This window comes from Kitasatospora sp. NPDC089797 (assembly GCF_040684795.1).
In the GTDB taxonomy this organism is placed as follows: Bacteria; Actinomycetota; Actinomycetes; order Streptomycetales; family Streptomycetaceae; genus Kitasatospora.
Genome location: NZ_JBFBGS010000020.1, coordinates 1 through 111,741, shown reverse-complemented (window position 1 = coordinate 111,741; position 111,741 = coordinate 1). Strand labels below are relative to the sequence as shown.

Sequence of the window (111,741 nt, the reverse complement as noted above, 5' to 3'; positions counted from 1 at the left end):
GGGACGGTGGTCGCCGGGGCCCTGCTGCTCCCGCTGCTGACCCTGTTCGCGCGGCCCTTCGGGTACCGGCCGCCGGCCGCACCCCGGCCCGTCGACCGGCCGGCCCGGCCGCCCCGGTCGGTGCTGCTGACCCATGCCGTCGTCCGGCGCGGGCCACCGGCGTTCGCCCTCGCCTCCTGACGCGCCCGTCGCGCTCGCACCCCTCCGGCCGGATGTCCGGCCGCCACCGGGGTCCCGCGTCGGGCCGGTCGCCCTGCCGCGCCGCAGTGCCGCGTGCCGTCACCTCCCGTGCCGCCGCGTTCCGCACCGCCGCGCCGTCGGGGCCCGGGCCCGGATCCGCGCCCGCCGACACCCCCTCGGGTGGTACGGCGCGCCGCGCGACCGGCCCATGGACGCCTACGGCGCCGCCGCGTGCGGCGCCGCTCCCTGCCTTCCCCCCGGGACCTTCCCATGCCTCATCACGACGGCGCACCGCTGTGCGCCGGCGCCACCGTCCTACCGCTGCGCGGCCGTCGGCCCCTCCGGTGCCGGACCGGCCGAACCGACCTGGTCGGCCTGGTCGACCTGGTCGGCCTGGCCGACAGCGTCCGCCTCGCTGACCGCACCGACCGGGTTGACCTCGCCGGCCGGGCCGGCCTGCTCCAGGCGGGCCCACAGCCCGGCCGACCACTCCGTCGACGGCCCGTCGGCGTCGGTCGCCCGCGTCCGGGCGCGCAGGCCCCCGGCCCGGTCCCGCCAGTCCCGACAGCCGGCGCAGCGCGCCAGGTGCTTGTCCACCCGGGCAGTGGGCAGGCCGCCCGGTTCGCCGTCGAGCCGGGCGGACAGAGCGGTACGGAACTGCGCGCATCTCATAGCACCATCGTCCCGCACGGCCGACGGCGCGGGACCGGGCGGGTCGGAGGCCGCCGTGGATGACGACCAGCTCACCGCGCTCGCGCTGACCGCCCGCTCGGGCCGGGCGGCGGACGTCGAGGCCTTCGTCCGGGCGACCCAGCGGGACGTCTGGCGCTTCGTCGCCCACCTGACCGACGTGCAGTCCGCCGACGACCTCGCCCAGGAGACGTTCCTGCGCGCCCTGCGCGGCCTCCCCTCCTTCGCCGGACGCTCCTCGGCCCGCACCTGGCTGCTGTCGATCGCCCGCCGCACCGTGATCGACCGCTACCGGATGGCCGCCGCCCGGCCGCGCTGCGCGGCACTGCCGGACTGGCAGGAGGCGGCGGAGCGGCAGAGCGGGACGCCCGCGGCCGGGTTCGAGGACGGGATCGCGCTCGGGGACCTGCTGGAACGGGTCCCCGCACAACGGCGCGAGGCCTTCGTGCTGACCCAGGTGGTCGGGCTGAGCTACGCCGAGGCGGCCGAGGTCGCCGGGTGCCCGGTCGGCACCGTCCGCTCCCGGGTCGCCCGGGCGCGCGAGGAGCTGATCGCCCGGCTGCGGGCGGCCGAGTCGGCGGCCGGAGCCGGGGAGCTCGCGGCGGCCTGCTGACCGGCGGGCGGGTGGACCGGCGGACCGGCGGACCGAGGCCGGCCGGCGGAGAACAGCGGACAGATCACAGCGAACAGATGACAGATGACAGATGACAGATTTCAACATCTGTCATCTGTTCGTTGACATCTGTTCGCCGCCGGCCACCCCGGCCCGCCGCCCGGAAAAAATTCCCCCAAGTGTTCGGAACCGGAGCCCCCGCGCTCCCGACTGCTGTACCGGACGCCGCCGCCGAGGCGGTGCCGGTACGGCAACGGGGGAACGGAGGACCTTCATGCGAGCGCAGCACCCCACGGGCGGACACGACCTGACGGATCATCAGGTCGAACCGGTCGACCGCTGGAGTCTGGTGGTGGCCGCCGGATTGCTCTCGTTCGTCGCCATGCTCGACATGAACGTGGTCAACCTGGCGCTCACCGACATATCCTCCGGCCTCCAGGTCTCCCCCGGGGTCGCCCAGTGGGCCGTCCTCGGCTACCAACTCCCGCTTGTCGCCCTTCTGTTGCCCGCCGGCCGCTGGCTGGACCAGGTCGGCACCCGATCCGCACTGCTGCTCGCGGTCAGCTGCTTCGCGACGTGCAGCGTGCTGGCCGCCGTCGCCCCCTGGGCGAGTTGGCTGATCGCCGCACGCCTGCTGCAAGGCGCCTTCGGGGCCGTGCTGTTCGTCCTGATGCCGGTGCTGGCCGCGACCTCCGTCCGGCCCGAGCTGCGCGGGCGCGCGATGAGCGTGCCCGCGACCCTGGGACCGCTCGGCGCCGTCACCGGCCCGGTGGTGGGCGGCCTGCTGCTGGACCACCTCGGCTGGCGGGCGATCTTCCTGGTCAAGCTGCCGGTCTGCCTCGCCGCCGTGCTGATCGTGCGCCGGTACGCCCCGCGGCGCGGCGGGCTGCGCCCGCCCGACCGGGCCTCGCTCGGCGACGCCGCCCTGATCGGCGCCGCGGTGGGCGGCGTCCTGCTCGGGCTCACCCTGGCGCCGGAGGCACCGCAGTGGCTGCTGCTCGCGCTGCCCGCCGCGCCGTTGGCGCTGCTCTGGCTGCGCCGCCCGGGCGGACGACCGGTCGCCGACGTGCTGCGGGCCGCCGGCACCACCGGGGTGAACGCGTCGGTGCTCGCGCTCGCCGCCGGATTCGCCGCCTGCCAGTACCTGCTGGTCCAGTACCTGCGCGGGCCGCACGGCGAGAGCGCCACCACGACCGCGCTGACCATGCTGGCCTTCCCGCTCGGCATGGTGCTCGCCGGGCGGGTCGGCGGGCGGCTGGCCGACCGCTGGGGCGCCCGGCCCACCGCGCTGACCGGTGCCGTCCTCACCACCTGCGGGCTGGCGCTGCTCGTGCCGGTCGGCCCCGACTGGTCCGCCCTGGACATCGCCGCGCGGCTCGCCCTGGCCGGCGCCGGCATGGGCCTCAACGGCGGTCCCACCCAGGCCCTGGTGATGACCGCGTCCCCGCCCGGGAAGCTCGCCACCGCCGGCTCCGCCGTCCAGCTCTCCCGCAGCCTGGGCTTCGCCCTCGGCCCGGCCCTGGCCACCGCCGCCGCCCTGGTGGGCGACCGCGGCGCCACCGGGACGCGCGCCGGCATCGCCCTGGCCGCCCTGGTCGCGGCCACCGCCGTGGTCCTGCTGGCCCGGTACCGGCGCCGCCCGCAGGCGTAGCGCCCCCGGGCGCGTCCGTCCACCCGGGGCGCGGCCAGCCCCTCGCGGCCAGCCCCTCGCGGCCGGGCATCACCCCCCTCCCGCACGCACCGACCCCAGCCACGCACCGACCCCAGCCACTCATCGACGGCCCCGCCCGCCCCTCGGAGGAAGCCCACCCATGACCGACACCACGCACACCCCGGACACCCAGGGAGCCGCGCGCTGCCCGTACGGCCACGACCGGCTCCCCAGCCCGGTCCCGCTGCACGGCCCGGCCTACAAGACCGACCCGTACCCCCTCTACCGCCGGATGCGCGAAGCCGGACCGGTCCACCGGGTGGAGTTCCCGAGCGGCATCCACGCCTGGCTGGTCACCGGCTACCAGGCCGCCCACACGACCCTCAACGACCCCCGGCTCGGCAAGAACCACGCGCTGGGCAACGACAACTGGCGCCGGCTCGCCTCGATCATGCCGGAGCCGCAGCACTCCCAGCTCCAGGTCCACCTCCTGCACCAGGACCCGCCCAAGCACACCGTGATGCGCCGCCTCGTGCTGGACGCCTTCGCCCCGCGCCGGGTGGAGGCGCTGCGCCCGCGCCTCCAGGAGCTCGCCGACGCCCTGGTGGACGAGCTGCCCGCGGCCGGCGGCGCCGATCTGGTGGCGGGCTTCGCGGCCCACTACCCGTTCCGGGTGCTGGCCGAAGTCATCGGCCTGCCCCACGAGTTGGCCGCACGCTTCGACCGCGACTGGGGCAAGGTGGTCCAGCCGGTCGGCCCGCAGGACCCGGGCCGACCGGCGTACGAGGCCCGGCTGCGCGGCCTGCAGACGTACATCGCCGAGGTGGTCGCCCGCAAGCGGGCCGACCACCGCTCCCCCGGCTGGGAGGAGGGCGAGGACCTGCTCGGCCGACTGGTCGCCGCCCACGACACGGGCGAGTTGAGCCGCGAGGAGCTCGACTCGATCGTGTTCCAGCTGCTGGTCGCCGGGCAGGAACCGGTCACCAACCAGATCACCACCATGCTGATCACCCTGCTGCGCCACCCCGAGCAGCTCGCCGCGCTGCGCGCCGGCCTCCGGGAGCCCGGCCGACTGGCCCGGGCGGTGGAGGAACTGCTGCGCCACGACGCCGCGTTCGAGCTCACCACCTGGCGGTTCTTCGCCGAGGACAGCGACCTGTTCGGCACCACCGTCCCGGCCGGCGACTCGGTGATCGTCTCGCTCTGCGCCGCCAACCGCGACGACACCCGGTTCCCGGAGGCCGACCGCCTCGACCTGGACCGCACGCCGAACGCCCATCTCGCCTTCGGCCACGGCATCCACTACTGCCCGGGCGCCGCCCTGGCCCGGGCCGAGCTCCAGATCGCCGTCGGCACCCTGCTCGCCCGGCTGCCCGGGCTCCGGCCGGCCGGTACCGCCGGGGACGGCCTGGACGAACTCGCCTGGATCCCGGCCGTACTGGCCCGCGGCGTGAACCGACTGCCGGTCGCCTACGACCGGCGCGACTGAGCCCCCGCGCCCGTCAGCACACCGTCAGCGCTTCGCCGGAACACCGCCGGAAGGCCGCCGGAACACCCGCCGCGGAGCACCCGCCGCCGGTGTTCCACGGCTCCGCCTGCCCGGAGCCCGTACGCCCGCCCGTCCATCCGTGGAGGAGATCCATCATGCCGCCCGTCGGCACCGCCACCGCCCCCGTCGCCCCCGTCACCGAGCCCGGCAGCGCCGCCGGCACTACCGGCACCACCGGCAACACCGCCGACACCGGGCAGCCGGCACCGGCCCAGCTCGCCGCCCGCGTCCTCGCCCTGCTGCTTCCGCACCGCCGCGCCTCCGACCCGGAGGTCGACGCCCGGCCGGAGCACTTCCCGTTCCAACTGGCCCAGCTGGCCGACTTCATCGCCGCCGGCGAGCCGATCGTGTTCACCCTGCCGGGCTTCCCGTGCAAGTCACCGAACCCGGCGAAGGTGCTCGGCCACCTGCCCGACGAGGGCGAACGGCTGTCGCTGTCCTTCCTCGACGAGCTCTGCGCCCGGATCGGCCGGATCCACCCGCCCGGCGCCCGGATCCTGATCTGCTCGGACGGACACATCTTCGGCGACCTGATCAACGTTCCCGACCGGCACATCGACGAGTACTCGGACGAGTTGACCGCGATGATCGAGCGCGAGCGGCTGCACCACCTCGACACCTTCGACCTGCGCGCGGTGCTCGGCGACCTGCCGTACGACGAGAAGCGCGCCCGGGTGCACGAGCAGTACGCGCCCACCGTCGAGGAGTTGCGCGAACAGGTGCTGACCGAGCAGGAGACCCTGCGGCTCTACCGCGGCATCACCCGCTTCCTCACCGAGGACACCGTGGACTTCCCGGGCACCCGGTCGGCGTTGCAGCGGGAGTGCCGCCGCCGCGCCTACGGGGTGATCCAACGCAGCCGCGCCTGGGGTGAGTTGATCGGCGAGCAGCATCCCCGGGCGGTACGGCTGTCGATCCACCCGCAGCCGGCCGGGGCGCAGAAGTTCGGCATCCGGCTGCTGGCGGCCGCCGACGCCTGGATGACGCCCTGGCACTCGGCCGTCCTCCACCGGCCGGACGGCAGCTGGGAGCTGCTCCGGCACGAGGAGGCCGCGCGGCTGGGCCGGCCGGTGCTGCGCGAGGGCCGGCCGAGCCACTACGAGAGCCGCTGACGGCCGGTCTACCGCAGCGCCCCGGCGTCCGCCGGGGAACGGTGGTCGAAGGCGATCAACGGGTCACCGGTGAGCGGGTGTTCGACCACCGCGGCACGGACCCCGAAGACCTCGGCCAGCAGCTCGGCGGTCAGCACCTCACGCGGCGCCCCGGAGGCCACCAGGGCGCCGCGGTGCAGCACGTGCAGCCGGTCGCAGACCGAGGCGGCGGCGTTGAGGTCGTGCAGCGCGACCAGCGTGGTGCGGCGCTGTTCCCGCAGCAGGGCGAGCAGTTCGACCTGGTGCCGGACGTCCAGGTGGTTGGTCGGCTCGTCCAGCACCAGGACGTCCGGCTGCTGGGCGAGCGCCCGGGCCAGCAGCACCCGCTGCCGTTCCCCGCCGGACAGTTCGGCGAAGCGGCGGTCGGCGGCCCCGGCCATGCCGACCCGGGCCAGCGACTCGGCGGTGATCCGGTGGTCCTCGGCGTCGTCGGCCGCGAACGCCCGCTTGTACGGGGTGCGCCCCATCGCCACCACCTCGCGCACGCTCAACTCGAAGTCCCCGCCGCGCTCCTGGGGCAGCGCGCCGATGTGCCGGGCGGACTGGGCGGGCCGCAGCTCCGCCAGGTCCCGCCCGGCCAGCAGCACCCGTCCGGCGCTCGGCCGCAGGTGCCGGTAGACGGTGCGCAGCAGGCTGGACTTGCCGCTGCCGTTCGGCCCGACCAGTCCGGCGATCTCCCCCTCCTCCGCGACCAGATGGACCCCGGCCACCACCGTGCGGCCGGCCAGGGCGACGCTCAGGTCCTCGACGGCGATCCTCAACTGCGCTCCAGTCGTCGGTCCAGCAGGTAGAGCAGGGTGGGGGCGCCGAGCACGGCGGTGACCACCCCGATCGGCAGCTCCTGGCCCGCCAGGGCGGTGCGGGCGACGGTGTCGACCACGACCAGGAGGACCGCCCCGGTGAGGGCGGACAGCGGCAGCAGCCGTCGGTGGTCACCGCCGACCAGCAGGCGGCAGACGTGCGGCACCATCAGGCCGACGAAGCCGATCGCCCCGGAGACGGCCACCAGCACGCCGGTGAGCACGCTGGTGACCACGAAGACCTCGCGGCGCAGCCGGGCGACGTCCACCCCGAGCCCGGCGGCCGTCTCGTCCCCCATCAGCATGGCGTTGAGCCCCCGGGCGCGGGCCTGGAGCAGGGCCAGGCCGAGCGCCACGGCGATGACCGGGACGAGGAGTTGGGCCCACACAGCGCCGCCAAGGCTGCCCATCAGCCAGAACAGCACGCCCCGGGTCTGCTGCTCGTCGCTGGTCTGCAGGACGAGGTAGCTGGTGATGCCGCCGAGGAACTGGGCGATGCCGATGCCCGCCAGCACCAGGCGCAGCGGCGAGAAGCCGCCGCCGCGCCGGGCCATCAGCCAGACCAGGGAGAACGCGGCGAGCGCGCCGGCGAAGGCCGCCAGGGAGACGGTGAGGCCGAGCGCGCTGCCGAAGGAGAGTTCGAGGCCGAAGGCGGTGCCGAGGACGAGGGTGGCGACCGCCCCGAGGGAGGCGCCGGAGGAGATGCCGAGCAGGTACGGGTCGGCCAGCGGGTTGCGGACCAGCGCCTGCACGGCGGTGCCGACCAGGCCGAGCCCGGCGCCCACCAGAGCCGCCAACAGCGCGCGCGGGACACGCAGTTGCCAGACGATGAGGTCACGGGTGCCGGGTTCGGGGGCCCGGCCGGTGAGGTGGTGGGCGACCACCGACCAGACCTCGCCCGGCGGGACGTCCACCGAGCCGAGCGAGACGGCGGCGGTGAGGGCGAGCACCAGGGCGACGGCGAGCGCGCCGGCCAGCGGCCCGGCCCGCAGCGTGCGGGCCGGGCGCCGGGCGGCGGGGAGGGCGGCGGGACCGGAAGCGTCGGTGCCGGAGGCGTCGGCCTCGGCGTCGGGTGCGACCGACGTCACGTGCTACTGCCCGTTCTTGACGAGGTCGGGGTGGACGGTGGCGGCGATCTGCCGGACGGCGTCCGCGTTGCGCACCCCCGCGATGGTGGTGACCTCGGAGCCGAGCCGCACGAAGTGCCCCTCCTGGACCGCCTTCAGGCCCTGGGTCGCCGGGAAGCCCTTCAGGAACGCCTCGGCGTCGTCGAAGGCCTTGCGGGTGGCCTCCTCGCTGCCCCGGTTGCGCACGGCCAGCTGGATCCAGTCCGGGTTCTTGGCGACCACGTCCTCCCAGGAGCCGGGCTTGAAGTCGGCGTCGCAGTCGGCGAACACGTTGCGGGCCCCGGCCAGGGAGATCACCGCGTTGGCCACCTGCCGGCCGCAGACCGCGGTCGGCTGCTTGGTCCCGGCGTCGAAGTCGAAGACGAAGTAGCCCGGCCGCTTGTCCTCCGGGACACCGGCCAGCGCGGTGCGGACCTCGCCGATCTGCTTCTCCATCCCGGTGACGAGTTCCTCGGCGCGGGCGGCGGTGCCGGTGACGGCACCGAGGCGGCGGATGTCGTCCTCCACCGCGGCGAGGTCGGTGCGCGGCGCCTTGGCGGCCTTCGGGGTCCCGGCGCAGGCGGTGGACAGCAGGTAGACGTGCTGGATGCCGGCCGCCGCGAACTCCTCCGGGCTGGGCCCGGTGGCGCCGCCGCCCATCATCGGCATCGCGCCGAAGGTGTCGACGTACAGGTCGGCGCCGGAGCCGAGCAGCTTCTCCTTGGGGATGCTCTTGTCGCCGAGCACCGGGACCTTGGCGCCCTGTTCGGCCAGGTCCGCGGGGAGGCTGCCCTTGCCGGGCGGGAAACCGGTGCCGATCACCCGGTCGCCCGCGCCGAGGCGGAGCAGCATCTCCAGGCTCGCCGCGTTGCTGGTGACGATCTTCGTCGGCGCCTTGCTGATGGTGGTGTCCTTGCCCGCGCAGTCGGCGACCGTGACGGGGTAGCTGCCGCCGGTCGGGGCGGCCTGCGCGGTGACGGAGACGCTCTGTCCGCCCCCACCGCCGCTTCCACAGGCCGTGGCGAACAGGGCGACGGCGGCCGCGATACCGCAGACGACGCGAGGGCGCATGAGGACTCTCCTGGTGGGTGATCGTGCTGTGGGGCCCGTCTGCGGGCCCGGACCAGGTAGTCGGGCGCGGACGGCGGCGGGTTCCCGCCGATGACGGGTCCTTCCCGACGACTCCGCACGAGGGTCTTCCCGGCGACTCCGAGCACGGTCCTTCCGGCGACTCCGCGCGGGATCCCGTCGCACCGCGCGTAGGGTGGCCGGATGGCTGCCCCCGTCGATCCGCCCGTCCGGTGCGCACCGCACGACGACCTCGGCCTGCCCGTCCCGCTCGGACCGCGCCCGCCGCGCCGGGTGGTCTCCCTGGTGCCCTCGCTGACCGAGGCCGTCGCCGCCACCGCGCCCGGCCTGCTGGTCGGCGCCACGAACTGGTGCAGCCACCCCGCCGACCTGGCCGTCACCCGGGTCGGCGGCACCAAGAACCCGGACGTGCCGGCCGTCCTGGCGCTCGGCCCGGACCTCGTGATCGCCAACGACGAGGAGAACCGCCGCCCCGACCTGGACGCCCTGCGGGCGGCGGGGGTGCCGGTCTGGGTCACCGACATCCGCACCCTGGACGACGGCCTCCGCTCGCTCGACCGGCTGCTCACCGTCGCCTGCCGACTGCCGCGCCCGGCCTGGCTGGCGGAGGCCGAGGCGGCCTGGCGCGGTCTCCCGCCCGGACCGGCGGACGGCCCCCGGGTGATCGTGCCGATCTGGCGCCGCCCGTGGATGGTGCTCGGCCGGGACACCTTCGCCGGGGACCTGCTGCACCGGCTGGGCCTGCGGCTCGTCCACGCCGGGCACCCCGAGCGCTACCCCGCCGTACCGCTGCCCGAACTCCGTTCGGAGCGGCCCGACTTGGTGGTGCTCCCCGACGAACCGTACCGCTTCACCGCCGAGGACGGCCCGGAGGCGTTCCCGGGCGTCCCGGTCGCGCTGGTCAGCGGACGGCACCTGACCTGGTACGGGCCGTCCCTCGTGGACGCCCCGGCACTCCTCCGGCAGGCGATCGATCACCCGTTCGTTCTTGGCGGATAAGGCACACCATAGGATGACCGCCACTCACCGGGATCACCGGTGACAAGTGGGGGGGACCACAGATGAGTTCGAGCGCCACCCGACGGACCGCCGTCCTGGTGTCCGCCGTCGCCGTGACGACCGCCGTGCTGACGGGCTGCGGCAGCAAGAGCGCCGACCAGCACCCCGACGCGGCGTCCGGCACCACGCTCACCGCGGCCACCGCCGCACCGAGCGACACGGCGAGCGCCAGCCCGTCCGCCGCCGTCAGCCCGACGCCGACCGGCTCGGCGTCCGCGAGCCCCAGCGCCTCGCACAGCCCGAGCGCCAGTTCTGCCCGTACGGCGAAGTCCTCGCCCACCGCCCAGGCCGCCGGCGCCAAGGGCGGCGGCACCGCGGCCGGGGCCCCCGCCACCCAGCCCCCGGTCGAGAAGCCCGCGATCCCCGCACCCGTGCCGACCGCCAAGCCCGGCGCCGTCGCGCTCCCCGCGCCGCCCGCCCCGCCGGTCCCGCACGTACCCCCGCTGCAGAGCGGCTGCCAGCCCAGCAAGCCGCAGCCGGACGAGCCCAAGGCCGCGGTCGGCACGGCACTCGCGGCAGCCGCGGGCCAGTCCCGGGTGCTCACCCTCAGCTCCGGCGGCACCGACCGGCTCCCGCCGCTGCCGGTCGCCCTGGTGAAGGCGATCGCCTGGCAGGAGAGCGGCTGGCAGTCCGGCATCCTGGCCTGCGACGGCGGCATCGGCACCATGCAGGTCATGACCAACACCGTCAGCTGGATGAACGGCAAGTACGGCACCACCTCCGACCCCAAGACGCTCGCCGGGAACGTCCAGCTCGGCACCCAACTGCTCGACTGGCTGGTCGCCTACTACGGCGACTCCTCGTTCGACGGCAAGTACGACCTCTCCCCCGACCCGGCCACCGGCAAGACCCCGCTGCTCGACCTGGTCATCTCGGCCTACAACGCGGGCGCGGGCAACGTGCACTACACCGCCGTCACCGACCCCACCACGGGCCAGGTCGTCGGCAGCCTGGACATCCCGAACCCGAAGTACGTGGCCAACGTGAAGGCGCTGATGGCCTCCCAGCCGTGGAGCACGGCCGGCTGACGCCGCCCCCGCCCGACGGCGGTACGGCGCAGGGCCCGGGACGCTCGTGCGTCCCGGGCCCTGCGTGTCCACTGTCGGCCTGCCGGCCTGTCGAGCCGCCCGGACGTCAGCCGCGCGCGGCGGTGACGGCGGCGCCCAGCGCCTCCTTGATCCGGGGGCCGAGACGGGCGAAGCCCAGCTCCTTCATGGCGGCGCGGAGCAGTTCCTCGTCGCTCCGCTCGGTGCCGTCGCCGTCGATCCAGCGGACGACGGCGAGCAGCTCCTCCGCCGAGTAGGCGGTCACCGGGCGGCCGGGCGTGAAGTCCGGCTTCGCGGGACGGCGGGCGGACTCCTCGACGACGGCGACGGGAGCGGGCTCCGGCTGCGGCTCCGCCTCGGGGGCGGCCTCGACCTCGGGCGCAACCTCCGCGACGGGGGCTTCCTCGACGGCAGGCTCCTCGGCCGGGGCCTCCTCGACGACCTCGACCTCGGCAGCAGGCTCGGCAACCTCGACAGCCGCGACCTCAGCCTCGACGGCGGGCTCCTCGACGGCCACGGCCGGGGCGTCCTCAACGGCCTCGGCCTCGACCGCCGACTCGACAACCTCGACGACCGGAACCTCGACCTCAACCTCGGCAGCAGGCTCGACGGCCGCAACCTCGGCCTCAGCGGCCTCGACCTCGGCTACCGGCTCGACAACTTCGACGGCCGCAACCTCGACCGCCACGGCCGGGGCCTCCTCGACGGTCTCGGCCTCGACCGCCGACTCGACAACCTCGACGACCGGAACCTCGACCTCGGCAGCAGGCTCGACAACCTCGGCAGCCGGGCGCTCGGCCTCGACGGTGGGCTCCTCGGCCTCCGCCGTCTCGACCGCTACGGCCCCCGCCTGCTCCACCACGTCGTCGGCCGTAGCCGCCTCGGTGACGGCGGCGGTCGCTGCCGCCACCAGGTCGTCGGCGGCCGGGGAGGGCGCGGGGAGGGAGACCACGGCGACCGGGGCTTCCTCCGTCACCTCCTCCTCGGCAGCAGGCTCGGTCCCGACGGCGCCCTCGGCCTCAGCCTCGACCTCGACCTCGGTCTCGGCCTCCACTGCGGCCACCGCCTCGACGCCGACGGCCACCTCGGTGCCCGCCTCGACCTCGACGCCGCCCGCGACCTCGACGTCGGCCTCGACCTCGACGTCGGCCTCGACGGTCTCCGCCGCCGGAGCGGACGTCGGCTCCGCCAACCCGTCGCGCTGCCCGCCCGCGAGGGCCTGGCGTGCGGCGGCCTCGGCGTCGGGCGTCTCGACCTCGGACACCTCGATGTCGGCGCCCGTCTCCTCCACCCCGGTCCCGGTCCCGGCCTCGGCCTCGATCTCGGGCGAGGTCTCGGGCGAGGTCTCGGTCCCGACGGCCGAGTCCGCCAGCCCGTCGCGCTGCCCACCGGCGAGCGCCTGGCGTGCCGTGTACGCGGCCTCGGCGGCGCGGCGGTCGGCCTTGGCGGCGGTGAGTTCGGCGAGCAGGTCGGCGAGGCCTGCCTCCTCCAGCGTGGCGCGCAGGCTGCGGATGGTGGGGAGCCGGTAGAGCGTGCCCTCGTCGGCGGCGAGCCGCTCGACCAGGTCGACCAGTTCCGCGAAGGGCAGCCCGTCCAGGTCGTGGTCGGGCAGCAGGCGGGCGAGGTCGCGCAGGCCGGTGTTGATCGGGTCGAAGGCCTGGGCGGTGCGCTCGACCAGGGAGCCGTCGGCGGGGACGCTCGGCAGGGTGCCGGCGGGGGCGATGGCGGTCCAGGCGCGGCGCTCGATCTCGGCGGAGGTGAGCGCCTCGTGCAGGTCCTCGCGGCGGACCTTGCGGTCGTGGGCGAGGGCGGTGGCCTGCTTGCGCAGCGAGCGGCCGCGCAGCCAGGAGAGCTTGACGCCGTTCTCGCGGCGCCAGGCGCTGTCGGCGGTGGCGGCGGCGAGGGCGACCAGGTCGGCGTCGTAGGCGGCGGTGCTCAGGGTCGCGGAGGTGCGGCGCACCCGCTGGAGCATCTCGACCAGCAGCGCGGTCTTGGCGACGGTGTCGGGCTCGTCGAGCTTGACCTCGGCGGCCAGCGCGGTGACCGCCTCCCAGGTCTGCTGGAGGTCGCGGCCGCGCAGATCGGCGAGCGCGGTGGAGGCGGCCCGGGCGTCCTCGGGGGTGGCCACGGTGTCGACGGCCGCGTACCAGGCGTGGGTGTCGGCGCTGAGCGTGAAGGCCCCGAGTTCGGCGTAGCGGCCGAGGTCTTCGCGGAGGTCGGGCTCCGCGGCGGCGTCCTGGGGGTCCTTGACGTCTACGGCGTCGGCGACGTCCGCCGGGTCGGCTGCGTCGGCGTTGCGCGAGTGAAGCACTGTCATGTGAGGTCCGGTTCTGGGCGACGACGGCGGGGCTGACGGCGAGGGGGCGGCGGACCGGGTGCGCGGGTGCCCCTGGGGCGGGGCCGGGGGGTGCGCGGTCGGGCCGCCGGTTGTGGAGGCCAAGAATACGGGTGCCCGTTCGAGCCTTGCACGCACCCACCGCCGGTCGGACCGGTGTCGTGTGCCATAACGCCCGCCTGGCCGCTACTCGGGAGGGCCACCCGGGTGGCCCGGCGCTGGTCCGGACGGGTGGCCGGGGTGTTCCGTCCGGGGCGGGCGCGGTCGGCGCAGCCCGTCCAGCGGCACGGTGCGCCGGCCTCGGACGGGGCCGGTGGCGGCAGCGGCGGCGGGGCGGCCGAGCGGCGGGCGGTGGCCGGCCCGGCCGAGGGCGGGCAGGTCGACCGGCGCGAGGTACTCGTGGAGCGCCGTGCGGTGCCACCACGCGCCGGTTTCCCGCAGTTCGCGCCATCCGGTGAACCGGTAGAGGTAGAGGGTCGCCCGGACGTGGGTCGGTGGGGCGTCGGGGAAGGGGTTGTGGCGCAGCAGCCGCAGGGTCGCCCGGTCCCCGGCCAGCAGGCGGGCGACGAAGGGCAGGAACCAGGGACGGGCGTAGGCGGGCGAGATGCCGGCGAACCACATCAGCCAGTCCAGCCGCAGGTGGTAGGGGGCGTACTGGCGCGGGAGGCGGCGCACGTCGCCGGGTTTGCCCTTGAACCCGTACTCGCGCCAGACGGTGTGCGGGGTGAGGACGGCCTCGTCGGTGCCCTCGAGCACGACCTCCTGGCGCCGGCGGTTGACGCTGCCGAAGGCCCCGTAGGTGTTGACGAGGTGGAGCCGGTTGAAGGAGCGGTTCATCACCTGGCCCCGGGAGAGCAGGTTGCGCACCGGCCAGTAGCTGAGCACCAGGACGGCGGCGGTCACGGCCGCCACCAGCGCCTGGTACCAGACGGGGGCGCCGGGGTGGCCCGGGGCGTGGACGGGCAGGCCGAGGCGGGCCGGTTCGACGGCGGCGAGGGCGAGGACGACGGTCAGCCAGTTGAGCCAGGCGAAGTTGCCGGAGGCGATCAGCCACAGCTGGGTGGCGACCACGGCGCAGGCCGCGTAGCTCGCGACCGGCTGCGGGAGCAGCAGGCCGATCGGGACGAGGAGTTGGACGACGTGGTTGGCGGCGGCCTCGACCCGGTGCAGCGGGTCGGGCAGGTGGTGGAAGAACCAGCTGAGCGGTCCGGGCATGGGCTGGGTCTCGTGGTGGTACCGCAGGCAGGTCAGGTCGCGCCAGCAGCTGTCACCGCGCAGTTTGATCAGTCCGGCCCCGAACTCGACCCGGAAGACCAGCCAGCGCATCAGCCAGAGCACGGGGGTGGGCGGCGCGGTGTCGGCGTTGCCGAGGAACGCGGCGAGCGAGCCGGCTTCGAGCAGCAGCGACTCCCAGCCGAAGGAGTACCAGGTCTGCCCGACGTTGACGATGGAGAGGTAGAGGCCCCAGAGCACCGCCCACAGCAGGATCGACGCCCAGAGCGGGACGGCGTCGCCGAGTCCGGCCGCGACGGCGGCGGCCAGTGCGGCGCCGCTCCGGGCGACGGCGGCGAAGAAGCGGTCGCTGTAGTGGAGGTGGAAGAGCCCCGGCGCCTGTCGGAACGGGACGCGGGCGGTGAAGCGGGGCACCGGCAGCATGCCGTCGGTGCCGATGAGGGCGCGGAACTGCGCGGCGGCGGTGAGGAACCCGACCAGGTAGAGGCCGGCGAGCAGGCGCTGGACGAGCAGGCGGCTCAGCCAGTAGTCGGGGGCGGCGAACCAGTCCATCCAGTCCATGCGGCCCATGCCTACCACCGGCCGCGCGCCGCCGGGCCCGGCCGGGACGCGGGCGGCGGCCGGTTCACCCGCTCGGCCCGGGACGCCCGGGACGACCGGGACGACCGCGGCGCAGCGACCGACGGAGGACGGCAGAAGGCGATCGGCAGACGCCGAACGGAGCGGCGGCAGGCGGAGCGGCGAACTGCCGTGCTCCGTAAGGCCGGTCGCGTCCGTCCCGGAACGACAGCGTGGCGGGGAGCCTCTCCACGGGGGTGAGAGGCGCCCCGCCACGGTGGTGGGCGGTTCGGTCGGTGCTGCGGTCGGGTTCGGCCGCGGACCGTGCTGCCGCGCACGAGCGGCGGTCGGCCGCTCAGCTCGGCAGGACGAGTCCGGCCCCGCCGGCGATGCCCGGCCGACCGGCCGGGGTGGCGCCGTTCTGCTGGAGCCGGTCGACCAGCAGCGCGGCCAGGGTGCCGAGTTCCTCCTCGGTGCGGGACTGGGCGGTGACGTCCATGCCGACGGTGAGGACTCCGTTGACCTGGCCGGTGCGCGCGACCCGCAGCGGGGTGCAGGTGAAGCTGAAGATCTGCTGGGTGCGCTGCGCCTCGGGACGGCCCGACTGGATCCGGACGTCGTTGAGGACGGTGGCGCGACCGGTGTGGTAGGCCTCCGAGACGGCCTGCTGGAGGCCGGCCGCTCCGAGCTGCGGGTAGGCCGTGCCGATCGAGCCGTACGCCACCGGGGCGCCGAAGGTGTCGGCGTGCTGGGCGTTGGCGTAGCGGATCTCCTGGCCGGGGCCGTCGGTCAGCATGATGGGGAACGGCGAGCCGTCGAAGGCGGCGAACATCTCCTGCTGCTGGGCGAGCAGGTTGTCGCGCAGCCGGATCTCGGAGAGCAGCGCCTCGGCGAGGTGCTGGATGTCGCGGAGCCGCTCGCGCCCCCACTGCCGGGGTTCCCGGTCGAGGACGCAGACGGTGCCGATGACGGTGTTGGTGTCGTCGACGAGCGGGGCGCCGAGGTAGGCCCGGACACCGAGTTCGTCCACGACGGGATTCCCGGCGAACCGGGGGTAGGCGAGGATGTCGTCCAGTGCGAGGGGTGAGCGCTGGGCGACCACGTGCGGGCAGAAACCGTGACTCAGCGGCATCTGCCGGGTGGGGAGGTCGAAGGCGATGCCCCGGTCCGCCCAGGAAGCGCCTTCTTCGACCGCGACATCGGACGAGTTTGGCGGAATGTAGAGCCCCCGGAACATCTGGCGCTCGTCGTTGATGAAGTTGACCATGGCGATGGGAGCCCGCGTGATACTGGCTGCCAGGTGGGCGAAACGGTCGAAGGCCTCGTCCGCGGAGGGTTCGTTGAGACCGAGGCTGCGCAACCTGCGGGTCCGCTCGGATTCCCCGGCAGCACCCGGGAACTGGCCTTGAGTGCTCATCACATCAGTCATGGCGCACATGTAATCAGACAATCGGGTACAGCGGTGGAACCGGGACCGGCCACCAGCCTTGCCGATGCACAGTCAAAGCAGCATGTGAGCGACCCCGGGTCGGGGTCGGGGCGGGGGAACCTCACTCCCCCTCCGACATCACGGCAAAACCCACCGGTTGCCAAGCATGCGAAGGACGGGCCGAATCCCGCCAATCCAAGATCCACTAGGTGTGAAGTCCATGTGCACATATGACAATGAGCCCTGCCGAAGACACGGACGGTAGTTCCTGTGCCTCATGGGAGAACCGGCCCAAGGTCCGCATGCACCGATGGCTTCGAAGCGATCGGCACCGCCACACCTCCACACCCCCACCCGATCCCGAGGGGGAGCGGCCGGAGCGGCATCGACGGCGTGAACGGAGGCACGACGCCCACCGGAACGAGAGGACCAAGCATGGCGATGGACTACTTCACCGACGAGCGACACGAAAGCCTCCGGGCGGAGGTCCGTGAGTTCGCGGAGAAGGAGGTGCGTCCTCAGGTGGCCAGAATGGAGGCCGACCGGGAGATCGAGTTCGAACTCTCCCGGGAGATCGCCCGCCGCGGCTGGATCGGCGTCACGATCCCCCGCGAGTTCGGCGGCCTGGGCCTCGGCCACCTCGCCAAGACCGTCATCGTGGAGGAGCTGGCCCGGGTCAGCGGCGCGATGGGCGCGATGGCGCAGGCCTCGCAGCTCGGCGTCGCCAAGGTCATCCACTTCGGCTCGGACGCCCAACGGCGCGCATGGCTGCCCAAGTTCGCGTCGGGCGAGTCCCTCCCGACGATCGCGGTCACCGAGCCGGAGTCCGGCGGCCACGTGCTCGGCATGGCCGGCACCGCCCGCCGTGAGGGCGACGAGTACGTCCTCAACGGCCGCAAGGTGTTCGTCGGCAACTCGCACATCGGCGACGTCCACGGCGTGGTGTTCCGCACCGACACGGGCAGCCGGGGGCTGTCCGCCTTCCTGGTCGAGAGCGACCGGCCCGGTTTCCGCACCGGCACCGCCGGCACCCAGGGCGGCCTGCACGGCTTCAGCTTCGGCGAGCTCGTCTTCGAGGACTGCCGCATCCCGGTGGGCAACCGGCTCGCCGAGGAGGGGCAGGGCCTCGACGTCGCCTACTCCTCCTCCACGCTCTACGGCCGGCTGAACCTGGGCGCGGTCGCGCTCGGCATCCACGTCGCCGTGGTGGAGGACACCGTGCGCTACGCCGAGGAGCGGGTGCTCTACGGCAAGCCGATCAACCAGCTGAACAGCATCGCGCTGAAGCTCGGCGAGATGCAGTCCCGGCTGATGACGGCCAAGCTGGCCGCCTACCACGCCTCGCACCTGCTCGACCACGGCAAGGCCTGCGACGCCGAGCTGATGAACGCCAAGCTCGTCAACACCGAGTACGCGATGGACTCGGCGCGCCAGGCGATGGAGATCTTCGCCGCGCGCGGCACCCAGGAGGAGCACCACATCATCCGCTACCTGCGGGACGCCACCCACATCTTCGCCCCGGCCGGCACCTCGGACGTGCAGAAGCTGCGGCTCGGACAGGTGGCGGCGGGCACCTACGGCAAGCAGTGGTCGGCCGAGCTGTCCGACCTGGCGAGCTGGGCGTGGACCGAGCTCAACCAGTTGGAGGCCGAAGGGGTCCCGACGGAGGCGCGGTTCGGTCGCGGGCGGGGCGGGGCGGGCGTGCAGGGCGGGCAGGGGGCACAGGTGGTGCCGCTCTCCGCGGCGAGTTGACCCGGCCGGCGGCCCGGTGACCAGGCTCGGCAGCCCGGTTCGCCGGCCCGGCTCGGCCGCTTTCGTCGCCCCGACCGTTCGACCCGCGCCCGTTGACCTGATCCTGACGGCTCCCCGGAGGCCCACCCGGCCCCCGGGGAGCCGCTCCGGCTTCCCGGCCGCCCCCGCTGACCTGCGGCGTTCCGTCGGCCGACCCCCTGATCAGGGCTGTTCGCCACGGTCAGGAACCGTTCACATATCGTCAGTTGATGTTGCGATGAGGGCACCTGGGACTGATAGGTTTCCTGCCGTCGGCGGCCGCGCTGCACCCCGCCCGGACGATGACACCGCGTCACTCCGTCCGGCGACCCCGGCCTCGGCGCCCTGAAGCCCGGCCGGGCCGCTCGGGTCGACCCGCCGTTCGGCCCCCAGACCCGGTCGGCAACCCGGCCCTGGAACAAGGAATCAGATGCCAGGCATATCGGCCCCCCGCACGGGCCACCGCGCCGGCCGGTCCGGCTCCCTCCGCAGCTCGCTCCTCGCCCTCGTGCTGGTCCCCAGCCTGGGCCTCGCCGCCGCCTGGGGGTACGCCGCCTACCTGCTGCGCGACTCCGCCGACCGCACCGCGCTGGTGGCCGGCACCGCCGTCGTCGCCCTGGTGCTGCTGGTCAGCCTGGTCCGCGGCATCAGGGCCGCCCGGACCCTCTCCGCCCGGCTGGCCGGGCTGCGCACCGACACCCTCGCGCTCGCCCAGCAGGAGATCCCCGAGGTCGTCGGGCGGCTGCGGGCCGGCGAGGCGGTGCCCGCCCCGCCCACCTGGACGCCGTCCCGGCGGGTCGGCGACGAGGTCCAGCAGACCTCCGACGGCCTGGCCGCCGTCCGGCAGGCCGCCGTCGCCGCCATCGTCCACCAGGCCCAGGGCCGCGAGGGCACGAAGAAGGTCTTCCTCAACATCGCCCGCCGCACCCAGATCCTGATCCACCGGCAGATCAGCATGCTCGACGCGCTGGAGCGCGAGCATGAGGAACCCGAGCTGCTGCGCGAGCTGTTCGCGGTCGACCACCTGGCCACCCGGATGCGGCGCAACGCCGAGAACCTGGTCATCCTCGGCGGCGCGCTGCCCGCCCGGCGCTGGCGCAACGCCGTGCCGATGGTCAACGTGCTGCGCAGCGCCGTCTCCGAGACCGAGAACTACGCCCGGGTCGTCGTCCAGGGCGTGCCGCGTTCCTCGCTCAGCGGGCAGGCCGTCGCCGACGTGATCCACCTGGTCGCCGAACTGATCGAGAACGGCACCACCTTCTCCCCGCCGTACACCCAGGTGCAGGTCTCCGCGCAGGAGGTCCCCAAGGGCCTGGCGGTCGAGGTGGAGGACCGCGGCCTCGGCATGACCGAGGAGGAGTACGAGCGGCTCAACGAGTACCTCGCCAACCCGCCCGAGCTGGACGTCTCCGCGCTCGGCGACGACCTGCGGCTCGGCCTGTTCGTCGTCGCGCGGCTGGCCGCCCGGCACGACATCCAGGTCACCCTGCGGCCCTCGCCGTACGGCGGCACCCGGGCCGTGGTGCTGGTGCCCGCCGTCCTGCTGGAGCAGGCCGAGCAGCCGGCCGCGGTGCCCGGACTGCCCTCCGGCGCCCGCGTGACCCGCACTCCGGTGCCCGAACCGCGGCCCTCGGACGGCGACTTCGGTGACCTCGGCGAGGTCGACGGGGAGCTGTCGGGCGCGCTCGCGGGGGTGCTCAGCGGGCTCCTCGGGGGCGCGCCGGGCGGCGCCGGTACGGGTGGCGTCACGGGGAGCGGCACGGGGGCCGCGGTCGGCCTCGGCGGTCCGGAGGCGGCCTCGGCCGGTCCGGCCGGTGTTCCCGGTGCGACCGGCGGAGCCGGGGCGGCCGGTGGGTCGAACGGGGGGATCGTCATCGGCGAGCTGGTCGAGCGACAGGACGCCGTGGGCGGCCCGGCCGTCCCCGACAACGCCGGACTGCCGATCGGCGCCGAGATCCCCGGGCTGCCCGGTGCCGTGGTGGTCCCCCGGCCCGTGCTGCCGCGACCGTACGACCTGCCGACCGGCCCGTCGGCGGAGCTCGCCGCGGGCCTGCTCGGCCCGGGTGCCGCCTCGGGAGTCGTCCCGGGGGTCGCCGAGCGCGGCGTCGGTGGTGCCGGTGGTGCCGGTGACCTGGCCGCCGAACTCCCGGCGGACGTCGCTCCCAGCCACGAACGCCCCCAGGAGGAGCACGGGGAGCACGGCCCGGACGGCGAACTGCGCACGCCGCGGATCCTGCCGCAGCGGGTCCGCAACGCCAGCCTCGCCGAGCAGCTCCGCGAGGCCAACGCGCCCGGCGGAACGGTGCCGCCGACCGTGCCGTCCCCGGCGGCCCCGGTCACCCCGGCGGCCCCGACCGGGCCGCGCTTCGGCGAGGCCGACGACCCCTCGCCGGCCCGCTCCCGCGCCACCATGGCCGCCATCCAGCGCGGCACCCGGAGCGCCCGCGCGACCGGTCCCGGCGGACCGGACGCACCCGCCACCGACCACGACCCGGCCACGACCTCCGCCCCCGAGGGGGCCGCGGAAGCCTCCGCCGTTCAGGAAGCCAAGGAACAGCAGTGATGACGCAGCACACCGACACCCAGCGCGACCTCAACTGGCTGCTGGACCAGCTGGTGGCGCGGGTACCCGAGACCCGGCACGCCATCGTCCTCTCCGAGGACGGCCTGCTGGTCGGCATGTCCCAGGACCTCGACCGGGCCGACGCCGAGCACCTGTCCGCCGTCGCCTCCGGCCTGCAGAGCCTGGCCCGCGGCGCCGGGCACCGCTTCAACGGCGGACGGGTCCGGCAGACCGTGGTCGAGATGGACCAGCTGTACCTGTTCGTCACCACCGCCGGACAGGGCGCCCGGCTCGCCGTCCTCACCAGCGAGCAGGTGGACGCCGGGCTGATGGCCTACGAGATCAACATGCTGGTCAAGCAGGTCGGCCAGTACCTCACCGCGGCGCCGCGCAGCGACGCGGGCCAGGTCGGCGCGGGCGGCGGTGCGTGACCACCGCCGACGCCGACGAGGGCTGGTTCTACGACAAGGACGCCGGCCATCTGGTCCGCCCCTACGCGATCACCAACGGGCGCACCGGCCCGGTCCGTGACGGCTTCGCGCTGATCACCCTGGTGGTCACCGCCGACCCGCGCAACGACACCAGCCGGTTATCCCCCGAGCCGGCCGCGATCCTCGACATGTGCCGCGAACGCCCGCTCGCCGTGGCCGAGATCGCGGCCAGCATGGACCTGCCGGTGAGCGTGGTCAAGGTGCTGCTCGACGACCTGGCGGAGGCCCGGCTGATCCTCACCCGGGCGCCGGTCCAGCTCGCCGAGGCGCCGGACATCTCACTGATCCAGGCCGTGATCGAGGGCGTCCGCCGGCTCTGACCGGTGCGCCGCCGGCCGGCCACCCGCCCTCCTCGAAACTCCCAGTTCCCTTCCAGGAGACCCGAATTGACGACCCAGAGCCTGGTGCCGGGCGCGGTCAAGATCCTCGTCGCCGGCGGCTTCGGCGTCGGTAAGACCACCATGGTCGGCTCGGTCAGCGAGATCGAACCGCTGCAGACCGAGGAGCGGATGACCCGCGCCAGCATCGGGGTCGACAGCCTCGACGGCGTCCAGGAGAAGTCCACCACCACGGTGGCGATGGACTTCGGGCGGATCACCGTCCGCGAGGACCTGGTGCTCTACCTCTTCGGTACGCCCGGGCAGTTCCGGTTCTGGTTCATGTGGGACGACCTCGCCCTCGGCGCCCTCGGTGCGATCATCCTCGCCGACACCCGACGGCTCGAATCCAGCTTCGCCGCCGTGGACTTCTTCGAGCAGCGCGGCATCCCGTTCGCCATCGGCGTCAACTGCTTCCACGGCCGCCGTGAGGCCACGCCGGAGGACGTCCGGCACGCCCTCGACCTCGGGCCGGAGGTGCCCGTGGTGCTGTGCGACGTCCGGGAGCGGGCGTCCAGCAAGGAGCTGCTGCTCGCCCTGCTGGACCGGGTGCACCGGGACGCGCTGGCCGCCGGGCGGCGCTGAGACCGCGCCCTCGGGCGGGCTGCCGCGAGGCGCGGCCCTCCGCCCGAGGGCGCAGCCCGGCGGTACGCCTCGGGTGTTACGCCTTGGCCGGGGTGAGGTCGGCGAGCGCGTCGACCAGCGGGGCCAGCTCGGGCAGCTCGGCGGCCCGGGCCAGCGTCGCCTCCAGCGTCGCGTCGTGCACCGGGCGGGCCGCCTCCAGCAGGACGCGGCCCTCCGGGGTCAGCTCGGTGTAGATGCCGCGCCGGTCGTCCGCGCAGAGGTAGCGGCTGAGCAGGCCCCGCTCCTCCAGCCGGCTCACCAGCCGGGTGGTCGCGCTGCTGCTCAACGCCGCCGCACGGGCCAGCTGCTGCATCCGCATGTGCCAGCCGTCCTGGCGGGAGAGCGCCTCCAGCACCGTGTACTCGACCACCGAGAGCTTGTGCTCCGCCTGGAGCGCCTTCTCCAGCGCGGTGTCGATCAGTCCGTGCAGCGCCGCGAGCGTCCGCCAGCCACTGGCTCGGACCTCGGCCGCATCGTCGCGGATGCCCATGGCTCGCCTTCCCTTCGCGTCCTGTTCCGTCCCCTCTCCCCCAAGTATGCCAGTTGGCGCGGATTATCGGTCTCTGCAAATAGTTCGGCTCATGCCTCGTCCGGACGTGCCGTCTCCTCCTCCCCCCACGCGGCGGCACAGAGCGCGGTCGCCAGCGCCTCGATGTAGTCGGCCGCGGCCAGCCAGGCGGTGGCGAAGGCCTCGTGGTCGTCCGGGACGACCCGGCCGAACACGTCGCGCCGCTGGTCCACCCCGGCCGCCCGCAGGCCGTCCAGCAGCTCTGCGGCGGTGGCCAGCCCCGCGGCGCGCAGCAGGCCCCGGTCGGCCGCCGCCGTGGCTGCGCTCGGGGCGAGTGCGGATCGGCCGGTGGTGACCGTCTGCTCCACCCGGCGGCCCAGCACGTGCACCGGTGGGCCGACCGGCGGCGCGGCGGGGAGGCCCGGCGGGGGCGTGCGCGGGTCGGCGCTCCGGAACTCGTCGGGCTGGAGGTCGTCGGGCTGAAGCTCGGCGGTCAGGAGGTCGGTGGTCTGGAGGTCGGCGGTCTGGAGGCGCTCCAGGCCGAGGTTGACCCGGCCCGACCGGTCGGCGGGGAGGGCGAGGCGGTGCGGCTCGCGCCCGTCGGGGGCGGGCCCGCCCGTGTCCGGGGGCGTGCCGATCGCGAGGACGCGCAGCTCCGGATGGTCGGCGCGCTCCAGGCGGCCGATCAGCCGCAGCCGCAGGCCGGGGGCCGTCGCGAGCAGCGCGAGATTGGCCCGGAAGGCCAGGTCGGGATGCTCGTGCCCGGGGCGCAGCGCGATCACCGGTTCGACGGCCGGCAGGTCGGCGGCCACCGGCTCGGTGGCCGGTGGGCCGGCCACCGGCCCGCACGCGGCGGAGCGGGCGCGGGCCAGCAGTTGGAGCGACCCGTCGGGACCGGTCGGCGCCGCACCCAGCAGGGTGACGTCCAGGAACAGCAGGTCGCTCCCGGCCGGACGGCTCTCGTACGGCAGTTCCTGTGCCGCGAGGGCCCGCGCCACCTGGGCGGCGGGCGGCTCCGACCAGAGCCGGACCGACGGCTCCGCCGTCCAGGCCGCGCCGGCCGCCCGGACCGCCCGGACGGAGGCGCCCGCCCCCAGCCGTCCCGACACCGACCTGGTCGCGCCCTGGACGGCCAGCCCGCCGCGGCTGAACTCGCGGTGGCTGAGCGCCGCATCGCCCAGCCGCACCGTCCGGTTGCCCGCCCCGACGGCCAGCGGCGCGGCGGCCGTGGCGTCGCCGTGCGGCATCACCTCGGCGACGGTGCTCAGCCGACCGCCGGCGTCCACCGCCCAGCTGACCGCGCCCGCGTGGGTGGCGGTCAGCACCGGCTCGGCGAACAGCCCGTACAGCCGCAGCCCGCCCTCCTCGGCGTAGCTCTGGCGGGCGGTGCCGCGCAGGGCGGCGAGCGCGGCGGGGTCGACAGCCGGGGAGGTCGGGGAGGCCGGTGCGGGGGCGGCCAGGGCAGGAGCGGTCAGGGCGGTGGTGAGGGCGAGCAGGTCGCGCAGGCCGGCCACCAGGTCCGCCAGCCGGTGCTCGGGCGCACCGGAGCGCGCCGACCGGATCCTGGTCACCACGGCGACCGCCGCCGCGGCCGGTCGGTACAGCCCCGCCACCCGGGCCCGGTGGGCGGCGCGCAGCAGTTCGGCCTGGGCGACGGCACCCGCCCCGCTCACCCCGGCGGCCAGCAGCGCGCAGGCGGCCCGGTGGAGCGGGCGGGCGGCGGCGAGTTCGGCCGGGGTGAGGGCGGCGGGGGGTGCGGCGGTGGGAGCGGCGGGTGCGGGAGCCGTACCGCTCGCCCCGGCTCCGCCGCCCGCCTCGACGGCGCCGATCGCCGCGGAGGTACCCGCAACGTTCCCGGCACCTGCGGCATCCACCGCAGGGTCGGTGTCCGCGGCCTCCGGTGCCTCGGCCAACGGGCAGAGGGAGACCGCCGCGGCGCGGTGCACGCAGGCCGGCGCCAGCAGGCAGCCGCACCGGACGTCGTCCGGGCCGACCACCACCCCGTCGGGGGCGTGCAGGACGAGCAGGGCCTCCTCGTCCACCTGCACCCGCCATTCCCCGCCGACCCGGCTCACCGGCCGCTGCGCCAGCTTCGCCGCCGCACCGTCCAGCCGCTTCTGCAGGCGGGCACTCAGCCCGGACACCACCTCGGCGACCACCTCGGGCCGGACGCCCGGCCAGTCGCTCTCCGACGTCGTCACGCTCATCGCACCTTCTCCCCCACCCAGCGGGCCAGTTCCATCGGGCTCAGTGCCGCCACGGGCATGCCGGCCGCGACCAGCCGGCCCGCGACCGCCTTCGAGTACCGGGCCGTCCCGGTGTCGTCCAGCGCCGCGCAGCCGAGCAGGTGCACGCCGGAGTCCACCAGCGCCCGGGTCTCGGCGAGCAGCCCGTTCACCGGGCCGCCCTCCTCGAAGTCGCTGACCACCGCGATCAGTGTCCGGGACGGCACCGTCACCAGCTCCCGTGCGTAGCGCAGCCCCGTCGCGATGCTGGTGCCGCCGCCGACCCGCACCTCCAGCAGCAGGCTCAGCGGATCCGCCACCCGTTCCGTCAGGTCGAGCACCTCGGTGGAGAAGGCGACGAAGTGGGTGCTCAGCGAGGGCACCCCGGCCAGGATCGAGGCGGTCAGCGCCGCCCAGACCGTGGACGCCTCCATCGACCCGGACACGTCCACCACCAGGATCAGCCGCCAGTCGTTGGCCTGCCGCGCCCTGGTCCGGAACACCGGGCGCTCCGGCACGATCACGGTGCCCTCGCCGTCCGGTCCGGGCCGGGCGGTGGCCAGGTTGGCCCGGATGGTCCGGTGCAGGTCCAGCCCGGCCCCCGGGCGCCGGGACGGCCGCGGCACGCTGATCCCGGTCAGTGCCGGGCGCAGCCTGGTCGCCAGCTCCCGGCTCAGCTCGTCCACCAGCCGCCGCACCAGCGGGCGCAGCCCGGCCACCCGGGCCTCCGGCAGGCCGCCCGCGTGGTCCAGCACCATGCGCAGCAGCTCGACGGAGGGGCGGACGGCGGACGGGTCGATCGCCTCCAGGACGTCCGTCCGGCCGTGGGCGACCGCGGTCGCCAGGACCTCCTCGCGCAGCCCCGGGCCGAACAGCGCCTCCAACTCCTCGGCCCACTCGCGCACCCCGGGGAAGGGCGCCTCACGGCCCCCGCCCCGGCCGCCCCTGTCGTCCAGCCCGGGGCCGGATCCCTCGCCGTGCCCGGTGCCGTACAACTCGTCCAGGGCGGTGGCGAGTCGGGCGCCCCGACCGGTCAGGCCGCCCGCTCCCGGGCGGCCCAGCAGCAGCCGCCAGCGTTCGGCGGAGCCGAGGGCGTGCCCGGGAGCGGTGCCGGGGCCCGGCAGCCGGCCGGCGGGAGCCGGGACGGGCGGGCGGTCGGCCTGCGGGGCGGCGGGCGGCAGCAGGCCGCGACCGGCCAGCCCCCGGCGGGCCGCCAGGTCCGCGCGCACCCAACGGGCCACCAGCGCCGGGTCGGTCTGCTCCGGCAGCGCGGTGAGCCGGGCTCCCAGCCGCTCCTCGACCAGTGCGAGCAGCCGGTCGCGGGCGGCCGGACTGAGCGTGTCGAAGCCGCCGCGCAGGGCCGGCAGCCGGTCCAGGAAACCGGTGTCCGGCAGCGACCCGACCCGCTCCAGCAGCGGTTCCAGCGCCTCGGGAGCGCTGTCGAACAGCCCCTCGGCCGCCGTCAGCACCCCGACCAGCAAACGCCCGAGCACCTGTCGTGCCCGCACGTCCGTCGCCCCGTCCACCCAGGACGCGGCCCGCCCGCCGAACACCTCCGCCGGCTCCTGCCCGAGCAGGACCCGCACCGCGCCGGCCGCACCGCGCACCAACGGGCTCCCCCGCGCGGCGAGTTCGGCCAGGACGTACCCGAGCCGCACCCCGCCCAGCCGGTCCGCCCGCCGGGCCAACTCCACCAGCGCCCGCGCATCGGCCGGATCGTCCGACCCGCCCAGGCCCTCCACCTGTCGCACGGCGGCCGCCGTCAGCACCTCCACGGCACCCTCGAACGGAGCGGCGGAAGCGGCCGCAGCGGGGACGGCCGGGTCCTCCGGGCCGTTCCCGGGGGTCGGGAAGTGACCGGCGGTCAGCCGGTCGAGCAGGGTGAGGGCCTCCAACAGGTCGGGGAGGGTGGCGCCGGCGGGGAGGGTGGCGGTGAGCTGGGCGAGACGGGTGGTGGTGAGCGCGGGCAGGGCGCAGGAGGCGGCGGCGGTGAGGCCGTCGATCACCTCGCGCGGGGTCGGGTCCTCGGTGAGCCTGGCCCGGAGGAAGCCCTCGGCGGCTTGCGCGGGGGTGACACCGCGGGTGCCGGCGACGGTGAGCAGGGCGGCGACGGCGGGGGTCCAGTGCAGCTGCCAACGGGTGCCGAGGGTCTCGGTGCCGCCCGGACCGGTGGTGGCCACCGGGTCGGCGTAGGGGACGCCGCAGGCCGCGAGGCGGTGGAAGAGGATCTCCCGGCGGCGGTCGAGCGGGCTGCGCAGCGGGTCGAGGCGCAGTTCGCGCGGGCCCGGGTCGGCGGGGCCGGGGAGGCCGAGCTCGGCGAGCAGGGCCTCGACCGCGGGGGCGAGGCCGCTGCGCGGGGCGGCCGGGGTGGGACGGCCGGTGCGGGTACCGACCAGGACCTGTTCGAGGGCGCGGGCGACGGCCCGGCCGCGGCCGAGGGGTTCGCCCTGGGCGAGGACGGTCTGGACGGCTTCGACGAGTTCACCGCGGCCGGGGGCGGCGTGGCCGCGCAGGCGGGCGAGGTCCCCGGCGAGCCGGACGATCTCCCGGGCGTCGGCCGGGCCGGAGGGGTGGTCCTGGGCGCGCAGGGCGGCGCAGATCCGGACGGCGGTGGTGGTGAGCGCCTCGCCGAGGCGCCGCGGGTCGCCGCCGGCGGCGAGGACGGTGTGCTGCCACTCCGGATCGCGGATGCCCGCGGGATAGCCGGACCGGGCGTCCAGCAGCGGGTAGGTGTACGGGATCAGCGAGAGCACGTGCCCCGGGTCGTCCGGGCCGGGCGGCTGCCCGGGATCCGTCGGCCCGTCGAGCAGGGCGGGGGCGTGGAAGGACCCGACCACCACGGCGGTCCGGCGCCCGGTGGCGGAGGCGTCCCGGATCCGGGCGCGCATCCAGGCTTCGCGGCGCAGGTCGTACGGGTCGACGCCGGGGCCGGTCTGCGCGTCGTGGCGCAGCGCCCAGCCGACCAGCAGGGCGGCGCGCCGGACGGCCTCCGGGGTGGAGCCGGGGGCGGCGGTCTCGACCAGGCGGTCCCAGAGGTCCTCGTCGGAGGCCCGGCCGGTGAGGCGGTGGCGCAGCGCGTCGGCGACGCCGGGGGTTGCCGGGCCGTCGGAACCGGTGCGGTGGGCGGCGGTGCGGGGGGCGGCCGTGCGGTGGGCGAGCGGGAGGTCGCAGGCGATGGCCTCCACGCCGTTGCGCCGGGCCCAGCGCAGGGCGACGAGTTCCGGGGAGAAGTCGGCGAACGGGTAGAAGGCGAGCCCGCCGGAGTCCTCGGCGGCGCCCGCCGGGGCGGCGGCGAGCGCGACCGGGGCCTCGGTGGCCCCGTCGGCGAGCCGGTCGAGCCAGGGCTGGAACTCGGCGGGCAGTTCGACCAGGAGGGCCTCCGGCCGGGCGGTGTCGAGCAGCGCGGGCAGGACCGCGCTGAGGGAGGGCGCGTGGTGGCGCACCCCGATCAGGTAGGGCCCGGGCCGGTCGGTGCCGGAGCCGGCCAGCCGGTCCGTCTCGGCGCGCACGTCCGGGGCGGCGTCGCGACCGGAGGCGCTGACGGGGCCGGGGGCGGTACCGGGGCCGGGGGCGCCGACGGGTTCGGTGCCGGGGCCGGTGGCGACCCCCGGCTGCACCGCGCTGCTCGTCATCGTCAGGCCTCCAGCGCCGCGCGGAGGTCCCACAGGGTGCGCCAGGTGGCGGCGCCCTGTTCGGCACGGCGGCGGACCGGCCCGTCCCAGTAGCCGAGCAGCCGGGCGGCGTCCGCCGGGTCGTCCTTGCGGACGACGCCGAGGAGTTGGCCGGGGAGGCGGCCGAGGAGGTCGCCGCCGTCGGGCAGGTAGGCGGCGGTGACGCCGAGGGCGGTGGCGACCGAGACGGCTTCGGCGGTGCTCATCACCGTGGACGGGCGCTCGACCTCCCAGCCCTCGGTGGACCGGCCGGTGCGCAGGTCCCGGAAAGCGGTGACCAGGGCCTCCAGTACGGCGTCGTCGACGGCGTAGCCGGCCCCGGCCCGGGCGACGGCGGTGGTGGACTGCCGGCGGACCAGCTCGACCTCGGCGGCGAGGCTGCCGATCGGTCCGACCGTCTCGAAGTTGAACCGCCGCTTGAGGGCGGCGGACATCTCGCTGACGCCCTTGTCCCGCAGGTTGGCGGTGGCGATCAGGGTGAACCCGGCGGCCGCGTGCAGCTGACCGTCCGGGGTGCCGGCCAACTCGGGGACGGCGATGCGGCGTTCGGAGAGCAGCGAGACCAGGGCGTCCTGCACCTCGGGCAGGCAGCGGGTCACCTCCTCGACCCGGGCGACCGCCCCGGTGGTCATCGCGGTGAGCACCGGCGACGGGACGAGGGCTTCGCGGCTGGGGCCCTTGGCGAGCAGCAGGGCGTAGTTCCAGCCGTACTTGAGCTGGTCCTCGGTGGTGCCGGCGGTGCCCTGGACGGTGAGCGCGCTGGTGCCGCAGACGGCGGCGGCGAGCAGTTCGGAGAGCATCGACTTGGCGGTGCCGGGCTCGCCGACGAGCAGCAGGCCGCGCTCCCCGGCGAGGGTGACGACGCAGCGCTCGACCAGGGCGCGCTCACCGACGAACTTGGGCTCGATGGCGAGGGCGCGGCGCCCGGCCTTGAGCTTCTCGCCGCCGCTGCCCATGACGAAGGTGACGACGGCGCGCGGGGTGAGGTGCCAGCCGGGCGGGCGCGGGCCGCTGTCGTGGGCGGCCAGGAACTCCAGTTCGGCGGCGTACTTCTCCTCGGGCGGGACGATCTGCCGGTCCGGGGTCTCCGGGACGGTGGCGGTGGTGCTCATCGGCGGGCCTTCCTGCGCTTGCTGGTCTGGAGCTCTTCGTAGCCGGGGGCGTCGCCGTCGAGCGTGCGCTGCCAGGCGCGGGCGAACAGTTCGGGGACCGGCAGGCCCGGCAGCGCCGGCCGGTGGGTGGGCAGTTGGTACAGGGCGGCCTTCCAGGTCTCCACCGGGAGGGCGGGGGCCTTGGCCTCCTGCCAGCCGCCGGGCAGGAAGAGGCTGCGGCCGGCCCGGGCCCGCTTGGCCTCCAGCACCGTTCCGGCCGCGACGAGTTCGGCGCGGGCGCGCTTGAGCCGGGCGGGCTTCCAGCCCGTCCAGCGGGCGGTGTTGCGGTCGGTCGGGTCGGGCAGGGCGAGCAGTTGGAGGTAGAGCGCGGCGGCGTCCTCGCCCAGGCCGTGGGTGCGGGCCGCTTCGGCGACCAGCCCGGGGGCGCTGAGTTGCGGGTCCTGCAGCCAGGCCGGGCCGTCGCCGGTGACCGGCACGGCACCGGCGGAGGCGACCAGCCGCTCCGCCTCGCCGCTGAGCACGGACCGTACGGCGGTGAGCTCGGCGGCCGCCCAGTAGCCGTCGCCCAGGCCGAGGAGCAGCTCCACCAGCGGGTCGTCCGGGCCGGTGAGGGCGGCCGGGCGCAGCCAGACCTGTTCGAAGTCGGCGTGGTAGGGGGTGAGGACGAGCGCCGGGCCGCAGCGGACCAGGCCGTCCGGGTCGGCGCCGCCTTCGGCCGGCAGGCCGAACTGGCTGCGCAGCACGGCGGACACCCGGGCGCCCTTGGGGGTGCGGAAGGCGCCGGTGGCGATCAGCAGCTCCGGGTCGGCGAGCCGCTCGCGCAGTGCGGTGGCCGTCACCGGCAGCACCGGGCGCAGCGGGCTGTCGGCGGGCAGGTGGTAGGCGAGCCAGCGCAGCGCGTCGAGCGTGCCGCTGAAGGCGCTGTTGTCGGGAGCGGCGCTCGAGTCCTCGGGCTCCAGCTGGGGGTTGCCCCGGCCCCCGGCGACCATCCGGAAGCTGGTGGTGCGGCTCAGCCAGGGCGTCCGGTCGGGGTTGAGCACCTCCTCGATCCGGCTGACGGGCACGCCCTGGACGGTGTGCAGGAGGTCCTCGGGAAGGGTGACGAGCCGGCCGAAGTGCCTGGTCCAGGCGGCGGCTCCGGCGGCGACGTCGGGGCCCTCCGTCCAGAGCCGCTTGGGGTCGTCGGTGGGCAGCAGGGCGCCCCAGACGTCGGCGATCGCGTCGTGGTCGTGCCCGCGCAGCCAGTCCTGGGCGGCCTTCACCTCCGCGGTCTTGAGGCCGAGTTCGGCGGGCACCTTGGGGGTGCCCCAGGAGAGCAGCTCGGGCGGCGGGCAGAGCAGCAGGGTGGCGCGGGCGGTGCCGATGCCGGTGAGCGCGGAGAACGCCTCGGCGTGCGCGGGCTGCCAGGGGACGCTGCCGCGCAGGGCGGCGACCCGCCAGAACTTCTCCGTCCAGGCGGTGGTGACCCGCTCCTCGGTGCCCTGTTCCTCCAGGGTGGTGAAGTGGGCGACGGGGCCGAACGCGCCGCTCGGGTCGTGGTCGACGGCGTGCCAGTGCGCCGTGCCGTGCTCGTCCTGGTGGCGGCAGTCGAGGATCACCACGGTGCGGTCGCCGCACCGCAGGACCTCGCCGTCCCGGTAGCCCTCGGCCCGCGGGCCCTTGGCGCGGTCGTCCTGCTCGGCGAGGACGATCCGGCGCAGGGTGGCGCCGCGGTCGGCGAGCGGGCCCTTGGTGAGCTCGCCGAGCAGCAGCACCAGGGTGGAACGGTGCTCGGCCGGGGTGAGCGGGCGGGCGATGGCGTGGGCGATGACGTCCACCCGGCCGAGCAGGTGCCGCCACCCGTTGTGGGCGGCGCCGCCCCGCAGGGCGACGGTGCCCGAGCTGGTCCAGCCGTCGCCGGCCGCGGTTCCGGACACGGTGTCGGATGTGCCGGGTGCGGCGGATGCGGTGCCCGGTGCGGCGAGTGCGGCGCTGACGGCGCGCAGGTTGTTGAGCACCCAGTACTGCTCGCTGCTGCCCCAGCTGTTGCCCAGGCCCGGTGTCCCGGGCAGGACGGCGCTGACGGCGTCGCGCACCTGGTGGTCGCGGCCGTGGTCGGGCCGCCACTCGGCCGCCTCGGCCTTGGTGGGCCGCTCGGCCTCCGGCTGCGGGAGGAAGCGGGCGACCCGGTCGAGCAGGTCGGCGGCGGTGCGGGCGAACCCGGCGACGCCGGCCAGCAGCAGGGGGTGGGTGATCCCGGGCAGGGCGGCACCGACCGCCTCGACGGGCAGGCTGTCGCGGGCCGTACCGCGCTGGGCGAGCGGGCGGCGGACGCCCTGCACCGTCAGCCAGCGCTGTTCGTCCGCCGGGACGGGCTCGGCGTCGACCGGCCAGGCGAGGTCGATCAGCCGGGCGGCCTGGTCGACGGTCAGGGCGCGCAGCACCCGGGAGCCGGCCTCGTCGCGGGGCCGCAGCGCGTGCCAGTGGTCGTACGGCGGGATCAGCGCGGTGCCGGCGGCGGCGAGTTCGCCCGAGCGGCAGGAGCGCAGGTCGGCGGTGCGGTCCGCGCGGTCGGCGAGGTCGGGCAGGGCGAGGTCGAGGAACTCGTCGTTGCGGCTGACCACCGGGCCCGGGGTGCCGGGCAGGGCGAGCCGGCCGACCGGGAGGACGTGGGTGTCGTCGCGTTCGTTCAGCGGCAGCACGATGCGCTGTCCGTCGGCGGTGAAGGTGGTGAGGGCGCGGCCGGGGTCGCGGCGGACCCAGCTGCCGAGCACGGTGCCGTCGGTGCCGAGCGGGGTGTGCTCCAGGCCGGGCTGGATCGGCAGCAGCCGGACGCTGTCCACGACGAGCGCGCCGGCCGCGGCGGTGGCGGCGATCACGGGCGGTTCGGCGGCCCGGCCCAGGGTGCCGGTGGCCGGGTCGAGTTCGCGCAGCACGGGGGTGCCGTTCGGGGTGTGGCGCACCGTCCAGTGGCCGGTGCCGTCGCCGAGGACGGGGTGCTCCTCGGGCAGCCGGGTGTCGCCGGGGTGCAGCGGGCGGGCGCCGGTGGTGCGGCCGCCGCCGGGCAGCGGGAGGGAGGTCTCGTCCGGGTGGCGCTCGCCGTAGTAGTAGCCGGCGATGGTGCGGCCGGTCAGCTCGAAGGTCTGGTCCGGCCGGCCGGACCAGTAGGCCTTCTGCTGGTTGCCCTCGTACCAGACGACCAGGAGTTCGCCGTCGACCAGGCGCAGCCGGGGCCGGTTGCGCACGCCGGGCAGTGCGGGCACCCGCAGGGTGTGCTCCAGCAGGACGCCCTCCGGGCCGACCACGACGGCCCGGCCGTGGCGGGCGAGGATGAGGTACGGCCAGGCGTCCTCGACGGTCAGGTCGTTCAGGTTCCGGGGGCGGTGCCCCGGGGCGGTGTCGGGGAGGGCGTCGGGGGCCGGCGGGTCGGCGAGCGCCGCGAGCGCCTGTTCCAGGGCGGGCCAGCCGAGTTCGTCCAGGATGCCGGCGCCGAGGGCGCGGGTGAGCAGTGCGGTGACGTCGAGCGCGGCGATCCGCTCGGCGGCGGCCGGGGCGACCGTGCGGACGGCGGTGCGGTGCAGGCTCAGCGAGCGGACCAGGTCGGTGGCGCCGGCCAGGCCGCGGACGGCGTCGAGTTCGTCGGCGCGCTCCTCGGCCCACTCCCGGAACAGCTCGTTCAGCAGGGGCAGGACGGCGGCGCGGTGCTTGACGGCCGTCTCCCAGGCGCCGGGGGCGGCGCGGCGCAGCAGCGGCCGGAAGCGTTCGTCGGCGGCGACGGCGGTGAGCGGAGCGCTGTCGGGGCCGCTCAGGCCGACCCACTCGCGCAGGTCGACGGCCAGACCGGGCCGGGGGTCGGCGACCGGGACGCCCGCGGCCAGCAGGACGTCCAGCAGGTCGATCCGGGTGCGGCTGGCGCGGATGCCGGTGAACAGGTCGACCGGGACGGCGTCGGCGCGCAGCCGCTCGGCCATCCGGCCGGCCAGGGCGACGGTGGCGGGGGAATCGGGGCGGTTGCCCCAGCCGCGCCCGAGGTGGTGGCACCAGCGCTGGAGCCAGGCGGCGGCGGGCTCGGCGCCCTCGGCGCGCGGGCCGGTGAGCAGCGCTTCGGCGCCGGTGGCGGCGAGCAGTTCCAGCCAGGCGGCGTCGTGCCGGGCGGAGTCGGCGCCGGAGGTGGCCGGGTCGGGCAGCAGTTCCAGCAGCCGGGTGCGGACCCCGGCGTCCCGCCGGCCCAGCTCGACCAGCGCGCCGTGCCAGGACTTCCAGAACGCGCCGGGCGCCCGGTTGACCGCCGGGGAGGCCAACAGCTCGGCGAGCAGGGCCTGTTCGTGCTCGGCCCGGTCGAGCCCGGCGGCCCGGAGGAGCGAGCGGGCGTCCTCGGCGACCCCGGCGTACGGGGCCATGCCGGCCGCGGAGCGCTCGGTGCACAGCTGGCGGAAGCGCTGCCAGGAGGTCAGCGGGTCGAGCCGCCCGGCGAGCTCCTTGACGTACTGGCGCAGGGACTTGACGGTGAGCGCGCCGGCCAGCGCGAACTCCAGGAAGACGGCCCGCAGCCGCTCCTCGTCGACCGGGAGGTTGTGGGTGCGCTCGGCCTCGCGGGCCTTGCCGAACCAGGCGGCGGCGTAGGTCTGGTTGCCGTGGGTGAGGAAGATCCGGCCGACCTCCTCGCAGAAGGTGGGCAGGAAGTGCGGGACGGCGCGGCCGAGCCGGGTGGCGAGCTCGTCGAAGCCGTCCTTGGCGGCGCCGGGCTTGGACCGGGCCTGCCGGGACAGCCGCTCCAACTCCTTGACCAGGGCGAGCGCGTGGTGCCCGTTGGCCGGGTCGTGGACCAGCGCCCAGGCGGGGAAGCCGAGCGCCTCCTGGCGGACCTGGCCGACCTCGGCGGGCTCGGCGTCGGGAGTGAGGCCGAGGAACTCGACGGCGAGGTCCTCGGCCCGGCCGAGGGCGCCGGGGACCAGCCGGACGATCCGGCGGCCGTCGAGGGCGGGGTGGGTGTAGCCGCGGGCGGTCAGCACGTCGGCGGCGCTGTCGGGGCGGCCGGCGCCGGGCAGGGTGCCGGCCGGCAGCACGGCGCCGGCGTCGAGCAGCGCCTCGGGCGCGGCGGCGTCGAGCTGCGCGGCAGCGGTGGTGGTGGTCGGGCTGGTGGTCATGCGGCGTCGTCCTCCCCTTCGATCGTGCGGCCCGCGTACAGGGCGGCGGCCGTCCTCATGCCCTCGGACCAGGCGACCGGTCCGACCTCGGCGAGCGGCAGGGCCCGGCCGTCGGCGCCGGCCCAGCTCAGCGCGCCCGTCTCGCAGGCGTCGTAGTCGTAGTAGTCGCCGACCCAGACCCGGGCCTCGACGGTGCGGCCGCCCTCGGTGATCGGCTGCACGGCCGAGCCGGCGCGGACCCGGACGCCGAGCCGGGTGCAGCGCCCGACCAGCTCGCGCAGTTCGCGGTAGCGGCCGCCCGCGTGGTCGGTGACCTCGGTGCCGGGCGCCGGCTCCGCGGGCCGGTGCCAGACCTCGCGGTAGAGCTGCTGGACCCGCTGGGAGACGCCGAGTTCGACGGCGAACTCGCGCAGGTCCTCGAGGTCCGGGAGGAGCACCGGGTGGGGTATCAGGACCTCGCCGTCGGTGAGGCGCACGGTGTCGCCGTCCAGGTCGACCAGACCGAGGCCGCGCTCGGCGTCCGCGTCGCGCAGGAAGCCCGCGACGGCGCCGTCCGCGCCGGTGACCACGACGTCCCGCAGGACGGCCCGCCAGGCCTCGTCCGGCCAGACGGCGGCGAGCACGGCGGCGGGCACCGGCAGCGAGCGCACCATCCACCGCTCGACGTCCTCCTGGCAGCGCCGCTCGTGCGCGGCGAGCCACTCGGCGAGCTGTTTGAGCTGGGCGACCACCGGGTCGTCACCGAGCTTCGCCGGAAGGGACTTGAGATCGCGGCCCGCCGCGTTGCGGCACACCACCCTGCCCTCGTCGTCGAGCGCGACGCGGTACCCTCCCGCGCCCGTCTCCACCCATGCCACGGCCGTACTCCTCCCACCGGGGAACGTCGTTCCGGTCAGCCTGCTGACCAGCGATGCGAGGAACGTAGCGAGGGGCACTGACAACCCGGCGGGCGGGGGGAGGTCGGTGGGGAGTACGGGAGTTGAAACCGCTCGAACGGGTGATCGATGCGGTGGGCCCGGGGCCTGCACGACGGAGGCCCCGGCCGCCGCATCGGCGACCGGGGCCCGCGCAGGCCGGTCGGGTTACTTCTGCTTGATCGCCGAGATGTCGAACTCCAGCACGATCTTGTCGCCGACCAGCACGCCGCCGCCCTCCAGCGCCGCGTTCCAGGTCACCCCGAACTCCTTGCGGCTGATCGTCACCGAGCCCTCCAGGCCCACCCGCAGGTTGCCGTACGGGTCGACGGCGTTGCCGGTGTACTCGAAGTCGATGTCGACCGGGCGGGTGGTGCCCTTGATGGTGAGGTCACCGGTGACCCGGTACTCGGTGTCGGACTTCGCCTCGATCGCGGTGGTGCGGAAGGTGATCTCGGGGAAGTTGGGGGCGTCCAGGAAGTCGTTGGCCCGCAGGTGCTGGTCGCGCTGCTCGACGCCGGTGTCGATGCTCTCGGTCTTCAGCACCACCTGGCCGGTCGACTTGGCCGGGTCGGCACCGTCCAGGTGGGCAGTGCCCTCGAACTGGTGGAACGCGCCCCGGACCTTCGTCACCATGGCGTGCCGCGCCACGAAGCCGATCCGGGAGTGGGTGGGGTCGAGGACGTAGTCCCCGGTGAGCTCGGCGAGCGAAACGGTCATGAGGTTGCCTCCGAGGTGGTCTGGATCCTGGTGCCAGCCTGCAAGGTGTCAGCCCAATGCAGTACCACGGCGGCCGCCGCGCGGCGCCGCCCCGCCAAGTTAGCGCCAACGGAGGAAGGAGCGTCAGTCCCGGTACGGGACGAGTCGCGTGAGGTCCAGGTCGAAGTCGAACGGCTCGGGAACGCGGATCGTCTCCCCGAACTCCCGTTCGCTCCGGGTGTGGTAGCGGTCCCGGTTCGGCTCGGAGAAGAGGGTGACCGTCTTCTGACGCGGGTCGACGATCAGGTAGAGCGGAAATCCCATCCGCGGATAGTCGCGGACCTTGCCCGTCCAGTCGTTGTCGGGATTGGAGGGGGACACCACCTCGACCGCGATCAACGCGACCTCGGCGGGGATGCTGTGCCCCTCCAGGTCGATGACGTCCTCGGGCAGGTAGGTGAGGTCGGGATTGCGGACGGCACCGACCTCGGGCGACGAGAGGTCGCTGTTCCCGCTCGCGAAGTAGCCCGGCGGACAGTGCGCCTCGAACTGGCGCTGCACGATGGACAGGTTCAGCTGATGGATCGAGGAGGGCGACGCCTGCATGACGATGACGTCTCCGGACAGCTCGACCTTGTAGCCGTCCGGCAGGGCCCGTCGGGCCTCTTCCAGAAGGCGGTAGTGCTCGGGATTCATGTGCGCTCCTCCGGTGCTCCGGCCACCGTACGACAGTAGCGGCTCGGACCGTGCCGGTCCGGCCGGGCGGCGGCGGGCGCGCCCGGCCGGACCGGTCGGTCCTCAGGCCGGGAGCGGCAGGCCCTCGGCGGGGAGGCGCCGGAGCAGGAGGGCGGTGCGGGCCAGGGCCGGGGTCGGGGTGGATCCGTCCGGCGCTTCGCCCGGCGGGGTCACCGCGCCACCCCCGCCGCGTCCAGGAAGGTGCGGAACTTGGCGCTGGTCTCCGCGAGTTCGGCCTCCGGGCGGGACTGCTCGACCACACCGGCGCCCGCGTACACCCGCAGCGTCCGCCCCTCCGCCTCCGCGCAGCGGATGGTCACCACCCATTCGCCGTCGCCGGTCGCGTCGCTCCAGCCGACCATGCCGGTGTACAGGCCCCGGTCGAAGGGCTCGACCTCGCCGATCACCCGGCGCGCGACGTCCGTCGGGGTGCCGCAGACGGCCGGGGTCGGGTGCAGCGCGCAGGCCAACTCCAGGGCGGAGACGGCCGGATCGGCCAGCTCGCCGCTGATCGTGGTGGCCAGGTGCCACATCGCCGCGGTCCGCACCAGGGTGGGCCGCTCCGGCACGTCCAGGGTGCGGCAGTACGGCGCCAGCGCCGCGCGGATCGCGTCCACCACGACGGCGTGCTCGTGCAGGTCCTTGGGCGACTCCAGCAGCGCGGCGGCGCGCCGCACGTCCTCGCCGAGGTCCTCGCTGCGCGGCACCGAGCCGGCCAGCGGATTGGCCAGCACGGCCGTTCCCCGCCGGGAGAGCAGCAGTTCGGGGCTGGCGCCGATCAGGGTGCGGCCGCCGCCGGCGGGCACGGCGAAGGTGTAGCCGCCCGGGTCGCGCCGGGCCAGTCGCTGGAGCACGGCCGGCAGGTCGAGCGGCCGGTCGCTGCTCAGCTCCAGCGTGCGGGCCAGCACCACCTTGCTCAACTCCCCCGCGCGCAGCCGCTCGACGGCCGCGGCGACGCCCGCCCCGTACGCCTCCGGCGCCGGAACCGGACGGACCTGCCAGCCGGCCGCCGCGGCCGGCGGCGCGGGCAGCGCGACCAGCGGGTCGTCCCGCAGCGCCCCGGCCGTCCGCACGGCGGCGGGGACGGCCAGTTCGGCCCGGCCGGCCTGGTCGAAGGCCACCGCCCCGACCACCAGCGGCCGTTGCAGCCCGGCCCGCTGCGCCTCGGCGAGCGTCCCGGCGACCCGGACGGTCAGCGGACGGTCGTCCTGCGGCACCCGGGCGTGCACCCCGGCGGTGAGCAGGGTGCGGGTCGGCGAGGCGAAGAACACCTCGTCGGCGTCGGCCCGGTACTGGCCGAGCAGGCCGCTGGCCGCGCCGATGGCCGTCCGATCGGGGCCGCCGTCGGTGGGGGTCGGCGAGGCGTGGTGCACCGTGGTCACGGTGGTCTCTCCAGTCTGGAACGGGTCTGCCGGGCAAGACGGTTCTACGGGCGTGCGGCACTGTGGGGTCGGCGGGTCACGGGCCGTCGGCATGCCGGCAGCGGCAACCGCCCCTGGTCAGGGGGAGGTCCGGATCTCCCCCCGACCAGTAATATTAGGCAAGCCTAACCTAACACAATGGTTCGCCCACGCCGATACCCTGTTCGATGGACAATCCGTCAACTCGCCCCGGATGCAAGCGGGCCGCCCGCCCCGACGGAGGGACGGACGGCCCCGGCCCGACCGGGCGCAGCGCTGCGGCGTCAGGCCTCCGCGGAAGGCCCGTGCGCGTAGATCAGGTCGAAGCCGTCGTGGCCCGGCCCGTCCAGGTGCTCGGCGCGGCACAGGCCGGCCCGGAGGGCGACGCGCTGGGAGGGCAGGTTCCCGGGGCGGATGCGGGCGATCAGCGGGAGGCCGGGGACGTGTGCGGCGGACCAGGCGACGACGGCCGGGGCGGCCTCGGCGGCGAAGCCCTGGCCCCAGGCGGCGGGGGCGAAGCGGTAGAAGAGGTTGAGGACCGGTCGGCCCGCGAGGTCCATCGGCTTGACGCCGCAGAAGCCGAGCACCGGGGAGGCGCCCTGCGCACGGGCCCGGACCGTCCAGTAGCCGAAGCCGCGGGCCCGCCACAGGGCGTCCCAGGCGCCGAGCCGCTCCTCGGCCCCGGCGCGGGAGTCGAGCGCGTCCGAGGGGTTGTGCAGACAGGCCGCCGGGTCGCGGTGGACGGCCAGGATCGCGTCGACGTCCTCGGCCGTCGGACGCCGCAGGGAGAGTCGACGTGTCGTCAGTTCCTCGTGTCCGCCCACCGGTTGATGGTACGGCCGGGTCAGCGGGCCGCCGGGGGCGGGGTGAGCCCGGCGCAGCCGCGCAGGCCGTCGCGGCGCTTGAGGGCGGCTTCGGCGGCGGCGCCGGTGACGGGCTGGGGGATGCCCTTGTCGTCGATGGCGGCCGGGGCGAAGGCCTCGCCGGTGACCTTGCCGTCGGCGGCGAGGGTGAGGGTGGTGACGCCGGTCTCGTTGGAGAAGGGGTAGTTGGAGGTGCCGTACCAGAGGAAGTTGCCGAAGCCGTACCCCACGTAGGTGCTGCCGAGCATGCCCGAGCCGACCATGGTGTGGGCGTGGGTGCCCACCACGGCGGAGGCGCCGACCGCGGCGAGCTTCTTGGCGACGGCGGTCTGCGGGCCGGTCGGGCAGGCCTTGCCCTCCTCGCCCCAGTGCAGGTAGACGATCACCACCGGGGCCTGCTGCTTGGCCGCCTGCACCGCCGAGACGAGCGCGGGGACGTCCAGCGCCGAGGCGATGCCCGGTTTGTTGGCGCCGGCCCGCCACTTCTGGTTGGTGAGGTCCTCGACCTGGCTGGCGGCGACCACGGCGACCTTCACCCCGCGCACGGTGGTCACGTACGGGGCGTACGCCTCCTTGGCGTTGTGCCCGACGCCGACCACCGGGACGGGTGAGGAGTCCTTGGCGGCCAGGGTGTCGGTGAGGCCGTCGGCGCCGAAGTCGACGGCGTGGTTGTTGGCCATCGAGACGACGTCGACGCCGGAGTCCTTGAGGACGGACAGCGCCTTGGGCGTGGTGCGGAAGGTGTAGGTCTTCGGCTCGGGTGCGCCGCGCCCGGTGATCGCGGTCTCCAGGTTGAGCACCGACAGGTCGGCGTCCGCGAGGGTGCGGGAGATCGGGCCGAGGGCCGGCTCGGGCGGCTGGACGGACAGCCGGGACTGGGTGCGGCCCTCGAAGTGGACGTCCCCGGCGAAGGCGACGGTGATGGTGCCGTCCGGGCGGGGCGGGCCGCCCTTGGTGGGGGCGGCCGCCGGGGCGGTGCCGGAGCCGGCCCCGGCGGGGGCGGAGGACGCGGCGGCCGGGGCGGTCGGTGCCGCGGCGGGCCCCGGGTCGTCCGGCCCGCAGGCGGCGACGCCGGTCAGCCCGACGAGCACGGCGACGGCGGCCGCGGCACGGCGCATGAGTGGTTCCCCCCGAAGTCGATGCAAGAGCGGTCAGCCTATGCCACGGAATCACCACGGTTTGAGCCCTTGCCCACAACGTTCCGGACACGAAGGCGCAGGGCGGGCCCACCATCCCACCGCGCCCGCCCGGCCCACCGCACCCGCCCGTCCCGCCGCACCAGCCCGCCCCGGCGGGCCCGCCCGTCCCGGTCCCCCGGCCGACCTGGCCGCCGCGTCCCTGGCGCCCGGCCCGGACGGCGCGCAGCGTGGAGGGGGAGGCCGCGGGCGGGCTGCGCCGGCGGGCCCGGATACCGCAGGAGGTGCGTGATGGCCGGCATTCGACCGGTGACCGGCGGCCGGGAGCGCCGGATCGTGGTCGGATCGACGGGTCGGCGCCGTCGAAGGCGGCGCTGCGCTGGGCGGTCGGCCAGGCGGCCCTCACCGGGGCGACGGTGCACGCGGTGGCGGCCTGGGAGTACCCCTCGCTGTACGGCTGGTTCGCGCCGGTGGTGGACGAGGGCTTCGAACGGGCCGCCCGCCGCACGCTGACGGCCGAGGTCGACGAGGTCGTCGGCCCGCGGCGCCCGGTGGAGGTCCGGGAGAGCCTGGTGCCGGGGCACGCCGCCGAGGTGCTGCTGGGGGCCGCCGAGCAGGCGGACCTGCTGGTGCTCGGCAGCCGCGGCCGGGGCGCCTTCGCCCGGACGCTGCTCGGCTCGGTGTCCACCCGCTGTGCGGTCCACGGGGTCTGCCCGGTGGTGATCGTCCGGGCGGACGGCACCGCCACCGCGGGCGGCGGGGAGCAGCGGCAGGAGACGGCGGAGACGGCCCCGGGTGCTGTGCGCACCAAGGAGTGGCAGCTCGGCCTGCACGTGGTCGAGGACGGGTCCACCACCCGGGTGCACGCGGTGCTGGACGCCGACGGAGTGGTCCTGCACAGCGACGCCCTGGCCCGCCGCAGTCCCCGCGACGCCCCGGCCCCGGCGGTCGGCGACGGGTTCGCGGTCGGGCGCGCCCTGGTCGACCTCGGCCACCAGCTGTTGCGCGCCGGTGTCCACGGGGCCACCGGACCGGCGGACGGGTGACGGGGGCGGACCGGGAGCGGGCCGGCACGGGCGGGCGGGGAACCGCCGGGCGGACGCGACGGGTGAGCGCCCGCACCGTGCGGTAGGACATGCTGGAACCACCCCCGACCCCACCGGAGCCAGCCCCGCCGATGAACGCCGCCGCCGATCCGCCCGAGCCCGAACCCGTGGGCCCCGCCGGCCCCGCCGCGCCCGACTTCTCCCCCGCCGAGCGCGCCCGCGGCCGAGCGCTGCGCCGCGCCCAGCTGCCGTGGGCGCTGGGCGGCCGGCTGGCGGGCCTGGCCCTGCCCCTGGTGCTCGGCCTGACCCCGGCGGGCGCCGCACTGGTGACCGCCAGCGGCCGCTGGTTCGGCGGCTCCCGGACGGCCGAGGTGCTCGCCGGGGCGGCCGCCCTGGTGCTGCTCGGCCAGGCTCTTCAGTTGCCCTTCGGCGCCGGGGCGCGCACCGTGCGGGCCCGGTACGGGCTGGTGACCCAGGGCTGGGCCGGCTGGGCGGCGGACGCCGTGCGCTCGCTGGCGCTCACCCTGGTGCTGGTCCTCCCGCTCGTGCTGGGCCTGTTCGCGCTGACCGCCTGGTCGCCGCGGTACTGGTGGCTCCCGGCGGCGGGGGCCGCGGCGCTGCTGACGGCCGCGCTGTCGTTCCTCCACCCGCTGCTGATCGAGCCGGTGTTCAACCGCTTCGCCCCGATGCCCCCGGGCGGGCTGCGCACCGCGCTGCTGGCGCTGGCCGAGCGGGACGGCGTGGCGGTCCGGGACGTCCTGGTGGCGGACGCCTCCCGGCGGACCACCGCACTGAACGCCTACGTCTCCGGCCTGGGCGCGACCCGTCGGATCGTCGCGTACGACACGCTGCTGTCGGCCGCCGAGCCGCGCGAGGTGGAGCTGGTGGTGGCGCACGAGCTGGGGCACGTCAAGCACCGGGACGTGCCGGTCGGGACGGCGCTCGGCGCGCTGGGGGCCGCCGGGGCGGTGGCCGTGCTGGGCCTGCTGGCCGACTGGCACCCGCTGCTGTCGGCCGCCGGGGCGGTGGACGCCTCCGACCCCCGGGCACTGCCGCTGCTGGCCGCGCTCGCGGCGCTGATCGGCGCCCTGTCCGGACCGGCGCAGTGCGCGGTGAGCCGCCGGATCGAGGCCAGGGCGGATCGGCACGCACTCGAACTGACCGGGGACGCCGAGCAGTTCGTGGCGATGCAACGCAGACTGGCGGTGGTGAACGTCTCGGATGTCGACCCGCCGCGGGTGCTTGAGCTACTGTTCGCCACTCACCCGAGTGCGACCAGCCGGATCGCGGCCGCCCGTGCCTGGCAGGACGGGCGGAGGCGGACGACGGACGGCGACCCGAGTGACGCCCCGACCGGCGGCCCGGGCGGTGACGCGGGCGCGGGCGCGGGGGGATCGGCGGCCGACGGCACGGGCGGGGCGGTCGCGCCGCGCACGACTCCGGGCGAATCCGTTGTATAGTGCAACAAATCTCCAGGAGGTAGGAACGCCGTGCCCGGCCGCAAGTCGTCCATCGACACCATCCAGCGCGAGCTGACCGCCTTCGCCCGCCGTGCCCGGCACAAGGCCTCCCAGCTGCACCCCGACCTCTCCCTGGTCACCTACAGCATCCTCGACCTGATCACCGAGCGCGGCGGCTGCCGGGCCGCCGACGTGGCCGCGCACTTCATGCTCGACAAGTCCACCGTCAGCCGCCAGGTCACCGCCCTGGAGAAGCTCGGCCTGCTGCGCCGCGAGGCCGACCCGGACGACCAGCGCGGCCAGATCCTGCGCGCCACCGAGGCCGGGCTCACCCTGCTGCGGGACGCCAACGAGCAGCGCCGGCTGTCCTTCACCGCCCGTTTCACCGACTGGTCCGACGAGGACGTCGCCCGCTTCGCCGCGTACCTGGCCCGCTACGGCGAGGAAGGCTGACCGGCCCCGACCGCGGCCCTGCGGCCGGACCCCGCCCCGTCGCCGGACCAGCCGCCGCCCCGGGCTCCACCGCCCGGGGTGCGCCCCACCGCTCCCACGGTGTACAGAGGAGAGGTGCCCCTCCGGCAGCGTCCCGATGAGCCCCGTCCGCGCGCCCGCCGCCGCTCCTGGCGGCCCGACCGCCGAGTGATGACGGCGCTGCCGCTCGCACTGATCGTCGTGATCACCGTCGTCGACATCGTCTCGCCGCCGCAGATCCACCTCGGGCCGCTGCTGATCGTCGCCCCCGCCCTCACCGCCTCCGTCGCCGGGCCCCGGGCCACCGCCGGGGTCGCCCTGCTCGCCCTCGGCGCGCTCACCTTCATCGGCGCCGTCCGGGACGGCCTGACCAGCGCCAACATCGAGACCCAGCTCAGCGCCCAGCTGATCGTCTCGGTGCTGATCGTCGGCCTGCGGGTGCTGCGCGACCGGCACGAACGCGAACTGGCCCGGGTGCGCTCGGTCTCCGAGGCCGCCCAGCGGGTGCTGCTGCGCCCGCTGCCGGAGCGGATCGGGCCGCTGCACCTGGCCTCCGTCTACCTCGCCGCCGAGGCCGAGGCGCAGGTCGGCGGCGACCTGTACGCGGCCGCCCGCACCACCAACGGCACCCGGCTGCTGGTCGGCGACGTCCGCGGGAAGGGGCTGTCCTCGCTCGGCGACGCCGCCCTGCTGCTCGGCGCCTTCCGCGCCGCCGCCCACCTGCACGCCGACCTGCCGGACCTCGCCGCCTACCTGGACGGCAGCGTCTGCTGGGACCTCGCCCAGCTGGCCCAGGCCCGCCAGGCCGAGCGCTCCCGGCACCCGGACCCGCCCGGGGGCGCGCCGGACGAGGGCGGCGAGTCCTTCATCACCGCCGTCCTGCTCGACATCCCCGACGACGGCGCGCACGTCCACCTGATCGACTGCGGCCACCCGCCCCCACTGCTGCTGCGCCCCGAGGGCCTCACCACCCTGACCACCCGCAACCCCGCGCCACCGCTCGGCCTGGGCGAGCTCGCGCCGGTCGGCTACGAGGTGCAGACCTTCCCGTTCCGCCCCGGCGACCGGCTGCTGATCTACACCGACGGCGTGATCGAGGCCCGGGACTCCCAGCGCCGCTTCTACCCGCTCACCGAACGGGTCACCGCCTGGCAGGGCGAACGGCCCGGCGCGCTGCTGCACCGCCTGCGCCGCGACCTGCTGGCCCACGTCGGCCGACGGCTGGACGACGACGCGGCGATGGTGGTGGTCGAGCGGCTGCGGTGAGCAGCGGGCCGACGGGCCGCGCGGGCCGCCCCTCGGCCCGCGCCGCGACCGCCGCGCTACGGCGTGTACACGTACGGCGTGGTGGTGCTCAGCCGGGCGAAGCCGAGTCGCTCCAGGATCGGGCGGCTCTGGTCGCTCGCGTCGACCTGGAGGTACTCGTAGCCGAGCGCGGCGGCCTGACGGGCCCGGTGGGCGACCAGGGCCCGGTAGATGCCCCGACCGCGCCAGCCGGGCACGGTGCCGCCGCCCCACAGGCCGGCGAAGCCGGTGCCCGGGGTCAGCTCCGTCCGGGCGGAGCTCACCGGCCGGTCGCCGGCCATCGCGACGAACATGCTCAGCGTCTCCGAGCCGTGCCGGAGGTGGTCGAGCAGCCGCTCGCGCAGCACGGGCATCTCGGTGCCGAAGGCGAGTTCGTGGGCCTCCACCATGAGCTCCACCCCGGCCGGGTCGGTGACCGGCTCCAGCCGGACGCCCTCGGGCAGGACGGCGTCGGTGGGCAGCTCGTCGATCCGGGCGATCATCAGCGCCTCGTCCGGCTCGGCGGTGAAACCGGCCGCGAGCAGCCGGCGGCCGAGGTCGGCGGGGCGGTCGTGGGAGTAGGCCTTCCACTCGAACTCCAGGCCCAGCCCGGCGAAGTGGGCGACCTGCGCGGCGATCGCGGCGTCCGCCCCGGCCTCGTCCAGGCCCGACCAGAGGACGCCGTTCCAGGCGTGTGCCCCGCCGACCTGGCGCACCACGGCGCCGTCCCGCTCGACGCGGACGCCGGGGCCGTCCGGCCGCGCGTCGCGCCGGATCCGCTGGTCGAACAGGGCGAGTACATGATCAGAATCCATCCGCCCACCTCAACACGGGCGCGCGGGCGCCCGCCACCCGTTTATCCCGTCGCCGCGCGGCCTCCCGGGCGGACAGATCACCTCGCTCGGCGGGCGGGTCACCTCCCGGGCGTGCGGATCACCTCGCTCGGCGCGTCCGCCCCCATGACCGCGTCCAGCAGCGCCCGGGAGGCCTCCAGCTCGTCCAGTTGCCGGGTGATCCGGGCCCGCTCGCGGGCCAGCACGGCGAGCAGCTCCGGGCAGGTCGGGCCGGGCCGCCGCCGCCCGGGGAGCGGCAGGCCCGGGAGGATCTCGGCGATCACGGCGCTGGTGAGACCGGCCGCGAGCAGGGTGCGGATGCCGTGGACGGTGTCCACGTCCCGGTCGCCGTACTCGCGGTAGCCGCTGGGGCGGCGCTCGGGGGCGAGCAGTCCCTGTTCCTCGTAGTAGCGCAGGGCGCGCGGGGTGACCCCGGTCCGCCGGGCCAGCTCTCCGATCCGCATTGCGGCACTCTCCCCTCACCGGATGGCGGGCCGCCGCCGCTCGGCGACCACCGGTCCCGTCGGCCTCCGGCCTTGACCCTGCCGTCGGCGTGAAGGTCTAGCGTAACCGCCATGACGACCGAACGATCTTCCGCACCCCCCTCAACTCAGCTGTCCACCACGGAGGTTGCCGTCCTCGGCCTGGGCCCGATGGGTCGGGCGCTGGCCGGGGCCCTGCTGGCCGCCGGGCACCCCGTCACCGTCTGGAACCGCACCCCGGGCCGGGAGGACGACCTGCCCGCCCGGGGCGCGCGGGTGGCCGCCGACGCGGCCGCGGCGGTGGCGGACGCCCCGCTGGTGCTGCTCTGCGTCCGCGACCGGGCCGCCGCCGACGCCGTGCTGGACGCCGCCGGGGAGGCGCTGCGCGGGCGGACCGTCGTCAACGCCACCTCGATCACCCCGGCGGACGCCCGGGCCGGCGCCGTCCGGGCCCGGGCCGTCGGCCACCGCTCCCTCCACGCGGCGGTCCTCACCCCCACCCCGACCATCGGCCGCCCCGAGGGCACCCTCCTGCTGAGCGGCGACGCCGAGGCCTTCGCCGCGCACGAGCCGATCCTGCGGGCGCTCGGCACCGTGCGGCACGTCGGCACCGATCCGGGGCGGGCCGCCGCCTTCGACACGGCCCTGCTGGACCTCTTCTGGACCACCGCGCACGGCCTGGTCCACGCCCTCGCACTGGCCCGCGCCGAGGGCATCGGCGGCACCGAACTCGCCCCGTACGCCCAGGGGTTGCCGCTCCTGCTGGGGCCGCTGATCGAGGACTTCGCCCGACGCGCGGACGAGCGCCGCCACCCGGGCGACCGCAGCAGCGTGGCCTCCGCGGCGGCCGGGCTGACGCACGTCGCCCACACCGCCCGGGCCCGCGGCCTGGACACCTCCGTCCTGGACGCCGCGCTCGCGGTCACCCGGCGCGCCGTCGACCGGGGGCACGGGGCGGACGGGGTGTCGACCCTGGTCGAACTGTTCGCGCAGTGACCGGCGGGTGCCCGGCAGCGGGCTCCCGGCGCCTGGTCCCTGGCGCCTGGTGCCTGATGCCTGGTGCCTGATGCCCGGCAGCGGATGCCGGGCACGGCGCCCCCGGGTCAGACCGTGAGGACGATCTTCCCCCGCAGGTGGCCCAGCTCGCTGAGCCGCTGGGCCTCCGCCGCCTCCGCGAGCGGGAGCACCCGGTGCAGCGGCAGCCGCAGGGTGCCCTCCCGGTGCAGGGCGAGCGCGGCGTCGAGGGCCGCCCGGTGGTGCATCTCCTCGCCGCCGGCGCCGCCGGTGAAGCGCACGCCGTGCTGCTCGCCGCCCTCGATGTCGGCGATCGTCACCACCCGCTCCGCGCTGCCGGTCAGCTCGATCGACAGCGGCAGCACCCCGCCCTGGCCGGCCGCGTCCAGCGCCCGGTCCACCCCGCCCGGGGCGGCCGCCCGCACCCGCTCGGCGAGGCCCTCGCCGTACACCACCGGGATCGCGCCGAGTTCGCGCAGGTAGTCCTGGTTCGCCTCGCCGGCGGTGCCGACCACGGTGATCCCGCGGGCCCGGGCGAACTGGAGCAGCAGCGTGCCGACCCCGCCCGCCGCGCCGTGCACCAGCAGGGTCTCGCCCGCCCGGGCGCCCAGGACCGCGAGGACCCGCTGGGCGGTCTCGGCGGCGGTCGGCACCGCCGCGGCCTCCTCCCAGCTCAGCGTGGCGGGCTTGTGCGCCAGGTGGGTGACGTCCAGCAGCGCGTGCTCGGCGTAGCCGCCGCCCATCAGCGCGCCGAACACCTCGTCGCCGGGCGCGAAGCCGGTCACCTCCGGGCCGACCTCCTCGACCACGCCGGAGACCTCGTAGCCGGACACGGCGGGGAAGGCCACCGGGAAGAGGCCCTGCAGTGCGCCGCTGCGCACCTTGTGGTCCAGCGGGTTGACGCCCACCGCGCGCACCGCGACCCGCACCTGGCCGGCTCCGGGGGCGGGCAGTTCGATCTCGATCGGGCGCAGCACGTCCGCGCCGCCGTACTGGGTGAAGGCGATCGCCTTGGTCATGGGAGGTGCCCTTCGTCCTTGACTGGTCCGGGTTGTCCGGGACTCGACCCGGCACCGGTCCGGGGCACCGCCCCGGACCGGTCGTTCCGACGGATCCATCCTGCGTCGCCGGGGCCGCCGCTCCGGCCGGTCGTTCGGACAGTTCGACCTGGCCGAAGGGAGGGGTGGCCGCCGTCGGCGTCCGCACTAGGCTGAAGGGCATGGACGTGGACGAGACCTGGCAGCAGCACTGGGGCCGGCCCGAGGACGCGCTGGCGCGGGCCGTCGAGGTGCTGCGCACCCCCCGGCCCGACGTGCTGCCGCGGCTGTCGGAGGTGGTCGGCACCCTGGTCCCGCACACCGCGATCGCCCACCTCAGCGGCATCTGCACCTACTCCCCCACGCTCGCCTACGGCCCGCCCGAGCTGACCGGCGGCACCAGCGGCCTGGAGCTGGCCCGGCTGGCCGAGCGCGCCGCCGGGACGACCTCGACCGGCCGGCCCTGGCAGGGCGAGGCCGAACTCGCGGGCCGGGTACGGCCGGTGGTGGCGGTCTCGGCCCAGCAGGGCGACGGCAAGGGCGCCTTCCTGGTGCTGGTCCGGGCGGACGCGGCGCCGGTGGCGCCCGGCGCGCTCGCCGTCCTCCAGCAGTTGTGCGAGCTGGTGATCGCCCACTCCGACCACCGCGCGACCGACGCCGCGCCCCCCGTGGCGGCGGTCTCCCGTGCCGCCGCCGAAGCCCGCGCCCGGGCGACCGCCGAGTTCACCGGCACCCACGGTGCGACGCTCAGCGCGATCCTGGCTCCGCTGCGTTCGGCCGACCTGGACGACGGCGCCGCCCGCCGGGCCGCCACCGAACTGGCCGTCACCGCCCTGCTCGACCTGCGGCGCGCCGCCGACCTGGACCGCACGCTCAGCGAGGAGCCCGCCGACGCGGCCTTCGCCCGGCTCGCCCGGGAGCTGCGCCCGCTGCTGCGGCACACCCGGGTCCGGTTGGACCTCGCGCCGCCGGCGGACGCCGCCCGGTCCGTCCCGGCGGACACCGCGCACACCGCCCGGGACGCCGTCCGGGTCGCCGTGATGCTGATGCTGGACCAGGAGAAGCCGGCCCGGCTGCACGTGAGTTGGCAGTTCACGGCGGACGGCGCGCTGCGCGCGGTGGTGCGCGACGACGGCCTCGGCCTGCTCGCCGCGGACGCCCTGGCCGTCCACCGCACCGCCGACCGGATCGCCGCGCTCGGCGGCCGGTACGGCATCGAGTCCGTCCCCGGCTGGGGGACCACCGTGACCGTCGACCTGCCGCTCGGCCTGCCCGCGCCGATCGCCGCCACCGACCCCCTGGACGGCTTGCAGCCGCGCGAACTGGAGGTGCTCGACCAGTTGGCCCAGGGCCGCCGCAACCGGGACATCGCCGAGGCGCTGCACATCAGCGAGTCCACGGTGAAGTTCCATGTCGCCAACATCCTGGCCAAGTTGGGCGTCAGCTCGCGCGGCGAGGCGGCGGCCCTCGCGCACCGGGCCGGAATGCCCGGCGCCGCCCGGCTGCACGTGGCATCCTGAACCGGTTCCGCCCCTCCCCTCCGGCCCCAGGAGTCCCGATGACCCGGCCCACCCCACCGCGGACCGTCCTCGTCACCGGCTCCACCGACGGCCTCGGCCGCGCCCTCGCGCACCGCCTCGCCGCCGAGGGCGCCACCGTCCTGCTGCACGGCCGCGACAAGGGCAGGCTGGACCGCACCGCCGGGGAGATCGCCGCGGCCCACGGCCTGGACCGGCCCGCCACCCTGCGCGCCGACCTGGCCGACCTCGACCAGGTCCGCGCCCTCGCCGCCGAGGTCCGCGGCACCACCGACCGGCTCGACGTCCTGGTGAACAACGCGGGCGTCGGCGCCGGCGAACCGGACGGGCGGACCCGCCGCACCAGCGCCGACGGGTACGAACTGCGCTTCGCCGTCAACCACTTGGCCGGCCTGCTGCTCGGCCTGGAACTGCTGCCGCTGCTGCGCGCGAGCTCATCCGCCACCGCCTCCACCGCCGTACGGGCGCCCGCCCGGATCGTCAACGTCGCCTCCGCCGGGCAGGAGGAGGTCGACTTCGACGACCTGATGCTGGAGCGCGACTACAGCGGGACCAGCGCGTACTGCCGCAGCAAGCTCGCCCAGATCGCCTGTGGCTTCGAACTGGCCGCCCGGGTGCCCGCCGCCGAGGTGACCGTCAACAGCCTCCACCCGTCGACGTACATGCCCACCAAGATGGTGCTCCAGGAGATCGGCCACAGCATCGACAGCCTGGAGGACGGCGTCACCGCCACCCACCGGCTGGTCACCGACCCTGCCCTCGCCGGTGTCACCGGCCGCTACTACGACCGGCTGCGCGAGGCCCGCGCCCACCGCCAGGCCTACGACCTGCGGGCCCGGGCCGCACTGTGGGAGCGCAGCCTGGAGCTCGTCGGGCACCCGGGCCCCTGAGGAGGCGGGATGAGCGACCGCCCTGACTCCGCACCCGAAGCCGCGCCCGTCACCTGGGATCCTGCGGCCCCCGGCGTGCTGCGGTTGCCCTCCGGGCGGCTGCTGCGCGGCCGCGGCGTGCGCCGGCCGCTGCCGCCCGGCCCCCGGCCGGACTTCGGCGTCTACCTGCTCGACCGCGCGCCGAAGCCGCTCCCGTGGCCGAGCCGCTGGGTGCGCTGGCCGGACTTCCGGCTGCCCGCCGACCGCGCGGACGCGGCCGACGCCTTTCGCGAGGCCTGGGAGCGCTGCGCGGACGAGCGGGTCGAACTCGCCTGCGCGGGCGGCCGGGGCCGCACCGGCACCGCGCTCGCCTGCATCGCGGTGCTGGACGGTGTCCCGGCGGCGGAGGCGGTCGGCTACGTCCGGCAGCACTACAGCCGGCACGCGGTGGAGACGCCGTGGCAGCGCAGGTTCGTGGAGCGGCTGGGCCGCCGGCCCGGGTGACGGCGGCCCGTCAGGTGCGCGGATAGGTCTTCGTGACGGTGCCGCTGGCGTCCGCCCGCAGGTAGGCGCTGCCGTAGGAGTCCCCGACGTAGACCAGGAGGGTCGGCCCGGTGTCGCCCATCCCCGGGGCGTTGTGCACGGCGATGTGGTGGGTGGTCGGGTGGGCGATGCCGAGTTCGGTGTCGGCCCGCTGCAACAGGGCCGGGAGGGCGTCCCAGTTGACCGCCTGGAGGTCCACCGGCTTCTCGCCGAAGGCCACGCTGCCGGAGCGCGGGCCCTGGGTGGTCCGGCCGTCGCGGTAGTCGAAGGAGTCGTAGAGGTTCGGGTTCGCGGTGGTCGCGACGACGACGCCCCCGGAGTCCTGTTGGAGCGTGAACTCCAGGACGGGACGGTTGCCGGTCTTCTGGTTCATGGCCTGGATCGCGCCGCGGACGCCGGCGGGCGTGAGCAGTCCCGGGTAGGCCGCCGGTGCGTCGCTGCCGGGGATGCCGGCGGTGCCCTTGGCCGCGAAGTACTGGATGCCGTAGACGACGGACAGCGTCAGCACCGGCACCAGGAGCAGGTAACCGGACCGCAGCACGCCGCGCCTCCGGCCCGGGCGGGGGCTCGCGTCGCTCGGCTGCGGGCCGGGGGGCTGCGGCGGGCCGAAGGTCGGACCGGTGGACGCACCGGTGGGATACCCGGTCGGGTACCCGCCGGTGGGTCCGGTGGGATACCCGGTGGGATACCCCGTCGGGTACCCGGCGCCCGGACCAGCGGGGTACCCGGCCGTCGCACCGGTGGGGTACCCGGCCGTCGCACCGGTGGGGTACCCGGCCGTCGCACCGGTGGGGTACCCGGCGCCCGGACCGGCGGGGTGCCCGGCGGTCGGGCCACCGGGGTACCCCGTCGGGTACCCGGCGGAGTGACCGGTGACCCACTCGGTGGCCTGCGGCGGGACGGCGCCGGCCGAGGGCTGGAGCCGCACCGTCCCGACCGTGCCGGCCTCCCCCGCGGCCGCCGACGCGTGCTCGGCCTCGGTCAGCTGCCGGTCGAGCAGCCAGGCGTCGGGGCGGGCGGCCGTGTCGCGCACCAGCAGGGCGGCGAGCACCGGGCCCAGCGGCCCGGAGCGCACCGGCGGCGGGACCGGCTCGTCCAGCACGGCGGCCAGGGTGGCGAGGCTGGTGCCGCGCCGCAGCGGGTGGTAGCCCTCGACCGCGACGAAGAGCATCATCCCCAGCGACCACAGGTCCGAGGCCGGGTTGCCCTCCTCGCCGCGGACGCGTTCGGGGGCGATGTACTCGGGCGAGCCGATCAGGGCGCCGGTGGTGGTCAGGCTGGGCGACTCCGCGAGCGCGGCGATGCCGAAGTCGGTGAGGACCGGACTGCCGTCCGGGCGCAGCAGGACGTTGCCGGGCTTCACGTCCCGGTGCTGGATGCCGGCCGCGTGCGCGGCGCTCAGCGCGGAGAGCACGCCGCGGCCGAGCCGGGCCGCCTCCAGCGGCGACATCGGGCCGCGGGCGAGGCGGTCGTGCAGGGAGCCGCCGGTCACCAGCTCCATCACCAGCCAGGGGTGCGGGTACTCGGGCCGGTCGACGATGTGGTGGATCGTCGCCACGTGCGGGTGGTTGAGCCGCGCCAGCGAACGGGCCTCGCGCAGCACGCGTTCGCGCAGCACCGCCGCCGCCCCCGGGTCCCCCGCGAGGTCGGCCGGATCCGGCGGGCGCACCTCCTTCAGCGCCACCTCACGTTGCAGGACGGTGTCGCGCGCCCGCCACACCAGACCCATGCCTCCGCCGCCCAGACGCTCCACCAGTTCGAAGCGCCCGTCGATGAGTTGGAGCCCCGGCCCCCCAGAATCCATGACGGTCATCGTAGGGGGGAGGTCCGTCATCCGTGACACCGCCCGGCACCCCGGACGCCCCGGAGGCCCCGACCCCGCGCGGCGCGACGGCGCGGCTCACAGGTCCCAGGGCTGCCCGGCGGCCCAGTCCTCCAGGGTGCGCCACTCGACGGCGGGGTGGGCCGCGTGCAGGGCCTCGGTGTCGAGGTCGAGGCCGGTCTCCTGGAAGTAGCGGAACATCGCGGCGAGATCGGCGGAGTAGGTCTCGACGACGGACAGCGGCACCTCCTCGCAGCGGATCGGGCGCCCGCTCGCGGCGGCGATGGCGGCGGCGATCCGGTCGCCGGTGCACCACTGGGAGGCGATGTCGATGCGCTGCCCGGCGTGCCCCTCCGGGTGGGCCAGGACGTGGGCGGCGAAGGCGCCGATGGTCTCGACGGCGATCACCGGGAAGGGGGTGGCGGCGGGCATCGGGAGGTGGAGGACGCCCCGGCGCAGGGAGTCGAGGGTCCAGTCGCCGGCGTAGTTGTCCAGGAACACGGCCGGGCCGAGGACGGTCCAGGGCAGGTCGAGGCCGGCGAGGTGCTGTTCGAGGCGCTGCTTGGAGTCGAAGTGCGGGATGCCGGTGGAGCGGTCGGCGTTGGTGGCGGAAGTGAGGACGACGTGCCGGACGCCGGCCGCGGCGGCGGCGTCGAGCAGGGCGGTGCCCTGGCGGACCTCGGTGTCCGGGTCCGTCCCGAACGGCGTGGACATCGCGAACAGGGCGCCGGCGCCCGCCAGGGCGGCGCCCAGCGAGGCCGGGTCGTCGAAGTCGGCCCGCACCAACTTGGCGCCGAGGGCGGCGAGTTCACGGGCGGCCGGGGAGTCGGTGGTGCGGGTGAGGGCCCGGACCGGGCGGCCGTCCCGGAGCAGGGCGCGGGCGACGGCGCCGCCCTGGGCGCCGGTGGCGCCCGTCACGGCGACGGGGAGTCGGACAGTTGTCTGCGTCATGCAGACAACATAGGAAGAAATCTCTGCGTCGCGCAACTTTTAATCGGGCCGCCGGTTACCCTGACCCCATGACGCCCTCCCGCGACGAACTGATGGCCCGGCTCTGGCCGGTCTCACGCCGCTACCTGGCCTCCTACGTGCTGTTCAACCAGGCCGTCGCCGACCACCTCGGCATGCACCCGACCGACGTCCAGTGCCTCAACCTGCTCACCCTGGAGGACGGCCCGGTGACCACCGGCCGGATCGCCGAGCTGACCGGGCTCACCAGTGGCTCGGCGACCCGGCTGGTCGACCGGCTGGAGAAGGCCGGGCTGGTCGCCCGGCAGCGGGACGAGGCGGACCGCCGCCGGGTGCTGGTCGCCGTCCTCCCCGACGCGCTGGAGCGCTTCGGGGCGGTGTGGCGCGACCTCGGCGGCGACTGGGCGGCGATCTTCGCGGAGGACAGCGAGGACGAACTCGCCTTCCTGGTCAAGCACATGAACCGCACGGTGGACCTCAGCCACCGGCAGATCGCCCGCCTCGCCGACCGGGACCACCCGGACCACCCGGGCCGCTAGGACCACCCTGGCCACCCTGGCCACCCTGGCCGCCAGGGCCCCCGCCGCGCCGCACCCCCTCAGGTCTTCCGCAGCTGCGGCGCCGGCACCCCGATCAGCAGCCGCCGCACCGCGTCCCAGGCCGCCCGCAGCGCCGCCGCGCAGGCCCGGCTGTCGGAGTCGAGCAGCCGCAGCCAGGCGCCGCCGTCCTGCGGCAGCACGCTGACCCCGTACAGCGGCCCGCGCCCCGCCAGCGCCTCGTGCAGCACGTCGGCGATCCGCGCCGCCGGGGCGAGCGGGCTGAGCACGTACAGGCTGGACATCACGTCGTGCCCGCCGAGCACGGCCGGGCCCGCCACCCCGCGGCCGGGCCCGGAGGGCTCCAGCCGCACCGTGTCCAGCGCCACCAACTCGCCGTCCGGGCGCCGCACTTCGAGGTCCGAGGCGAACACCTGGTAGGCGTTGCGCTCGCCCCGGGCCAGCCGCCCGGCCAGCACGGTCTCGCCCGCCAGCACCGTCGCCCCCGGGTCGACCGTCAGCACGGTGCGCTGGTAGAACCGGGAGTCGACGAAGGGGATCACCGGCTCGGGCAGGTACTCCACGTACGCGCCCGGCCCGGCCTCCAGGTTGACCAGCTGCGTCGCGTAGTCGAACTCCATCCGGTAGACCTTGGTGGCCGCCTGGGTGGTGAGGTGCACGGCCGTGTCGGCGCCGCAGCGGATGTCGGTGCGCAGCCGGTCGGCCTGGAGGATGCCGCCGCCGGTGGACATCAGCAGCGTGACGGCGAGGTCCGGGCGGGCCGGGTCGAAGTACAGCGGGCGCATGATCTGCAGCGGCGACTTCTGGTAGTGGCCGGTGAGTTCGGTGCGCCCGCCGACCCGCTCGAAGGCCAGCTCCAGCAGCCCGACCTTGCCGGGGCGCCCGACTGCGAGGGTGTCGGGCGTCCCGGCGTGCCGGCGGACCTCGTACGGGACCCGGGCGGGCTCGTAGTGCCGCGGGTCGAGCCGGGGCACCGGCCGCTCCGCCGCGTCCTGCGGGGCGCCCGCCGTCACCGTCACGCGGGGACCTTCCGGAAGGTCTCCAGGAAGGTCGCGATCTCCTCCAGCCCCTCCCCGGTCAGGCAGTTGGTGAGCACCACCGGACCGCCCTCGCGCACCCGCCGGGCGTCGGACTCCATGACGCCGAGGTCCACCCGGACGTACTGGGCGATGTCGATCTTGTTGATCACCAGCAGCTCGGACTCGGTGATGCCCGGGCCGCGCTTGCGGGGCATCTTCTCGCCCTCGGCGGTGTCCAGCACGAACAGGAAGAGGTCGACCAGCACCGGGCTGAAGGTGAGGGTCAGGTTGTCGCCGCCGGACTCGTACAGCAGGGTGTCGACGTCGGGGAAGCGCTCCAGCATCTCCGCCCCGGCGGCGAGGTTCATCGTCGGGTCGTCCCGGACGGCGGTGTGCGGGCAGGCGCCGGTCTCCACGCCGACCACCCGGTCGGGGTCGAGCACCCCGGCCAGGGTGCGGCGGACGTGCTGGGCGTCCTCCTGGGTGTAGATGTCGTTGGTGATGACCGCCGGGCGGTGGCCGCGCGCGATCAGCACCGGCACCAGCGCCTCGATCAGCGCCGTCTTGCCGGAGCCGACCGGGCCGCCGATGCCCACCCGGAGCACGTTCTCGGTCATGCGGATCTCCTCGCCGTGACTTGCAGTGACTTGCTGTGAACTGCAGTGATTTGCGGTGACTTGCCGTGAATTGCCGTGGCTCGCCGTTGCTCGCCGTGCTGTGGAAGGGGGTTCAGCTCGCGAACAGCCGGGCCTCGGCCCGCTCGTGCCGGCCGGACATCACGTCCGCGACCGGCACGCAGCCGCCCAGGTCGGCCAACTCCCGCACCAGCGCGGCCGCCACCACCTCCCGGATGACCGGGGCGGCGCCCCGGAGCACCACCTGGGCCCGGCGGTGGTCGGTCAGCCGCAGCCGCAGCGCGGCGCCGACGAAGCTGGTGCAGAAGGCGAACAGGTCACTGGCGACGGCCTGTTCGACCGGTACGGCGGCCGAGGCGTAGGCGACCCCGGCGGACACCGCCTGGCAGCCGGGGGCACGCCGCTCGGCGACCAGGGCGGCGTACCGCTCCAGCGGCTCCCCGCCCACCGACTCCCGGGCGATGTCCAGGAGTTGGCGTCCGGTGCGGGTGGCGGCGAGCCGCAGCTCGCGGTTGAGCTTGGTGGCGTGCAGCCGCTGGTCGGTCTCGACCAGCAGCTCCCAGTCGCCGGCCGCGGCGGCCCGGTGGGCCAGCGCCAGCGCCGTGGCGTCGGCCGGGCCCACGCTGTGCCGCAGCAGGTCGGCGAGCAGCTCGGGCACGGTGTCCGGGGTGACGGCCTTCGCCTGGGCGTAGCCCTCCAGACCGTGCGAGAGGGTGTAGAAGCCGCTGGGGAAGGCCGAGTCGGTCAGCTGGAGGCTGACCAGCAGGGCGTCCAGTCCGGCGTCCTCGGGCCCGGCGACGGCGCTCACGTGAGGTAGAACAGGTGGTTGAGCGGCAGTTCGCGGGCCGGCTCGATGGTGGCGGGCTCGCCGTCCAGGGTGACCTTGTACGTCTCCGGGTCGACCGCGATCTTCGGCAGGGCGTCGTTGCGCACCATGTGCTGCTTGCCGACCGAGCGGCAGTGCCGCACCGGCAGCACCCGGCTGGCCAGGTCGAGTTCCTTCGGCACGCCGAGGTCGACGGCGGCCTGGGACATGAAGGTGATCCGGGTGGCCTGCTTGGCCCGGCCGAGCGCGCCGTACATCGGCCGGTAGTACACCGGCTGCGGGGTGGGCAGCGAGGCGTTCGGGTCGCCCATCAGCGCCCAGTTGATCAGGCCGCCCTTGATGACCAGCTTGGGCTTGGCCCCGAAGGAGTTGATCGGCCACAGCACGATGTCGGCCAGCTTGCCGGGCTCCAGCGAGCCGATGTGCTCGGCGGTGCCGGAGGCGATCGCCGGGTTGATGGTGAGCTTGGCGAGGTAGCGCAGGACCCGGAAGTTGTCGTTGCGCTCGGTGTCCCCGGCCAGCTTGCCGCGCTCCGCCTTGCAGTGGTGCGCGGTCTGGAAGGCGCGGGTGAAGGACTCCCCGATCCGGCCCATGGCCTGCGAGTCGGAGGAGAAGATCGAGATGACGCCCTCGTCGTGCAGCACGGTCTCGGCGGCGATCGTCTCGGCGCGCACCCGGGAGTCGGCGAACGAGACGTCCTCGGGGATGTCGTGGCTGAGGTGGTGGCAGACCATCACCATGTCGAGCAGCTCGTCCACCGAGTTGACGGTGTAGGGCAGGGTCGGGTTGGTGGAGGACGGCAGCACGTTGGGCTCGCCGGCGATCCGCATGATGTCGGGGGCGTGGCCGCCGCCCGCGCCCTCGGTGTGGAAGGTGTGGATGGTGCGGCCGTCGATCGCGGACAGGGTGTCCTCGAAGAAGCCGGACTCGTTCAGGGTGTCGGTGTGGATGGCCACCTGCACGTCGTACTCGTCGGCGACGCTGAGCGCGCTGTCGATCGCCGCCGGGGTGCTGCCCCAGTCCTCGTGCACCTTCAGGCCGCAGACGCCGGCCTCGACCTGCTCGCGCAGCGCGCCGGGCAGCGAGCCGTTGCCCTTGCCGAGCAGCCCGACGTTGACCGGGAGCTCCTCGACCGCCTGGTACATCCGGCCGATGTTCCACGGTCCGGGGGTGCAGGTGGTGCCGTTGGTGCCGTCGGACGGGCCGGTGCCGCCGCCGATCAGGGTGGTGATGCCGTTGCTCAGCGCCTCCTCGGCCTGCTGCGGGGCGATGAAGTGGATGTGGGTGTCGATGCCGCCGGCGGTGGCGATCAGGTGCTCGCCGGAGATCACCTCGGTGCCGGGGCCGATCACCAGCTTGGGGTGCACCCCGCTCTGGGTGTGGGGGTTGCCGGCCTTGCCGACGGCGGTGATGAAGCCGTCCTTGACCCCGATGTCGCCCTTGACCACGCCGAGCACCGGGTCCAGCACGACGACGTTGGTGATGACCAGGTCGAGCGCGCCCTGGACGGAGGTGGCCGCCGGGTCCTGGGCCATGCCGTCGCGGATGCCCTTGCCGCCGCCGTAGACGGCCTCGTCGCCGTAGTGGCCCTGGTTGAAGTCCTTCTCGACCTCGACCACCAGGTTGGTGTCGGCGAGGTGGAAGCGGTCGCCGACGGTGGGTCCGAACAGGTCGGTGTACTGCTTGCGGGACAGCATGGCCATCAGCGGTCGCCCTCCTCGTGCTCCGAGTGGATCTGGGTGTGGAAGTCCCTGCCGTGCAGGTCGTCGTCCTTGTAGTCGAGGTTGGTGCCCTTGAAGCCGCGGGCGATCGCCCGGTCGATGGCGCGGGCGCGGGTGTCGCGCGCGGTGATGCCGCCGTCCACCAGGTTGCTGAAGCCGACCAGCCGGCGGTGGCCGCCGAACTCGGCGAGCGTGACGTCCTTGGTGTCGCCGGGCTCGAAGCGCACGGCGGTGCCGGCCGGGATGTCCAGGTGCTTGCCGAAGGCGGCGTTGCGGTCGAAGTCGAGGGCGCGGTTGGCCTCGAAGAAGTGGTAGTGGGAACCGACCTGGATCGCGCGGTCGCCCGTGTTGCTGACCGTGATGGTGGCCTTGGCTCGGCCGGCGTTGATCTCCACCGGGTCGTCGCCGTACAGGTATGCGGCACTACCGGACATGGCTGGCCTTCCTCTCTGCCGGTTCAGTGGGGGTGTGTGCGGGGGTGTGGGGGTGGTGGCCGTGGGTCGGGCCGGGGCCGTGGGTGTGCCCCGGACCGTGGCTGTGGCTGTGCCCCGGACCGTGCGCGTGGCCGTGGCCGTGGCCGTGGCCGTGGTCCGCCTCGCCCGGCCCGTGGCTGTGCGCGTAGCCGTGGCCGTGCTCGGCGTCCAGGCCGGCCAGGATGCCGTCCTCGCCGTGGCCGAGCAGGTGCAGGGCCGCCGCCGTGCGGGCCGCGACCACGCCGGTGATCGCGGACGGGCGCAGCAGCGGGCCGCCGTCCCGGGCGGGGCCGGGCCGGTCGGTTCCGGCCGGCAGGGCCGGGCCGAAGGAGGCCGGGACGGCGGTGACCCGGTCGGCGCCGAGCAGCCGGCAGCGTTCGATCCCCTCGGCCGGGTCCGGGTCGCCGCCGGTGAGGGCCACCTCGACCCAGCGGTGCCGCCCGTACTGGCGGACCAGGCGGGCGATCCGGAAGAGTTCGGCGTCCTCGAAGGGGCCCGCGGCCGGGGCGGTGACCAGGACGGCGTCCCCGCTGCCGGCGGTGGCCGCGGCGGCGCGCAGCCAGCCGATCAGGTGCTCGGCGGCGCCGAAGGGCGCGGTGAGCGCGATCCGTCCGCGGCCCTCGCCGTCGGCGAGCCAGCGCAGCGCGCGGGCGGTGTCGGCGACCAGCTTCGGGTCCCGTCCGAGGGTCATCGGGACGACGCACACCGGTGCGTCGCCGGCGGCGAGCGCGGAGCGGACGGCTTCGGCGAGCGGACGGCCGGCGGCCGCGACGGCGTGCACGGTGGCCCCGTGGCCGCGGTGCCCGGCCAGGGCGGCCAGGTCACGGCCGCCGTCGCTCTCGTGCCCACCGGCCAGGACGACCAGGGCGGACTGGGGTGCGGTCATCGGTCAGGCACCGACCGGGTCGTGGCAGGAGACCAGCTTGGTGCCGTCCACGAAGGCGGCCTCGACCTGGAGCAGCGGCAGCATCTCCCGCACGCCGGGCATGACCTCGGCGTTGCTGACGACCTGCTTGCCGATCTCCATGCACTCGGCGACGGTGCGGCCGTCCCGGGCGCCTTCCATGATGGCCTCGCTGATCAGCGCGCAGGCCTCGCTGTAGTTGAGCTTGACGCCGCGGTCGCGGCGTTTGCGGGCCAGATCGGCCACGACGTAGATGTAGAGCTTGTCCATCTCACGCGGGGAGAGATTCACGGGAACCACTCCTCCTTTCCGAGAATCCGACGGATTACAAGTCAGATGAAATGCAAGGGAGTTGGACGGCCGGAATACCGGACGGGGCGTCCGCGGGATCAGATCCGGCGCAGCCGGGGAATCGCCGGGACCGCCGCCAGGAACAGCATGGCGGTCAGGACGAACGGCCAGGTGAAGGCATGGCCGCCGAACGGCGCGGCGATCGCGCCGAGCGCCGGGGTCAGCACGGTGGCGGCGGCCGCGCCGAGCGCGGCGTAGGCCGCGCTCCAGCCGGAGGGGGCGACGAACACCCCGCACAGCGCCAGCGCCGTCAACACCCCGCTGTAGCCGAGCAGTCCCTGCCCGACCGCCTCGGCCGGAGCCCCGAACGCCCAGGCGGTGAGCAGCCCGACGGCACTGCCGGCGCAGGCCACCGCCCCGGCGAGCCGACTGGCCGCGAACAGCCCGGCCAGGAACAGCAGGCCGACGTACCACTGCGGCAGGAAGAAGATCTGGCCGATGTTGGCGAAGAACCCGTGCCAGAGCTGTTCCCAGCTCAGCGCCGTCCCCCCGACCGCCGGTCCGGGCAGCGCGGCCGGGCCGGCGCCCGCCGGCCACAGTCGCCGGAAGCCGGGCGCGGCGACCGTGACGGCCGTCGCGACCAGGCAGAACGGCGCGGTCAGCGCGGGCAGTCCACGCCCCGCCAGCAGCGCCCCGAGCCCCGCGCCGACCACCACCGCGACGGCGGCGCCGAGCACCGCGACCACGACCGTGGCGGGGTGGCCCGGGCCGAGGAACACCGCACAGCCGAGGGCCACCAGGCACCCGTTGTACCCGGCCAGCCCGGCCTCGACGGTGTCCCTGCGCAGCCCGAGGCCGTAGCCGACGGCGGTGGCGACGGCACTGCCGAGCAGACCGTAGAGGCCGTACTGCCAGCCGGCGGCGAACAGTGCGGCGACGAAGAAGAGCCCGCACACGGCGGACGGCATGAAATCGACCTGCGCGATTCCGCGCAGGACTTCGACGACCAACTTGACGGATATCGGACGGACCACACCCGGAGCCCCTTCCGAGGCCCCTTCCCCACCCTTTTGCAGACCCATGCGGCGCACCAATTCCCCGGTACGGCCGAGGGGGCTCGGGAGATTGCTCGGGAGCCCGTTCGGCGATTCGTTGGGAACCGTACTCCTGCGGATTGCCGGGCGGGGCGGGCACGCCCGGTCACGCCAAATCGACGTCGGGTGACCACCGCCCCCCTGAGCTGCAACATTCTGTTGAAACACCCCCCTGGGCAGGCGGTTGCCAAGGGCAATTCTTTGCGAAGTTTTACTGACTGCTGACAAGCGCCGGAATATGAGCATGCCAACCAAGTCGCGACAAATTCCCGCCGCCCCGGCAATACGGACACCCGAACCTGCGGGAATGCTGTGAGCCGCGGAACAGATGTGGCGGAATTGTGCGCACGGCGCGACGTGTTGGCGGCGGCCCCGTCAGCGGGCTCCACAGGGCAGATGGCGGGCCAGGAACCGCTCCGCCGAGGCCGACTCGAAGTCCGGCACCGCCAGGTGGCCCCCGGGGTTGGCGTGCAGCGACTTCTCCCGCGACCCCAGCGCGCCGTACAGCGCCAGGGCCGCCTCCCGGGGCTGGAGTTCGTCCTCCCACTGCAGGACGAACTCCACCGGCACCGACACCCGCCCGGCCGCCTCCGCCAGCGAGGCGTGGCCCGCCAGCCCGAACACCGCGGCCACCACCCGGGGTTCGACCGCCGCGAGCGGGATGCCGATGGCCGTCCCGAGCGACAGCCCCCAGTACCCGACCGGGCCGAGCCCCTCCCCCGCCCCCGCCTCCAGGGCGTCCAGCACGGCCCGCCACTCCGGCACGGCCCGCTCCGCGAGCGCCGCCGTGTGCCGGGCCACCCACGCGCTGATCGGCCGCCCGACCGCGAGCAACTCCCCGATCTCGGTGGCGAAGCGCTCGTCCTGCGCGGTGCGCGTCCGCTCGCCGTGACCGGGCGCGTCGATCGCCACCGCCGCCCACCCGAACCGGGTCACGCACCGCCGGGCGCGCTCCCGCGGGCCCTCCTTGCCCTGCCCGCCGCCGTGCCCCAGCAGCACCAACGGCCGCCCGCCCAGGGCCGATCCGTCCGGCTGCCAGAGCAGGCCGGGAACGCCGTCGACGACGAAACGGCGTTCCGAGACACCGTCCGAACCGCTCTCCGAGGTGAAGTGCACCCACCCATGATGGCGCCCGACACACGTTCGAGTCCGGCTTTTCGGCCCCTGGCCGACAGTCGCCGCGCCGGCCGGGCCGCTCGGACCGCCCGGCACCGAACGGTCGCACCCGATCGGCCCGTCCCTCAACTCCTTTCCATGTGGCGCCACTTGGGCCGCACCGGGGCCGGCCGGGGAGGGCGGGTCCGACTCCCGCGCCGCGCCGGGAGAGGATCGTGCGGCGGACGGTGGCGGGTGGTGCCGGTGGGGCGCGCGGTGCGGACCACCCCGACCCGCGGGACGAACGCCCGCACGGTGCCCCCCGGGACGTTCGACCCGGAGTAAGCGCTTCCGGCCGTGCCCGGGCTCTGGGTGGGTGAGGAGGTGCTCATGGGAGAAGCGAAGAGCGGGCGGGACGAGGAGTTCCAGTCGTTCATCGTCGCGGTCTGGCCCCGACTGGTGCGCACGGCGTACCTGCTGGCCGGGGAGCAGTACGCGGCGGAGGACCTGGTGCAGTCCGCGGCGGAGAAGGCCTGCGCGGCCTGGCCGAAGGTGCGCCGGGCGGACGATCCGTACGCCTACGTGCGGAGGATCCTGGTGAACCAGCACGCCCGCCGCTGGCGCCGCCGGCCGCCGGAGCTGCTGGTCGACGCGGTGCCGGACGCGGCGGGGCCGGAGGACGGCTACGCCCGTTCCGACCAGCGCGGGGCGCTGCTGGCGGCGCTCGCCACGCTGCCGCCGCGGCAGCGCGAGGCGGTGGTGCTGCGGTACTGGGAGGACCTCAGCGACAGCCAGACGGCGGCGGCGATGGGCTGCTCGACCGGTGCGGTGCGCAGCCACGCGGCGAAGGGCATCGGGCGGCTGCGGCAGGTCCCGGCGCTGATGGGGCCCGAGGACCGGAAGCCCAAGGACAGGACCGAGATCGGAGGAGCGGTATGAGCACGGGGAACGCGGAGCGCGCCGGCGGCGCGGAGGCGGGCGGGGACGCCGACGTGTGGGTCGGGCTGGGCCTGGCCGAGGCGGCGTCGACGGCGCGGATCGGCCCGGCGCCGGTGGCGGACATCCTGGCGGGCGGGCGGCGGATCCGGCAGCGGCGCCGGACGGTGGTCGGCGCGTTGGCCCTGGCCTCGGTGCTGGTGCTGGCGGGCGGGGCGGTCACCGAACTGCGGCCGCAGCCGACGGCGGGCCACCCGCTGGTGCCGGCCGGCAGTGCTCCCGGCTCGGGCACCGGCGGGCCGCCGTCGACGGCCGCCGCCCCGGCGGTCCGGGACCCGTTGACCCCGGTCCGGGTGGCCCTCGACCAGGGCACCAGGGCGGACGGCAAGCTGTGGATCCTGTGGCAGGCGCTGTGGCCGGCGGCGCCGAAGGAGCGGGCGTACGAACAGGCGCTGGCGGTGTGGCAGGACCGCAGCCCGTTCGACCCGGCGCTGACCAAGCCGACCGAGGACTTCGTCGACCGGTACTACAACCCGGACGTCGATGTGACCAACACCTACTTCACGCTGGACGGGGAGCGCCTGGGCCACGACGACGAGGGCACCGCCCCGTCGCCGGGCAAGCTCGACCCCCGCAGCGGGGCGAGCCTGTCCGGGATCGCGCCGGGACACCGCGGGAAGGGCGACACGCTGGCTCCGGCCGACGTGGTCACGCTGGCCGTCGGCCCCGACGTCGCCCGGGTGAAGGTGACCTGGACGGACGGCACGGTCACCGAGCCCCCGCTGGTCAGCGTGGGTGACTCGCCGCTGCGGCACGTGACGCTGGCCCGGCCGTACGGCAAGACGGCGAAGCTCTGGGAGTACCTGGACCGCAACGACGCCCGACTCCCGGACTCGGGCGAGCAGTTCTTCCGCGACTAGACCCACCGGGTCGGGCTCCGCGGGAGGGGGAGGCCGACCGGAGCGGCCTCCCCCTCCCGTCGCCGGGCGGCTCAGCCCAGCAGCAGCCGCGCGGCCACCGCCGCGCCGTCCGTGCGGATCCGGCCCGCGACCGCCGCCGCCCGTGCCCCGACCTCCGGTGTCAACGCCCGCCGGAGCGCGGCGGACAGCGAATCCAGGGTCGGGACCGGACCGTCGTGGGCCGCGCCGATGCCCAACGCGGCGACCCGGGCGGCCCAGTAGGGCTGGTCCACGATCTGCGGCACCACGACCTGCGGGGTCCCGGCCAGGGCGGCCGCGGTGGTGGTGCCCGCGCCGCCGTGGTGGACGACGGCGGCGACCTTCGGGAACAGCGCCTGCTGGTTGACCTCGTCGACGGTGAAGCAGTCGTCCGCGCCGTCGACGGGCGCCAGTTCCGCCCAGCCCCGGGCGAGCACGACCCGCCGCCCCTGCCGCCGGGCCGCCTCGACCAGGACCCGGGCGGCGTCCGGGGCCCCGTGCAGCGGCATGCTGCCGAAGCCCGCGTACACCGGGGGCTCGCCCGCGTCGAGGAAGGCCGACAGGTCGGCGGGCAACGGGCGTTCGTCCGCGAGCAGCCAGGCACCGGTCTGCACCACCTCGCGGTCGACCGGCCGGGGCCAGGGGCCGAGCAGCTCGTCGGTCGCCAGCCAGGGGCGCTCGGTGAACACGTGGTCGCGCACGTTGTCGACGGTCGGCAGTCCGATCGACGCGCGGTGGTCGTTGACCGCGTCGCGGAACAGCGCGTTCATGGTCCGGATGTTGTCCGCCCACAGCTCCCGGTTGCCGGTCAGCCCCGGCCGGTACGGCGCCAGCGGGAACTCGATCGGCGGGTGGTGCGGGGAGGGCAGCATGGTCGGCTGGAGGGCGGCGTACACGAAGCGGGCGCCCACCGCCTCGGCCGCCGCCTGGGCACCGGCCACGGCCGGGAACACCCCGGTGGCCAGCACCGCGCCGCCCGGCTCGGCCACCGCCGCGACCGCCGCGTGGAAGCGCTCGACCATCACGGCCGCCCGCCGGGGGAGCTCCTCCGGCGCCGGCAGGGCCCCGCGCACCAGCGACCGCACCGACGCCCCGACCGGCACCACCTCGACCCCGACGGCGGCCAGCCGCTGCGCGAACTCCTCGTCCGGCGGAGCGCACACCCGCACCTCCGCGCCGCGTTCGCGCAGTTGCACCGCGAGCCCCGCCAGCGGCTGGACATCGCCGCGCGACCCGTACGTGGACAGCACCACTCGCATCTCGTCGTTCCTCCCGTTCGCCCAGGGACGGCCCTGGAGTGGAGGATTCTGCGGCATGACCGGGGCCTTGCCGCAAGGCCCCCCGTGCGCTATAGCTTGAGAGTGGCGGGGAGTGCGGTCAGCCACCGCAGCGGCCACGCCGTCACCCGCGCAGGGCCGCCAGCACCTCGCCGACCAGCCCGCGCGCCCGCCCGACCGTCGCGCCCAGTTCCTCGGGGCGCACGCCCGGGGCCCCGAGCAAACGCCCCACCCGGTCCGCGAACTCACGTGGGGCGCACGGGAGTCGGGCGGCCACGGCGAGCGCGCCCTTCTCGTTGAGGCACCAACGGCGGTCGTGCGCGTACAGCGCCTGCACCAGCACGCCGACCGCCCGGGACAGGCAGAGCGCGACGTACAGGACGTCGCCCCGCGCCGCGCCCTCGGCCGCGCCGCCGACCAGGAACTCCGCCTCCCACGCCGCAGCCGTCAGGGCCTCGCGCAGCGGCTCGGGGTACCGGACGGTCTGTGCCCAAAGTACGGCCAACTCCCCCGCCGGGTCGGCGAGTACGCGCCCGAGTGCGACCTCGCCGGGGTAACAGGGCGACCAGAACCCCAGCGGGTGCCCGGCCTGCACCCCGACCTCGAAGCGGCCCGCCCGGCAGTCCGCCCACACCCGCTCCACCCGGTCGAGGTCCCGCAGGATCCAGTCCACGGCGACCCCGTCGACCTCCAGCCACGCCCCGCCGTTCACCCACGGCCCCCAGCCGCCCGGACCGGCCACCTCCACCCCCGGCCCGGCGAGCTCCCGCAGCGCGGCGAGGTCGGGCCCGCCCCGGTAGTAGACGCCGAGGTCCCAGTCCGACCCGGGCCGGTGCTCCCCGCGCGCACGGCTCCCGCCGAGCATCACCCCGACCACGCCGGGGACTCGGGCGAGGCGGTGTGCCATGGCCTCGATGCGCTCGTCGATCGTCTGCATGCAGGGAGTCTGACGAACAGCCGGGTTCCAGGCCAACGCCTTCCGCCGCCGACCGGGCGGACGCCGAAAGGGAGTTCGGCACGGCGCCCGCCCCACCGACGCCCGGCCTCAGGCCCGCTCGCCCGCCCGGCGCAGCCAGTCCCGGCCCTCCGGATCCTCCGGATCGATCGCCAACAGCAGTTCCCCGAGCGAGCGTTGGGCCGCCGGGTCCCCCGCCCGGGCCCCGATCAGCAAGAGGTCGGCGGCCTGCCGCGGCTGTCCGGCGTCCAGCCGCTCGCGGGCCTGGGCGTGCAGCCCGATGGAGGCGCGGGCGAGCAGGTCCCACATCTCCTGGGAGTCCCGGCCCACGCCCGTGCGGGCGGCCTGCTGCTGGAGGACGGAGAGCAGGTTGTACTGCGCCTGCCAGTCGCCCGCCTCCGCCACCGGGCGCAGCACCGCCACCGCGCCGTCGAGATCGCCCGCCGCGCCGAGTGCGGCGCCGAGGACCGGGGCGAGCAGTTCCTCCCCCTCGGCCACCGCCCGGCGCAGCAGCGGCACGGCCTCCGCCGGCCTGCCGTCGCCGAACAGCCAGAGCCCGGCGAGCTTGGCGCCGCCGGGGCGGCCGCGGCGGCCGGCCTGCTCCAGCAGCTCGACGGCCCGGCCGGTCTCGCCCCGGCGGCGCAGCCGCAGCGCCAGGTCCCAGGCCGCGTCGGCGATCCCACCGGCCGCGGCGACCTCCAGCCAGCGCTCCGCCTGCTCAGTCTCGACGAGGTCGAGCAGGACGCTCGCGGCCCGGTACGCGGCCTCGACGTCCCCCTGTTCGGCCTTGGCCACGTCCAGGGCGACGGCCGCCCGGGCGGCCCGGACCCTGTCCAGGTCGAGGCCGAGGAAGTCGATCGCCTTCTGGTGGCCGGCCTCGGCGGCGCGCAGCATCCAGTGGGCGCCCTCCTCATCGTCCGCGTCCTGGCCGAGCAGCAGCGCGGCGAGGTTGAAGGCGGCCGAGAGGTGCCCGCCACGGGCGGCGAGGCGGAGGTAGTCCAGGCCCAGGTCGGTCTGCCCGACCTTGAGCAGCTGGTCGCCGAGCCAGACGGCCGAGCCGACGTCACCGGCGACGGCGGCCTCCCGGTGCCACCGCATGGCCTCCGATGTCTTGCCCTGGTACTCGAGCATCCGCCCCAGGTGGCCCATCGCCTCCACGTCCCCGGCCTCCGCCCGGGCGCGCATGGCCTTGACGAGGCGTTTGAGTTCCGCCGGTGAGGCGTCGATGTGTAGCCGCGTCCCGCCGCCGATGTCGAGCCCGGCTGCCGGGGGCTGGTTCTTCTTCCGTCCGAACAGGCCCATGCCGTCCTCCCCTTGACCTACCGGACGTACCCGCCCTCGCGCCTCCTACTCGGGCTTCCACCGGCGGTTCGGCCTTCTGCGAACCGTCGGCGACCGGGACCGGCGCGGCCCCGACGCCGGGTTTCACGACCGGGCCGCCGTCGCCCCCTCGACGAGCCGCGCGGCCAGTTCCTCGGCCAGCCGGGCGGCCCGGCCGCGCCGGCGGCGGGCGAGGGCGAGCCCCAGGTGGCGGCGCGGGTACGGTTCGGCGAGCGGGAGGGCGACCAGCTCCGGGTGCGGGGCGAGGCCGATCTCGGGGATCAGGGCGATGCCGATCCCGGCCCGGACCAGGGACTGGGCGAACTCGTAGTCCGTCGCGGTGCAGCAGATCCGCAGCTCGACACCTGCCAGGTCCGCGTACCGGGCGAGCTGGCCGGCGGACTTCCGGCAGCCCAGGATCCAGCGCTGGTCGGCGAGTTCGGCGAGGTGCGGGGCCTCCGGGCGGTCCCGGTGGCGGGCCGCGGCCGGGTGGTGGACGGGCAGCACGATCCGGAGCGGGTCCTCGCCGAGCGGCGTCCAGTCCAGTCCGGACCGGTCGCCGGGTCGCGCGGGCGGCGGGCCCTCGACGTGGTAGCCGAGGGCGAGGTCGGCGCGGCCCTCCCGGACGGCGGGCAGGCTCTCCTCGGGTTCGGCTTCCAGGACGGTCAGTTCGACCTCGGGGTGGTCGGCGGCGAAGCGGGCCAGGGGCTCGGGGAGCAGGCGTCGGCCCCCGCTGGCGAAGGTGGCGACGGTCAGGGTGGTGCGTTCGGCGGTGAGCCGGGCGATCCGCTGCTGGGTGTCGGTGAGTTCGGCGGCGATCGCGTCGGCGGCCTCGACCAGGAGCCGGCCCGGGTCGGTGAGGGTGACGCCGCGGGTGGAGCGTGCCACGACGGGTGCGCCGAGGCTCCGTTCGAGTGCCGCGATCTGCTGGGAGACGGCGGAGGGGGTGCAGTGCAGGGCGTGGGCCGCCCGGTTGAAGCTGCCGCGGCGGGCGACCTCCCGGAGCACCGCGAGCCGCTGGACGTCGATCAACAGTTCTCCTAACGACGGATCCGCTCATTCCACACTACCGCTGGTCACCACCCCCGGGCAGGCTGGTCCACGCCGCCGGACGGGAACGACCGACCGGCACCGCTGGAACCACACTGCCGGTACGGAACGGAACGAGGATCGGAAGCATGGACGTCTGTGTGATCGGCGGGAGCCGGCACTTCGGGAGGCGGCTGGTCGAGGAGCTCCGCGACGCCGGCGCGAGCGTCACCGTGGTCAACCGCGGCTCCACCCCCGCCCCGCCCGGCGTCACCCACCTCCGCGCGGACCGCGACGACGAGGGCGGCCTGCTCGCCGCGCTGGGCGGCCGGCGCTTCGACGCGGTCGTCGACCAGGTCTGCTACACACCGGTCCAGGCGGCCGTGGCCGCCCGGGTGTTCGCCGGGCGCACCCCGCGCTACCTGCTCACCTCCACCGTCGAGGTCTACGCCCACCTCGGCCGACCCGGTGGCCCGCCGCTGCCGGAGCAGGCACTCGACCTGTCGGCCGAACCCGTCGACCTGCACCTCCCCTGGGGCGAACCGGAGTTCGCGAACTCCCGGTACGCCGAAGGCAAGCGCCAGGCGGAGGCACTGCTCACCCGGTCGGCCCCCTTCGACCTGGTCACCGTCCGGACGGCGCACGTGCTCGGCGGCGCGGACTTCACCGGACGGCTGGCGCACTACGTGGAGCGGATCCGGCGCGGGCTCCCGGTGGCCGTCCACCCCGCGCCGCAGCGTGCCTCCTTCGTCCACGCGCCGGAGATCGCCCGCTTCCTGGCCCGGGCGGTCACCGCGGAGTTCACCGGACCGGTCAACGCCGCCTCCGAAAGGCCCTTGGACGTACGGGAGTTGTGCGCGCTCGTGGGGCGGGCGACCGGCGTCGAGCCGGTGTTCACGACCCCTGCGGGAGCCCCGCCCACGCCGCCCTCCCCCTTCTTCTTCGACCGCTGCTACGCGATGGACACCACCCGCGCCACCCGGCTCGGCTTCCGCTTCTCCCCCGTCACCGACTGGCTGCCCCGGGCGGTCGAGGAGGCCCTCGCATGACCGGCAGCACGTCGTCCCCCGTCAGCCGCAGCATCGGAGGCGTCCGTGTCGGCACCGTCGGCCTGGGCGCGATGCCGCTGTCCGTCGAGGGCCGACCGGAGGAGGAGCAGGCCGTCGCGACGATCCACGCCGCCCTCGACGCGGGCGTGACCCTGATCGACACCGCCGACTCCTACCACTGGCACGCGGACGAGGTCGGCCACAACGAGCGCCTGATCGCCCGCGCCCTGGCCGCCTACGGGCCCGGCGCCCGGGACGTCCTGGTGGCGACCAAGGGCGGTCGGGGCCGCCCCGGCGACGGCAGTTGGACGGTCGACGGCGATCCGCGCCACCTGCGCAGGGCGGCCCGGGCCTCGGCGGCCCGGCTCGGCGTGGAGGCCATCGGCCTGTACCAGCTGCACAAGCCGGACCCGGCCGTGCCCTTCGCCGAATCGGTCGGCGCGCTGCGGGAGTTGGCCGACGAGGGGATCATCCGGATGGTCGGCCTGTCCAACGTGGACGTCGCGCAGATCCGCACCGCACGGGAGATCCTCGGACCGCTCCTGGTCTCCGTGCAGAACCGCTTCTCCCCCGCGCACCGGGCCACCCGGGACACCCTCGACCTGTGCACCCGGCTCGGCCTCGCCTTCCTCCCCTGGAGCCCGCTCGGCGGCATCTCCCGCAGCGCCGTCGACGACCCCGGCACCGACGCACCGCCGGCCGACACCCCGTTCCACGCGGTGGCCCGCGCCCACGGGGTCAGCCCGCAACAGGTCTGCCTCGCCTGGCACCTGGCCCAGTCGCCGGTCGTCCTGCCGATCCCCGGTGCCCGCCGCCCCGCCTCCGTCCGCGACTCGGCGGCGGCGGCCGGGCTGGCGCTCCCGGCGGACGCACTGAGGGCGCTGGAGGGCCCGGAGACGCTGGAGGGCCTGGAGGAGCCGGCGGAGCCTCGGCTGCCCTGACGACGTGCCGAACGCCCCCGGAACGCGGTCGCGTTCCGGGGGCGCCGCCGGGGCGTCAGGCGTTCGTCGCGGCCCGGTCGGACGCGCTGCGCAGCACGCAGAACTCATTGCCCTCCGGGTCGGCGAGGACGGCCCAACCGGTGCCGTCGCGGTTGCGGCGGTCCGCGACCATGGTGGCGCCGAGGGCCAGCAGGCGTGCCACCTCCGGGTCGCGGCCGTCCTCCGGGCGCAGGCAGAGGTGGATCCGGTTCTTGACCGTCTTCGGCTCGGGCACCTGGTTGAAGTACAGGGTCGGCCCGCCCTCGGCGAGCAGCACCGCGACCTCCTCGTCCCCCGGCCGGTCCTCCGGGCCCAGCGGCCGGCCGGTCACCCCGCTCCAGAACCGCGCCAGCCCGTAGGCATCCGCGCAGTCGATCGCCACGTTCTGCAGTACCGAGACCATGCGCCCGAGCCTCCCCGATTTCCGCGCCGCGCGCCACCGGATGCCACCGGGTGCCGCCGCCCTCCGACGGCGGTTCCCCCGACACCGGCGGAGCGCCGCCCCCGGCCTGCCGGGCGCTGTCGGTGCGGACCGGTAGCGTGCGACGGGCGAGCCGCCGCCGGAGGGCGGCGGGGCCCGGACGGCGGAGAGGGTGCCCGGTGGCGACGTACGTACTGATCCACGGCGCGGCGGCGGACGCGTGGTACTGGGGGCCGCTGGCAGCCGTGTTGGCCGCGCGCGGCCACGCCGTGGTCGCGCCGGACCTGCCGTGCGAGGACGAGTCGGCCGGCCTCGCCGCGTACGCGGACACGGTGGTCGAGGCCATCGGCGACCGGCGCGAACTCGTGGTCGTGGCGCACTCGTTCGGCGGGTTCACCGGCCCCCTGGTGTGCGACCGGCTGCCGGTGGACCTGCTGGTGCTGCTGCACGCGCAGGTCCCGGCGCCGGGCGAGGCGCCCGGCCTCTGGTGGGACAACACGGGGTACGGCGCGGCCCGGCAGGAGGCCGACCGGCGTCGGGGCGTGCCCGAGGGCGCCGAGGAGGATCCGCTCTCCCTCTTCCTCCACGACACCCCGGCGCCGCTCGCGGCCGAGCTGCTGGCCGAGCACCAACGCGGCCAGGCCGCACGGCCGTTCGAGACCCCGTGGCCGCTGTCCGGCTGGCCGCAGGTGCCGACCAGGGCCCTGCTGGCGACCGGGGACCGGTTCTTCCCGGCGGAGTTCCTGCGCCGGGTGACGGTCGAGCGGCTGGGCCTCCGGCCGGACGGGATGCCGGGCGACCACCTGCCGATGCTGGGGCACCCGCAGGAGCTGGCCGAGCGCCTGGAGGCCTACCGCACCGGGGTGTTGTCGCCCGGGGACGACCGGCGGCCCCGGTAGCGGACCCAACGCACCGAGCCGGGCGGTCACCCCGGCCGGTGGACGTCGAGCACCCGCCCCGCCGCCGCCCGGACGGTGTCGGCCAGCAGGCCGGGGGCGGTGAGGTGGGCGATGTGCCCCTGACCGGCGAAGGTGACGGTCCGCACGTCCGGCAGCGTCGCGGCCAGGTCGTGCAGCCGCTCGCGCAGATGGGCGGGGCTGAGGTCGCCCTCGATCAGGGTCGTGGGCACGGCGAGGCCGGCGAAGCGGTCGGTGCCGGTGCCGAGTGCGTCGATCGCCTCGTCGTCCGCGATCTGTGCCGTCACGTGCGCGACCAGGGCCCCGCGCACGCCGTCGTCGGCGAGCAGCGCCTCGACCGTGTCCACGGGCATCCGGACGATGTCGCGCAGGTGGATCCGCAGCGCCTCGACCCGGTCGCCCGCGTCCAGCGCGGCCCGGGCCCGCACCGCCGCCTCTCCGGCGATCAACTCCCGGGTGGGCAGCGGAGGTTCGTAGAGGACGAGCCCGGCGACGGCGGACGGGTCGAGCAGCGCCGCCTCCAGGGCGGCGACGGCGCCCGAGGAGTGCCCCACCAGGAGCACCGGCGGTTCGAGGAGCCGGGCGACCCGGAGGATGTCGGCCGCCTCGACGGCCATCGAGTGGGGCAGGGCGGGGTCCGCACCGGGAGCGTAGATCCGCCGGTTGATCCTGACCACGCGGAAGTCGTCGGCCAGCAGGCGGACCACGCCGTCCCAGGCCGTGGCGTCCCCGCCACCGGGGTGGACCACCAGCACGCTCGGCCCGGTCCCGTCGTCCAGGGCCGTGAGGGCGGGGGCGTCGTCGGATGCCGTGAGGAGTTCGGTCATGCGCACCATCGTGCGCCCGGTGGCCGTCAACTCACCGACAGGCCACCGGCAGCATGCCGTCAGGAGCACCGGCGGCCCGGCGACCGATGCGGTGGCGGCCGGGCCCCGAGCGCCCGACGATCTACGCTGGCCCCATGGACCGACTCACCGTCACCACCCTCGCCGAGCGCCCGGAGCTGGTCGGCGCCCTCTGGGACATGCCCGACAGCTGGCCGGACTTCCTGCTGCAGGACCCGCTCAACAGCGCGTGCCTCGGCCGGGTCCCGGAGGTGTTCGGCGACCACGTCCTGGTCGCGACGGACGACGACGAGCACGGCGCGGTGGTCGGCCGCGCGTTCAGCGTGCCGTTCCGGCTCGCCGATCCCAAGCACGACGGCGAGCTGCCCGCGCGCGGCTGGGACGCGATGCTGCTCAGGGCCTTCGCGGACCACGGGCACGGCGAGGCGCCGGACACGGTCGGCGCACTCGAGGTCTCCGTCCGCCCCGACCGGCAGGGCCACGGCCTCTCGGGGCTCCTACTGGCCGCCCTGCGGGAGAACGCGCGCGGCCGGGGGTTCGCCGAACTCGTCGCCCCCGTCCGGCCCGTGCTCAAGCACCTCGAACCGTGGACGCCGATGAGCGAGTACGCCGTCCGCACCCGGGCGGAGGACGGGCTTCCGTCCGACCCGTGGCTGCGGGTCCACGTCCGCGCGGGCGCCGTGGTCGAGAAGGTGGCACCCGCGTCGATGACGGTCTCCGGCTCCCTGGCCGAGTGGCGCGCGTGGACCGGCCTGCCCTTCGAGCGCAGCGGTGAGGTCGTGGTGCCCGGCGCGCTCACCCCCGTCCGCTGCGACCGCGAACAGGGCGTCGCCGTGTACGTCGAGCCGAACGTCTGGGTGCGGCACCGCCTCTGAGCGGCCCGGCAGGCCGGGCCCGGTCACCCGCCGAACGCGAAGGCCAGCGCGCCGAGCGCGACCGCCATGCTCCCCCCGAACGCCGACCCGGCCCACAGCGCCGCCTCGGTCGCCCGCGACCCGAGCCGGGTGCGGAGGATGAACACCGCCAGCCCGGCGACGGCCGAGACCAGCACCGCCACCAGCAGCCCGACCAGCCGCGCCCCGGCGGCGGGGCCGCTCACCGCTCGCTCCGGACGGGGGTGCGCTCGAACAGGGCGCGCAGGACCTCGGGCAGCGGCTGCTCCCGGTCCGGGAGGGCGGCCAGGCGGTCCCGCAGGGCCGCCGAGACGGCTTCGGCGTAGATCCACTCAGCCTCGGTGAGCCAGTAACGGTGGCCGTCTCCCGGCGGGCTCATCTCGGTCTCCAGCGCGTGGAGGGTCGCGACGGCGGCGTTCCTCACCTCGGGGCGCAGTCCGCCGCCGGCCCCCTGCCACCACCGGCGCTCGAACCGCTCGTCCAGCAGGACCAACAGCGCCAGCGCCCGCACCTCGTACGCCTCCGGACCGGCCGAGACGTCTCCCCAACTCGTCCGGAACACATCGCCGGGTCGCTCCGGGTACGGCATCTCCGCCCGCGGCCGCTGCTGGAACAGGTGCTGGTACCGCCGGAGCATGTGCTCGTCCAACACGTCGACGTGCACCGTCGCGAAGACCCTCGCGAGGCGCCCCAACCGGTCCATCGAGTCGACCATCGGCGCCAGGCACTGCCGCACCCAGAGGTCGTTCCGCTCCGGCGCGGCGGCCCGCAGCATCACCGGGATCCGCAGCAGCACGAAGGCGACGCAGTCCCGCACCTGCGCGACGATCCACTCCGGCATCACGTGCAGTTCCCGCTCCGTGAGTCGCCGTCCGCCGACCCGCTCGGGCCGCGCGGTCCGAACGAACTCCTGGTCGACCTTGAGCAGCCCCCGGATCGCGGCCGGCTCCCAGCCGAAGCCCTGCAACCTGACCGCGATCCCGTCGACGAGGAAGCCGATGGTGTCCATCGCGTCGGCCGTGCGGTACATGCACATGCGGGCCCAGCCGTGCTCCGCCATCGCGGGGGACGAGTAGCGCAGGACCTCGCACAGGTGGCCCGCCGTCTCGACGGCGTACACGATCGCGGCCGACCGAAGGGCGGGCGGCATGGCGTCGCCGAGGGTGTTCCTGGGCATCGTGCAGCTTTCCGGCACACACCGTCCGTGCCCCGGTGCATGCGCGTGGGCACGGTGAACCGAGGATGGTCGCGATGACTCAACTTCCGGTCGTCCCAGGCGTCATGGGCACGGAGCACGACGCACAACCGCGGCCGTCGCCACGGCCGTGGCAGCACTATACGGCACCCCGGGCCGGGCGGGCCGCCGCTTTCGGGCGGTGGCCGCTACCCCAGCGCGGCGAGGACGCCGAGGACGATGCCGAGGACGGCGGCGGCCGCGAAGCCGATCTTCATGGGGGTGATGCGGTCCCGGAACTGCTTCCCCGGTCGGATGCGCCGGTCCGGCTCGGTGCTCTGCTTCCACCGGTCGACGACCCGCCGGACGTCGGCGTCGAAGCTCTCCGCCGGGTGGTGGTCGCTGGTCACCAGGGTCGACAGCCAGTGGCGCCGACCGTCGGTGGTGTGGATCCGCGCCACCCGCGTGGTGGTGGTGCGGCCGGGGATCTCCGACACGTCGACCCAGGAGATCTGCTGCCACGGGTAGGTGCGGCCGCGCCCCAGCCCCCGGTTGACGGTGATGCCGTCGGCGTCGACCCGCACCCAGGAGCGCAGGGCGATCACGCGGGCCACGACGATCGGCAGCAGCGTCGCACCGACGAGCAGGGCGGTGGTGCCGGCCCCCCAGTGGAACTTCAGCTGCCCGGCCAGGACTTCGACCGCGATGAGCATGAGCAGGAGCGCGATGTCGCCCGCGTCGGGGATGAATCTGTCTTTCCCCCGGAAGATCAGTTCGTTCACGGGGCGAACCCTACGCCCCCCTCGAAGCGGTGCTCCGAGGGGGCCGGGTCGAGGGCCTGGCACGAACCGCGGGCGCCCGTGGTGCGCGCCTTCGGGCTACTTGTACATCGCCTTGACCCCGGCGATGTCGCCGGCGGACAGCTCGGTGGCCTCGCCCAGGACGACCCCGGGGGGAAGCGGCTTCTTCGGGGTGATGGTGTCCTTGCCGTTCTTGGAGTAGGCCTTCCGCCCGTAGTGCATGATCGACGCGTAGTCGTAGGCCGTACCGAAGGTGCTCTCGTTCTTCTGCAGCTGGAAGTTGTGCTTGTCCTTCTGCTCGATGTTGTCGAAGGAGACCTTGATGTAGGTGTCCCGGTCGGGACGTGCCTGCTCGTGGAAGAGGCCGACGGTGTGCCCGATCTCGTGGACCAGTTCGACGGCGTCGCAGGAGGCGTCGTCGACGATGTCGATGGTCTGCCGTCCGCCGACGCGGCCGACCTCGGAGCTGCAGCTGCCGTCCGGGCTGGGCTGGAACTCCACGTAGTCCGGGGAGGACTTGGCGTTCTTGGCGGTGCGGGCGACGAACCTGATCGGGGTCTTCTGCTGCCAGTGGTCGATCGCGGCCTTGACGTCGGCCTGCTGGTCCTTGTTGAGCTTGGAGTTGACCACGTAGGGGATGGTCGCCTTCTTCCAGCGGTACTTCTTGTCCGCCCGGCCCAGCGCCCGGCCCTGCGCACCGGGGCGGCCGGACGCGTCGACGGCGAACGCGTCCTCGACGACCGGCTCGTCGTCCCCGGTCAGGGTGATGACGACCTGGCCGGTGAGGGGCTCCTCGAAGTCGGGGCCGCCGTCGCTGGTCGGGATGTCGACCTCCACGGTCTGGACGGTGTCGTCGCAGGTGAGGTTCTGGAGGGTGGCGTTGCCGGCGGCCTCGTCCCCGTCCTCCAACTCCTGCTCGTAGCCGAGGACCAGGGACGTGGCGGTGTCGGGCAGACAGCTGTAGGTGACGGCCGCCGTGACGGTGTCGGGCGCCTGGTAGGTCAGACTCTCCAGCGTGACGGTGCCCTCCGGCGCGTCCGGGTCGGAGTCGTCGGCGGCCGCCGTCGGACCGAGCGGTCCGGCGAGGGCGGCCAGCAGCAGGGCGGAGACGGCACAGTGGATGGCGGATCGGCGGATGGCCATGGGCTGTTCGGTGTCCCTCGTTCTCGGGCGGCGGGCTCCGGGCCGGGCACGTGGGTTCTGCTCGGCCCGGGCCGTGCGGTGATGGTTCGTGCCCATAGTGAGATCGACGGCACCCGACGCGGTGTCACGACACGGCCTCCCGTGCGGAGTCGGACCGGGCGGCGGCAGATCGCGGGAAGGTGTGATCATCGCAGCGCTGATCCTCCGGCGCGGAGCGGACGACCGATCGCCGGGTTCAGTCCGAGTTGAACCACACCAGCACCGCCGGGCCGTCCGGCGTGATCACCGGCACCCAGGCCTCATCGGCCTCACGGATCCGGCTCTCGTCCAGGCGCAGAGGATGCGGTTCCTCGGTGGTCCCGTCGCACGCCCAGTACCGCAGGGCTCCGACGATCGCGCGGAGCCTCTCCCGCTCGCCCTCCGGCCACGCGTGGTTCCAGGTGCCCGCGCCACCGAAGTGCGTCTCGAACAGTTCGCGCAACGCCTCCAGCTCATCGGGGCCGGACAGCGGCACCAGAAAGCCTTCGACCTGCCCCTGCCGGCAGGCGGTTCCGCCGTACTGCTGCTGGTAGACGACCCCCGTCGTCGCCTCGACCACCGCGTACAGCCAGCCACCGGCACTCATGCCGTCAGGATCGAGGAAGACGAAGCGCCGCGAGCTCATGGCCGCAGTCTTCCGGCCGCCGACCGCGAGTTCAACGACTCCTGGGACACCCTTCCGTCCCGGCTGTGATTCACGTCACTGCCGGCGGCTCGGTGCAGCACCTGGCCCCGTTCCGCCGTCATAGGGGCAGTGATCGGGACGGGACGAGGAGAGGAGGTCGGCGGGTGAGGTTTCGCAGGAGCGGTCCGGGCATCGGATTCACCGAGTTCGTCGCACAGCGGTCGGGAGCGTTGTTCCGCACCGCGTATGCGCTGACCGGTGACGTGCACGTGGCCGAGGATCTGGTGCAGGAGGCGCTGGAGCGGGCGTGCCGACAGTGGCGGAAGGTCGCGGTGGCGGACTCGCCGGAGGCGTACGTGCGCAAAGTACTGGTCAACCTGGCCAACGACCGCTGGCGGCGGCTGTCGCGCCTGGGCGAGCGCCCCGGGCTGTCGGGGGTGCCCGAGACGGCCGACCCCCGGGACCGGTTCGGGCAGGTGGATCTGCGCGCGGAACTGATCGAGGCGCTGCTCGGGCTGCCGATGGGCATGCGCAGCGTGGTGGTCCTGTACTACCTGCACGATCTGGACGCCCAACAGGTCGCCGACGTCCTGGACATCTCTTCGAGTGCGGTGAGGTCCCAGCTCGCCCGCGGCCTGGCCAAGCTGCGCGATTCCGTATCGGGCGCCCAGACGCCGCACACCCCGTCGGCCGCTTTCGGAGGTACGAAGTGAGGAACACGCCGTCCGGACCCGCCCCGTTCGAGCCGGGCCTCGAAGCCGAGCTGCGTGCCGCGATGGTCTCCTTCGTCGACGGGCCGACGGCGCCGGTCGTCGACGCGGCCGCGATCGAGCGAGTCGTCAGCCGCAGCCGCACCCGCCGGGCACTCCTCGGCACCGCTGCGGCGTGCTGCGTGCTGGCGTGCGCCACGGTGGGGTTCTTCGCGCTGAAGCCCGTGCCGCTCGCGCCCGGCGCCTCCCCGTCCCTGTCCTCACCGGCGAACGGGGCGTGCACCCCGCTCGCCACCGGCACCCCCAAGAGCGGAGGCGCCGATGCGACTCCGACACGGGTGCAGACCGCGGGAGCGGGCATCGCGCTGCCGGACCTGGCCGGCATGCCGGTCGAACAGGCCGAAAGCCTGCTGCGCGGACTCGGACTGAGCTGCACGATCATGCGGCACACGGACTGGAACGCTCCCGCCGGGCAGGTGATCAGCAGTGCCCCCCGGGGCGGCGCAGAACCGGTGGCACCGGGCTCGTCCGTCCTCCTGCTGGTCTCGACGGGCAAACCCGACAGAACCTGAGCGACCGGGCCCTTCGGCCCGCGCACCGGCCGGACGGCGCCCCGTCCGGCCGGGCAGGGAGCCACCCGGAGCGGGGGAACGGCTGCGGGTGGCGGGCTCCGAGATGGTGTGCCGGATACCGCGCCTGCGCAGGTAGCCGCGGCATGGCCCGTTGCCGTACGCCTTGTCGGCGGCCACGCTGTCGGGCGTCTTGCGGGGCCTGCCCGGGCCGGTGCGTGGGACGCGGATGTTCTCCGGCACGGGCTCGAACTGCGGGCGGTCCGCCCGTTGTCCCGCGGTGACGACCAGGGACAGCGGGCGGCAGCGGCCGTCCGCGCTCAGGTGGACCTTGCTGGTGGACCCGCCGCGCGAGCGGCCGAGGCCCTCCCCTCCTGCACCACCTCCGCCAGGCGGGCGGTCAGGCTCTGCCACGGCGTCTCGTCCTGGTGTTCTCCCGGCCCAGCCCCCCTTTGACGCGAGGGCCGGCGGCGGGTCGGTGCGGGCGCCGGCCGCGTGCTGGTGGGCCCGGACGATGGTGGAGTCGACCGAGACGTCCCCGTCGATGTCGCCGGCCGCGTCCGCCTCGGCCTGGACCCGCTGGAGCAGGCGCTCCCAAGTGCCGTCGGGACTTCGAGCATCGCGGCCAGGACCTCGCGCTCGCCGATCTTTGGGTTGACCAGCGCCCACACGATCGGCATGCCTGTCGGTGTGCAGACCGGAAACGGTGTTGGCCCAGAGCTCCCTTGCTTGAACAGAAGCCTCCGGCGACGGTAGAACCAAGTTGTGCGTCCACAGCCCGGAGAAGTGCTGCACTTCTCGGAAGATCCCGCGATCACCGTGTTCCGTCCGCACGTCGCTACCACCGCCCAGCAGCCGGAGGCGTACGTCTGGGCGGTCGACAGCGTGCAGGCTCCGGCGTACTGGTTTCCGCGGCAGTGCCCGCGTGTGGTTGCGTGGGCGGTACCGGAGACATCGGACACCGATCGGGAACGAATCCTCGGCCCAGGCGGTGACGATCGAGTGCACGTGATCGAGTACGCCTGGGCGCAGCGGTTCCTGAGCACCGAACTGTTCGCCTACCGATTCTCTTCTGCTTCCTTCCGGCCGTTCGGCAGCCCAGTACCGCACGCCTTCGTCTCGACCGAAGCCGTCCAACCCCTGGGTCCGGTCCAGCCTGTCGGGAGCCTCCTCCAGCTTCACCAGGATGCTGGGATCCAACTCCGCGTCCTGGAAAGCCTCTGGGACTTCTGGGAGGCGGTGACCGTCAGCACACTGGGATTCAGCGGCATTCGCTTGCGAAACGCGGCAGGCGAACCAGGACGGACCTGAAGCAGAGAACGTGATCCTGAGCCTCTGGGACAGGACTCATTCGCCTAGTCGAGGATCCGCTCCCACATCAGGCCGTCGTGCCACTGCCCGTTGAGCTGGATCGCCGAGTGGGCGACGCCGTACGGGGTGAAGCCGTTGCGGCGCAGGACGCGTTGGGAGGCGGCGTTCTCCAGGTGGGTGCCGGCCTCGACCCGGTGCAGGCCGAGTTCGTCGGTCATCAGGGCGAGGGCGAGACCGACCGCGCGCCCGGCGTGCCCGTGGCCCTGGGCGGTGGTGGCGATCCAGTAGCCGAGGGAGGCGCGGCGTACGTGGGGCTGGGGCAGGATGTTGCTGATGGTGAGCTGCCCGACCACCTGGTCGTCCTCGGCGACCACCACGCACGGCCGGACCGTGCCCGCCCGGTGGCCCTCCAGCAGCCGTTCGATCCGCGCCGACTGCCCGTCGGCGGTGTAGAAGTCCGGGGGCTGGGCCGGTTCGAACCGGCGGAAGGCCTCGGCCCCGATGTCCCGCGCCCGGTGGGCGGCGATCGGGGCGGCGTCGGCGGGCTCGATCAGACGGATGCGGGTGCGACTCCCCATGGACGGCAGGGTAACAAGCGGACGAGGAGTGGGACGTCGGTCCGGCCGACTTCCCACTCCTCAGCGTTCTCACCAGGTGGCGGTGGGGCTCGAAGTGGGCTTGGGCGCTGGGTGGTTGGGGTGGTCGTGGTGGCGGGCGGTGAGCGGGTAGGCCCAGGCGAGCAGGGCGATGAGGAGCACGAAGGGCAGGATCGTGCAGAGCGTCGCGCCGCCCGGGGCCCCGCTATCGCGGGGTTCAGGCGGCATCGGGGGCGGCGAGGTCGAGTTCGGCCCAGACGGTCTTGGCGTTGGGGTGGCGCGGGATGGTGCCCCACCGGTCGCAGAGCGCGTCGATGAGGGTGAGACCGCGCCCGGACTGGGAGTTGGGGCTGTGGGTGACGGGGAGGACGGGCAGCCGGTCGCCCCGGCAGTCGCTGATCTCGATCCGCAGGGTGGTGCCCCGGCGCACGGTGGTGGTGAGCGCGAGGTGCAACTCGAACCCGCGCCCCGGAACGCGTCCGTGCGTGATCGCGTTCGCGGCCAGCTCCGCGACGATCAGCAGCGCGGAGTAGAAGGGCTCGGTGTGCGTCGAGTTCAGCCCCCAGGCGGTGAGTTGACGCCTGGCCAGGCGTCGGCACGTGGCGGCGCCCTTGGGGGTGGCGGGGAGCGTGGTGGTGAGGGGGCGGGGTCTGTCGAGGGGGATTTCGGTCGTCATGGCGAAAAGCGTGACGGGACGGACGTACCCTGACCATGGGGATGACGGGCACTCAGCGTGTCTGTGTGGGCGCGGACAGTTCGCCGGGCGGGCGGCCCGGATCAATCGATCGAAAGAACGGGTGATGGCTGTGAGCGGCGTCGAGCGCACGGTCTTCGATGACGACGAAACGGTGGAGAACTTCGACGGGGTCGCGGAGTTCTACAGCGCGGTGGGGAAGCTGATCAAGCTGTTCCGGGAGCGGGCGGGACTCACGCAGAAGGAGCTGGCCAGGCTCACGGGGTACAGCGAAAACCAGATCGGCTCGATGGAGCGGGGCATCCGGACGCCGAGGATCGAGTTCCTGACCGTCGCCGACGACCTCCTCAACGCGGGTGGCGCGCTGAGGGCGGTCGCGGACGACGTGATGAAGGCGAAGGTCCGGCTGGCTACACGGCACCCGGCGTTCAACAAGGCCTTCACCTCCGAGGAGAACCACGCCCTGGAGATCCACGAGTACAGCACATTGCTCGTCCCTGGTCTACTGCAGACCGAAGCCCACGCCAAGGCGCTCTACGAGATGCGCAGGCCCTGGCTCTCTGTGGAGCAGATCAACAAGTGGGTGGCGGCCAGGCTTACGCGGCAGGAGATCCTCACCCGGTGGCCGATGCCAACCATGAGCTGGGTGATTGACGAGAGTGTTCTCCGCCGCCCGATCGGCGGGTGGGAAGTCCATCGGGAGCAGCTCGAACGAATGCTCAAAGTCGCCGAGATCCGAGGCTTGGAGCTGCAGGTCATGCCGATCGATGCACCCGAAAACGCGGGCATGGGCGGAGCGTTCACGCTTCTTACGCGCCCCGGGCGGGACCAAATCGCGTACCTTGAGGCGCAGCACGTCAACCGTCTGATCACGGATCCCGAGGACGTCCGCAGGATGGCTGCACGATATGGCACCCTCAGGGGGCAGGCCCTCAACATGAGGGAGTCCCTGGCCTTGATCAAAATGATCCTGGGAGAACGATGAGCATGGCCGAGCTGGCGTGGTTCAAGAGCAGCTACAGCAGCAACGAGGGTGCCCAGTGCGTCGAGGTCGCCGAGACACCCGGCACCATCCACGTCCGTGACTCCAAGGACAAGAGCGGCCCCCAGCTGGCCTTCGAGCCGGCCGCGTGGAAGGCGTTCGTGACGTTCGCCGCCACCGCCGAGGTCTGACCGACCTTCCCAACGGCCCACCACCTACCGGGTGGTGGGCCGTTGGCGTACCGTCAACTCCATGCAGCCTGCCTGGTTCAAGAGCAGCCACAGCAGCAACGAGGGCGCCGCCTGCGTCGAGATCGCCTGGCGCAAGAGCAGCTACAGCACCAACGAAGAGGTCCAGTGCGTCGAGGTGGCCGAGACGACCACCGCCGTCCTCGTCCGCGACTCCAAGGACAGGAGCGGCCCCCACCTCACCTTCGCCCCCGCCGCCTGGGAGGCCTTCGTGGCCTTCGCCGCGGCCGCCACCACGACCTGATCCCGACGGTCCACCGCAACTGCGCTTTCCCAGTGAAACCCCGAACCAGTTGGCCTACCCTCATCGAGTCGCCTACAAACTAACAATCGTATCGACCTAGCTTCAGGGCCGAGCGCGCCCCACTGGGCCCGCTGACACCCCGAATCTAGGAGAAGCAGTGCGCCTCAGCCACAAGGCCGTCGCGACCCTCGCGGCAGCCGTCTCCTTCACCGGCCTCGCCGTCATGAACGGCACCACGGCCTCGGCCGCCGTCCCGGTCACCGGATCCCTCCAGGTCCAGAGCGACAGCAGCAACCTGGACGAGTACCTCGGGAACGACGTCTGGACCCGCGACCCCAACCTCACCTGGCAGATCTGGACGCTCACGCCCCTCGGTGACGGCACCTACACCATCAAGGGCAACCACTGGGGCAAGTGCGTCGCGACCAACGGGCCCGGCAAGGTCGTCGTCCAGCGGGTCTGCAACTCGAACGACCTCGCCCAGCGGTGGTACATCGAGCTGGGCGCCAACGCGACCGCCATCGCCAGCGTGAAGTACGAGGACTACGTCCTCCAGGCGAACGGCGTGGACCAGGCCGTGACCACCGAGCTCTCGCTCGGCTTCTCGAACCAGCAGTGGACCCTGTACCAGAAGTAGCGCCCACCGCACACCGGCCCGCCGCGCACCAGCGGCGGGCCGGACCCGTGTCCCCTGCTGTCGGAGCCGAGCAGCCCGTCAGACCAGTGCCGGGTGGATCAGCCTCCCCTGGTGGATCAGCGAGGCCGCCTGCTTGAGCCGGCGGACCCGGACGCTGATCTCGTAGCCCCGGATGCCCTCGATCCCGGCGAAGCGGGTGCTGAGGTAGCGGTAGAAGTCCGGGGTGTCCCGGCACATCACCACCGCCATGATGTTGTGCCGGCCGCTGACGGCCGCCGCGAAGGCGACCTCCTCGTGCCGGCTCACCGCCTCGCCGATCCGCTGCAGCCGGGACAGGTCGACCTGGAGCCAGAGGATCGCGTTGGTGTCGTAGCCCAGGCGCTCGGGCAGGATGTCGACGTCGAAGACCAGCGAACCGGCCGCCTCCAGCACCTCCAGTCGGCGGGCGACCCGGGGCTTGGACCAGCCGGTCACCTCGGCGAGGTGGGTGTGGGAGGCCCGGCCGTCCTCGGCGAGGGCCGCCAGCAGGGGGGCGTCCGCCTCGCCGGGGGTGACCGGCGGGCCGGTGGGGGCGATCCGCTCGGCGGCGAGCCGGCGCACCTGCTCCTCGGTGAGCGAGCCCTGCCCGCCCGTCCAGCCCGCCGCGCTCTGCAGGCCGAAGGGGTGGAGCAGCAGGTCGACGCTCATGTCGAGGACCGAGGCCGCCCTCGGGAGCCGCCGCAGCAGGACGTCGTCATGGGCGGTGCCGACGGGTGCGCGGATGATGCAGTTGATCTCCGAGCCGCCGGAGGCGATGTTCGCGTAGGCGACCTCGGGCCGCCGGGCGAGGGACTCGGCGAGCGGGCCGACCGCGTCGGGGCGGCAGCGCAGCCGGGCGATCCACTGGGACTGGCCGTGGGCGGCGGGCGTGCTCAGCCCGACCACGCGCAGCACCCCGCTGCGGCGCAGGGCGGCGTAGCGGCGCGCCACGGTCTGCTCGGACACCCCGACGACCTCGCCGAGGAGGCGGAAGGAGACCCGCGGGGCGAAGTGCAGCCCGTGGATGATTCTGCGGTCCAGGTCGTCGGCCATGGAGGTATCGTCACACGTTCTCCGCGCCTGACGGAGGTTCCGGCACGTCCACCGCTTCCGCCTGGGGTTCCGTCGCCCGCCGGGTCGAAGCTGGTCGGCGGCTCCGCGGGCGACCGGCGGCCGGCCCGGACCGCGGTCCCGCCGGTGCGCGCGCCCACGGGCCGGGCGCCCGCCGGACGGCGGCGCTCCCCACCGCGGCCGGTGCCCGTACGGCGCCCCCGCAGTCGAAGGAAGCTCTCCGTGAACTCCGCAACGATGCAGCACCCCCGGGCCGGACGGGGCGCCACCCTCGTCATGGCCTGCCTGGGCGTCTTCGTCGCCTACCTGCCGGTGACCACCGTGTCGGTGAGCCTGCCGGCGATCCAACGGGCCCTGGGCGCCTCCACCGCCCAACTCTCCTGGGTGTCCGACGCGTTCGTGCTGCCGATGGCCGCGCTGATCCTGACCACCGGCGTGGTGGGCGACGTGTACGGCCGCAAGCTGGTCTTCCAGGCGGGCATGGCACTGTGCGCGGTGGGCGCGGCGATCTCGCTGACCTCGGGCTCGGTGCAGGCTCTGTGGATCGGACAGGCCGCCTCCGGCCTGGGCGCGGCGGCGCTGCTGCCCACCACCCTGGCACTGATCAGCCACGCCGTGCCGGACCACCGGGAGCGGGGCCGGTTCATCGGCCTGTGGGCGATGGCCCTGATGGCCTCGCTGGCCGCCGGCCCGCTGATCGCGGGCCTGCTGCTGGAGCACGTGCAGTGGCGCTGGATCTTCCTGCTGCCCGTCCCGGCGGCGCTGGTCGTGCTGGTCGTCGCCGCGTTCCTGCTGCCCGACTCCCGCGCGCCGCACGGCCGCCGGCTGGACTGGCCGGGCCAGATCAGCGCGGCCGTCGCCGTCACCGCCGTCGTCTACGGCGTCATCGAGGGCGGCGCCGACGGCTTCGGCAAGCCCGCCGTCGTCACCGCGCTGGTGCTCGGCGCACTGGCCGCGGCGGTGTTCGTCGTGGTGGAGCGCCGCAGCGCCAGCCCGATGATCGACCCCGCGCTGTTCCGCAGCCCCGCCTTCACCGCCACCTCGCTGGTCGCCATGATCAGCTTCCTGGGACTGATCGGCTTCTTCTTCGTGCTCAGCCTGTACTTCGGCATGGTGCAGCACCTGACCACGCTCCAGGCGGCCCTGCGGATGGTCATGGTCTCCGGGGCGGCGCTGGTCGCCGGCCTGCCGGTCGGACGGCTGATGCACCGGGTCTCCCCCCGGGTCCTGATCACCAGCGGCCTGGTCGTCACGGCCGGCTCCCTGCTGTCGCTGACCTCGCTCGACGCCCACACCTCCTACGGCTCCATCGCCTGGCGGCTGGTGCTGCTCGGCCTCGGCCTGGGCGCCGTGCTCACCCCGATGACCGCCTCCGCCGTCTCCGCCGTCCCGCACCACCTGGCGGGCATGGCCGCGGCCGGCAACAACGCCTTCCGCCAGGTCGGCGGCGCCCTCGGCCCCGCCGTCCTGGGCGCCCTGCTGACCACCCGGGCGCTCGACGCGCTCCCCGGGCGGCTGGCCGACGCCGGCGTGCCCGCCGCCACCGGCGGCCACCTCGTCGACGTCGCCCGCGAGCAGGGCCTCGGCGCCGTCGCCGGGCTCGACCTCGGCCCGGCCACCGGCCAGGCCCTGAGCGCCCTCAGCGGCTCCTTCCTGGACGGCCTGCGGCTCTGCCTGATCGTCGCGGCCTCGCTCGCGCTGCTCGCCGCCCTCGCCTGCGCCCTCCTGCTGCGCCCGGCCGCGACGCCGTCGCAGCCCGCGCCGACGCCCAGCCGGGAGCCGGACCTGGCGCCCACGGCCTGACGGCTGCGGTGGGCCCTCGCTCCGCCGGATCGGCGCCCCGGGCAGCGGGGCACCGCTCCGGCGGAGTGGGGGCCCACCGCACGGGGGCTCGGAGCGCGTCGGCTCGGAGCACGTCGGCTCGGAGCACGTCGGCTCGGAGCGCGTCGGCTCAGAGCGCGGGCACGATCATCGCCGTGAACGGGACGGTGGCCGCGAGACGCTCCGCCAGCAGCGCGCGGTAGGCGTCCGACTCGTAGACGGCGCGGGCCTGTTCGGCGTCCGCGAAGCGCAGCACCACGGTGTGGGTGCCGCCGGGCGGGCGGCCGCCCTCGCCCAGGTGGACCGTCCGGTCGGTGCTGGCGACCAGCTCGCCCGGGCCCAGCAGGACGGGCGTGGCGGCCTCGCGGTAGGCGTCCAGCCGCTGCCGGTCGGTGACGTCGTAGTTCAGGATGAGCAGGGCGGACACGGGGACTCCTCGTCGACCGGAACCGGACGGGCCGACCGGGCGGGCGGCCCGGTGATCAGTCTCCGCCCCCCGACCGCGGGGAGCCGCATCGGGTGCCCCGGTGGCCCAGGTCCCTGCCGCCGTCCGTCCGGCCGCCCCGAACTCCCGTGGAGGCACTGCGCCGTGACCGTCCACGGCGTCGCCCGGTTCACGACGGGGCAGGGCCCGCCGGGGTCTCCCGGCGGGCCCTGCCCTCGTCCTGTCGCCGCTGCGGGCGTCAGTGCAGGAAGGTGACGTCCCAGTGGCTGCCCTCGTTGGCGTAGATGTTGCCGGAGGGGGCGGTCCACAGGTCGGCGCCGTCGCCGCGGGTGCCGCTGTGGGTGAAGGTGTGGACGTAGTTGGTGAGGCAGCTCGACATGGCGAAGTCCAGCTTGTAGCCCGTGCCGTGGCTGTAGGTGCCCGCGGCGTGGCCGGCCTCGGTGCCACCGGTGATGTTCAGCGCGCAGCCGCCGATGGAGTGCTTGAGGGTGATGGCACCGTCGACCGCGGAGCGGCGCAGACCGTCGAAGGAGGTGCAGTTGCTGTTGTTGCGGTCGGTGCAGCCGCCCGAGGAGGACCAGGTGATGCCGGCGCCCGAGAGCATGGACGCGGCCTGCGACTGGCTGAGGGTGTCGCTGCCGGAGCCGCCGCCGGTGTTGCCACCGGTGTTGCCGCCACCACCGAGCAGGGCGCCCCAGGTCGCCGGGCCGACGATGCCGTCGACCGGGTCCAGGCCCGCGTTGCGCTGGAAGTCGCGCACCTTGCCGTCGGTGCCGTTGCCGAAGGCGCCGTCCACGGCCAGCCCGGCGCCGTGGGCGTTCAGCTGGACCTGGAGCGCCTTGACGGCGTCGCCGTTGTCACCGTTGCGGACGGTGACGATCAGCTTGGACCAGGTGTCGGGGCCGACCACGCCGTCCACCGGGTTCAGGCCGTTCGCGCTCTGGAAGGCCTTGACCTTGTCCTCGGTGTTGGGGCCGAAGCCGCCGTCGACACCGGTCCCGAAGCCGCGGGCGGACAGCAGGTACTGGACGGTGGTCACGTTGGTGCCCGAGTCGCCGTTGCGGACGAGCGGCCAGCTCGCGGCCTGGGCGGCGGGGGCGACGAGGAGTGCCGCGAGTACCGCGGCGAACATCGCGGCGACGACGGCCGGGATGCGCTTCATGACGTTTCCTCACTGAACTGACTGGGCGCGCTGACCGGACCCGGGGCGCGGGAGGGGGACGGAGGAGGGAAGGCGGCGGTCCGGACGACAGTTCGACCGCGACCGGCCGCCGTGGGAGACGCTAGGAGGCCCGTCGGCGTCCCACCAGCGATCCCCCTTCCCAAGGCCGTCCCAGGGACGCACGAACGGCCCACCGCCGCAGGGGCGGTGGGCCGTTCGGCGGGCGCCGGTCGGGCCGGGGGCGGTCCTGACAGGCCCGCGGGCGGTCCGGGGCGGTCCGGGGTCAGTCCTCGGGCACGACCGGGCCCGGCACGCCGCCGGTGACCCGCAGCAGTTCGCCGTACGTCATCGGCACCACGGTGTGCGGGTGCCCGGCGGCCGCCCAGAGCACCTCGTAGCGCTCCAGCGCGGTGTCCACGACGGTGCGCAGCGGCGCCGGGTGCCCGGTCGGGGCGACGCCGCCGATGGCCTGGCCGGTGGCCTCGCGGACCCGCGCGGCGGAGGCCCGGGTGATCGGGCCGGTGCCGAGCCGGGCGGCCAGGTGGGCGGTGTCGACCCGGTGGGCGCCGCTGGTCATCACCAGCAGCGGGGCACCGTCGCACTCGAAGACGAGGCTGTTGGCGATCGCGCCGACCTCGCAGCCGAGGGCGGCGGCGGCCTCGGCGGCGGTGCGGGCGGAGTCGGGCAGGACGACGATCTCACCGGTGACGCCGGCGGCCGCCAGCGCCTCGGCGACCGCGAGGCTACGGGCCGGGAGGGAGGAACTCATCGGCCCATCATGCCGTCCCGGGCCCGGCGGCCGTACCGGCTTCCTCCCGCGACGCGGCGCGGTGGGCCGCCCGCCCGGCCGCCCGCCCGGCCGCGCTCAGCACCGCCCGGACGCCCGCCGTGAGCACCGAGGCGTCCCGCCCGGCGCCCCACACCACGTCGCCGCCGACCCGGGCCTCGACGTAGGCGACCGCGTCCGCGCCCGAACCCGGGCCGACGGCGTGCTCGTTGAAGGAGAGGACCTCCACGCCCAGCGCGTCCGCCACCGCGTCCACCGGCCCGGCGCCGGTGCCCCGGCGGCCGTCCACCTCGGCCCAGTCCCCGCCGACCCGCCACGCCCGGTCCGCGCCCGGGTCCAGGTACTCGGCGCGGAACAGCCCGTACAGCTCCTCCCCGGTCACCTCGCGCCCGCTGTCGTCGGTCGCCTCCTGCACCACCCGGGCGAACTCGATCTGCAGCCGCCGGGGCAGCTCCAGCCCGGCGCCGGTGTGCAGCAGGTAGGCGATCCCGCCCTTGCCGGACTGGCTGTTGACCCGGATCACCGCCTCGTAGTCGCGCCCGAGGTCGGCCGGGTCGATCGGCAGGTAGGGCACCGACCAGGGGGCCTCGCGCTCGGGCAGGCCGAGGTCGGCGGCGGTCTTCGCGTGCCGGGCGAAGCCCTTCTTGATGGCGTCCTGGTGGGTGCCGGAGAAGGCGGTGTGCACGAGGTCGCCGGCGTACGGGTGCCGCTCGTGGACGGGCAGCCGGTTGCAGTGCTCGACGGTGCGGCGGATCTCGTCGATGTCGGAGAGGTCGAGCATCGGGTCGACGCCCTGGGTGTGCAGGTTGAGCGCCAGGGTGACCAGGTCGACGTTGCCGGTGCGCTCGCCGTTGCCGAACAGGCAGCCCTCGACCCGCTGGGCGCCCGCCAGCACGGCGAGTTCGGCGCAGGCCACGCCGGTGCCGCGGTCGTTGTGGGGGTGCACGGAGAGGATGACGGAGTCGCGGCGCTCCAGGTGCCGGTCGAGGTACTCGATCTGGTCGGCGTAGACGTTGGGGGTGGCGATCTCGACGGTGGCGGGCAGGTTGTGCACCACCGGCCGGTCGGGGCCGGCGTCCCAGAGCGCGCTGAGGCCGTTGCAGACCTCCAGCACGTAGTCCGGTTCGGTCAGGTTGAACACCTCGGGGGAGAACTGGAACCGCAGGCCGTCCCGGCCCTCCCCGAGCCGGGCCATCCGCTCGGCCGCTGCGGTGACCAGCGCCCGCACCCCGGCGCGGTCCCGGCCGAGGACGACCTCGCGCCAGAGCGGCGCGGTGGCGGTGTAGAGGTGGACGACGACGTTCGGCAGGCCCTCGACGGCCTCGAAGGTGCGGTCGATCAGGTCGGCCCGGGCGGCGGTGAAGACGACCACCGTGACGTCCTCGGGCAGCGCGCCGGGCTGCTCGGCGAGCCGGCGGACGAAGTCGAAGTCGGTGCGGCTGGCGGACGGGTAGCCGACCTCGATCTCCTTGAAGCCCATGGCCAGGAAGAGGTCGAACATCCGCTGCTTGCGCGCCGGGTCCATCGGCTCGGCGAGCGCCTGGTTGCCGTCGCGCAGGTCGACGGGCACCCAGAGCGGGGCGCGCTCGATCCGGCGGCCGGGCCAGCGGCGCAGCAGCGCCGGGACGTGCACCCGCTCGTGGGCGGGGCGGTAGCGGTGGGAGGGCATGGCGCCGCCGCGCTGGGGGTTCCAGGCGGGGGCGTCGGCCGGGACGGGGCCGGCCGGGGCGTGCAGGGTCGGGAATCGCATGGGGACGTCCTCAACTGGGTTGCCGGTGCGCCGGAACGGCGACGACCGGGGTACCGGGGACCGGCAGGACGGCGCCCCGCAGCGGGGTGCCGGTCAGGTCACGCCCCGCTGCGGCCGCCGAGAAGGAGAGCGCTCCGCAACTGCATGCCGGGTAGAGTAACCAGGAGAGAAGTCCTCAGACAACCCGACAGGTGACGACCATGCCCGCGCTCCGCCCCTCCCCCCTCGCCGAACAGGCCGCCGCGCTGATCGAGGAGCGGATCCGGTCCGGCGAGTGGCCGGTCGGCGGCAAGCTGCCCGGCGAGGTGGCGCTCGCCAAGGAGCTGGGCGTCGGCCGCTCGACCGTCCGGGAGGCGCTGCGCACGCTCGCCGCGGCCGGGATGGTGCAGCCCCGGCAGGGCTCCGGGGTGTTCGTGACGGCCGACCGCCCGGCCGCCGGGGGCGACTGGGCCGCCCGGCTGCGGGCGGCCGAGCTGGCCCACATCTACGAGGTGCGGACCATGGTCGAGGTGCAGGCCGCCCGCCTCGCCGCCGAGCGCCGCACGGCGGCCGACCTCACCGCCGTGGACGCCGCGCTGGCCGCCCGACGGGCCGCCGGCGGGGCGAACGACAAGGCCTTCGTCGACGCCGACATCGCGCTGCACACCGCCGTCGTGGCCGCCGCCCACAACCCCGTCCTGGACGACCTGTTCGCCCAGTTCGCCCCGATCCTGCGGGAGCACCTGGTCGACCTGGTCGGGCTGTTCGGGCTGCGCGAGGGCGATCCGAACCAGGGCTACGACACCCACGCCGAGCTGGTCCGGGCGCTGCACGCGGGCGATCCGGCGGAGGCCGGGCGGGTGCTGGCGGCGGAGCTGGAGTCCACCCGGGCCCGGCTGCTCAGCACCTGAGGGTCCGGCAGCGAGGGTCCGGCGCCGGGGGGTGGCACCGGGGGCCGCACCGGGGGTCCGATCGTGCGGACCCGACCCCGAGGGCCCGGCCCGCGACTTCCGGACGGAGCGTCACACAGTCTTCACACAGCGGCCATCCGTCGGCCGTCGGCTGCGCCGACACTGGGACGGGCGGGTCCCGGCCCGGCTGCTTCGAGCACAAACGGTCAACGTACGGGTGACATTGTGTCCAGCTCGTGCCCAAGTACCACTCAGGTAGCGAACGGGCTTTCACTCCAATCACACGGTATGACTAGTATCGCTTCGTCAAAAAGCCCGTGCCCGGACGGCCCGCCCCTCACCGGCCGGCCGCCAGCCCCAAGGAGTCTGCTCTGCGCGCGCGTGCGAATCGGCGGCCCCCGACGCCGAAGACCCCCCGCAGGCGTCCACGCCTGTCCCTGCGGACGGCGCTGCTCGTCCTCGCCGTCGTCCCCAGCCTCGCCCTGGTCGCCCTCTGGGCGGTCACCAGCGGCGAGACCGTCTTCGACTTCCAGCGCCAGGCCGCCCAGGGGATGCTGGCCCAGAAGGCCGGCCAGCCGTCCAACATCGTCTACTACAACCTCCAGGAGGAGCGCCGGCTCAGCGCCGAGGCGCTCGCCCGGCCCGGCAGCAACACCGACCAGCTGCGCCGTCAGCGGCAGGCCACCGACGACGCGGTGCGCCAGTTCCAGGCGCTGTCCGGGGAGAGCACCGACAACGCGCCGGACGACGTCCGCACCGCCGTCGCCGAGGCCCGGCAGGCGATGAGCAAGCTCGGCGAGGAGCGCTCCGCCGTCGACAAGGGCTCGATCGACCAGCAGACCCTCTTCACGTACTACACCGACCTGATCGCCGTCGACCTCCGGCTGTTCACCGCGCTCAGCCACGTCGACGCCGGCGAGGTCACCTGGGTCTCCAAGACCCTGGTCAACTCCTTCTGGGCCAAGGAGATGCTCGCCCGCGAGGACGCCGTCCTCGCCCGCGGCTGGCCCACCGGGCGGCTCAGCACCGCCGACTACCAGCAGGTCCAGCAGCTGATCGGCGCCCAGGAGCACCTGTTCACCGTCCAGGTCCTGCCGTACATCCCGGACGGCGAGGCGGCCGGCTGGCACGACCTGATGAACAGCCCCGCCTGGCAGGCCAAGACCGCCGTCGAGCAGCAACTCACCCGGCCCACCACGGCCGAGTCCAACGGCACCGTCAAACTCCCCGCCGCCCAGGACCAGTGGCGCCAGGCCGTCGACCAGCTCAACCCGCAGCTGGTCAAGGTGATCGAGGCCCGTACCAGCGCCATCGTCGAGGTCGGCAAGGGCACCATCCTCGGCCTGCTCACCCGCGTGGTGCTGACCGCCGTCATCGGCCTGATCACCGTCGTCGCCGTCGTCATCGCCTCCTGGCGGATCAGCCGCTCGCTGCGCCGCCGGATCAAGGAACTCCAGACCCAGGCCGAGGACATGGAGCGCACCCTGCCCGAGGTGGTCGACCGCCTCGGCCGCGGCGAACAGGTCGACGCCGAGGCCGAGAGCCGCGCCGTCACCACCGACACCCACGGCAACGACACCGACGAGCTCGCCCGCCTCGGCCAGGCGCTCAACCTGGCCCGCTCCTCCGCGCTGGAGGCCGCCGTCCGGCAGGCCGACCAGCACCGCGGCTTCGAGCGGCTGCTCCAGCGCATCGCCCGGCGCACCCAGCTGCTGATCGGCCGCCAGCTGCGCAAGCTCGACGAGCTGGAGCGCAAGCACGAGGACCCGGAGGTCCTGGAGGGCCTGTTCGACCTCGACCACCTCACCGCCCGCCTGCGCCGCTACGAGGAGAACCTCGTCATCATGGCCGGCGGCCAGCCGCAGCGGCGCTGGCGCAAGCCGGTGCCCCTGCTGGACGTGCTGCGCTCCGCCCAGGGCGAGGTGCAGGACTACCGGCGGATCATGATCGACGTCGAGGGCCACCCGTGGCTCTCCGAGCGGGCCGTCGGGCCGGTCGCGCACGTGCTCGCCGAGCTGATGGAGAACGCCACCACCTTCTCCAAGCCGCCCACCCCGGTCGAGGTCCGGGCCGCCATGGTCGGCCGCGGCCTCGCGGTCGAGATCGAGGACCGCGGCCTCGGCATGGACCCGGAACAGTACGACGCGGCCAACGAACTGATGAGCCGCCCGCCGCGCACCGACGTGCTGGCCCGGGCCGACGACATCCGCCTCGGCTTCTACGTGGTCGCCCGGCTCGCCGCGCTGACCGGGCTGAAGATCGAGTTCCGGCCGTCCGCCTTCGGCGGCACCCGGGTGGTCGTGCTCGTCCCGGACGAGCTGGTCATCGACGGCGACGCCGGGCTGCCGGACGCCGCGCCCGTGGAGCCGATCCCGCTGGTCCGGCGCTCGCGCCGGGCGGTGCGCTCGGCCTCCGACGAGGCGCTGCCGCCGGGTGCCCGGGTCGGGGCCCTGACCGGGGCACCGGCGGGGGCGGCGGTCGCGCCGGTGGACTCCTTCGGGGCGGGACCGGTCGCGGGCCTGGGGCCGGTACCGGTCGGCGGCCTCGCGACGGCACCGGTCGAGGGCCCCGGGACGGCCGGGCCGGTCGTCCCCGCCGCGGACGCGACCGCGGTCACGGGCGGCGTCGCGTACCAGGACCAGGCGTTCCCGGCGTCGGCGTACCCTGCGCAGGCGTTCCCGGACCAGGCGCTCCCGGACCAGTCGCTCCAGGGCCAGGTGTTCCCGGCACAGGCGTACCAGGAGCAGGCGTACCAGGACCAGGCGTTCCCCGCGCAGACGCTTCCCCAGGCCGCCTTCGCGGACCAGCCGTTCCCCCCGCAGACGCCCCCGGCGCCGGCGTTCGGGGAACCCGGCCCGCCCTACCAGCCGGCCCACCGGCCCGGCTTCCCCGAGCAGCCGATCCAGCACAGCTCCCCCGCCGACCCGGCACCGGTGTACGCGGCCACCCCGGCCGACGCGACCGGCACCACGGCGGCCCCCGCCCCCGCGCCCGCCCCCGAGGCCCCGGCCTACCCGGACATCGCCTACGCCCGGGTCACCGAGGCCGAGGCCCCGTACGCCGACGAGCAGTACCGCCCGGCCGACCACTACCGGCTCGCCGAGCGGCGCCGCACCCGCGAGTACCCCTCCGCCGTACCGGTCAGCCCGGTCGAGGGCGGGCAGCCGCCGCTGCCGCAGCGCGTCCGGCAGGCCAGCCTGGCCGCCGAGCTGCGGGTGCCCCCGGCGACCCGGCAGGAATGGATCGACCCGGCCGACGGACAGCCGGCCGTGCCGACCGCCGCACCGGCGGACGGCCCGTCCGACGGCCCGTCCGACACCACCGGGTCCACCGGGCGCCCGGAGCGGTCCGGACGCCCCGTCCGGCGGGCGGGCGCCGCCATCGGCGCCTTCCAGCGGCAGTCCCGCGCCGCCCGCGCCCAGGACAGCGGCGAGCACCCGCTGCCCGGGCCCGCCACCACGCCACCGGCTCCCCCCGCCCCGCCCGCCGGTCCCCCAGCCTCCGCGTCCGCCCCCTCCCCCTGGGCCCTGCCGGCCGCGGAACCCCGAACCACACGAACGGATGACCAGTGATGAACCGCACGACCGCCACCCACCAGGACCTGGACTGGCTGCTCGACGGACTCGTCGACTCGGTGACCGGGACCCGCAACGCCGTCCTGCTCTCCGACGACGGCCTCGTGGTCAGCCACTCCCGCACCATCGAACGCGCCGACGCCGAGCGCCTCGCCGCCGTCGCCACCGGCCAGCAGTCGCTCGCCCGCGGCGTCGGCCAGCTCTTCGACGGCGGCCCGGTGCACCAGGTGATCGTCGAGCTCGCCGAGTGCTGGCTGTTCGTCATCGCCGCCGCCCAGGGCACCCACCTGGCCGTGGTCGCCTCCCAGGAGGTCGACGCCGAGGTGATGTCCGTCGCCATGCACACCCTCGTGCAGCAGGTCGGCCAGAAGCTCACCACCCCGAACCGGACCGAGGGCGCCCCCGCGTCCTTCGACGCCTTCGCCACCCGGAACCGGGGCTGACCACGGTGGGCCCGTACCGCGACGAGGGGGGCGCCTGGGCGCGCGGCCGGGTGCCGCACTGGAGCGAGCTGGAGGAGCCCGAGGCCGAGGACGAGACCGGCATCATGGTCCGCCCGTACACCATCACCCGCGGCCGGACCGCCCCCGAGCGCGACGACCTCACCCTCATCACCGTGCTCACCACGGCCGAGGAGGAGGCCGAGGCGGCCCTCACCCGCGGCAGCCGTGCCGGCGCCCGGGCCCTCCAGCCCGAGCACCGGCTGATCCTCGACCGCTGCCGGCGCCCGGCCGCCGTGGCCGAGGTGGCGGCCGGCCTGGACCTCCCGGTCTCGGTCACCAAGATCCTGCTCGGCGACCTGGTCGCCCAGGGCCTGCTGAAGGCCCGGGCGCCGCTCTCGGTGGCCCGCGCCGCCGGGGGCGTGGACCTCGGCCTGCTCACGGCCGTACGCGAAGGACTCCGGAGACTCTGAACCATGGCAACACCCCACTCCGCCACCCACTCCGCCACCCCCGTCGCCGCCCCCGCCGCGGTCAAGATCCTGATCGCGGGCGGCTTCGGCGTCGGCAAGACCACCCTGGTCGCCTCGGTCAGCGAGGTCGCCCCGCTGCGCACCGAGGAGTACCTGACCACGGCCAGCGTCGGCGTCGACGACCTGGACGGCGTCGACCAGAAGGACACCACCACCGTCGCCCTCGACTTCGGCCGGATCACCGTCAGCCCCGAGCTGGTGGTCTACCTGTTCGGCACGCCCGGGCAGGAACGGTTCTGGTTCATGTGGAACGACCTGGTCAACGGCGCCCTCGGCGGGATCGTCATCGCCGACACCCGGCGGCTGGACACCAGCTTCGCCTCGATCGACTTCTTCGAGAGCCGGGGCATCCCGTTCGTGGTCGCGATCAACTGCTTCCACAGCCACAACACCCGCACCCCGGACGAGATCCGGGCCGCCCTCGACCTCGACCCTCAGGTGCCGATGCTGATCGGCGACGTGCGCGAGCGCGGCTTCGGCCGTGACCTGCTGCTCGCCCTGGTCGACCACCTGATGGACCTCGCCGCCGCCACGCCGGTCGGCTGAGCCCCCTTCCCCCGTACCGGAGTTCACCCATGACCACCCCCCTTCGCGTCCTCGTCCACGGCGGCGGCATCGGCGGCCTCACCCTCGCCACCGCCCTCGCCCGGCGCGGCCACCACGTCGAGGTCGCCGAACTGCGCGACCGCCTGGAAGCCCTCGGCGTCGGCATCATCCAGCCGTCCAACGCCCTGCACGTGATGCGCGAGATCGGCGTCCTGGACGCCTGCCTGGCGGCCGGCTTCGAGTGGGAGGTGCTGACCATCTGCGACCCGGCCGGCGCCACCGTCGCCCGGATCCCCCAGCCCCGGATGGGCGACGCCCCCTCCAACAACGGCATCCCCCGGCCCGCCCTGGCCCGGGTGCTGGCCGACGCCGCCACCTCGGCCGGCGCCGTCCTGCGCTTCGGCACGACGATCGCGGAGCTCAAGGACGACGGCGCCGGGGTCGACGTCACCCTCGACGACGGCCACCACGGCCGCTACGACCTGGTCGTCGGCTTCGACGGCATCGGCTCCCCGCTGCGCCGGCGCCTGTACGGCGAGAAGTACGCACCCGAGTACACCGGCTTCGCCAACTGGCGCGTCACGCTGCCGCGTTCGCCCGAGGTCCAGGGCGTGGTGATGTCCGCCGGCAACCTCAGGGCCAAGGCGCTGCTCACCCCGATCAGCACCGAACTCATGTACCTGGGCTCGGTGTTCGCCGAGGCCGAGGACTTCCGCCCGGACCCTGAGCGCGCCCACGAGCAGCTCCGCGAGCGGCTGGCCGGCTTCGCGGGCCCGATCGCCGAGGCGCTCGCCCTGGTCACCGACCCGGCCGCCGTGGTCTACTCCCGGATCTCCCAGGTCAGCGTCGAGGAGCCCTGGCACGTCGGCCGCATCGCGCTGGCCGGCGACGCCGCCCACGCCTCCACCCCGCACCTCGCCCAGGGCGCCGCGATGGCCGTCGAAGACGCCCTCGTACTGGCCCAGAGCCTCGACGCGGCGCCGGACGTCCCGGCCGCGCTGGCCGCCTGGGAGGAGCGCCGCCGCCCGCGCGCCATGTGGGTGCAGGCGCTGTCGCGCGCCGTCCTCAAGCAGGAGACCGGCACGCCCACCACGGCGGAGGAGGACGAGCTGCTCAAGATCGGCATCCCCGGCGCCGCCCACGTCCTCGTCCAGCCGTACTGATCCCCGCACCGGGGCCCCGCCCCAACCGGCTTACCGCACGGGCCTGTTGCGGTGACCGCGGGCGTCGCCGATCATCGTGGACATGACGACGGACGACACCGGGCACGACACCGGGCACGACACCGGGCACGACAGCCGGACCAGCGACCCGTCGGCCCCGCACAGCGCGGGCCGGCGGGTCGTCGAGCTGAGCCACCCGATCCGGCACGGCATGGTCACCTACCCGGGCCTGCCCGCACCCGAGATCGGCGTCCACCTCTCGCGGGAGGACTCCCGCGACCACTACGCGCCCGGCACCGAGTTCCAGATCGGCCGGATCGCGATGGTCGCCAACACCGGCACGTACCTCGACAGCCCCTTCCACCGGTTCCCCGACGGGCCGGACCTCGCGGGGCTGGCGCTCGCCGGACTCGTCGACCTCGACGGGCTGGTGGTCCCGGCCCTCGACGCACCCGACCGGGCCGTCGACCCGAGCGCACTGCTGCCGTACCGGGTCACCGGGCGGGCGGTGCTGATCCACACGGGCTGGGACCGCCACTGGGGCACCGACCGGTACGGCGCGGGCGGCCACCCCTTCCTCAGCGCGCAGGGCGCCGCCTGGCTCGCCGCCCAGCGGCCCGCCCTCGTGGGCATCGACTCGCTGAACATCGACGACACCACCGACCTGGCCCGCCCCGCGCACTCCACCCTGCTGGAGGCGGGCATCCCGCTCGTCGAGCACCTGCGCGGCCTGGAGCAACTGCCGCCGGAGGGGTTCCGCTTCCACGCCGCGCCGCCCGCCGTCGCGGGCATGGGGTCCTTCCCCGTCCGCGCCTACGCGGTGCTGCCCGGCGCGGAGCGGTAGCCGGCCCGGGCCGGGGTCGGCTTCGACACCGGGGCGACTTCGGCACCGGGGCGACTTCGGCACCGGGGTCCGGCAGGGGGGCCGAGGGCGCGGTCAGCGGCTGATCTGCCGGCGCCGCGCCCAGACCGCCGCCGACACCCGGGCCAGCAGCCGGCCCGCCGGGTCGGTGCGGTCGCTGCCGTCGGCGAGCGGGCCGGTGTAGCAGACCGCGATCAGGTACGGCGGGCAGTCGCGCGGGTGGACCAGGCCGACGGCGTGCCGGGCACCGGGGACCCAGCCGTTCTTGAACGCGATCCGGGTGCCCGGCGGCAGCCCCGCCGCGAGGTCCACCCGGAAGTCGTTGCGCTCCAACAGCCCCAGCAGCTCCGGCTCGTCGGCGAGCGAGTGGAGCAGCCGGACCAGGTCCCGGGCGCTCACCCGGTTGTGCACGCCCTGGGCGCGCGCCGCGTAGTCCTCGATCCCGCGCGGGGTGGCGCTGCGGGTCGCCCCCGCCCGGCGCCACACCTCGGCCACCGACCGCTGGTCGGTACGGGCCAGGCAGAGGTTGGTCGCCAGGTTGGAGGAGTGGGTGATCATCCGCTCGGCGAGCAGGCGCAGCGGCACGTGACTGCCGAGCAGTTCCCAGGGCAGCGGATCGCTGTCCCAGTCCGGATCGTTGCCGAACTCCCCGCCCACCACGGACTCGAAGCGGTTCACCACCGGCACCTCGGCGTCCAGGTCCGCCCCGCCCCGGGCCAGCGCCGCCAGCACCGCGACCTTCATCGTGCTCGCGGCGTCGTGCAGTTCGTCCGGCGCCCGCAGGAACACCGGCTCGGCATCGCCCTCCCAGGGGGCCACCACCACAGACAGCATGGGGAGAGCGTAGTGCCGACCGGCCCGCCGGTACGGCAACGGCCCACCGCCGCGGGGGCGGTGGGCCGCTCGGTGGGGCGTGCGCCGCGTCAGCCGTTCTGCCAGGTGGCGCCCGCGCCCGTGAACGCGCCGGTGACGCCGGTGTCATCGGACCAGACGTAGAAGTCGGTGTGCTGGGCCCCGTCGGGGGTGACGCTGGAGCTGGTGCCCGCGACCCCGGTGCCGTTCTCGTCGGCGAGGAACTGGCCCGCTCCGTAGTTCGCCTCGAGGCCCCCCTGGGCCGAGGCCAGGCCGGCACAGCCGAGCACGAGCGGGGCGGCGAGGGCGCCGACGGCCAGGACGCGCTGAATCGTCCGCATGATGGTCCTCCATGGAGCAGGTCGATCGACAGGGCGGGCCAGGGGTGACCCGCCGCGATCAAGTAGCGATGGACGGTGGCGGCCCGGCAAGCCGCGCCGCGCCGGGCGCCGGGCGGGGCGCGCACCGGAAACCCCGCGCCGACCTGCGGAAAGGTGCGGTCGTGCGATCAGCTGCCGAATCATTCGAGCGGCGGAAGCACCCTACGGCCGAACCGGGGCCCGCCCGTGCACCCGGGGCCGCGTTCCGGCCCGGATGCACTGACCCGTCCGAGTGGATACGGTGGAACCAGGTAGCTCAGAGCATCCGGGAGATTACGCCATGACTTCCGAAAAGCAACCTGTCCAACTGAAGGCACGGACCGTCACCGGCCACGCCGTCCTCAACGCACCGATCAGCGGCGACTTCGAAGCCACCCTCACCGACAGCGACGGCAAGCCGATCGCGGGGCGGGAGATCACCTTCTTCAGCACCGCCAGCGGCCAGCGCGTCGGCAGCGCGACCACGGACCAGAGCGGCACCGCCCGCCTGAACTCCGGGTCCAAGCTCCTCGATCCGGTCATCGTCGCCAGCACCCTCGCCACCGGCGCCGGCGCGCGGTTCGAGGGCGATGACACGTACCAGTCCGCCGAATCCCACGCCGGAACCGCCGTGGGCGTGTAGCCGGACGAAGCCCCCGACCGACGAAACGGAGCGGGAAGTCGGTCCGGCCGACTTCCCGCTCCGCCTCACAGCCGCTCCGCCTCGCAGCCGGGCCGCTACGCCGCAGCGGCGGCCGCCCGGCGGAGCAGCACCGTCGGCGACGGCATCACGGCGAACCAGGTGTTCTCGGTCTCCTCCGCGGCCGGGGCCCAGGCGGCCACCACCGGGAGTTCGCAGTGGTCGCCCGCCTCCAGCGGCGGCAGCGTCCAGACCATGCCGTGGTGGTCGCCGAAGTCCACGCCCCAGGTGGCGGACGAGCGGGCGTACACCTCGTCGCCCAGCGCCGCCCACCGCCGGGGCGCCTCGCCCGCCTCGCCCGCCGAGCAGATCGCCTCCTCGTCGTTGCCCCCGACGGTGAGCCGGGTCGTCCCGTCCTCCAGCGTGATCGCGGCCAGGGCCTGACCGCCGTCCCAGCCCGCGTCGACGCCGTCCGGAAGCCGCCCCGGCAGCTGCGCGGAGAACCGCACCCGCCCGAGCGGGACGCGGGCGTCGATCCGCCAGACCGCCGCGCGGCAGCCCGTCAGCGGCCCCCAGACCTCGGGGTCGAGCTCGGGATCGTACGGGGTGAGCAGCAGCTCGACGCGGGCGGCGGGAGTGGTCCAGCGGGCGAGCGTACGACCGCCCGGCAAGTCGAACAGCTCGTCGGGCAACGGCGGAAGGGCCGTGCCCCCGAAGCCGGTGGCGAAGGTCAGCGGACCGAACGGCGTCCCCAGCACCGGCCGGACGACGGCCCGCGAGCGGACGCGCGGGACAGTGGGGAGCAGCATCGCCCCAGCCTACCGGCGCCCGGCGGACCCGACTCCGCCGGGCGGGCGGGCGGCCGGGGTGGCCGGAGCGTAGACAGGGGAAGACCCCGGCCGAACGGATCGGCCGGGGTCGGTTGATGACGGCGCGTCAGCTGCTGCTCGGGCGGGTGGCCGGGAGGGTGGCCGAGCCGGCGAGCAGGGGCCATTCGCGGTGGAACGGCGGGAAGGGCAGGCTCTTCTCGAACAGCGGGGTGCCGAAGACCTTCAGGTGGGCGGTGAGCGCGCCGTTCAGGTCGACGCCGCCGACCAGCGCCCAACTGCCCTGGAGCTGCGGGGCGTTGCCGGGCAGGTCGACGGCGAGCGAGCCGTCCGCCCGGGCGCTCAGGTAGGGCGCGACGGTGGTCCGGACGCCGACGGTGTCGTAGAGGCCGAGGCTGACCTCGGCGCCCAGGGCGGCGCGGACGGAGGCCTTGCCGGTGAGGCGGACGTGCACCGGGGAGACCTTGGTGTCCGCGCTGGTGGTCGGCGTCCAGCCCTTGCCGCCGGTGTAGTCGGCACGCACGGCCCAGGTGCCGGCGGCGTCCTGCTCGGTCTCCAGGTGGACCTGGCCGTCGGCGCTGACCTCCAGGTAGCAGGTGAGGCCGAGGTTGACCACCACGGGCAGGCCCGCGACGGTCAGCACCGGGCTGGCCTGCAGCTTGGCGAAGGGGACCCGGATCGGCGCCGCACCGGTGGTGCGGGCGACGTCGCCGGTGACCTTCCAGTGCGCCTGGGCGCCCAGGTCGAAGCCGACCGAGGCGGTCCGCGGGCTGCCGGCGGCCGCGCCGTGGTAGGCGAAGTGGACGGCCGGGTGCAGTTGGAGGGAGCCGGAGGCGTCCAGGCTCGCACCCTCGGGCAGCGGGACCGGGGCCTTGACGTTGAGCTCCAGGGTGCCGGAGGCGTCGGCCTTCACCCCGTTGCCGTCGACGCCCGCGGTGGCCTTGAGGTCCTTGACCAGCGGGGTCACCTGGATGCCGTGCACATCGATCGGCGCCTGGCCGTCGGCCTCCGTGCGGCCGAGGAGTTCCGCGAGGGTGGCCGGGCGGGTGGTGAGGTTGAGGGTGTCACCCGCGCCGTGGTCGACGCCGGTGACGGCGACCAGCGCGCCCTGCGGCGCGGCGGCGGTGGGCGGGCTGGCGATCAGCTGGCCGGGCTGGACGGCGGCGGTCGCGGGGGCCGAGGCGGACGCTGAGGTCGAGGCGGAGGCGGTGGCAGTCGTGCTCGCGCTCGCACTCGCACTCGGCGACGTGGTCGGGGCCGCGGACGCGGACGGGGACGGGGACGCGGCGGGGGACGAGGAAGAGGAAGGAGCGGCGGAAGGAGTGCCCGACGGAGCGGCCGTCGACCCGGAGGCCGTCAGGACGGCGGTGCCCTTCCCCGGGTCGTACGCGGTGAGTTGAAGGGCCTTGGTCGCGGTCGTGACCGCGCCGCCGTCCTTGCCGGGGCTGCCGATGGCGGCCTGCTGGTCACCGGCCGGGGCGACCGTGACATTGCCGCTGCCGCCGCCTCCCGCTCCGGGGGACGACGCGGCGGAGGCGGCCGCACCGGCCCGGGCGTGGGCCGCGGCGGAGGCGGCGCCGCCCGCCGGGCTGCCCCCGGTGGTGGTCGAGCCGCTGCCGGCCGTGCCTACGGCGGCGCCCGGCTCGACGGCGGCCTGCGGGGTGGTGCTGCCGGGGCCGGTGGGCCCGCACGCGGCCGTTCCGGCGAGGATGAGGGTGAGCAGGGCTGCGGGCGCGGCCCTGCCTATCGAGGGTTTGAACACGCGGCGTCATGTTACTGACGAGGAATAAGTTTGTCGAAGACAGGCCAAGAGGAGCGATAATCCCAGGTCAGCATAGTCGCGCCACGGGCAGCCGAGCAGCCGCCCAGGAGCCCGCCGGCCCGGCCGGACCTGCCTGCACCGCCGGCACGCCCTGCGCGCCCGGCACCGCCTGCGTGCCCGCCGCGAGCTCGGCGAGATAGCGGGAGCGCTCCATCGGCGCCGCGCCGAGGCTGCGCACGTACGGCCCGTCCCACTGGGCGTCGAGCAGCCGCCCGCCCGCCGCGCCGAACCGCGCCCCCAGGTCGGCGACGGCGACTCGGGCGGCGTCCGGCCGCCGGTGGAACATCGAGTCCAGGCTCAGCACCGGCCCGACGGCCACCCCGAACACCCCGCCGATCAACTCCCCGCCCTCCCACACCTCGACGCTGTGGGCCGCGCCCCGCGCGTTCAGCTCGACCAGCGCCGCCCGCAACTCGACGGTCAGCCAGGCCGGTTGACGCCCCTCGGCACAGCCGGTGAGGACCTCGCCGAAGGCCCGGTCCGCGGTCGTCCACCACTCGACCGCGCCCCGCAGCCGCCGGGCGAGCCGGCGGGGCAGCCGGACGGCGTCGGGCCGCAGCACCGGCCGCGGGTCCGGCGACCACCAGGCCAGGGCGTACGGGTCCGCCCCACCCGGCAGCAACGCCACCTCTCCGGCCTCGACCGCCTCCCCGTACAGTGCCTCGTTGTACGCGCCCGCGTACTCGTCCGCCGCGGGCAGCGGGAACAGCCCGTGCCGGTAGGCGGCCAGCAGGTGCTCCGGCCCGAGCACCCCGCCGAAGGCCACCGGGCCGTCCCCGGGGGCGTGCCGGAGGTCCAGGGCGTCGAAGGCGGGCACCGTCACAGGAATCCCTCGTCGGCCAGCCGGTCCAGGTAGTGGTCCAGCAACCGGGCGTCCACCGCCGGCAGTTCGATCCCGCTGCCGTCCAGGGCCGCGTCCGCGTTGCGCCGGTCGAAGCGCGGGAACACCGGCTGGAAGTAGAGCTCGCTGATGGACAGTTCGGAGCCGGGTGCCCGGTCGACGAACAGCGGGACGAACGGCGTGATCGGGTGCGTCGGGTGCCCGGCGGCGAACCGGACCAGCCGCTGCACCCATTCCTGGTACGGGACTTGGTCGATCCGGTGGCCGCGTGCCCGGAGCCGGTCGGCCAGGTCGGGGAGCCCGCCCGGGTCCGGCGAGGTGAGGTGGTAGACCTCGCCGTCGGCGGGTGCGTGCGCGGCGATGTGGGCGACCGCACGGGCGAACCGGTCGGCGGGCACGAAGTCCAGCGGCAGCTGGACGTCCGGGTAACCACCGCTGTCGGCCACGTACTTGATCAGCGCGCAGAGCTCGGTGCCGGTGTTCATCACCCCGGCGGCGAGGTCCCCGGTGACGTCGTTGGTGCGCAGCACGGTGACCGGCAGCCCGCCCGCGGCCGCGTTGTGCAGCAGCTGCTCGGCGACCCACTTGCTCTCCACGTAGCCGACGCCGAGCCGCTCGGGGTGGGCCAGCGGGGTGCGTTCGGTCACCTCGTGGACGCCCGCCGCGCCGAACCCGGCCAGCACGGCGAGGGTGGAGAGGTAGTGCACCGGCACGCCCCGGCTGTGCCCGGCGAGCCGGACCAGCTCCCTGGTCCCGCCGACGTTGGGCGCGCGCAACTGGTGGTACGGGTAGAGGAAGTTGACCTGCCCACCGAGGTGGTACACCGCGTCCAGGTGGGCGGCCAGCCAGTCGAACCGGTGCTCCGTCAGGCCGAGCCGCTCGGCGGCCAGGTCGCCGACCAGCGGCACCACCCGGGCATCGGCCAGGTCCCGGCGGAGGAAGCGCTGCTGGGTGGCGCGCAGCCGCTCCAGCGCGTGTTCCCGGTCGGGGGCGCGGACCAGGCAGTGGATCCGGGCGCCGGTGGTGGCGAGCAGGACGTTCAGCAGGTGGGCACCGCAGAAGCCGGTGGCGCCGGTGAGCAGGATCTCGGCGGGCTCGGCCCGGGAGGGCGCCGGGCTCCAGGACTGCCCGACGGCGTGGGTGAGCCGGGCCTCGGCCTGCCAGTCCACGGCGGCCTCCCCCGGCGCGGTGCCGGCGCGGGCGGCCTGGAGCGCGGCGGTGAAGTCGCGCAGGACGGGCGAGCGCAGCAGAGCGCGGGTGAGGGTGCGGACGTGGCCGACGTCCAGGCCGAACATCATCCGGGCCCGGGCGAGCATCTCCATGGCGAGCAGCGAGGTGCCGCCGAGGGCGAAGAAGTCGCCGTCGGGGCCGACGAGTTCGGCGCCGAGCAGTTCCGCCCAGAGCTGCCCGACGGCGGCCTCCACGGCGGTGGGTCCGGCGGGTCCGGGGGTCGGTTCTGTGGCCTCCACGGCGGTCGGTCCGGCGGTCGGTCCGGGGGTCGGTTCGGCGGCGGGTGCGCGCACCGGGGCGTGCGGCAGCGACCGCCGGTCGATCTTCCCGGCCGCCGTGAGCGGCATCGCCTCCAGCGCCACGAACTCCGCCGGGACGAGGTACTCCGGCAGCCGCTCCGCCAGGAACGCCCGCAGCCGCTCGGGGCGCACCGCCCGGTCGCCGAGCGTGTAGTACGCCACGAGCACCCGACTGCCGTCCGGCGCGCTGCCGTCGGCGGCGACCCGGGCCTGCCGGACCGCCGGGTGGGCGTCCAGCACCGCCTCGACCTCGGCCGGGTCGACCCGGTGCCCGCGCACCTTCACCTGGTCGTCGAAGCGCCCGAGGATCTCCAGCTGCCCGTCGGCCCGCCAGCGCCCGGCGTCGCCGGTACGGTACATCCGCTCCCCGGGCAGCGGCGCGTACGGATCGGGCAGGAACGATTCGGCGGTGAGCCCGGGCCGGTGCCAGTAGCCGCGCGCCAGGCCGGGCCCGCCGAGGTGGATCTCGCCCCGCTCACCGGGCCGCACCGGGCGCAGCCGCCCGTCCAGCACGTGCACCCGGACGCCCGGCAGCGGACGGCCGATCGGGACGGGTGCGGCCGGGGTCGCCAGCAGCTCCGGGGTCACCTCGCAGTGCAGCGAGGTGACGGCCGCCTCGGTCACCCCGTACGCGTTGAGCAGCCGCACCCCCGGCAGCCGCTCCGCGCAGGCCCGGCAGTCCTCGGCGTGCACCACGTCCCCGCCGACCACCACCAGCCGCAGCCCGGCCGGGGCGGGGCCGCCGGGCGGCAGCAGGTCCAGCACGTGGTGCCAGTACGCGGGCGTGAAGTCGGCGACGGCCAGGCCGAGCCGGGGCAGCCGTCGGACCAGTTCGGTCGGCGCCCAGGTGTCCCGGCCGCCGAGCACCACGGTCGCACCGGCGAGCAGCGCGGAGAACACCTGCTCCAGGGCGGTGTCCGCGCCGAGCGCGGCCAGCTGGAGCACCCGCTCGCCGGGGGCGAGGCCGTAGGCGCGGGCGACCCGGTCGAGGGTGAACACCAGCGCACGGTGGGTGACCGGGACGCCCTTGGGGCGGCCGGTGGTGCCGGAGGTGTAGATCAGGTAGGCGAGGTCGTCCGGCGAGCCGTCGTCGCCCGGCGGGCCGTCGCCATCCGGTGGGCCGTCCCCGCGCGGGCCGTCGTCCGGCGTCATCCACGCGTCCGGCGTCACCCACGCGACCCCGTCGAGACCGTCGGGACCGTCGGCGCCGCCGAACCCGCCACTGTCCGTGACCACCACCCGCGCCCCGCTGTCCGCCACCAGCCCCGCCAGCCGCCGCGGCGGATGCGCCGGATCCAGCGGCAGGAACGCCCCGCCCGCCTTGAGCACCCCCAGCCAGGCCACCACCAGCTCGACGCCCCGCCCCAGGCACACCGGCACCACCTGCTCCGGCCCGACCCCCCGGCCCCGCAGCGCGGCCGCCAGCCGGTCACTGCGGGCGTCCAGCTCGCCGTAGCTCAGCGTGGCCTCCTCCCCCACCACGGCGACGGCCGCCGGATCCCGCGCGGCCCGGGCCCGGAACAGCCCGTGCACCGTCCCCGCGCCGCCGCCGCGGGCGGCAGGCCCCGGTGCGACGGGGGCGTGCCGTTCCAGCCAGGCCAGGCACTGGGCCCGCCCGGTCGGCCCGTAGACTGGCCGCCACCCGCCGGGCAGCGGTAAGTCCCCGGGCCAGAGCGCGTACTGATCGTCGTCGTTCCGCACCACGGCGTGACGTCCGGAGTTCACATCCGTCCGTACACCCCGTGCGCTGTCGGCTGCGTCGTCCACCGGCTTGACCTCGTGCTGAAGCGGAAGAATGCTGGGAGGTGCGACATTTCCGACTATACGCACTCAGGGGACACCGACAACGTCCGTCGCACGGACCGCCGGACGCCGCTGGACCGCGGGCCGATCCGTCCCCCACGACCCACCCTCACCCGAACTCCCCCGCCCGACCGGCGGGGTGGTGTCGCGGAGGAGGTAGCCTCGTTGACTCGCCGGCGCCAACGCCTGATGGTCTGTTACCTGCTCTGGATGGTGCTGTTCACCGGCATCTACTTCGCCGACCCCGCACTGCGGATCGTCTGGTGGACGGGCATGGGGCTCGGCGGCGTCGCCGCCATCGTGGTCGGCGTCCGGCTCAACCGGCCCCGGCACGCGCTCTTCTGGTACGTGCTGGCGCTCGCCAACCTCAGCTTCACCACGGGCGAGGCGGTGCAGGCCCTACAACTCGACATCCTGCACCTGCACAACCCGTTCCCGTCCGTCGCGGACGGCTTCTACCTCGCCGAGTTCCTGCTCTACGCGGTCGGCCTGCTCGGCTTCATCCGCTGGCGCACCGCCCGGCAGGACCGGGCCGGCCTGCTGGACGCGCTGATCATCACGTTCGGCCTGGCCCTGCTGGTCTGGATCTACCTGATCCTCCCGTACGCCCGGAACGAGCACCTGACCTGGGTGCAGCAGGCCGTCTCGATCGCCTACCCGCTCGGCGACGTGATCGTCCTCGCCCTGCTGCTCCGGCTGTTGACCCCGCGCGGCGGCAACTCCCGCTCGCTGCAACTGCTCACCGTCGGCGCCCTCGGCCTGCTCACCTCCGACGTCCTGTACGGGCTGATCCAACTGCACGGCACCTGGCGGATCGGCACCGGCGTGGAACTCGGCTGGGCCGCCTTCTACACCGCCTGGGGCGCGGCCGCGCTGCACCCCTCGATGGTCGAGCTGACCAGACCCGTCCCCTCCCAGCAGCCCGACCTGTCCACCGGCCGGCTCGTCCTGCTCACCGTGGCCTCGCTGATCGCGCCCGGCATCCTGATCATCGAGTCGCTGGCCGGGAACACCAGCAACGCGGGGGTGATCGGCGCCTTCTCCGCACTGCTCTACCTGCTGGTGCTGGCCCGGCTGGCGGTCGTCGGGCTGGCCCGCCAGCAGGCGGTGGCCCGGGAACGGACCCTGCGGGAGGCGGGCGCCCGGCTGACCTCGGCCGTCACGGTGGCCGAGGTCGCGGACGCCGTGCAGTCGGCCGCCGCCACCCTGATGCCCGCCGAGCGCGGGCACGTCGTCCTGCTCGCCGTCACCGAGGCCGGGGTGCTGCACGTACGGCGGGCGGGCGACGGTAGCGGTGGTACCGGCTCCGGCTCCGGCTCCGGCTCGGGCACCGGACCCGGCGGGCCGCAGGACGAGGAGGTGCTCGCCCGGCTCGCCGCCCACCGGGAGACCCGGCTGCTGCCGGTCGGCTCCGGCGACCTGCCCGACCACCTCGGCGGCATGCCCGCCGCCCTGGTCTGCCCGCTCGCGCTGGCCGAACGCCCCTCCGGCGACCCGCTGATCGGCGCCCTCGTGGTCACCGGCACCGAGCAGGAGCTGACCAGCCTCTGGGGCTCGCTGGAGATCCTGGCCGCACAGGCCGCCCTGGCCGTCGAACGCGTGGTGCTCAGCCAGGAGGTCACCCGGCGCAACAGCGAGCTGTACTTCCGCACCCTGGTGCAGAACGCCGGCGACGTCATCCTGATCCTGGACGCCGACGACAGCGTCCGCTACGCCTCCTCCTCCGCCGAACGCGTCCTCGGCTACCCCAGCCTGGTCGGCACCCTGCTGACCGACCTCGTCCCGCCCGAGGACAGCCGGGAGGTCGGCAAGGCGCTGGCCCGGATGCGCGGCCCCGTCGACCCGCCCCGCGGCGACCAGCCGCGCGAGCACTGGCGCCTGCTGCGCCAGGACCGCACCCCGATCGAGGCGGAAGTCCGCTCCACCGACCTGCGCGAGGACCCGACCGTCGGCGGCCTGGTGCTCACCCTGCGCGACGTCACCGAGCAGCGGCAGATGGAACGCGAGCTGACCCACCGGGCCTTCCACGACTCGCTGACCGGCCTCGCCAACCGGGTGCTGTTCCAGGACCGGGTCGGCCACGCGCTCTCCCGCGGCGAGCGCAGCGGCGCCGTCACCGGGGTGCTCTTCATCGACCTGGACGACTTCAAGGTGGTCAACGACACCCAGGGCCACGCGGTCGGCGACGAACTGCTGGTCGCCGTCTCGCTCCGGGTCTCGACCGCGCTGCGCAGCTCCGACACCGCGGCCCGGCTCGGCGGCGACGAGTTCGCGGTGCTGGTCGAGGACGCGCTCCGCCCGGCCGACGTGGACACCATCGCGGGCACCGTGCTCGCGGTGTTCGCAGAACCGTTCAAGCTGAGCGCGGGCGCGGTCCGGGTGAGCGCCAGCATCGGCGTCGCCACCACCGAGGACAGCGTGGACGCGACCGAGCTGCTCACCCACGCCGACCTCGCCCTCTACTCGGCGAAGGCGGCGGGCCGCCGCCAGTGGTGCCACTACCGGCCGGCCCTCCAGGCCGGGCTGGTCGAGCGGCACGAGCTGAACGAGAACCTGGACTCCGCCATCGCGGAATCCGCCTTCCAGCTGTACTACCAGCCGATCGTCGACCTTCGCACGGGTGACCTGGTGGCCTTCGAGGCCCTGGTCCGCTGGCCGCACGACCGGCGCGGCATGGTCCTGCCCGACGAGTTCATCGCCCTCGCCGAGGAGAGCGGCCAGATCGTCCCGCTCGGCGCCTGGGTCCTGGAACACGCCGTGCAGGAGGCCGCCGCCTGGCACGCCGTCAGCTCGGCCGCCCGCAGCGCCGCCGGCCGCCCGCCCCTGCGGGTCAACGTCAACGTCTCCGCCCGCCAGTTCCGCGACGCCGGGTTCGTCGACGTCGTCCGCCGCGCGCTCGACAGCTCCGGGATCGACCCGCGCACCCTCGTCCTGGAACTCACCGAGTCCGTCCTCATCCGCCGCGACGACCGGCTGCGCGCCGACATGGCCACCCTCGGCGCACTCGGCGTCGGCCTCGCCATCGACGACTTCGGCACCGGCTACTCCTCGCTGTCCTACCTGCGGGAGTTCCCGATCTCCCTGCTGAAGATCGACAAGTCCTTCATCGACGGACTCGGCCTCTCCCCTCAGCAGTACGCCCTGGTCGAGGGCATCACCCGGATCGCCGACACCCTCGGCGTCCAGGTCATCGCCGAGGGCATCGAGCACTCCGACCAGCGCGACCTGCTCGCCGCCATGGGCTGCCCGCTGGGGCAGGGGTACCTGTTCGCGCACCCGATGGACGGGGAGCGGGCGCGGGCGCTGGTGCGGCGGGCGACGCGCGAGACCGCGTAGTCGGACAGTCCGTCAACAGGGCAATGCCGGGGAAAAGTACCGGCAAAGAACAATCCGCCCGAAGCAGCGAAAACCGCTGACGGTGGATCAGAAAATTCTCCCCTTTTTGACATATCACCATTAATCGGCACTGCGCGTAAGTGATCCGTTACAGAATCTTCATCACTCCTGGTCATCGGTTATCCATCCGGAATGAGAGATTGTCGTTCGGCTTCGAAGAAGTCTTTACCAACAATGGCAATCTCTTGAGAGAGTCTTGATGTCACGACGGTCTCTGGCCTCGTCCGGTTCCACGGACGGGGCCTTCTCCACGCGCAGGACCCGGCGAATAGCCGCGCTCCTGACGCTCGGTCTGCTGGTGCAGACCGGCGTGGCGGTGGACGCGCTCACGGCGGCCCCCGCCGTCGCCGCGCCCACGCCACCCGTACCCCCGATCGCCCCGGTCACCGAGGCGACCGACGAGGCGTCGGCCCTGCTGACCGCCCGTCTGCAGAAGCGGCGCATCGAAGTCACCGGCGCACGTACGGAGTTCACCACCCTGTGGGCGAACCCCGACGGCACCCTGACCTCCGACCGGTCCACCGGACCGATCCGGATGAAGGTCGGCGACGCCTGGGTGCCCGTCGACACCACGCTGGTGCAGACGCCGGA

100 protein-coding genes and 3 pseudogenes (1 of these 103 only partly in view) are annotated in these 111,741 nt (G+C 75.0%); 45 read left to right on the top strand and 58 right to left on the bottom strand.

Annotation, left to right across the window (positions count from 1 at the left end):
• Positions 1 to 180 carry the 3' end of a hypothetical protein gene (locus AB0O91_RS18240; protein ID WP_363433820.1) on the top strand. It extends 756 nt beyond the left edge of the window, so the window shows 180 of its 936 coding nt (coding positions 757-936); its start codon lies off the left edge, out of view; the stop codon is at positions 178 to 180.
• A 315-nt stretch (positions 181 to 495) separates the two neighbouring features.
• Here the strand turns inward: AB0O91_RS18240 and AB0O91_RS18235 are convergent, their stop codons facing one another.
• The gene (locus AB0O91_RS18235) at positions 496 to 852 is read right to left on the bottom strand and encodes a zf-HC2 domain-containing protein (protein ID WP_363433818.1); all 357 of its coding nucleotides are present in this window, start codon (positions 850 to 852) and stop codon (positions 496 to 498) included.
• 55 nt (positions 853 to 907) lie between these two features.
• On the opposite strand from AB0O91_RS18235, the gene AB0O91_RS18230 reads away from it, so the two are divergent.
• The 4 genes from AB0O91_RS18230 (at position 908) to AB0O91_RS18215 (ending at position 5,795) form a co-directional block, all read left to right on the top strand.
• Positions 908 to 1,483, top strand: coding sequence for a sigma-70 family RNA polymerase sigma factor (locus AB0O91_RS18230; protein ID WP_363433815.1), 576 nt, complete (start codon positions 908 to 910; stop codon positions 1,481 to 1,483).
• A 274-nt stretch (positions 1,484 to 1,757) separates the two neighbouring features.
• Positions 1,758 to 3,134 carry an MFS transporter gene (locus AB0O91_RS18225; protein ID WP_363433812.1) on the top strand — a complete coding sequence of 459 codons (1,377 nt, stop codon included), beginning with the start codon at positions 1,758 to 1,760 and terminating at the stop codon, positions 3,132 to 3,134.
• A 160-nt stretch (positions 3,135 to 3,294) separates the two neighbouring features.
• Positions 3,295 to 4,623, top strand: a complete 1,329-nt coding sequence (locus AB0O91_RS18220; protein WP_363433809.1) for a cytochrome P450 — start codon at positions 3,295 to 3,297, stop codon at positions 4,621 to 4,623.
• A gap of 155 nt (positions 4,624 to 4,778) precedes the next feature.
• Positions 4,779 to 5,795 (top strand): isocyanide synthase family protein, encoded by a 1,017-nt coding sequence (locus AB0O91_RS18215; RefSeq protein ID WP_363433806.1) that lies wholly within the window; start codon positions 4,779 to 4,781, stop codon positions 5,793 to 5,795.
• 8 nt (positions 5,796 to 5,803) lie between these two features.
• Here AB0O91_RS18215 and AB0O91_RS18210 read toward each other — a convergent pair whose 3' ends face one another.
• The 3 genes from AB0O91_RS18210 to AB0O91_RS18200 form a co-directional block, all read right to left on the bottom strand.
• Positions 5,804 to 6,595 carry an ABC transporter ATP-binding protein gene (locus AB0O91_RS18210; RefSeq protein ID WP_363433803.1) on the bottom strand — a complete coding sequence of 264 codons (792 nt, stop codon included), beginning with the start codon at positions 6,593 to 6,595 and terminating at the stop codon, positions 5,804 to 5,806.
• Positions 6,592 to 7,626 (bottom strand): iron ABC transporter permease, encoded by a 1,035-nt coding sequence (locus AB0O91_RS18205; RefSeq protein WP_363433930.1) that lies wholly within the window; start codon positions 7,624 to 7,626, stop codon positions 6,592 to 6,594. The genes AB0O91_RS18210 and AB0O91_RS18205 overlap by 4 nt, the downstream gene beginning before the upstream one ends.
• Positions 7,627 to 7,725: 99 nt before the next feature.
• The gene (locus tag AB0O91_RS18200) at positions 7,726 to 8,811 is read right to left on the bottom strand and encodes an ABC transporter substrate-binding protein (protein WP_363433800.1); all 1,086 of its coding nucleotides are present in this window, start codon (positions 8,809 to 8,811) and stop codon (positions 7,726 to 7,728) included.
• 201 nt (positions 8,812 to 9,012) lie between these two features.
• On the opposite strand from AB0O91_RS18200, the gene AB0O91_RS18195 reads away from it, so the two are divergent.
• Positions 9,013 to 9,828: a helical backbone metal receptor gene (locus tag AB0O91_RS18195; RefSeq protein WP_363433798.1), complete on the top strand. Its 816-nt coding sequence runs from the start codon at positions 9,013 to 9,015 to the stop codon at positions 9,826 to 9,828.
• 62 nt (positions 9,829 to 9,890) lie between these two features.
• Positions 9,891 to 10,916 (top strand): lytic transglycosylase domain-containing protein, encoded by a 1,026-nt coding sequence (locus AB0O91_RS18190; RefSeq protein ID WP_363433795.1) that lies wholly within the window; start codon positions 9,891 to 9,893, stop codon positions 10,914 to 10,916.
• Between the two features lie 106 nt (positions 10,917 to 11,022).
• On the opposite strand, the gene AB0O91_RS18185 is transcribed toward AB0O91_RS18190, so the two are convergent.
• The 3 genes from AB0O91_RS18185 to AB0O91_RS18175 form a co-directional block, all read right to left on the bottom strand.
• The gene (locus tag AB0O91_RS18185; protein ID WP_363433792.1) at positions 11,023 to 13,251 is read right to left on the bottom strand and encodes a hypothetical protein; all 2,229 of its coding nucleotides are present in this window, start codon (positions 13,249 to 13,251) and stop codon (positions 11,023 to 11,025) included.
• A gap of 204 nt (positions 13,252 to 13,455) precedes the next feature.
• Positions 13,456 to 15,054, bottom strand: coding sequence for a lipase maturation factor family protein (locus tag AB0O91_RS18180; protein WP_363433927.1), 1,599 nt, complete (start codon positions 15,052 to 15,054; stop codon positions 13,456 to 13,458).
• A 361-nt stretch (positions 15,055 to 15,415) separates the two neighbouring features.
• Entirely contained in the window at positions 15,416 to 16,489 is a 1,074-nt protein-coding gene (locus AB0O91_RS18175) for a GAF domain-containing protein (RefSeq protein WP_363433789.1), read from the bottom strand.
• A gap of 441 nt (positions 16,490 to 16,930) precedes the next feature.
• On the opposite strand from AB0O91_RS18175, the gene AB0O91_RS18170 reads away from it, so the two are divergent.
• The 5 genes from AB0O91_RS18170 (at position 16,931) to AB0O91_RS18150 (ending at position 22,275) form a co-directional block, all read left to right on the top strand.
• Entirely contained in the window at positions 16,931 to 18,241 is a 1,311-nt protein-coding gene (locus AB0O91_RS18170) for an acyl-CoA dehydrogenase family protein (RefSeq protein ID WP_363433924.1), read from the top strand.
• 448 nt (positions 18,242 to 18,689) lie between these two features.
• The gene (locus AB0O91_RS18165; protein WP_363433787.1) at positions 18,690 to 20,822 is read left to right on the top strand and encodes an ATP-binding protein; all 2,133 of its coding nucleotides are present in this window, start codon (positions 18,690 to 18,692) and stop codon (positions 20,820 to 20,822) included.
• The gene (locus AB0O91_RS18160; protein ID WP_363433784.1) at positions 20,822 to 21,253 is read left to right on the top strand and encodes a roadblock/LC7 domain-containing protein; all 432 of its coding nucleotides are present in this window, start codon (positions 20,822 to 20,824) and stop codon (positions 21,251 to 21,253) included. Before AB0O91_RS18165 ends, AB0O91_RS18160 begins: the two co-directional genes overlap by 1 nt.
• Positions 21,250 to 21,633, top strand: coding sequence for a DUF742 domain-containing protein (locus tag AB0O91_RS18155; RefSeq protein WP_363433782.1), 384 nt, complete (start codon positions 21,250 to 21,252; stop codon positions 21,631 to 21,633). The genes AB0O91_RS18160 and AB0O91_RS18155 overlap by 4 nt, the downstream gene beginning before the upstream one ends.
• Before the next feature lie 66 nt (positions 21,634 to 21,699).
• A complete protein-coding gene (locus AB0O91_RS18150; RefSeq protein WP_363433779.1) occupies positions 21,700 to 22,275 on the top strand; it encodes an ATP/GTP-binding protein in 576 nt (191 codons plus the stop codon).
• A gap of 76 nt (positions 22,276 to 22,351) precedes the next feature.
• On the opposite strand, the gene AB0O91_RS18145 is transcribed toward AB0O91_RS18150, so the two are convergent.
• The 11 genes from AB0O91_RS18145 to AB0O91_RS18095 form a co-directional block, all read right to left on the bottom strand.
• A complete protein-coding gene (locus AB0O91_RS18145; RefSeq protein WP_363433776.1) occupies positions 22,352 to 22,804 on the bottom strand; it encodes a MarR family transcriptional regulator in 453 nt (150 codons plus the stop codon).
• Between the two features lie 89 nt (positions 22,805 to 22,893).
• Entirely contained in the window at positions 22,894 to 25,029 is a 2,136-nt protein-coding gene (locus AB0O91_RS18140; RefSeq protein ID WP_363433774.1) for a hypothetical protein, read from the bottom strand.
• The gene (locus tag AB0O91_RS18135) at positions 25,026 to 28,679 is read right to left on the bottom strand and encodes a DUF5682 family protein (protein WP_363433771.1); all 3,654 of its coding nucleotides are present in this window, start codon (positions 28,677 to 28,679) and stop codon (positions 25,026 to 25,028) included. The genes AB0O91_RS18140 and AB0O91_RS18135 overlap by 4 nt, the downstream gene beginning before the upstream one ends.
• 2 nt (positions 28,680 to 28,681) lie before the next feature.
• Positions 28,682 to 29,830: an AAA family ATPase gene (locus AB0O91_RS18130; RefSeq protein ID WP_363433768.1), complete on the bottom strand. Its 1,149-nt coding sequence runs from the start codon at positions 29,828 to 29,830 to the stop codon at positions 28,682 to 28,684.
• Positions 29,827 to 34,956, bottom strand: coding sequence for a hypothetical protein (locus tag AB0O91_RS18125; protein ID WP_363433765.1), 5,130 nt, complete (start codon positions 34,954 to 34,956; stop codon positions 29,827 to 29,829). The genes AB0O91_RS18130 and AB0O91_RS18125 overlap by 4 nt, the downstream gene beginning before the upstream one ends.
• A complete protein-coding gene (locus AB0O91_RS18120; protein WP_363433921.1) occupies positions 34,953 to 35,804 on the bottom strand; it encodes a DUF4132 domain-containing protein in 852 nt (283 codons plus the stop codon). The genes AB0O91_RS18125 and AB0O91_RS18120 overlap by 4 nt, the downstream gene beginning before the upstream one ends.
• A 234-nt stretch (positions 35,805 to 36,038) precedes the next feature.
• The gene (locus AB0O91_RS18115; protein WP_363433762.1) at positions 36,039 to 36,590 is read right to left on the bottom strand and encodes a YceI family protein; all 552 of its coding nucleotides are present in this window, start codon (positions 36,588 to 36,590) and stop codon (positions 36,039 to 36,041) included.
• A 123-nt stretch (positions 36,591 to 36,713) separates the two neighbouring features.
• Entirely contained in the window at positions 36,714 to 37,265 is a 552-nt protein-coding gene (locus AB0O91_RS18110; protein ID WP_363433760.1) for a Uma2 family endonuclease, read from the bottom strand.
• A 209-nt stretch (positions 37,266 to 37,474) separates the two neighbouring features.
• The gene (dhbC, locus tag AB0O91_RS18105; RefSeq protein ID WP_363433918.1) at positions 37,475 to 38,677 is read right to left on the bottom strand and encodes an isochorismate synthase DhbC; all 1,203 of its coding nucleotides are present in this window, start codon (positions 38,675 to 38,677) and stop codon (positions 37,475 to 37,477) included.
• 311 nt (positions 38,678 to 38,988) lie between these two features.
• On the bottom strand, positions 38,989 to 39,528 hold the full coding sequence (locus AB0O91_RS18100; protein WP_363433758.1) for a GNAT family N-acetyltransferase: 540 nt from the start codon (positions 39,526 to 39,528) through the stop codon (positions 38,989 to 38,991).
• Between the two features lie 20 nt (positions 39,529 to 39,548).
• The gene (locus AB0O91_RS18095; RefSeq protein ID WP_363433756.1) at positions 39,549 to 40,685 is read right to left on the bottom strand and encodes a CapA family protein; all 1,137 of its coding nucleotides are present in this window, start codon (positions 40,683 to 40,685) and stop codon (positions 39,549 to 39,551) included.
• A gap of 248 nt (positions 40,686 to 40,933) precedes the next feature.
• On the opposite strand from AB0O91_RS18095, the gene AB0O91_RS18090 reads away from it, so the two are divergent.
• From AB0O91_RS18090 to AB0O91_RS18075, 4 genes are all read left to right on the top strand, one after another.
• On the top strand, positions 40,934 to 41,749 hold the full coding sequence (locus AB0O91_RS18090; protein ID WP_363433754.1) for a universal stress protein: 816 nt from the start codon (positions 40,934 to 40,936) through the stop codon (positions 41,747 to 41,749).
• A gap of 89 nt (positions 41,750 to 41,838) precedes the next feature.
• Entirely contained in the window at positions 41,839 to 43,209 is a 1,371-nt protein-coding gene (locus AB0O91_RS18085; protein WP_363433751.1) for a M48 family metalloprotease, read from the top strand.
• 30 nt (positions 43,210 to 43,239) lie between these two features.
• The gene (locus tag AB0O91_RS18080) at positions 43,240 to 43,662 is read left to right on the top strand and encodes a MarR family transcriptional regulator (RefSeq protein ID WP_363433748.1); all 423 of its coding nucleotides are present in this window, start codon (positions 43,240 to 43,242) and stop codon (positions 43,660 to 43,662) included.
• 189 nt (positions 43,663 to 43,851) lie between these two features.
• Positions 43,852 to 44,946 (top strand): PP2C family protein-serine/threonine phosphatase, encoded by a 1,095-nt coding sequence (locus tag AB0O91_RS18075; RefSeq protein ID WP_363433745.1) that lies wholly within the window; start codon positions 43,852 to 43,854, stop codon positions 44,944 to 44,946.
• A 56-nt stretch (positions 44,947 to 45,002) separates the two neighbouring features.
• Here AB0O91_RS18075 and AB0O91_RS18070 read toward each other — a convergent pair whose 3' ends face one another.
• On the bottom strand, positions 45,003 to 45,779 hold the full coding sequence (locus AB0O91_RS18070; protein ID WP_363433742.1) for a GNAT family N-acetyltransferase: 777 nt from the start codon (positions 45,777 to 45,779) through the stop codon (positions 45,003 to 45,005).
• 98 nt (positions 45,780 to 45,877) lie between these two features.
• Positions 45,878 to 46,261, bottom strand: a complete 384-nt coding sequence (locus AB0O91_RS18065) for a MerR family transcriptional regulator (RefSeq protein WP_363433738.1) — start codon at positions 46,259 to 46,261, stop codon at positions 45,878 to 45,880.
• Positions 46,262 to 46,372: 111 nt separating this feature from the next.
• Here AB0O91_RS18065 and AB0O91_RS18060 point away from each other — a divergent pair, with 111 nt between their 5' ends.
• A complete protein-coding gene (locus AB0O91_RS18060; RefSeq protein ID WP_363433735.1) occupies positions 46,373 to 47,275 on the top strand; it encodes an NAD(P)-binding domain-containing protein in 903 nt (300 codons plus the stop codon).
• A gap of 107 nt (positions 47,276 to 47,382) precedes the next feature.
• Here the strand turns inward: AB0O91_RS18060 and AB0O91_RS18055 are convergent, their stop codons facing one another.
• Complete coding sequence (locus AB0O91_RS18055; RefSeq protein ID WP_363433732.1) at positions 47,383 to 48,312, bottom strand: NADP-dependent oxidoreductase; 930 nt, start codon at positions 48,310 to 48,312, stop codon at positions 47,383 to 47,385.
• A 200-nt stretch (positions 48,313 to 48,512) separates the two neighbouring features.
• Here AB0O91_RS18055 and AB0O91_RS18050 point away from each other — a divergent pair, with 200 nt between their 5' ends.
• Genes AB0O91_RS18050 through AB0O91_RS18040 form a run of 3 tightly spaced genes read left to right on the top strand, consistent with a single transcriptional unit; the run spans position 48,513 to position 51,241 of the window.
• On the top strand, positions 48,513 to 49,850 hold the full coding sequence (locus AB0O91_RS18050; protein WP_363433730.1) for a response regulator transcription factor: 1,338 nt from the start codon (positions 48,513 to 48,515) through the stop codon (positions 49,848 to 49,850).
• Positions 49,851 to 49,888: 38 nt separating this feature from the next.
• The gene (locus tag AB0O91_RS18045; RefSeq protein WP_363433727.1) at positions 49,889 to 50,758 is read left to right on the top strand and encodes an SDR family NAD(P)-dependent oxidoreductase; all 870 of its coding nucleotides are present in this window, start codon (positions 49,889 to 49,891) and stop codon (positions 50,756 to 50,758) included.
• A gap of 9 nt (positions 50,759 to 50,767) precedes the next feature.
• Positions 50,768 to 51,241, top strand: a complete 474-nt coding sequence (locus AB0O91_RS18040; protein ID WP_363433724.1) for a protein phosphatase — start codon at positions 50,768 to 50,770, stop codon at positions 51,239 to 51,241.
• 10 nt (positions 51,242 to 51,251) lie between these two features.
• Here the strand turns inward: AB0O91_RS18040 and AB0O91_RS18035 are convergent, their stop codons facing one another.
• Together AB0O91_RS18035 and AB0O91_RS18030 are read right to left on the bottom strand one after the other, a co-directional pair.
• A complete protein-coding gene (locus tag AB0O91_RS18035; protein WP_363433722.1) occupies positions 51,252 to 53,084 on the bottom strand; it encodes a protein kinase in 1,833 nt (610 codons plus the stop codon).
• Between the two features lie 96 nt (positions 53,085 to 53,180).
• Positions 53,181 to 54,053 (bottom strand): NmrA family NAD(P)-binding protein, encoded by an 873-nt coding sequence (locus tag AB0O91_RS18030; protein WP_363433718.1) that lies wholly within the window; start codon positions 54,051 to 54,053, stop codon positions 53,181 to 53,183.
• A 68-nt stretch (positions 54,054 to 54,121) separates the two neighbouring features.
• Here AB0O91_RS18030 and AB0O91_RS18025 point away from each other — a divergent pair, with 68 nt between their 5' ends.
• Positions 54,122 to 54,610 (top strand): MarR family winged helix-turn-helix transcriptional regulator, encoded by a 489-nt coding sequence (locus AB0O91_RS18025; protein ID WP_363433716.1) that lies wholly within the window; start codon positions 54,122 to 54,124, stop codon positions 54,608 to 54,610.
• Between the two features lie 59 nt (positions 54,611 to 54,669).
• Here the strand turns inward: AB0O91_RS18025 and AB0O91_RS18020 are convergent, their stop codons facing one another.
• The 9 genes from AB0O91_RS18020 to AB0O91_RS17980 form a co-directional block, all read right to left on the bottom strand.
• Positions 54,670 to 55,641, bottom strand: a complete 972-nt coding sequence (locus AB0O91_RS18020) for an urease accessory protein UreD (RefSeq protein WP_363433915.1) — start codon at positions 55,639 to 55,641, stop codon at positions 54,670 to 54,672.
• A 2-nt stretch (positions 55,642 to 55,643) separates the two neighbouring features.
• On the bottom strand, positions 55,644 to 56,264 hold the full coding sequence (gene ureG, locus AB0O91_RS18015) for an urease accessory protein UreG (RefSeq protein ID WP_363433714.1): 621 nt from the start codon (positions 56,262 to 56,264) through the stop codon (positions 55,644 to 55,646).
• Between the two features lie 112 nt (positions 56,265 to 56,376).
• Positions 56,377 to 57,090 carry an urease accessory UreF family protein gene (locus AB0O91_RS18010; RefSeq protein ID WP_363433712.1) on the bottom strand — a complete coding sequence of 238 codons (714 nt, stop codon included), beginning with the start codon at positions 57,088 to 57,090 and terminating at the stop codon, positions 56,377 to 56,379.
• The gene (gene ureC, locus AB0O91_RS18005) at positions 57,087 to 58,811 is read right to left on the bottom strand and encodes an urease subunit alpha (protein ID WP_363433710.1); all 1,725 of its coding nucleotides are present in this window, start codon (positions 58,809 to 58,811) and stop codon (positions 57,087 to 57,089) included. The genes AB0O91_RS18010 and ureC overlap by 4 nt, the downstream gene beginning before the upstream one ends.
• Positions 58,811 to 59,263: an urease subunit beta gene (locus AB0O91_RS18000; RefSeq protein WP_363433707.1), complete on the bottom strand. Its 453-nt coding sequence runs from the start codon at positions 59,261 to 59,263 to the stop codon at positions 58,811 to 58,813. Before AB0O91_RS18000 ends, ureC begins: the two co-directional genes overlap by 1 nt.
• On the bottom strand, positions 59,253 to 60,188 hold the full coding sequence (locus tag AB0O91_RS17995) for a cobalamin biosynthesis protein CbiX (protein WP_363433704.1): 936 nt from the start codon (positions 60,186 to 60,188) through the stop codon (positions 59,253 to 59,255). Before AB0O91_RS17995 ends, AB0O91_RS18000 begins: the two co-directional genes overlap by 11 nt.
• A 3-nt stretch (positions 60,189 to 60,191) precedes the next feature.
• Positions 60,192 to 60,497, bottom strand: coding sequence for an urease subunit gamma (locus AB0O91_RS17990; protein ID WP_363433701.1), 306 nt, complete (start codon positions 60,495 to 60,497; stop codon positions 60,192 to 60,194).
• A 98-nt stretch (positions 60,498 to 60,595) separates the two neighbouring features.
• A complete protein-coding gene (locus AB0O91_RS17985) occupies positions 60,596 to 61,531 on the bottom strand; it encodes an urea transporter (RefSeq protein WP_363433699.1) in 936 nt (311 codons plus the stop codon).
• A 435-nt stretch (positions 61,532 to 61,966) separates the two neighbouring features.
• Complete coding sequence (locus tag AB0O91_RS17980) at positions 61,967 to 62,707, bottom strand: alpha/beta hydrolase (protein ID WP_363433696.1); 741 nt, start codon at positions 62,705 to 62,707, stop codon at positions 61,967 to 61,969.
• A gap of 369 nt (positions 62,708 to 63,076) precedes the next feature.
• Here AB0O91_RS17980 and AB0O91_RS17975 point away from each other — a divergent pair, with 369 nt between their 5' ends.
• Both AB0O91_RS17975 and AB0O91_RS17970 read left to right on the top strand, forming a co-directional pair.
• Entirely contained in the window at positions 63,077 to 63,625 is a 549-nt protein-coding gene (locus AB0O91_RS17975; RefSeq protein WP_363433693.1) for a SigE family RNA polymerase sigma factor, read from the top strand.
• A complete protein-coding gene (locus AB0O91_RS17970) occupies positions 63,622 to 64,542 on the top strand; it encodes a hypothetical protein (RefSeq protein ID WP_363433690.1) in 921 nt (306 codons plus the stop codon). The genes AB0O91_RS17975 and AB0O91_RS17970 overlap by 4 nt, the downstream gene beginning before the upstream one ends.
• Before the next feature lie 71 nt (positions 64,543 to 64,613).
• Here AB0O91_RS17970 and AB0O91_RS17965 read toward each other — a convergent pair whose 3' ends face one another.
• The 4 genes from AB0O91_RS17965 to AB0O91_RS17950 form a co-directional block, all read right to left on the bottom strand.
• On the bottom strand, positions 64,614 to 65,819 hold the full coding sequence (locus tag AB0O91_RS17965) for a glycosyltransferase (RefSeq protein ID WP_363433688.1): 1,206 nt from the start codon (positions 65,817 to 65,819) through the stop codon (positions 64,614 to 64,616).
• Positions 65,820 to 65,961: 142 nt separating this feature from the next.
• Positions 65,962 to 66,774, bottom strand: a complete 813-nt coding sequence (locus AB0O91_RS17960) for a nucleotidyltransferase domain-containing protein (protein WP_363433685.1) — start codon at positions 66,772 to 66,774, stop codon at positions 65,962 to 65,964.
• A gap of 108 nt (positions 66,775 to 66,882) precedes the next feature.
• Entirely contained in the window at positions 66,883 to 68,094 is a 1,212-nt protein-coding gene (locus AB0O91_RS17955) for a tetratricopeptide repeat protein (RefSeq protein ID WP_363433682.1), read from the bottom strand.
• Between the two features lie 123 nt (positions 68,095 to 68,217).
• Complete coding sequence (locus AB0O91_RS17950) at positions 68,218 to 69,144, bottom strand: LysR family transcriptional regulator (RefSeq protein WP_363433680.1); 927 nt, start codon at positions 69,142 to 69,144, stop codon at positions 68,218 to 68,220.
• Positions 69,145 to 69,290: 146 nt separating this feature from the next.
• Between AB0O91_RS17950 and AB0O91_RS17945 the strand changes: the two genes are divergently transcribed.
• Positions 69,291 to 70,190: an NAD-dependent epimerase/dehydratase family protein gene (locus AB0O91_RS17945; RefSeq protein ID WP_363433677.1), complete on the top strand. Its 900-nt coding sequence runs from the start codon at positions 69,291 to 69,293 to the stop codon at positions 70,188 to 70,190.
• Positions 70,187 to 71,131 (top strand): aldo/keto reductase, encoded by a 945-nt coding sequence (locus tag AB0O91_RS17940; protein ID WP_363433674.1) that lies wholly within the window; start codon positions 70,187 to 70,189, stop codon positions 71,129 to 71,131. Before AB0O91_RS17945 ends, AB0O91_RS17940 begins: the two co-directional genes overlap by 4 nt.
• A gap of 55 nt (positions 71,132 to 71,186) precedes the next feature.
• On the opposite strand, the gene AB0O91_RS17935 is transcribed toward AB0O91_RS17940, so the two are convergent.
• Positions 71,187 to 71,573, bottom strand: a complete 387-nt coding sequence (locus AB0O91_RS17935) for a VOC family protein (RefSeq protein ID WP_363433671.1) — start codon at positions 71,571 to 71,573, stop codon at positions 71,187 to 71,189.
• Between the two features lie 197 nt (positions 71,574 to 71,770).
• On the opposite strand from AB0O91_RS17935, the gene AB0O91_RS17930 reads away from it, so the two are divergent.
• Positions 71,771 to 72,490 carry an alpha/beta hydrolase gene (locus AB0O91_RS17930; protein WP_363433669.1) on the top strand — a complete coding sequence of 240 codons (720 nt, stop codon included), beginning with the start codon at positions 71,771 to 71,773 and terminating at the stop codon, positions 72,488 to 72,490.
• A gap of 26 nt (positions 72,491 to 72,516) precedes the next feature.
• On the opposite strand, the gene AB0O91_RS17925 is transcribed toward AB0O91_RS17930, so the two are convergent.
• Positions 72,517 to 73,335 carry an alpha/beta hydrolase gene (locus AB0O91_RS17925; RefSeq protein WP_363433666.1) on the bottom strand — a complete coding sequence of 273 codons (819 nt, stop codon included), beginning with the start codon at positions 73,333 to 73,335 and terminating at the stop codon, positions 72,517 to 72,519.
• A 134-nt stretch (positions 73,336 to 73,469) separates the two neighbouring features.
• Between AB0O91_RS17925 and AB0O91_RS17920 the strand changes: the two genes are divergently transcribed.
• The gene (locus AB0O91_RS17920) at positions 73,470 to 74,228 is read left to right on the top strand and encodes an N-acetyltransferase (RefSeq protein WP_363433664.1); all 759 of its coding nucleotides are present in this window, start codon (positions 73,470 to 73,472) and stop codon (positions 74,226 to 74,228) included.
• 23 nt (positions 74,229 to 74,251) lie between these two features.
• Here AB0O91_RS17920 and AB0O91_RS17915 read toward each other — a convergent pair whose 3' ends face one another.
• From AB0O91_RS17915 to AB0O91_RS17895, 5 genes are all read right to left on the bottom strand, one after another.
• The gene (locus AB0O91_RS17915) at positions 74,252 to 74,452 is read right to left on the bottom strand and encodes a hypothetical protein (protein WP_363433662.1); all 201 of its coding nucleotides are present in this window, start codon (positions 74,450 to 74,452) and stop codon (positions 74,252 to 74,254) included.
• On the bottom strand, positions 74,449 to 75,423 hold the full coding sequence (locus AB0O91_RS17910; protein ID WP_363433659.1) for a hypothetical protein: 975 nt from the start codon (positions 75,421 to 75,423) through the stop codon (positions 74,449 to 74,451). The genes AB0O91_RS17915 and AB0O91_RS17910 overlap by 4 nt, the downstream gene beginning before the upstream one ends.
• A gap of 206 nt (positions 75,424 to 75,629) precedes the next feature.
• Positions 75,630 to 76,202, bottom strand: coding sequence for a PH domain-containing protein (locus AB0O91_RS17905; protein ID WP_363433656.1), 573 nt, complete (start codon positions 76,200 to 76,202; stop codon positions 75,630 to 75,632).
• Between the two features lie 96 nt (positions 76,203 to 76,298).
• Positions 76,299 to 77,363, bottom strand: coding sequence for a M12 family metallopeptidase (locus AB0O91_RS17900; RefSeq protein ID WP_363433654.1), 1,065 nt, complete (start codon positions 77,361 to 77,363; stop codon positions 76,299 to 76,301).
• A gap of 235 nt (positions 77,364 to 77,598) precedes the next feature.
• Positions 77,599 to 78,027: a DUF6210 family protein gene (locus AB0O91_RS17895; protein WP_363433651.1), complete on the bottom strand. Its 429-nt coding sequence runs from the start codon at positions 78,025 to 78,027 to the stop codon at positions 77,599 to 77,601.
• Between the two features lie 191 nt (positions 78,028 to 78,218).
• Here AB0O91_RS17895 and AB0O91_RS17890 point away from each other — a divergent pair, with 191 nt between their 5' ends.
• Both AB0O91_RS17890 and AB0O91_RS17885 read left to right on the top strand, forming a co-directional pair.
• Entirely contained in the window at positions 78,219 to 78,740 is a 522-nt protein-coding gene (locus tag AB0O91_RS17890; RefSeq protein ID WP_363433912.1) for a SigE family RNA polymerase sigma factor, read from the top strand.
• Positions 78,737 to 79,309: a PASTA domain-containing protein gene (locus tag AB0O91_RS17885; RefSeq protein WP_363433648.1), complete on the top strand. Its 573-nt coding sequence runs from the start codon at positions 78,737 to 78,739 to the stop codon at positions 79,307 to 79,309. Before AB0O91_RS17890 ends, AB0O91_RS17885 begins: the two co-directional genes overlap by 4 nt.
• A 111-nt stretch (positions 79,310 to 79,420) precedes the next feature.
• Here AB0O91_RS17885 and AB0O91_RS17880 read toward each other — a convergent pair.
• Positions 79,421 to 79,918: pseudogene (locus tag AB0O91_RS17880) on the bottom strand (transposase); the annotation flags it as partial.
• 174 nt (positions 79,919 to 80,092) lie between these two features.
• On the opposite strand from AB0O91_RS17880, the gene AB0O91_RS17875 reads away from it, so the two are divergent.
• Complete coding sequence (locus tag AB0O91_RS17875) at positions 80,093 to 80,617, top strand: DUF6886 family protein (protein WP_363433645.1); 525 nt, start codon at positions 80,093 to 80,095, stop codon at positions 80,615 to 80,617.
• 44 nt (positions 80,618 to 80,661) lie between these two features.
• Here AB0O91_RS17875 and AB0O91_RS17870 read toward each other — a convergent pair whose 3' ends face one another.
• Complete coding sequence (locus AB0O91_RS17870; RefSeq protein ID WP_363433642.1) at positions 80,662 to 81,195, bottom strand: GNAT family protein; 534 nt, start codon at positions 81,193 to 81,195, stop codon at positions 80,662 to 80,664.
• A gap of 235 nt (positions 81,196 to 81,430) precedes the next feature.
• The gene (locus AB0O91_RS17865; protein ID WP_363433640.1) at positions 81,431 to 81,889 is read right to left on the bottom strand and encodes an ATP-binding protein; all 459 of its coding nucleotides are present in this window, start codon (positions 81,887 to 81,889) and stop codon (positions 81,431 to 81,433) included.
• 124 nt (positions 81,890 to 82,013) lie between these two features.
• Between AB0O91_RS17865 and AB0O91_RS17860 the strand changes: the two genes are divergently transcribed.
• The 4 genes from AB0O91_RS17860 (at position 82,014) to AB0O91_RS17845 (ending at position 84,018) form a co-directional block, all read left to right on the top strand.
• Positions 82,014 to 82,892 carry a helix-turn-helix transcriptional regulator gene (locus tag AB0O91_RS17860; RefSeq protein ID WP_363433638.1) on the top strand — a complete coding sequence of 293 codons (879 nt, stop codon included), beginning with the start codon at positions 82,014 to 82,016 and terminating at the stop codon, positions 82,890 to 82,892.
• 2 nt (positions 82,893 to 82,894) lie between these two features.
• Positions 82,895 to 83,080, top strand: coding sequence for a DUF397 domain-containing protein (locus AB0O91_RS17855; protein WP_363433635.1), 186 nt, complete (start codon positions 82,895 to 82,897; stop codon positions 83,078 to 83,080).
• A 61-nt stretch (positions 83,081 to 83,141) separates the two neighbouring features.
• The gene (locus tag AB0O91_RS17850; RefSeq protein WP_363433632.1) at positions 83,142 to 83,381 is read left to right on the top strand and encodes a DUF397 domain-containing protein; all 240 of its coding nucleotides are present in this window, start codon (positions 83,142 to 83,144) and stop codon (positions 83,379 to 83,381) included.
• Positions 83,382 to 83,538: 157 nt separating this feature from the next.
• The gene (locus tag AB0O91_RS17845) at positions 83,539 to 84,018 is read left to right on the top strand and encodes an RICIN domain-containing protein (RefSeq protein WP_363433629.1); all 480 of its coding nucleotides are present in this window, start codon (positions 83,539 to 83,541) and stop codon (positions 84,016 to 84,018) included.
• Positions 84,019 to 84,096: 78 nt separating this feature from the next.
• Here AB0O91_RS17845 and AB0O91_RS17840 read toward each other — a convergent pair whose 3' ends face one another.
• Positions 84,097 to 85,089, bottom strand: coding sequence for an AsnC family transcriptional regulator (locus AB0O91_RS17840; RefSeq protein WP_363433626.1), 993 nt, complete (start codon positions 85,087 to 85,089; stop codon positions 84,097 to 84,099).
• A gap of 255 nt (positions 85,090 to 85,344) precedes the next feature.
• On the opposite strand from AB0O91_RS17840, the gene AB0O91_RS17835 reads away from it, so the two are divergent.
• On the top strand, positions 85,345 to 86,910 hold the full coding sequence (locus AB0O91_RS17835) for an MFS transporter (RefSeq protein WP_363433909.1): 1,566 nt from the start codon (positions 85,345 to 85,347) through the stop codon (positions 86,908 to 86,910).
• A 148-nt stretch (positions 86,911 to 87,058) separates the two neighbouring features.
• On the opposite strand, the gene AB0O91_RS17830 is transcribed toward AB0O91_RS17835, so the two are convergent.
• The 5 genes and pseudogenes from AB0O91_RS17830 to AB0O91_RS17810 form a co-directional block, all read right to left on the bottom strand.
• Positions 87,059 to 87,355 (bottom strand): DUF1330 domain-containing protein, encoded by a 297-nt coding sequence (locus AB0O91_RS17830; protein ID WP_363433624.1) that lies wholly within the window; start codon positions 87,353 to 87,355, stop codon positions 87,059 to 87,061.
• Between the two features lie 256 nt (positions 87,356 to 87,611).
• Positions 87,612 to 88,007: pseudogene (locus tag AB0O91_RS17825) on the bottom strand (peptidoglycan-binding protein); the annotation flags it as partial.
• A 63-nt stretch (positions 88,008 to 88,070) separates the two neighbouring features.
• Positions 88,071 to 88,505: pseudogene (locus AB0O91_RS17820) on the bottom strand (peptidoglycan-binding protein); the annotation flags it as partial.
• Between the two features lie 313 nt (positions 88,506 to 88,818).
• The gene (locus tag AB0O91_RS17815) at positions 88,819 to 89,304 is read right to left on the bottom strand and encodes a YbaK/EbsC family protein (RefSeq protein ID WP_363433621.1); all 486 of its coding nucleotides are present in this window, start codon (positions 89,302 to 89,304) and stop codon (positions 88,819 to 88,821) included.
• Positions 89,305 to 89,311: 7 nt separating this feature from the next.
• On the bottom strand, positions 89,312 to 91,072 hold the full coding sequence (locus AB0O91_RS17810) for a 2-isopropylmalate synthase (RefSeq protein WP_363433618.1): 1,761 nt from the start codon (positions 91,070 to 91,072) through the stop codon (positions 89,312 to 89,314).
• Between the two features lie 200 nt (positions 91,073 to 91,272).
• On the opposite strand from AB0O91_RS17810, the gene AB0O91_RS17805 reads away from it, so the two are divergent.
• From AB0O91_RS17805 to AB0O91_RS17775, 7 genes are all read left to right on the top strand, one after another.
• Positions 91,273 to 91,962, top strand: coding sequence for a FadR/GntR family transcriptional regulator (locus AB0O91_RS17805; protein WP_363433906.1), 690 nt, complete (start codon positions 91,273 to 91,275; stop codon positions 91,960 to 91,962).
• 317 nt (positions 91,963 to 92,279) lie between these two features.
• Positions 92,280 to 95,534, top strand: coding sequence for a nitrate- and nitrite sensing domain-containing protein (locus AB0O91_RS17800; RefSeq protein WP_363433615.1), 3,255 nt, complete (start codon positions 92,280 to 92,282; stop codon positions 95,532 to 95,534).
• Positions 95,534 to 95,980, top strand: coding sequence for a roadblock/LC7 domain-containing protein (locus AB0O91_RS17795; RefSeq protein ID WP_363433612.1), 447 nt, complete (start codon positions 95,534 to 95,536; stop codon positions 95,978 to 95,980). Before AB0O91_RS17800 ends, AB0O91_RS17795 begins: the two co-directional genes overlap by 1 nt.
• Positions 95,981 to 96,084: 104 nt before the next feature.
• Positions 96,085 to 96,450, top strand: coding sequence for a DUF742 domain-containing protein (locus tag AB0O91_RS17790; RefSeq protein ID WP_363433902.1), 366 nt, complete (start codon positions 96,085 to 96,087; stop codon positions 96,448 to 96,450).
• Positions 96,451 to 96,453: 3 nt separating this feature from the next.
• Positions 96,454 to 97,056 carry an ATP/GTP-binding protein gene (locus AB0O91_RS17785; protein WP_363433610.1) on the top strand — a complete coding sequence of 201 codons (603 nt, stop codon included), beginning with the start codon at positions 96,454 to 96,456 and terminating at the stop codon, positions 97,054 to 97,056.
• 29 nt (positions 97,057 to 97,085) lie between these two features.
• Entirely contained in the window at positions 97,086 to 98,219 is a 1,134-nt protein-coding gene (locus AB0O91_RS17780) for an FAD-dependent monooxygenase (protein ID WP_363433607.1), read from the top strand.
• Between the two features lie 82 nt (positions 98,220 to 98,301).
• Positions 98,302 to 99,063: a cyclase family protein gene (locus AB0O91_RS17775; RefSeq protein ID WP_363433604.1), complete on the top strand. Its 762-nt coding sequence runs from the start codon at positions 98,302 to 98,304 to the stop codon at positions 99,061 to 99,063.
• A 93-nt stretch (positions 99,064 to 99,156) separates the two neighbouring features.
• Here the strand turns inward: AB0O91_RS17775 and AB0O91_RS17770 are convergent, their stop codons facing one another.
• On the bottom strand, positions 99,157 to 99,915 hold the full coding sequence (locus tag AB0O91_RS17770; protein WP_363433602.1) for a serine hydrolase: 759 nt from the start codon (positions 99,913 to 99,915) through the stop codon (positions 99,157 to 99,159).
• An 89-nt stretch (positions 99,916 to 100,004) separates the two neighbouring features.
• Positions 100,005 to 100,274 (bottom strand): hypothetical protein, encoded by a 270-nt coding sequence (locus tag AB0O91_RS17765; RefSeq protein WP_363433599.1) that lies wholly within the window; start codon positions 100,272 to 100,274, stop codon positions 100,005 to 100,007.
• 319 nt (positions 100,275 to 100,593) lie between these two features.
• Here AB0O91_RS17765 and AB0O91_RS17760 point away from each other — a divergent pair, with 319 nt between their 5' ends.
• Positions 100,594 to 100,935, top strand: a complete 342-nt coding sequence (locus tag AB0O91_RS17760; protein WP_363433596.1) for an Ig-like domain-containing protein — start codon at positions 100,594 to 100,596, stop codon at positions 100,933 to 100,935.
• Positions 100,936 to 101,030: 95 nt separating this feature from the next.
• Here AB0O91_RS17760 and AB0O91_RS17755 read toward each other — a convergent pair whose 3' ends face one another.
• From AB0O91_RS17755 to AB0O91_RS17740, 4 genes are all read right to left on the bottom strand, one after another.
• Positions 101,031 to 101,741 (bottom strand): hypothetical protein, encoded by a 711-nt coding sequence (locus AB0O91_RS17755; RefSeq protein ID WP_363433593.1) that lies wholly within the window; start codon positions 101,739 to 101,741, stop codon positions 101,031 to 101,033.
• Positions 101,742 to 101,868: 127 nt separating this feature from the next.
• Positions 101,869 to 103,521 carry a hypothetical protein gene (locus tag AB0O91_RS17750; protein ID WP_363433591.1) on the bottom strand — a complete coding sequence of 551 codons (1,653 nt, stop codon included), beginning with the start codon at positions 103,519 to 103,521 and terminating at the stop codon, positions 101,869 to 101,871.
• Positions 103,522 to 103,588: 67 nt separating this feature from the next.
• Positions 103,589 to 104,404: a leucyl/phenylalanyl-tRNA--protein transferase gene (locus AB0O91_RS17745; protein WP_363433588.1), complete on the bottom strand. Its 816-nt coding sequence runs from the start codon at positions 104,402 to 104,404 to the stop codon at positions 103,589 to 103,591.
• A complete protein-coding gene (locus AB0O91_RS17740; RefSeq protein ID WP_363433585.1) occupies positions 104,401 to 107,676 on the bottom strand; it encodes an amino acid adenylation domain-containing protein in 3,276 nt (1,091 codons plus the stop codon). Before AB0O91_RS17740 ends, AB0O91_RS17745 begins: the two co-directional genes overlap by 4 nt.
• Before the next feature lie 243 nt (positions 107,677 to 107,919).
• On the opposite strand from AB0O91_RS17740, the gene AB0O91_RS17735 reads away from it, so the two are divergent.
• Together AB0O91_RS17735 and AB0O91_RS17730 are read left to right on the top strand one after the other, a co-directional pair.
• The gene (locus AB0O91_RS17735) at positions 107,920 to 111,090 is read left to right on the top strand and encodes an EAL domain-containing protein (RefSeq protein ID WP_363433582.1); all 3,171 of its coding nucleotides are present in this window, start codon (positions 107,920 to 107,922) and stop codon (positions 111,088 to 111,090) included.
• 259 nt (positions 111,091 to 111,349) lie between these two features.
• On the top strand, positions 111,350 to 111,741 hold a 392-nt coding region (locus AB0O91_RS17730; RefSeq protein WP_363433579.1), incomplete at its 3' end, for a hypothetical protein.

What these genes read in the sequence shown, in the direction of transcription:
- AB0O91_RS18000 (WP_363433707.1), bottom strand. Translation starts at nt 59,263, where the DNA reads ATGTCCGGTAGTGCCGCATACCTGTACGGCGACGACCCGGTGGAGATC.
- AB0O91_RS17865 (WP_363433640.1), bottom strand. Translation starts at nt 81,889, where the DNA reads ATGACGACCGAAATCCCCCTCGACAGACCCCGCCCCCTCACCACCACG.
- AB0O91_RS17955 (WP_363433682.1), bottom strand. Translation starts at nt 68,094, where the DNA reads ATGGGCCTGTTCGGACGGAAGAAGAACCAGCCCCCGGCAGCCGGGCTC.
- AB0O91_RS18200 (WP_363433800.1), bottom strand. Translation starts at nt 8,811, where the DNA reads ATGCGCCCTCGCGTCGTCTGCGGTATCGCGGCCGCCGTCGCCCTGTTC.
- AB0O91_RS17860 (WP_363433638.1), top strand. Translation starts at nt 82,014, where the DNA reads ATGGCTGTGAGCGGCGTCGAGCGCACGGTCTTCGATGACGACGAAACG.
- AB0O91_RS18125 (WP_363433765.1), bottom strand. Translation starts at nt 34,956, where the DNA reads ATGACCACCAGCCCGACCACCACCACCGCTGCCGCGCAGCTCGACGCC.
- AB0O91_RS17895 (WP_363433651.1), bottom strand. Translation starts at nt 78,027, where the DNA reads ATGAGCTCGCGGCGCTTCGTCTTCCTCGATCCTGACGGCATGAGTGCC.
- AB0O91_RS17815 (WP_363433621.1), bottom strand. Translation starts at nt 89,304, where the DNA reads ATGAGTTCCTCCCTCCCGGCCCGTAGCCTCGCGGTCGCCGAGGCGCTG.
- AB0O91_RS17810 (WP_363433618.1), bottom strand. Translation starts at nt 91,072, where the DNA reads ATGCGATTCCCGACCCTGCACGCCCCGGCCGGCCCCGTCCCGGCCGAC.
- AB0O91_RS17785 (WP_363433610.1), top strand. Translation starts at nt 96,454, where the DNA reads ATGGCAACACCCCACTCCGCCACCCACTCCGCCACCCCCGTCGCCGCC.
- AB0O91_RS17795 (WP_363433612.1), top strand. Translation starts at nt 95,534, where the DNA reads ATGAACCGCACGACCGCCACCCACCAGGACCTGGACTGGCTGCTCGAC.
- AB0O91_RS18195 (WP_363433798.1), top strand. Translation starts at nt 9,013, where the DNA reads ATGGCTGCCCCCGTCGATCCGCCCGTCCGGTGCGCACCGCACGACGAC.
- AB0O91_RS18140 (WP_363433774.1), bottom strand. Translation starts at nt 25,029, where the DNA reads ATGAGCGTGACGACGTCGGAGAGCGACTGGCCGGGCGTCCGGCCCGAG.
- AB0O91_RS18070 (WP_363433742.1), bottom strand. Translation starts at nt 45,779, where the DNA reads ATGGATTCTGATCATGTACTCGCCCTGTTCGACCAGCGGATCCGGCGC.
- AB0O91_RS17770 (WP_363433602.1), bottom strand. Translation starts at nt 99,915, where the DNA reads ATGCTGTCTGTGGTGGTGGCCCCCTGGGAGGGCGATGCCGAGCCGGTG.
- AB0O91_RS17995 (WP_363433704.1), bottom strand. Translation starts at nt 60,188, where the DNA reads ATGACCGCACCCCAGTCCGCCCTGGTCGTCCTGGCCGGTGGGCACGAG.
- AB0O91_RS18035 (WP_363433722.1), bottom strand. Translation starts at nt 53,084, where the DNA reads ATGGATTCTGGGGGGCCGGGGCTCCAACTCATCGACGGGCGCTTCGAA.
- AB0O91_RS18215 (WP_363433806.1), top strand. Translation starts at nt 4,779, where the DNA reads ATGCCGCCCGTCGGCACCGCCACCGCCCCCGTCGCCCCCGTCACCGAG.
- AB0O91_RS17840 (WP_363433626.1), bottom strand. Translation starts at nt 85,089, where the DNA reads ATGGCCGACGACCTGGACCGCAGAATCATCCACGGGCTGCACTTCGCC.
- AB0O91_RS18040 (WP_363433724.1), top strand. Translation starts at nt 50,768, where the DNA reads ATGAGCGACCGCCCTGACTCCGCACCCGAAGCCGCGCCCGTCACCTGG.
- AB0O91_RS17855 (WP_363433635.1), top strand. Translation starts at nt 82,895, where the DNA reads ATGGCCGAGCTGGCGTGGTTCAAGAGCAGCTACAGCAGCAACGAGGGT.
- AB0O91_RS17920 (WP_363433664.1), top strand. Translation starts at nt 73,470, where the DNA reads ATGGACCGACTCACCGTCACCACCCTCGCCGAGCGCCCGGAGCTGGTC.
- AB0O91_RS18175 (WP_363433789.1), bottom strand. Translation starts at nt 16,489, where the DNA reads ATGACTGATGTGATGAGCACTCAAGGCCAGTTCCCGGGTGCTGCCGGG.
- AB0O91_RS18220 (WP_363433809.1), top strand. Translation starts at nt 3,295, where the DNA reads ATGACCGACACCACGCACACCCCGGACACCCAGGGAGCCGCGCGCTGC.
- AB0O91_RS17910 (WP_363433659.1), bottom strand. Translation starts at nt 75,423, where the DNA reads ATGCCCAGGAACACCCTCGGCGACGCCATGCCGCCCGCCCTTCGGTCG.
- AB0O91_RS18025 (WP_363433716.1), top strand. Translation starts at nt 54,122, where the DNA reads ATGACGCCCTCCCGCGACGAACTGATGGCCCGGCTCTGGCCGGTCTCA.
- AB0O91_RS17935 (WP_363433671.1), bottom strand. Translation starts at nt 71,573, where the DNA reads ATGGTCTCGGTACTGCAGAACGTGGCGATCGACTGCGCGGATGCCTAC.
- AB0O91_RS18235 (WP_363433818.1), bottom strand. Translation starts at nt 852, where the DNA reads ATGAGATGCGCGCAGTTCCGTACCGCTCTGTCCGCCCGGCTCGACGGC.
- AB0O91_RS18055 (WP_363433732.1), bottom strand. Translation starts at nt 48,312, where the DNA reads ATGACCAAGGCGATCGCCTTCACCCAGTACGGCGGCGCGGACGTGCTG.
- AB0O91_RS17945 (WP_363433677.1), top strand. Translation starts at nt 69,291, where the DNA reads ATGGACGTCTGTGTGATCGGCGGGAGCCGGCACTTCGGGAGGCGGCTG.
- AB0O91_RS17870 (WP_363433642.1), bottom strand. Translation starts at nt 81,195, where the DNA reads ATGGGGAGTCGCACCCGCATCCGTCTGATCGAGCCCGCCGACGCCGCC.
- AB0O91_RS18135 (WP_363433771.1), bottom strand. Translation starts at nt 28,679, where the DNA reads ATGACGAGCAGCGCGGTGCAGCCGGGGGTCGCCACCGGCCCCGGCACC.
- AB0O91_RS17940 (WP_363433674.1), top strand. Translation starts at nt 70,187, where the DNA reads ATGACCGGCAGCACGTCGTCCCCCGTCAGCCGCAGCATCGGAGGCGTC.
- AB0O91_RS17900 (WP_363433654.1), bottom strand. Translation starts at nt 77,363, where the DNA reads ATGGCCATCCGCCGATCCGCCATCCACTGTGCCGTCTCCGCCCTGCTG.
- ureC (WP_363433710.1), bottom strand. Translation starts at nt 58,811, where the DNA reads ATGGCCATGCTGTCCCGCAAGCAGTACACCGACCTGTTCGGACCCACC.
- AB0O91_RS18225 (WP_363433812.1), top strand. Translation starts at nt 1,758, where the DNA reads ATGCGAGCGCAGCACCCCACGGGCGGACACGACCTGACGGATCATCAG.
- AB0O91_RS17925 (WP_363433666.1), bottom strand. Translation starts at nt 73,335, where the DNA reads ATGACCGAACTCCTCACGGCATCCGACGACGCCCCCGCCCTCACGGCC.
- AB0O91_RS17960 (WP_363433685.1), bottom strand. Translation starts at nt 66,774, where the DNA reads ATGCAGACGATCGACGAGCGCATCGAGGCCATGGCACACCGCCTCGCC.
- AB0O91_RS18030 (WP_363433718.1), bottom strand. Translation starts at nt 54,053, where the DNA reads ATGACGCAGACAACTGTCCGACTCCCCGTCGCCGTGACGGGCGCCACC.
- AB0O91_RS18145 (WP_363433776.1), bottom strand. Translation starts at nt 22,804, where the DNA reads ATGGGCATCCGCGACGATGCGGCCGAGGTCCGAGCCAGTGGCTGGCGG.
- AB0O91_RS18075 (WP_363433745.1), top strand. Translation starts at nt 43,852, where the DNA reads ATGACGGCGCTGCCGCTCGCACTGATCGTCGTGATCACCGTCGTCGAC.
- AB0O91_RS17760 (WP_363433596.1), top strand. Translation starts at nt 100,594, where the DNA reads ATGACTTCCGAAAAGCAACCTGTCCAACTGAAGGCACGGACCGTCACC.
- AB0O91_RS18085 (WP_363433751.1), top strand. Translation starts at nt 41,839, where the DNA reads ATGCTGGAACCACCCCCGACCCCACCGGAGCCAGCCCCGCCGATGAAC.
- AB0O91_RS18050 (WP_363433730.1), top strand. Translation starts at nt 48,513, where the DNA reads ATGGACGTGGACGAGACCTGGCAGCAGCACTGGGGCCGGCCCGAGGAC.
- AB0O91_RS17790 (WP_363433902.1), top strand. Translation starts at nt 96,085, where the DNA reads ATGGTCCGCCCGTACACCATCACCCGCGGCCGGACCGCCCCCGAGCGC.
- AB0O91_RS18110 (WP_363433760.1), bottom strand. Translation starts at nt 37,265, where the DNA reads ATGAATCCCGAGCACTACCGCCTTCTGGAAGAGGCCCGACGGGCCCTG.
- AB0O91_RS18065 (WP_363433738.1), bottom strand. Translation starts at nt 46,261, where the DNA reads ATGCGGATCGGAGAGCTGGCCCGGCGGACCGGGGTCACCCCGCGCGCC.
- AB0O91_RS18190 (WP_363433795.1), top strand. Translation starts at nt 9,891, where the DNA reads ATGAGTTCGAGCGCCACCCGACGGACCGCCGTCCTGGTGTCCGCCGTC.
- AB0O91_RS18185 (WP_363433792.1), bottom strand. Translation starts at nt 13,251, where the DNA reads ATGACAGTGCTTCACTCGCGCAACGCCGACGCAGCCGACCCGGCGGAC.
- AB0O91_RS18180 (WP_363433927.1), bottom strand. Translation starts at nt 15,054, where the DNA reads ATGGACTGGTTCGCCGCCCCCGACTACTGGCTGAGCCGCCTGCTCGTC.
- AB0O91_RS17965 (WP_363433688.1), bottom strand. Translation starts at nt 65,819, where the DNA reads ATGCGAGTGGTGCTGTCCACGTACGGGTCGCGCGGCGATGTCCAGCCG.
- AB0O91_RS18095 (WP_363433756.1), bottom strand. Translation starts at nt 40,685, where the DNA reads ATGCGCCGTGCCGCGGCCGCCGTCGCCGTGCTCGTCGGGCTGACCGGC.
- AB0O91_RS17805 (WP_363433906.1), top strand. Translation starts at nt 91,273, where the DNA reads ATGCCCGCGCTCCGCCCCTCCCCCCTCGCCGAACAGGCCGCCGCGCTG.
- AB0O91_RS18115 (WP_363433762.1), bottom strand. Translation starts at nt 36,590, where the DNA reads ATGACCGTTTCGCTCGCCGAGCTCACCGGGGACTACGTCCTCGACCCC.
- AB0O91_RS17755 (WP_363433593.1), bottom strand. Translation starts at nt 101,741, where the DNA reads ATGCTGCTCCCCACTGTCCCGCGCGTCCGCTCGCGGGCCGTCGTCCGG.
- ureG (WP_363433714.1), bottom strand. Translation starts at nt 56,264, where the DNA reads ATGACCGAGAACGTGCTCCGGGTGGGCATCGGCGGCCCGGTCGGCTCC.
- AB0O91_RS17775 (WP_363433604.1), top strand. Translation starts at nt 98,302, where the DNA reads ATGACGACGGACGACACCGGGCACGACACCGGGCACGACACCGGGCAC.
- AB0O91_RS18130 (WP_363433768.1), bottom strand. Translation starts at nt 29,830, where the DNA reads ATGAGCACCACCGCCACCGTCCCGGAGACCCCGGACCGGCAGATCGTC.
- AB0O91_RS17835 (WP_363433909.1), top strand. Translation starts at nt 85,345, where the DNA reads ATGCAGCACCCCCGGGCCGGACGGGGCGCCACCCTCGTCATGGCCTGC.
- AB0O91_RS17765 (WP_363433599.1), bottom strand. Translation starts at nt 100,274, where the DNA reads ATGCGGACGATTCAGCGCGTCCTGGCCGTCGGCGCCCTCGCCGCCCCG.
- AB0O91_RS17975 (WP_363433693.1), top strand. Translation starts at nt 63,077, where the DNA reads ATGGGAGAAGCGAAGAGCGGGCGGGACGAGGAGTTCCAGTCGTTCATC.
- AB0O91_RS17970 (WP_363433690.1), top strand. Translation starts at nt 63,622, where the DNA reads ATGAGCACGGGGAACGCGGAGCGCGCCGGCGGCGCGGAGGCGGGCGGG.
- AB0O91_RS17780 (WP_363433607.1), top strand. Translation starts at nt 97,086, where the DNA reads ATGACCACCCCCCTTCGCGTCCTCGTCCACGGCGGCGGCATCGGCGGC.
- AB0O91_RS18170 (WP_363433924.1), top strand. Translation starts at nt 16,931, where the DNA reads ATGGACTACTTCACCGACGAGCGACACGAAAGCCTCCGGGCGGAGGTC.
- AB0O91_RS18060 (WP_363433735.1), top strand. Translation starts at nt 46,373, where the DNA reads ATGACGACCGAACGATCTTCCGCACCCCCCTCAACTCAGCTGTCCACC.
- AB0O91_RS18165 (WP_363433787.1), top strand. Translation starts at nt 18,690, where the DNA reads ATGCCAGGCATATCGGCCCCCCGCACGGGCCACCGCGCCGGCCGGTCC.
- AB0O91_RS17850 (WP_363433632.1), top strand. Translation starts at nt 83,142, where the DNA reads ATGCAGCCTGCCTGGTTCAAGAGCAGCCACAGCAGCAACGAGGGCGCC.
- AB0O91_RS18045 (WP_363433727.1), top strand. Translation starts at nt 49,889, where the DNA reads ATGACCCGGCCCACCCCACCGCGGACCGTCCTCGTCACCGGCTCCACC.
- AB0O91_RS18160 (WP_363433784.1), top strand. Translation starts at nt 20,822, where the DNA reads ATGACGCAGCACACCGACACCCAGCGCGACCTCAACTGGCTGCTGGAC.